This is a genomic window from Pseudomonas sp. RIT409 (assembly GCF_003052515.2).
Lineage (GTDB): Bacteria > Pseudomonadota > Gammaproteobacteria > Pseudomonadales > Pseudomonadaceae > Aquipseudomonas.
The window spans coordinates 1-115,025 of record NZ_QARE02000004.1 but is presented as its reverse complement, the minus strand read 5'-3'; the positions used below and the strand labels follow the sequence as shown (position 1 = coordinate 115,025).

At 60.9% G+C, this 115,025-nt stretch carries 102 protein-coding genes, 3 tRNA genes and 2 pseudogenes (1 of these 107 running past the window's edge); 61 read left to right on the top strand and 46 right to left on the bottom strand.

Annotated features, from left to right (window positions below):
* A protein-coding gene (rne, locus tag DBP26_RS06895) for a ribonuclease E (protein ID WP_108237142.1) crosses the window boundary here: on the bottom strand, positions 1-2,430 show its 5' portion. Its footprint begins 780 nt before the window's first position; the window shows 2,430 of its 3,210 coding nt (coding positions 1-2,430); the start codon lies at positions 2,428-2,430; its stop codon lies beyond the left edge, outside the window.
* A gap of 716 nt (positions 2,431-3,146) precedes the next feature.
* Between rne and rluC the strand changes: the two genes are divergently transcribed.
* The 3 genes from rluC to sppA all read left to right on the top strand — a co-directional run bounded on the left by rluC (position 3,147) and on the right by sppA (position 5,852).
* Positions 3,147-4,103 (top strand): 23S rRNA pseudouridine(955/2504/2580) synthase RluC, encoded by a 957-nt coding sequence (gene rluC, locus DBP26_RS06890; protein ID WP_108237141.1) that lies wholly within the window; start codon positions 3,147-3,149, stop codon positions 4,101-4,103.
* The gene (locus DBP26_RS06885) at positions 4,093-4,746 is read left to right on the top strand and encodes an HAD-IIIA family hydrolase (protein WP_108237140.1); all 654 of its coding nucleotides are present in this window, start codon (positions 4,093-4,095) and stop codon (positions 4,744-4,746) included. The genes rluC and DBP26_RS06885 overlap by 11 nt, the downstream gene beginning before the upstream one ends.
* 113 nt (positions 4,747-4,859) lie before the next feature.
* Complete coding sequence (gene sppA / locus DBP26_RS06880; RefSeq protein WP_108237139.1) at positions 4,860-5,852, top strand: signal peptide peptidase SppA; 993 nt, start codon at positions 4,860-4,862, stop codon at positions 5,850-5,852.
* Between the two features lie 61 nt (positions 5,853-5,913).
* On the opposite strand, the gene DBP26_RS06875 is transcribed toward sppA, so the two are convergent.
* Positions 5,914-6,492: a nucleoside triphosphate pyrophosphatase gene (locus tag DBP26_RS06875; RefSeq protein WP_108237138.1), complete on the bottom strand. Its 579-nt coding sequence runs from the start codon at positions 6,490-6,492 to the stop codon at positions 5,914-5,916.
* Between the two features lie 106 nt (positions 6,493-6,598).
* Here DBP26_RS06875 and DBP26_RS06870 point away from each other — a divergent pair, with 106 nt between their 5' ends.
* From DBP26_RS06870 to DBP26_RS06810, 13 genes are all read left to right on the top strand, one after another.
* The gene (locus tag DBP26_RS06870; protein WP_108237137.1) at positions 6,599-7,126 is read left to right on the top strand and encodes a YceD family protein; all 528 of its coding nucleotides are present in this window, start codon (positions 6,599-6,601) and stop codon (positions 7,124-7,126) included.
* A 13-nt stretch (positions 7,127-7,139) separates the two neighbouring features.
* Entirely contained in the window at positions 7,140-7,322 is a 183-nt protein-coding gene (gene rpmF / locus DBP26_RS06865) for a 50S ribosomal protein L32 (protein ID WP_010447173.1), read from the top strand.
* Positions 7,323-7,326: 4 nt separating this feature from the next.
* Complete coding sequence (gene plsX, locus DBP26_RS06860) at positions 7,327-8,334, top strand: phosphate acyltransferase PlsX (protein WP_108237136.1); 1,008 nt, start codon at positions 7,327-7,329, stop codon at positions 8,332-8,334.
* 130 nt (positions 8,335-8,464) lie between these two features.
* On the top strand, positions 8,465-9,403 hold the full coding sequence (fabD, locus tag DBP26_RS06855) for an ACP S-malonyltransferase (protein ID WP_108237135.1): 939 nt from the start codon (positions 8,465-8,467) through the stop codon (positions 9,401-9,403).
* Between the two features lie 15 nt (positions 9,404-9,418).
* Entirely contained in the window at positions 9,419-10,159 is a 741-nt protein-coding gene (gene fabG / locus DBP26_RS06850; protein WP_108237134.1) for a 3-oxoacyl-ACP reductase FabG, read from the top strand.
* Positions 10,160-10,345: 186 nt separating this feature from the next.
* Positions 10,346-10,582: an acyl carrier protein gene (gene acpP / locus DBP26_RS06845; protein WP_108237133.1), complete on the top strand. Its 237-nt coding sequence runs from the start codon at positions 10,346-10,348 to the stop codon at positions 10,580-10,582.
* A 108-nt stretch (positions 10,583-10,690) separates the two neighbouring features.
* A complete protein-coding gene (fabF, locus tag DBP26_RS06840; RefSeq protein ID WP_108237132.1) occupies positions 10,691-11,935 on the top strand; it encodes a beta-ketoacyl-ACP synthase II in 1,245 nt (414 codons plus the stop codon).
* Positions 11,932-12,750, top strand: a complete 819-nt coding sequence (gene pabC / locus DBP26_RS06835) for an aminodeoxychorismate lyase (protein WP_108237131.1) — start codon at positions 11,932-11,934, stop codon at positions 12,748-12,750. The genes fabF and pabC overlap by 4 nt, the downstream gene beginning before the upstream one ends.
* 3 nt (positions 12,751-12,753) lie before the next feature.
* On the top strand, positions 12,754-13,938 hold the full coding sequence (gene mltG / locus DBP26_RS06830; RefSeq protein ID WP_108237130.1) for an endolytic transglycosylase MltG: 1,185 nt from the start codon (positions 12,754-12,756) through the stop codon (positions 13,936-13,938).
* A gap of 19 nt (positions 13,939-13,957) precedes the next feature.
* On the top strand, positions 13,958-14,602 hold the full coding sequence (gene tmk, locus DBP26_RS06825; RefSeq protein WP_108237129.1) for a dTMP kinase: 645 nt from the start codon (positions 13,958-13,960) through the stop codon (positions 14,600-14,602).
* Entirely contained in the window at positions 14,595-15,581 is a 987-nt protein-coding gene (locus DBP26_RS06820) for a DNA polymerase III subunit delta' (protein ID WP_108237128.1), read from the top strand. The genes tmk and DBP26_RS06820 overlap by 8 nt, the downstream gene beginning before the upstream one ends.
* A gap of 39 nt (positions 15,582-15,620) precedes the next feature.
* The gene (locus tag DBP26_RS06815; protein WP_108237127.1) at positions 15,621-15,977 is read left to right on the top strand and encodes a PilZ domain-containing protein; all 357 of its coding nucleotides are present in this window, start codon (positions 15,621-15,623) and stop codon (positions 15,975-15,977) included.
* Between the two features lie 15 nt (positions 15,978-15,992).
* Positions 15,993-16,781: a TatD family hydrolase gene (locus DBP26_RS06810; protein WP_108237126.1), complete on the top strand. Its 789-nt coding sequence runs from the start codon at positions 15,993-15,995 to the stop codon at positions 16,779-16,781.
* Between the two features lie 228 nt (positions 16,782-17,009).
* Here the strand turns inward: DBP26_RS06810 and DBP26_RS06805 are convergent, their stop codons facing one another.
* Positions 17,010-18,143: an aminotransferase class V-fold PLP-dependent enzyme gene (locus DBP26_RS06805; protein ID WP_108237125.1), complete on the bottom strand. Its 1,134-nt coding sequence runs from the start codon at positions 18,141-18,143 to the stop codon at positions 17,010-17,012.
* A 76-nt stretch (positions 18,144-18,219) separates the two neighbouring features.
* Between DBP26_RS06805 and DBP26_RS06800 the strand changes: the two genes are divergently transcribed.
* The 19 genes and pseudogenes from DBP26_RS06800 (at position 18,220) to DBP26_RS06710 (ending at position 36,635) form a co-directional block, all read left to right on the top strand.
* Positions 18,220-18,882 carry a TetR/AcrR family transcriptional regulator gene (locus tag DBP26_RS06800; protein WP_108237124.1) on the top strand — a complete coding sequence of 221 codons (663 nt, stop codon included), beginning with the start codon at positions 18,220-18,222 and terminating at the stop codon, positions 18,880-18,882.
* Positions 18,883-19,061: 179 nt separating this feature from the next.
* The gene (locus DBP26_RS06795) at positions 19,062-19,667 is read left to right on the top strand and encodes a DUF4823 domain-containing protein (RefSeq protein WP_108237123.1); all 606 of its coding nucleotides are present in this window, start codon (positions 19,062-19,064) and stop codon (positions 19,665-19,667) included.
* 10 nt (positions 19,668-19,677) lie between these two features.
* The gene (locus DBP26_RS06790; protein ID WP_108237122.1) at positions 19,678-20,241 is read left to right on the top strand and encodes a DUF1285 domain-containing protein; all 564 of its coding nucleotides are present in this window, start codon (positions 19,678-19,680) and stop codon (positions 20,239-20,241) included.
* 86 nt (positions 20,242-20,327) lie between these two features.
* Positions 20,328-21,338, top strand: a complete 1,011-nt coding sequence (locus tag DBP26_RS06785) for an aspartate-semialdehyde dehydrogenase (RefSeq protein ID WP_108237121.1) — start codon at positions 20,328-20,330, stop codon at positions 21,336-21,338.
* Positions 21,339-21,454: 116 nt separating this feature from the next.
* Entirely contained in the window at positions 21,455-24,244 is a 2,790-nt protein-coding gene (locus DBP26_RS06780) for a FimV/HubP family polar landmark protein (RefSeq protein ID WP_108237120.1), read from the top strand.
* 211 nt (positions 24,245-24,455) lie between these two features.
* A complete protein-coding gene (gene truA / locus DBP26_RS06775) occupies positions 24,456-25,280 on the top strand; it encodes a tRNA pseudouridine(38-40) synthase TruA (RefSeq protein ID WP_108237313.1) in 825 nt (274 codons plus the stop codon).
* A 59-nt stretch (positions 25,281-25,339) separates the two neighbouring features.
* Positions 25,340-25,960 (top strand): phosphoribosylanthranilate isomerase, encoded by a 621-nt coding sequence (locus tag DBP26_RS06770; RefSeq protein ID WP_108237119.1) that lies wholly within the window; start codon positions 25,340-25,342, stop codon positions 25,958-25,960.
* Between the two features lie 283 nt (positions 25,961-26,243).
* Entirely contained in the window at positions 26,244-27,164 is a 921-nt protein-coding gene (gene accD, locus DBP26_RS06765) for an acetyl-CoA carboxylase, carboxyltransferase subunit beta (protein WP_108237312.1), read from the top strand.
* Positions 27,161-28,464 (top strand): annotated as a pseudogene (folC, locus tag DBP26_RS06760) (bifunctional tetrahydrofolate synthase/dihydrofolate synthase). The gene accD and the pseudogene folC overlap by 4 nt, the downstream one beginning before the upstream one ends.
* Positions 28,448-29,134, top strand: a complete 687-nt coding sequence (locus tag DBP26_RS06755) for an SPOR domain-containing protein (RefSeq protein ID WP_108237117.1) — start codon at positions 28,448-28,450, stop codon at positions 29,132-29,134. Before folC ends, DBP26_RS06755 begins: the two are co-directional and overlap by 17 nt.
* 208 nt (positions 29,135-29,342) lie before the next feature.
* On the top strand, positions 29,343-29,930 hold the full coding sequence (locus DBP26_RS06750; RefSeq protein ID WP_108237116.1) for a CvpA family protein: 588 nt from the start codon (positions 29,343-29,345) through the stop codon (positions 29,928-29,930).
* Positions 29,931-29,942: 12 nt separating this feature from the next.
* A complete protein-coding gene (gene purF, locus DBP26_RS06745) occupies positions 29,943-31,451 on the top strand; it encodes an amidophosphoribosyltransferase (protein WP_108237115.1) in 1,509 nt (502 codons plus the stop codon).
* Positions 31,452-31,472: 21 nt separating this feature from the next.
* Entirely contained in the window at positions 31,473-32,684 is a 1,212-nt protein-coding gene (locus DBP26_RS06740) for an O-succinylhomoserine sulfhydrylase (RefSeq protein ID WP_108237114.1), read from the top strand.
* 23 nt (positions 32,685-32,707) lie between these two features.
* Positions 32,708-33,472, top strand: coding sequence for an SDR family oxidoreductase (locus DBP26_RS06735; protein ID WP_108237113.1), 765 nt, complete (start codon positions 32,708-32,710; stop codon positions 33,470-33,472).
* Positions 33,473-33,649: 177 nt separating this feature from the next.
* A tRNA-Val gene (locus DBP26_RS06730) sits at positions 33,650-33,725 on the top strand.
* Between the two features lie 66 nt (positions 33,726-33,791).
* Positions 33,792-33,868: transfer RNA gene (locus tag DBP26_RS06725), tRNA-Asp, on the top strand.
* A 123-nt stretch (positions 33,869-33,991) separates the two neighbouring features.
* Positions 33,992-34,068 (top strand) — tRNA-Asp (locus DBP26_RS06720).
* Between the two features lie 189 nt (positions 34,069-34,257).
* Complete coding sequence (locus DBP26_RS06715) at positions 34,258-35,523, top strand: 3-phosphoshikimate 1-carboxyvinyltransferase (protein WP_108237112.1); 1,266 nt, start codon at positions 34,258-34,260, stop codon at positions 35,521-35,523.
* 242 nt (positions 35,524-35,765) lie between these two features.
* Complete coding sequence (locus DBP26_RS06710) at positions 35,766-36,635, top strand: DUF2242 domain-containing protein (RefSeq protein ID WP_177411022.1); 870 nt, start codon at positions 35,766-35,768, stop codon at positions 36,633-36,635.
* Between the two features lie 89 nt (positions 36,636-36,724).
* Here DBP26_RS06710 and ilvA read toward each other — a convergent pair whose 3' ends face one another.
* From ilvA to DBP26_RS06690, 4 genes are all read right to left on the bottom strand, one after another.
* Positions 36,725-38,239: a threonine ammonia-lyase, biosynthetic gene (gene ilvA / locus DBP26_RS06705; RefSeq protein WP_108237311.1), complete on the bottom strand. Its 1,515-nt coding sequence runs from the start codon at positions 38,237-38,239 to the stop codon at positions 36,725-36,727.
* A 570-nt stretch (positions 38,240-38,809) separates the two neighbouring features.
* On the bottom strand, positions 38,810-39,850 hold the full coding sequence (locus tag DBP26_RS06700) for an AraC family transcriptional regulator (RefSeq protein ID WP_108237111.1): 1,041 nt from the start codon (positions 39,848-39,850) through the stop codon (positions 38,810-38,812).
* Between the two features lie 3 nt (positions 39,851-39,853).
* Positions 39,854-40,993 (bottom strand): carbon-nitrogen hydrolase family protein, encoded by a 1,140-nt coding sequence (locus DBP26_RS06695; RefSeq protein ID WP_108237110.1) that lies wholly within the window; start codon positions 40,991-40,993, stop codon positions 39,854-39,856.
* 213 nt (positions 40,994-41,206) lie between these two features.
* Positions 41,207-41,911 carry an SDR family oxidoreductase gene (locus DBP26_RS06690; protein WP_108237109.1) on the bottom strand — a complete coding sequence of 235 codons (705 nt, stop codon included), beginning with the start codon at positions 41,909-41,911 and terminating at the stop codon, positions 41,207-41,209.
* A gap of 137 nt (positions 41,912-42,048) precedes the next feature.
* Between DBP26_RS06690 and DBP26_RS06685 the strand changes: the two genes are divergently transcribed.
* From DBP26_RS06685 to DBP26_RS06675, 3 genes are all read left to right on the top strand, one after another.
* Positions 42,049-42,966, top strand: coding sequence for a LysR substrate-binding domain-containing protein (locus DBP26_RS06685; protein ID WP_158541438.1), 918 nt, complete (start codon positions 42,049-42,051; stop codon positions 42,964-42,966).
* A 74-nt stretch (positions 42,967-43,040) separates the two neighbouring features.
* Entirely contained in the window at positions 43,041-43,460 is a 420-nt protein-coding gene (locus DBP26_RS06680) for a MarR family winged helix-turn-helix transcriptional regulator (protein WP_108237310.1), read from the top strand.
* Between the two features lie 121 nt (positions 43,461-43,581).
* A complete protein-coding gene (locus DBP26_RS06675) occupies positions 43,582-44,460 on the top strand; it encodes an NAD(P)H-binding protein (protein ID WP_108237107.1) in 879 nt (292 codons plus the stop codon).
* Between the two features lie 34 nt (positions 44,461-44,494).
* Here DBP26_RS06675 and DBP26_RS06670 read toward each other — a convergent pair whose 3' ends face one another.
* Complete coding sequence (locus DBP26_RS06670; RefSeq protein ID WP_108237106.1) at positions 44,495-46,348, bottom strand: ABC transporter ATP-binding protein; 1,854 nt, start codon at positions 46,346-46,348, stop codon at positions 44,495-44,497.
* Between the two features lie 228 nt (positions 46,349-46,576).
* On the opposite strand from DBP26_RS06670, the gene DBP26_RS06665 reads away from it, so the two are divergent.
* The 4 genes from DBP26_RS06665 to DBP26_RS06650 all read left to right on the top strand — a co-directional run bounded on the left by DBP26_RS06665 (position 46,577) and on the right by DBP26_RS06650 (position 50,533).
* The gene (locus DBP26_RS06665) at positions 46,577-47,494 is read left to right on the top strand and encodes a DUF72 domain-containing protein (RefSeq protein WP_108237105.1); all 918 of its coding nucleotides are present in this window, start codon (positions 46,577-46,579) and stop codon (positions 47,492-47,494) included.
* A gap of 77 nt (positions 47,495-47,571) precedes the next feature.
* A complete protein-coding gene (locus DBP26_RS06660) occupies positions 47,572-48,285 on the top strand; it encodes an endonuclease/exonuclease/phosphatase family protein (RefSeq protein ID WP_108237309.1) in 714 nt (237 codons plus the stop codon).
* A complete protein-coding gene (gene clsB, locus DBP26_RS06655) occupies positions 48,282-49,532 on the top strand; it encodes a cardiolipin synthase ClsB (protein ID WP_108237104.1) in 1,251 nt (416 codons plus the stop codon). Before DBP26_RS06660 ends, clsB begins: the two co-directional genes overlap by 4 nt.
* A complete protein-coding gene (locus DBP26_RS06650) occupies positions 49,529-50,533 on the top strand; it encodes a lysylphosphatidylglycerol synthase domain-containing protein (RefSeq protein WP_108237103.1) in 1,005 nt (334 codons plus the stop codon). Before clsB ends, DBP26_RS06650 begins: the two co-directional genes overlap by 4 nt.
* 68 nt (positions 50,534-50,601) lie before the next feature.
* Here the strand turns inward: DBP26_RS06650 and DBP26_RS06645 are convergent, their stop codons facing one another.
* The 4 genes from DBP26_RS06645 to DBP26_RS06630 all read right to left on the bottom strand — a co-directional run bounded on the left by DBP26_RS06645 (position 50,602) and on the right by DBP26_RS06630 (position 55,243).
* On the bottom strand, positions 50,602-51,915 hold the full coding sequence (locus DBP26_RS06645) for a PAS domain-containing methyl-accepting chemotaxis protein (RefSeq protein ID WP_108237102.1): 1,314 nt from the start codon (positions 51,913-51,915) through the stop codon (positions 50,602-50,604).
* 232 nt (positions 51,916-52,147) lie between these two features.
* Complete coding sequence (locus tag DBP26_RS06640) at positions 52,148-53,566, bottom strand: TIGR00366 family protein (RefSeq protein ID WP_108237101.1); 1,419 nt, start codon at positions 53,564-53,566, stop codon at positions 52,148-52,150.
* Between the two features lie 266 nt (positions 53,567-53,832).
* Complete coding sequence (locus tag DBP26_RS06635) at positions 53,833-54,489, bottom strand: CoA transferase subunit B (protein WP_108237100.1); 657 nt, start codon at positions 54,487-54,489, stop codon at positions 53,833-53,835.
* Between the two features lie 52 nt (positions 54,490-54,541).
* Positions 54,542-55,243 (bottom strand): CoA transferase subunit A, encoded by a 702-nt coding sequence (locus DBP26_RS06630; protein ID WP_108237308.1) that lies wholly within the window; start codon positions 55,241-55,243, stop codon positions 54,542-54,544.
* A gap of 139 nt (positions 55,244-55,382) precedes the next feature.
* On the opposite strand from DBP26_RS06630, the gene DBP26_RS06625 reads away from it, so the two are divergent.
* The 3 genes from DBP26_RS06625 to DBP26_RS06615 all read left to right on the top strand — a co-directional run bounded on the left by DBP26_RS06625 (position 55,383) and on the right by DBP26_RS06615 (position 58,359).
* The gene (locus tag DBP26_RS06625; RefSeq protein ID WP_108237099.1) at positions 55,383-56,282 is read left to right on the top strand and encodes a LysR family transcriptional regulator; all 900 of its coding nucleotides are present in this window, start codon (positions 55,383-55,385) and stop codon (positions 56,280-56,282) included.
* A gap of 206 nt (positions 56,283-56,488) precedes the next feature.
* Entirely contained in the window at positions 56,489-57,859 is a 1,371-nt protein-coding gene (locus tag DBP26_RS06620) for a gluconate:H+ symporter (protein WP_108237098.1), read from the top strand.
* A 224-nt stretch (positions 57,860-58,083) separates the two neighbouring features.
* Complete coding sequence (locus DBP26_RS06615; RefSeq protein ID WP_108237097.1) at positions 58,084-58,359, top strand: hypothetical protein; 276 nt, start codon at positions 58,084-58,086, stop codon at positions 58,357-58,359.
* Positions 58,360-58,386: 27 nt separating this feature from the next.
* Here DBP26_RS06615 and DBP26_RS06610 read toward each other — a convergent pair whose 3' ends face one another.
* The 11 genes and pseudogenes from DBP26_RS06610 to eat all read right to left on the bottom strand — a co-directional run bounded on the left by DBP26_RS06610 (position 58,387) and on the right by eat (position 70,146).
* Positions 58,387-59,793 (bottom strand): heavy metal sensor histidine kinase, encoded by a 1,407-nt coding sequence (locus DBP26_RS06610; protein ID WP_108237096.1) that lies wholly within the window; start codon positions 59,791-59,793, stop codon positions 58,387-58,389.
* Positions 59,790-60,464 carry a heavy metal response regulator transcription factor gene (locus DBP26_RS06605; protein WP_108237095.1) on the bottom strand — a complete coding sequence of 225 codons (675 nt, stop codon included), beginning with the start codon at positions 60,462-60,464 and terminating at the stop codon, positions 59,790-59,792. Before DBP26_RS06605 ends, DBP26_RS06610 begins: the two co-directional genes overlap by 4 nt.
* Before the next feature lie 75 nt (positions 60,465-60,539).
* Entirely contained in the window at positions 60,540-61,235 is a 696-nt protein-coding gene (locus tag DBP26_RS06600; RefSeq protein ID WP_256601712.1) for an alpha/beta hydrolase, read from the bottom strand.
* Between the two features lie 248 nt (positions 61,236-61,483).
* Positions 61,484-62,026 (bottom strand): annotated as a pseudogene (gene ssuE, locus DBP26_RS06595) (NADPH-dependent FMN reductase); the annotation flags it as partial.
* Between the two features lie 287 nt (positions 62,027-62,313).
* Complete coding sequence (locus tag DBP26_RS06590; protein ID WP_108237092.1) at positions 62,314-62,682, bottom strand: Na+/H+ antiporter subunit G; 369 nt, start codon at positions 62,680-62,682, stop codon at positions 62,314-62,316.
* Complete coding sequence (locus DBP26_RS06585; protein WP_108237091.1) at positions 62,679-62,957, bottom strand: K+/H+ antiporter subunit F; 279 nt, start codon at positions 62,955-62,957, stop codon at positions 62,679-62,681. The genes DBP26_RS06590 and DBP26_RS06585 overlap by 4 nt, the downstream gene beginning before the upstream one ends.
* Positions 62,954-63,442 carry a Na+/H+ antiporter subunit E gene (locus DBP26_RS06580; RefSeq protein ID WP_108237090.1) on the bottom strand — a complete coding sequence of 163 codons (489 nt, stop codon included), beginning with the start codon at positions 63,440-63,442 and terminating at the stop codon, positions 62,954-62,956. The genes DBP26_RS06585 and DBP26_RS06580 overlap by 4 nt, the downstream gene beginning before the upstream one ends.
* Positions 63,439-65,112: a monovalent cation/H+ antiporter subunit D gene (locus DBP26_RS06575; RefSeq protein WP_108237089.1), complete on the bottom strand. Its 1,674-nt coding sequence runs from the start codon at positions 65,110-65,112 to the stop codon at positions 63,439-63,441. Before DBP26_RS06575 ends, DBP26_RS06580 begins: the two co-directional genes overlap by 4 nt.
* The gene (locus DBP26_RS06570) at positions 65,109-65,453 is read right to left on the bottom strand and encodes a Na+/H+ antiporter subunit C (protein WP_108237088.1); all 345 of its coding nucleotides are present in this window, start codon (positions 65,451-65,453) and stop codon (positions 65,109-65,111) included. The genes DBP26_RS06575 and DBP26_RS06570 overlap by 4 nt, the downstream gene beginning before the upstream one ends.
* The gene (locus DBP26_RS06565) at positions 65,453-68,389 is read right to left on the bottom strand and encodes a monovalent cation/H+ antiporter subunit A (RefSeq protein ID WP_108237087.1); all 2,937 of its coding nucleotides are present in this window, start codon (positions 68,387-68,389) and stop codon (positions 65,453-65,455) included. The genes DBP26_RS06570 and DBP26_RS06565 overlap by 1 nt, the downstream gene beginning before the upstream one ends.
* A gap of 392 nt (positions 68,390-68,781) precedes the next feature.
* Positions 68,782-70,146, bottom strand: a complete 1,365-nt coding sequence (gene eat / locus DBP26_RS06560; protein WP_108237086.1) for an ethanolamine permease — start codon at positions 70,144-70,146, stop codon at positions 68,782-68,784.
* A 340-nt stretch (positions 70,147-70,486) separates the two neighbouring features.
* Between eat and pyrF the strand changes: the two genes are divergently transcribed.
* The gene (pyrF, locus tag DBP26_RS06555) at positions 70,487-71,185 is read left to right on the top strand and encodes an orotidine-5'-phosphate decarboxylase (RefSeq protein WP_108237307.1); all 699 of its coding nucleotides are present in this window, start codon (positions 70,487-70,489) and stop codon (positions 71,183-71,185) included.
* A 154-nt stretch (positions 71,186-71,339) separates the two neighbouring features.
* On the opposite strand, the gene DBP26_RS06550 is transcribed toward pyrF, so the two are convergent.
* On the bottom strand, positions 71,340-72,470 hold the full coding sequence (locus tag DBP26_RS06550) for a glycerophosphodiester phosphodiesterase (protein ID WP_108237085.1): 1,131 nt from the start codon (positions 72,468-72,470) through the stop codon (positions 71,340-71,342).
* 343 nt (positions 72,471-72,813) lie between these two features.
* Between DBP26_RS06550 and DBP26_RS06545 the strand changes: the two genes are divergently transcribed.
* The 4 genes from DBP26_RS06545 (at position 72,814) to DBP26_RS06530 (ending at position 76,487) form a co-directional block, all read left to right on the top strand.
* Positions 72,814-73,749 (top strand): 2-hydroxyacid dehydrogenase, encoded by a 936-nt coding sequence (locus DBP26_RS06545; RefSeq protein WP_108237084.1) that lies wholly within the window; start codon positions 72,814-72,816, stop codon positions 73,747-73,749.
* 90 nt (positions 73,750-73,839) lie between these two features.
* Entirely contained in the window at positions 73,840-74,604 is a 765-nt protein-coding gene (locus DBP26_RS06540) for an SDR family oxidoreductase (RefSeq protein WP_108237083.1), read from the top strand.
* Positions 74,605-74,779: 175 nt separating this feature from the next.
* Positions 74,780-75,469 carry a fumarylacetoacetate hydrolase family protein gene (locus DBP26_RS06535; protein ID WP_108237306.1) on the top strand — a complete coding sequence of 230 codons (690 nt, stop codon included), beginning with the start codon at positions 74,780-74,782 and terminating at the stop codon, positions 75,467-75,469.
* A gap of 109 nt (positions 75,470-75,578) precedes the next feature.
* A complete protein-coding gene (locus DBP26_RS06530; protein ID WP_108237082.1) occupies positions 75,579-76,487 on the top strand; it encodes a helix-turn-helix domain-containing protein in 909 nt (302 codons plus the stop codon).
* A gap of 90 nt (positions 76,488-76,577) precedes the next feature.
* Here the strand turns inward: DBP26_RS06530 and DBP26_RS06525 are convergent, their stop codons facing one another.
* Complete coding sequence (locus tag DBP26_RS06525) at positions 76,578-77,486, bottom strand: LysR family transcriptional regulator (RefSeq protein ID WP_108237305.1); 909 nt, start codon at positions 77,484-77,486, stop codon at positions 76,578-76,580.
* Positions 77,487-77,548: 62 nt separating this feature from the next.
* Between DBP26_RS06525 and DBP26_RS06520 the strand changes: the two genes are divergently transcribed.
* A complete protein-coding gene (locus tag DBP26_RS06520; protein WP_108237081.1) occupies positions 77,549-78,265 on the top strand; it encodes a CTP synthase in 717 nt (238 codons plus the stop codon).
* Positions 78,266-78,284: 19 nt separating this feature from the next.
* On the opposite strand, the gene egtB is transcribed toward DBP26_RS06520, so the two are convergent.
* Together egtB and DBP26_RS06510 are read right to left on the bottom strand one after the other, a co-directional pair.
* Entirely contained in the window at positions 78,285-80,429 is a 2,145-nt protein-coding gene (gene egtB / locus DBP26_RS06515) for an ergothioneine biosynthesis protein EgtB (RefSeq protein WP_108237080.1), read from the bottom strand.
* Positions 80,430-80,478: 49 nt separating this feature from the next.
* Entirely contained in the window at positions 80,479-80,835 is a 357-nt protein-coding gene (locus DBP26_RS06510) for a DUF427 domain-containing protein (RefSeq protein ID WP_108237079.1), read from the bottom strand.
* Between the two features lie 268 nt (positions 80,836-81,103).
* On the opposite strand from DBP26_RS06510, the gene DBP26_RS06505 reads away from it, so the two are divergent.
* Together DBP26_RS06505 and DBP26_RS06500 are read left to right on the top strand one after the other, a co-directional pair.
* A complete protein-coding gene (locus tag DBP26_RS06505) occupies positions 81,104-82,783 on the top strand; it encodes an MFS transporter (RefSeq protein ID WP_108237078.1) in 1,680 nt (559 codons plus the stop codon).
* A complete protein-coding gene (locus DBP26_RS06500; RefSeq protein ID WP_108237077.1) occupies positions 82,780-83,970 on the top strand; it encodes an HlyD family secretion protein in 1,191 nt (396 codons plus the stop codon). The genes DBP26_RS06505 and DBP26_RS06500 overlap by 4 nt, the downstream gene beginning before the upstream one ends.
* 186 nt (positions 83,971-84,156) lie before the next feature.
* Here the strand turns inward: DBP26_RS06500 and DBP26_RS06495 are convergent, their stop codons facing one another.
* On the bottom strand, positions 84,157-84,699 hold the full coding sequence (locus tag DBP26_RS06495) for a cytochrome b (protein ID WP_177411020.1): 543 nt from the start codon (positions 84,697-84,699) through the stop codon (positions 84,157-84,159).
* A 554-nt stretch (positions 84,700-85,253) separates the two neighbouring features.
* Here DBP26_RS06495 and DBP26_RS06485 point away from each other — a divergent pair.
* The 7 genes from DBP26_RS06485 to DBP26_RS06455 all read left to right on the top strand — a co-directional run bounded on the left by DBP26_RS06485 (position 85,254) and on the right by DBP26_RS06455 (position 91,290).
* Complete coding sequence (locus DBP26_RS06485) at positions 85,254-86,480, top strand: transaldolase family protein (protein ID WP_158541439.1); 1,227 nt, start codon at positions 85,254-85,256, stop codon at positions 86,478-86,480.
* On the top strand, positions 86,477-87,214 hold the full coding sequence (locus DBP26_RS06480) for a sulfotransferase family protein (protein ID WP_108237073.1): 738 nt from the start codon (positions 86,477-86,479) through the stop codon (positions 87,212-87,214). Before DBP26_RS06485 ends, DBP26_RS06480 begins: the two co-directional genes overlap by 4 nt.
* Positions 87,211-87,936: an SDR family oxidoreductase gene (locus tag DBP26_RS06475; RefSeq protein WP_108237072.1), complete on the top strand. Its 726-nt coding sequence runs from the start codon at positions 87,211-87,213 to the stop codon at positions 87,934-87,936. Before DBP26_RS06480 ends, DBP26_RS06475 begins: the two co-directional genes overlap by 4 nt.
* Positions 87,937-87,976: 40 nt before the next feature.
* Positions 87,977-89,164, top strand: a complete 1,188-nt coding sequence (locus DBP26_RS06470; RefSeq protein WP_256601681.1) for a hypothetical protein — start codon at positions 87,977-87,979, stop codon at positions 89,162-89,164.
* Complete coding sequence (locus DBP26_RS06465) at positions 89,124-89,909, top strand: class I SAM-dependent methyltransferase (RefSeq protein WP_108237071.1); 786 nt, start codon at positions 89,124-89,126, stop codon at positions 89,907-89,909. Before DBP26_RS06470 ends, DBP26_RS06465 begins: the two co-directional genes overlap by 41 nt.
* Positions 89,910-89,932: 23 nt before the next feature.
* Positions 89,933-90,544, top strand: coding sequence for an adenylyl-sulfate kinase (cysC, locus tag DBP26_RS06460; protein ID WP_108237070.1), 612 nt, complete (start codon positions 89,933-89,935; stop codon positions 90,542-90,544).
* A gap of 110 nt (positions 90,545-90,654) precedes the next feature.
* Positions 90,655-91,290, top strand: coding sequence for an ABATE domain-containing protein (locus DBP26_RS06455; RefSeq protein ID WP_108237069.1), 636 nt, complete (start codon positions 90,655-90,657; stop codon positions 91,288-91,290).
* Between the two features lie 204 nt (positions 91,291-91,494).
* On the opposite strand, the gene DBP26_RS06450 is transcribed toward DBP26_RS06455, so the two are convergent.
* The 16 genes from DBP26_RS06450 to DBP26_RS06375 form a co-directional block, all read right to left on the bottom strand.
* A complete protein-coding gene (locus tag DBP26_RS06450; RefSeq protein WP_108237068.1) occupies positions 91,495-92,577 on the bottom strand; it encodes a polysaccharide biosynthesis/export family protein in 1,083 nt (360 codons plus the stop codon).
* A 178-nt stretch (positions 92,578-92,755) separates the two neighbouring features.
* A complete protein-coding gene (locus DBP26_RS06445) occupies positions 92,756-94,168 on the bottom strand; it encodes an undecaprenyl-phosphate glucose phosphotransferase (RefSeq protein ID WP_108237067.1) in 1,413 nt (470 codons plus the stop codon).
* 13 nt (positions 94,169-94,181) lie between these two features.
* The gene (locus DBP26_RS06440) at positions 94,182-95,405 is read right to left on the bottom strand and encodes a glycosyltransferase family 4 protein (protein WP_108237066.1); all 1,224 of its coding nucleotides are present in this window, start codon (positions 95,403-95,405) and stop codon (positions 94,182-94,184) included.
* An 89-nt stretch (positions 95,406-95,494) separates the two neighbouring features.
* Positions 95,495-96,535 carry an acyltransferase gene (locus tag DBP26_RS06435; RefSeq protein ID WP_108237065.1) on the bottom strand — a complete coding sequence of 347 codons (1,041 nt, stop codon included), beginning with the start codon at positions 96,533-96,535 and terminating at the stop codon, positions 95,495-95,497.
* Positions 96,536-96,544: 9 nt separating this feature from the next.
* The gene (locus tag DBP26_RS06430; RefSeq protein ID WP_108237064.1) at positions 96,545-97,666 is read right to left on the bottom strand and encodes a glycosyltransferase family 1 protein; all 1,122 of its coding nucleotides are present in this window, start codon (positions 97,664-97,666) and stop codon (positions 96,545-96,547) included.
* A gap of 175 nt (positions 97,667-97,841) precedes the next feature.
* Entirely contained in the window at positions 97,842-99,137 is a 1,296-nt protein-coding gene (locus DBP26_RS06425) for a hypothetical protein (protein ID WP_256601700.1), read from the bottom strand.
* 123 nt (positions 99,138-99,260) lie between these two features.
* A complete protein-coding gene (locus tag DBP26_RS06420; RefSeq protein ID WP_108237063.1) occupies positions 99,261-100,514 on the bottom strand; it encodes a glycosyltransferase family 4 protein in 1,254 nt (417 codons plus the stop codon).
* The gene (locus DBP26_RS06415; RefSeq protein ID WP_108237062.1) at positions 100,511-101,512 is read right to left on the bottom strand and encodes a glycosyltransferase; all 1,002 of its coding nucleotides are present in this window, start codon (positions 101,510-101,512) and stop codon (positions 100,511-100,513) included. Before DBP26_RS06415 ends, DBP26_RS06420 begins: the two co-directional genes overlap by 4 nt.
* Positions 101,513-101,877: 365 nt before the next feature.
* Positions 101,878-102,405, bottom strand: a complete 528-nt coding sequence (gene rfaH, locus DBP26_RS06410; RefSeq protein ID WP_108237303.1) for a transcription/translation regulatory transformer protein RfaH — start codon at positions 102,403-102,405, stop codon at positions 101,878-101,880.
* Positions 102,406-102,411: 6 nt separating this feature from the next.
* The gene (locus DBP26_RS06405; RefSeq protein ID WP_108237061.1) at positions 102,412-103,212 is read right to left on the bottom strand and encodes a WbqC family protein; all 801 of its coding nucleotides are present in this window, start codon (positions 103,210-103,212) and stop codon (positions 102,412-102,414) included.
* 55 nt (positions 103,213-103,267) lie between these two features.
* The gene (locus DBP26_RS06400) at positions 103,268-105,481 is read right to left on the bottom strand and encodes a polysaccharide biosynthesis tyrosine autokinase (protein ID WP_108237060.1); all 2,214 of its coding nucleotides are present in this window, start codon (positions 105,479-105,481) and stop codon (positions 103,268-103,270) included.
* Positions 105,482-105,934, bottom strand: coding sequence for a low molecular weight protein-tyrosine-phosphatase (locus tag DBP26_RS06395; protein WP_108237059.1), 453 nt, complete (start codon positions 105,932-105,934; stop codon positions 105,482-105,484).
* Positions 105,924-106,850, bottom strand: coding sequence for a glycosyltransferase (locus tag DBP26_RS06390; RefSeq protein ID WP_108237058.1), 927 nt, complete (start codon positions 106,848-106,850; stop codon positions 105,924-105,926). The genes DBP26_RS06395 and DBP26_RS06390 overlap by 11 nt, the downstream gene beginning before the upstream one ends.
* A gap of 3 nt (positions 106,851-106,853) precedes the next feature.
* Positions 106,854-108,368, bottom strand: a complete 1,515-nt coding sequence (locus tag DBP26_RS06385) for an oligosaccharide flippase family protein (protein ID WP_108237057.1) — start codon at positions 108,366-108,368, stop codon at positions 106,854-106,856.
* Between the two features lie 47 nt (positions 108,369-108,415).
* Positions 108,416-109,537 carry a DegT/DnrJ/EryC1/StrS family aminotransferase gene (locus DBP26_RS06380; RefSeq protein ID WP_108237056.1) on the bottom strand — a complete coding sequence of 374 codons (1,122 nt, stop codon included), beginning with the start codon at positions 109,535-109,537 and terminating at the stop codon, positions 108,416-108,418.
* A gap of 65 nt (positions 109,538-109,602) precedes the next feature.
* Positions 109,603-110,388 (bottom strand): hypothetical protein, encoded by a 786-nt coding sequence (locus DBP26_RS06375; RefSeq protein ID WP_108237055.1) that lies wholly within the window; start codon positions 110,386-110,388, stop codon positions 109,603-109,605.
* Between the two features lie 1,119 nt (positions 110,389-111,507).
* Between DBP26_RS06375 and DBP26_RS06365 the strand changes: the two genes are divergently transcribed.
* The gene (locus tag DBP26_RS06365; protein ID WP_108237053.1) at positions 111,508-113,316 is read left to right on the top strand and encodes an aminopeptidase P family protein; all 1,809 of its coding nucleotides are present in this window, start codon (positions 111,508-111,510) and stop codon (positions 113,314-113,316) included.
* Between the two features lie 79 nt (positions 113,317-113,395).
* On the opposite strand, the gene DBP26_RS06360 is transcribed toward DBP26_RS06365, so the two are convergent.
* Positions 113,396-113,686, bottom strand: a complete 291-nt coding sequence (locus DBP26_RS06360; protein WP_108237052.1) for a hypothetical protein — start codon at positions 113,684-113,686, stop codon at positions 113,396-113,398.
* 176 nt (positions 113,687-113,862) lie between these two features.
* Positions 113,863-114,747 carry a threonine/homoserine exporter RhtA gene (rhtA, locus tag DBP26_RS06355; RefSeq protein WP_108237051.1) on the bottom strand — a complete coding sequence of 295 codons (885 nt, stop codon included), beginning with the start codon at positions 114,745-114,747 and terminating at the stop codon, positions 113,863-113,865.
* Between the last annotated feature and the right edge of the window lie 278 nt (positions 114,748-115,025).

Genomic DNA, 115,025 nt, shown 5'->3' with positions numbered 1-115,025 from the left:
ACCCGCTGCGATTTCCTCGCTCGAACCCTCTTGACGGACCTCGCCGCTTTCGCTGCCTTCCGAACCTTCGATCACATTGCCATCGGCGTCACGCTGGCGCTCACGGCGGTTGCTGCGACGACGTTGCCCACGGGAACGACGACGAGGGCGATCGCCTTCGGCGTGCTCCTGGTTGTCGTCGTGCTGTTCTTCGTTGTTCAACAAAGCTTCGTCATCAACGGCCGCGACTGCCTGCTCTTCACGCGGTTTGCGCTCTTCGCGCGGCGCGCGTGGCTGACGCTCTTCACGTGGCGCGCGCTCCGGACGCTCTTCGCGCGGTGCGTTGGCGGCCGGTGCGGCGTCCAGTGGCTCGCGCAGTTCGCGCACACGTTCTTCCCGCGGCTTGCGGTCTTCACGTGGTGTGCGTGGCTGACGCTCTTCACGCGGTGCACGTGGAGCGCGTTCTTCACGAGGTGCGCTGTCGTCACGCGTTTCACGCGGCTCGCGCGGCGCGCGTTCTTCCCGGTCGACACGCGGTGCACGTTCTTCGCGCGGTGCGCGTTCTTCACGCTCGGCACGCGGAGCACGCTCTTCACGCGGCTTGCGCTCTTCATCGCGACGGCCATTGCGGTTGCGGCTCTGCTGACGACCGTTGCGGCGCTCTTCATTGCGGGCAGGGCGCTCGGTGGCCGGTTTTTCGACGGCGGCGACCGGCGCAGCCGGCTCTTCCTTGCTGGCGAACAGGCTGACCAGCGACTTCACCAGGCCTTTGAACAGGCTTGGCTCGTGAGCCACAGGGGCCGGTGCTGCAGCGGCAGGTTCAGCCACTTCGGTCGGGACCGGAGCGTTGGCGCGAGCGGGTGCGGTCTTGACGGCTGCTTCCTGGCGGACCAGGGTCCGGGTCGCGGCGGTTGGCTGAACTTCTTCGGCTTCGGCGGCGGCAGCAGCGATTTCGTAGCTGGACTGCAGGCTGTGGGCTTCCGGGCTGTCGTCGCGCAGGCGCTGCACTTCGAAATGCGGCGTTTCGAGGTGGTCATTCGGCAGGATGACGATGCGGGCCCGGGTGCGCAGTTCGATCTTGGTGATCGAGTTGCGTTTTTCGTTGAGCAGGAAGGCGGCGACCGGGATTGGGACCTGAGCGCGCACTTCTGCGGTCCGGTCTTTCAGCGCTTCTTCTTCGATCAGGCGCAGGATCGCCAGCGAAAGCGACTCGACATCACGAATGATGCCGGTGCCGCTGCAGCGTGGGCAAACGATGCCGCTGCTTTCGCCCAGTGATGGGCGCAGACGTTGGCGGGACATTTCCAGCAGGCCGAAACGCGAGATGCGACCGATCTGCACGCGGGCGCGGTCGGCTTCCAGGCATTCGCGGACTTTTTCTTCCACGGCGCGTTGGTTCTTGGCGGGGGTCATGTCGATGAAGTCGATGACGATCAAGCCGCCGATGTCCCGCAGACGCAGTTGGCGGGCGATTTCCTCGGCCGCTTCAAGGTTGGTCTGCAGGGCGGTTTCTTCGATGTCGCTGCCTTTGGTGGCACGCGCCGAGTTGATGTCGATCGACACCAGCGCTTCGGTCGGGTCGATGACGATGGAGCCGCCGGAAGGCAGTTCGACCACGCGCTGGAAGGCGGTTTCGATCTGGCTTTCGATCTGGAAGCGGTTGAACAGCGGAACGCTGTCTTCGTAGAGCTTGATCTTGCTGGCGTATTGCGGCATCACCTGGCGGATGAAGGTCAGAGCTTCTTCCTGGGCTTCGACGCTGTCGATCAAGACTTCGCCAATGTCCTGGCGAAGGTAGTCGCGGATGGCGCGGATAATGACGTTGCTTTCCTGGTAGATCAGGAACGGGGCAGCGCGGTCTTGAGACGCTTCCTTGATAGCGGTCCACAGTTGCAGGAGGTAATCGAGGTCCCACTGCATTTCTTCGCTGCTGCGGCCGAGGCCGGCGGTGCGCACGATCAGGCCCATGTCGGCGGGGGCGATCAGGCCGTTCAGCGCTTCGCGCAGTTCGTTGCGTTCTTCGCCTTCGATGCGGCGCGAAATGCCACCGGCGCGCGGGTTGTTCGGCATCAGCACCAGATAACGACCGGCCAGGCTGATGAAGGTGGTCAGGGCCGCGCCCTTGTTGCCACGCTCTTCCTTCTCGACCTGGACGATGACTTCCTGGCCTTCGCTCAGGACTTCCTTGATGTTGACGCGACCTTCCGGGGCTTTCTTGAAGTATTCGCGGGAGATTTCCTTCAGCGGCAGGAAGCCGTGACGTTCGGAACCGAAGTCCACGAAAGCGGCTTCCAGGCTCGGCTCGATACGCGTGATCCGGCCTTTGTAGATGTTGGCCTTCTTCTGTTCGCGGGCCCCGGATTCGATGTCCAGGTCGTATAGGCGCTGGCCGTCTACCAGCGCAACACGCAACTCTTCGGGTTGAGTTGCGTTAATCAGCATTCTTTTCATGTAGTACCGTCGGTTTCCGGGCTGCCGGAAACGGCGTTCGGCACACACGACTTCTCACGGTCGGTGTCAGGGCGCGTCAGGAGTGCTTGGACACTCCAGTGTCTAGCGATGTCCGGCCAGAGGGGCCATCGTCGCGACGACGTTTCCTGCTTGCTGTGGTGACAAATGACACCCTGTCAGCAAAAGCTTTGTCAGGAGGAGGAATCAACCATCGGTAGCGGACGATATGAAGCGTCTTGATTAAAGCCTTTTGCTACACAGTCCGACGGTTGTGCGTCTCCACCCCACACGTATCCCTGATAATTCGGGTGCTGCCGCGCGCTGAATCCGCAGCGGGTTTGCATTCACGCGATCTTCGATGGGAAGTTCGCGCCTCATGGCTCAAATTAAGGCGTGGTTTGCGCAGCATTCGCTCGAAGTAACCGCCCGTGACTGCACTTTGTGAACTGCCCTTGAACGTGGGCCTCGATGGCGAGCGTTTCACTCTGCGATCGGGCTTGTTTCAGGCCTCATGTCACCTGCGCTCGTTACACCGGCTGGCCGTTCGTTGTCACCGAAAGCCCCGTAGGACGGCCTCGCGCCCTTGTGAATTGCGTTGGTCAGGGCCGGTATTCTTACCGTTTATCCGCTGCCCAGGCCGCTTTTGGCGGCGTTCGCGACTATAGCAGCAATCATTAAGTGCTTCAAATCCATAAAAAATTGTTATGATTTGCGCCATGACGAATATCACCCCTCCAACCCCCGGCGTTCAGCTGGTTGAGGTTGCGCCGGAACTTGCCGGTCAACGCATCGATAATTTTCTGATCACCTACCTCAAGGGCGTTCCCAAGACCTTGATTTACCGCATATTGCGCAAAGGCGAAGTGCGGGTGAACAAGGGGCGGGTCAAGCCTGAATACAAAGTCCAGGCGGGCGACATCGTGCGTGTTCCTCCTGTGCGCGTGCCCGAGCGTGACGAGCCGGTACCAGTAGCGCAGGGGCTGTTGCAGCGGCTGGAAGAGGCCATCGTTCACGAAGACAAGGGGCTGATCGTGTTGAACAAGCCCGCTGGGATCGCGGTCCACGGCGGCAGTGGGCTCAGTTTCGGGGTCATCGAAGCCTTTCGTCAGTTGCGCCCTGATGCGAAGGAGCTGGAGCTGGTTCACCGGCTGGACCGGGACACCTCAGGGCTGCTGATGATCGCGAAGAAACGCAGCATGCTGCGTCATCTGCACGAGCAATTGCGCGGCGATGGCGTCGACAAGCGGTACATGGCGCTGGTGCGCGGCCACTGGCCGACTTCGCAGAAGCAGGTGCGCGCGCCGCTGCTCAAGAGCAACCTGCGGTCCGGTGAGCGCATGGTTGAAGTGAACGATGAGGGCAAGGAGGCGCTGACGCTGTTCAAGGTCCTGCGCCGCTTCGGCGATTTCGCGACCATGGTCGAGGCGCGTCCGGTGACTGGGCGGACGCATCAGATCCGGGTGCACACCCTGCACGCCGGTCACAGCATCGCGGGTGACAGCAAGTACGGCGACGAAAACTTCAGCCGTGAGATTCGCGACCTGGGTGGCAAGCGCCTGTTCCTGCATGCCTACGCGCTGACCGTGCCCCTGCCTGATGGCGGGAAACTCGAGTTGCAGGCGCCAGTCGACGACATGTGGGCCAAGACCGTGGAGCGATTGAGTGCGTCCTGATTATGAACTGCTGATCTTCGACTGGGACGGCACGCTGTCCGACTCCATCGGGCGCATCCTTGACGCCATGCGGCAGGCCGCCAACCTTGCGGGGCGGCCCGTGCGGGACGACCAGGCCATCAAAGGCATTATCGGTCTGGGCCTGCCCGAAGCGATCCGGACGCTCTATCCCGACATCTCCGGCAACGACCTTCTCGATTTTCGTCAGCACTATGCCGACAGCTACATGGCCATGGATGCCGAGCCGTCGAAGCTGTTCGATGGGGTGCGTGAATCGCTGGAAGCCTTCCGCGCCGAGGGATACCGGCTGGCGGTGGCGACCGGTAAGGCGCGTCGTGGGCTGGATCGCGTACTCAAGGCGCATGGCTGGCTCGATTATTTCGATGCCACTCGGGCCGCAGATGAAACGGCCAGCAAGCCCGATCCATTGATGCTCAACCAAATCCTCGATCATTGTGGCGTCAAGCCGGATAAGGCCTTGATGGTCGGCGACGCGTCGTTCGACTTGATGATGGCGAACAATGCGGGAATGGATGCAGTCGCCGTCGGTTACGGCGCGCAGTCGCTCGAGGCGCTCCTGGCGTACAAGCCTCGACTGACGATCGGGCACTTTTCCGAATTGCGCACATGGTTGGGTGCGTAGAGCGTTGAGCAGGCGTTATGAGCTCGGACGTCCGCCTGCTTTCGGCGGGTTTGATCGAGCGCAGCCTTATTACAGACTTTTGGCCAAATCTTAGTTGTCGGGGTAAATGATCTATGTCGGACGAATGGAAATCGCCGTCTTCGCAAGCGCAAGACGACACGGGTGATGCGAAAAGCTGGAAACTGCTGGAGAAGACGCTGCTGGCCAATGTTCAAGAGCATCGTCGGACCCGGCGGTGGGGCATCTTCTTCAAATCACTGACCTTTATTTATCTGTTCGCGGCATTGGCACTGTTCTCGCCGCTGATGGAGTTCGGCAAGGGGGCGTCGCGTGGCGCCAGCCATACGGCCTTGATCGATGTGAAAGGCATGATCGCCGATACGGAGGCCGCCAGCGCCGACAACATCGTCACTGCGCTGAGGGCAGCGTTCGACGACGAGAAAACCAAGGGCGTGATCTTGCGTATCAACAGTCCGGGCGGCAGCCCAGTGCAGTCCGGTTACATCTACGACGAGATCCGCCGCCTGCGCGCCAAGAAGCCGGACATCAAGGTGTACGCCGTCATCAGTGATCTTGGCGCCTCGGGCGCTTATTACATCGCCAGCGCTGCCGATGAGATTTATGCCGACAAGGCCAGCCTCGTAGGCTCCATCGGGGTGACGGCTGCCAGTTTCGGCTTCGTCGGAACCATGGAAAAACTGGGAGTTGACCGTCGGGTTTACACCTCCGGCGAGCACAAGGCCTTTCTCGATCCCTTTCAGCCGCCCAAAGCAGACGAGACTGCGTTCTGGCAAGGTGTTCTGGACACCACGCACAAGCAATTCATTGCCAGTGTGAAAGCCGGGCGTGGGGATCGACTGAAAGATAAGGACCATCCGGAGCTCTTCTCGGGACTGGTCTGGACGGGAGAGCAGGCGGTCGGGCTCGGGCTGGTCGACGGCCTGGGCAGTTCCAGTTATGTAGCGCGCGAGGTGATTGGCGAGAAAGAAATCGTCGATTACACCGTTCAGGAATCGCCCCTGGACCGATTCTCCAAAAAGATTGGCTCCAGCGTCGCGGAAAAGATCGCCATGTGGGCGGGGTTCGGTGGGCCTTCTCTGCGCTGAAGCTATCGAACTGAGAAGAAAACCCGGCCGTTGGTCGGGTTTTTCGTGGCAGCTCAGGCAGTCAGGGGATTTGCACACCTTCGGCCATCAGCATGTCCACCAGCCTTATTAAAGGAAGGCCGATCAGGCTGGTTGCATCGGGCCCCTCGGTGCTCCGGAACAGGCTGACGCCGAGGCCTTCTGCCTTGAAGCTGCCTGCGCAGTCGTACGGGCGCTCGGCGTCCAGGTAGCGGGCAATGCGTTCGGCGCTCAATTCGCGCATGTGCACGGTAAACGGCACGCAGTCCACCTGACAGTGGCCGGTCTGGCTGTTGTACAGCGCAACGCCCGTCAGGAAGCTCACGCTTTTCCCGCTGCTGGCGGTCAATTGCTCGAGCGCTTTATCCAAGGTATGCGGCTTGCCAAGAATCCGCTCGCCCAGTACGGCCACTTGATCGGAACCGATGATCAGGTGGTCGGGATACAGCCCTGACAAGGCCTTGGCTTTTTCCTGCGCCAGGCGCTGGACCAATGCAATGGCAGGCTCGTCGTCGCGACGGCGCTCGTCGATGTCCGGCGATGCACAGACGAACGGCAGGCTGAGGCGAGCGAGCAATTCCCGGCGGTAGGGCGAGCTGGAGGCAAGAAGCAAAGGCAGCATGGTGGTCTCCGAAACAGAAGGGGCGAGTGTAATCAGCGGGCCAGGTGCCGAACAGCCCTGAATTTCCTTTGACAGCCGCCGGGGTCGTCCCTAGAATGCTGCGCCTATGTTGAATGACCCGATTCCACCTCACGTTGACCCGCGCAAATTAGCCGATCGTGGCGCCTCTCTCGAAGGTGCGCTGCCGCTGGCCGATTTGGAGAGACTCTGCGACCCGCTTGCTGACAATCTCGGTACAGTGCAGGCGAAATTCGTTTTTGAGCGAGATGAGCGACGCGCTGTGGTTTTTCACAGTGAAATCGACGTCGAGGTCAAAATGGTTTGCCAGCGTTGTCTTGAGCTGGTCACCCTGCCGATCCATAGCGAATGCAGCTACGCCGTGGTCAAGGAGGGTGCAGACACCCAGTCGTTGCCGAAAGGCTATGACGTGCTGGAACTCGGCGAAGATCCATTGGATCTGCTGGCGTTGATCGAGGAAGAGCTGTTGCTCGCCCTGCCCATCGTGCCTGCTCATGATCCGAAAGAATGCCAGCAGCCGGCGGGCCTCGATGAGCCCGAGCCGAGCGTGGACGAGGTAACGCGGTCCAACCCGTTCAGTGTATTGGCGCAGTTAAAGCGTGACCCAAACGTTTAGGAGTTAATCAATTATGGCTGTTCAGCAGAACAAAAAATCCCGCTCTGCCCGTGACATGCGCCGTTCGCACGACGCTCTCGAGGCTAGCGCTCTGTCTGTAGAAAAAACCACTGGTGAAGTTCACCTGCGTCACCACGTATCGCCAGAAGGCGTATACCGTGGCCGTAAAGTGATCGACAAGGGCGCTGACGAGTAAGTTCTTGTCCGCTCCGATCATCGCGATCGACGCAATGGGCGGGGACTTCGGTCCCCGCAGCATTGTCCAGGCCAGCATTGCCTGCCTGCTCGCTACCCCCTCGCTTCATCTGACCCTCGTCGGTCATGCTCCCCTTATTGAAGAACTTATCGCACGTCATTCCGGCGTCGACAGGTCGCGCCTGTCCGTTGTGCACGCCAGCGAGGTCATCACCATGGATGATCGGCCTTCGCTCGCGCTGCGTGGCAAGCCGGATTCCTCGATGCGTGTGGCGCTGCGCCTGTTGGCCGAGGGCAGTGCCCAGGCATGCGTGAGTGCGGGAAACACGGGTGCCTTGATGGCGCTGTCGCGTTTTGTCCTCAAGACACTGCCGGGGATCGATCGGCCCGCGATGGTCGCCGCGATACCCACACAGCAGGGCTATTGCCAATTGCTCGACTTGGGCGCCAACGTCGATTGCAGCGCTGAGCACCTGTATCAGTTTGCGGTGATGGGGGGGGTGGCTGCCGAAGCGTTGGGCGTGGTGCGGCCTAAGGTGGCCTTGCTCAATGTCGGCACTGAAGACATCAAGGGCAATCAGCAGGTCAAGCTCGCGGCGAGCCTGCTCCAGGCGGCGCCCGGTCTGAACTACACCGGTTTCATCGAAGGTGACGGGTTATACCGGGGTGAGGCGGACGTGGTGGTTTGCGACGGTTTTGTCGGAAATATTCTGCTCAAATCCAGCGAGGGGCTCGCCACAATGATCGGTGACCGAATCGAGACCTTGTTTCGGCAGGGTGTGATGTCCAGGGCCGTAGGGGTGCTGGCGATGCCGTTGCTCAAGCGCCTCCGAGCGGACTTGGCCCCGGCGAGGCACAATGGCGCCAGCTTTCTGGGCTTGCAAGGCATTGTGGTGAAAAGCCACGGGTCTGCAGGTGTCCAAGGGTTCCAGAGCGCGATTCAGCGGGCGTTGATCGAGATCCAGGAAAATCTGCCGGAGCGCTTGCATGGTCGACTGGAAGAGTTGTTATGAGGTGCCGTGCGCTAGAATGTGACCCTCGTGACCGTCTGGTCATCCAACGGTTCTCGCGCAACACATTGAATTTCCAAACGTTCGGTTCTGCCGGGCGTTCTTTTTGACGACAACCATCAGGGGCTAGTTAATGTCTGCTTCCGTCGCATTCGTCTTTCCGGGCCAGGGTTCGCAATCCCTCGGCATGCTCGCTGAATTGGGCGCGCAGTTTCCGCTGGTGCTGGATACGTTCAAAGAAGCCTCCGACGCCTTGGGCTATGACCTGTGGGCGCTCACCCAGCAGGGGCCCGAAGAAACCCTCAATCAGACCGATAAAACCCAGCCTGCGATCCTGACCGCTTCGGTTGCCCTGTGGCGCCTTTGGTTGGCCGAAGGAGGCGCACGTCCGGCGTTCGTTGCCGGGCACAGCCTGGGCGAGTACAGCGCCTTGGTCGCAGCGGGCAGTCTGTCGCTGGCCGATGCGGTGAAGCTGGTCGAGCGTCGTGGTCAATTGATGCAGGAGGCCGTGCCTGCAGGGCAAGGCGGCATGGCGGCCATTCTTGGCCTGGAAGATGCGGATGTCATTTCAGCCTGTGCCGAAGCGGCCCACGGTGATGTGGTCAGCGCAGTCAACTTCAACTCCCCGGGTCAAGTGGTCATCGCAGGTGCCAAGGCCGCCGTGGACCGTGCAATCGAAGTGTGCAAGGCCAAAGGTGCCAAACGTGCATTGCCACTGCCAGTCAGTGTTCCCTCGCATTGCGAACTGATGCGTCCTGCGGCCGAGCGTTTTGCACAATCCGTCGCTGCCATCGATTGGCAAGTGCCACAGATTCCCCTGGTGCAAAACGTCACCGCCGCCGTGGCTTCGGACCTGGACACGTTGAAAACCGACCTGCTTCAACAGTTGTACAAGCCTGTCCGTTGGGTCGAGTCCGTCCAGACGCTGGCCGCCAACGGCGCGCTGCAACTGGTGGAGTGCGGTCCGGGCAAGGTACTCGCCGGCCTTAACAAGCGCTGCGCCGAAGGCGTGAACACTTACAACCTCAATACCCCGGATGCCTTCGCTGCCGCTCGTGCAGCGCTGGCCTGATAAGGAGACGCCTGCATGAGTCTGCAAGGTAAAGTTGCATTGGTCACCGGCGCCAGCCGTGGCATCGGTCGGGCTATCGCCCTTGAACTGGGCCGTAATGGCGCTACGGTCGTGGGTACGGCGACCTCCGAGGCCGGTGCCGAAAAAATTTCCGCTTACTTCAAGGAAAACGGTGTCGAGGGTTTCGGCCTGGCGCTGGACGTTGGCAATGACGAATCCGTCAGTGCGGTGCTGGCACAGATCACCGAACGCGTTGGCGCCCCGTTGATCCTGGTCAATAACGCCGGAATTACCCGTGACAACCTGATGATGCGTATGAAAGATGACGAGTGGCATGATGTCATCAACACCAACCTGACCAGCTTGTATCGCCTGACCAAGGGTGTGCTGCGCGGCATGACCAAGGCTCGCTGGGGGCGTATCATCAGCATCGGCTCGGTGGTGGGTGCCATGGGCAATGCCGGTCAAGTAAACTACGCCGCCGCGAAAGCGGGTCTGGAAGGCTTCAGCCGCGCGCTGGCACGTGAAGTCGGTTCGCGGGCGGTCACGGTGAACTCGGTGACGCCGGGCTTCATCGACACCGACATGACGCGCGAGCTGCCGGAGGCGCAACGTCATTCCCTGACGGCCCAGATTCCGCTGGGTCGACTGGGGCAGGCGGAAGAGATCGCGCATGTGGTCGCTTTTCTTGCCTCGGAAGGTGCTGGCTACGTGACCGGGGCTACAATCCCCGTGAACGGCGGCATGTACATGTGACTTCCCGTACCGAAAAATTGTCATACGGGCTGTCCGAAATCCGTTATAAAGCTGAAATTTATTGATGGGTTGCGGAGCGATGGAAGAAGCAGGAGTTGCGATTAGCTTGAAATACGCAAAACCTCTTCTATACACTTACCCATCGGCCCGCGGCCCGAATTTGTCCACTAGGAGTTAAAACACGGTATGAGCACCATCGAAGAGCGCGTCAAGAAAATCGTTGCCGAGCAACTTGGCGTCAAACAAGAGGAAGTGGTCAACTCCGCTTCTTTCGTTGAAGACCTGGGTGCTGACTCCCTTGACACCGTTGAGCTGGTGATGGCTCTGGAAGAGGAATTCGAGACCGAAATCCCTGACGAGAGCGCCGAGAAGATCACCACCGTTCAAGAGGCTATCGACTACGTCACCGCCCACCAGGCGTAAGCTTTCGTAGCCGTAGTTCGCTGTCCTGGAGAAACCGCACTGCCTCAGGCGTGCGGTTTTTTCTTTGAATAGGGCCAGCGTTTCGTCAATAGATTAAAGGAGAGTCCTGTGTCGCGTAGACGCGTCGTGGTCACCGGTATGGGTATGCTGACGCCATTGGGCAACGATGTGCCTAGCACCTGGCAAGGCATTCTGGCTGGCCAGAGTGGCATTGGCCCCATCGAACACACGGATCTTTCGGCTTATACGACCCGTTTCGGCGGATCGGTCAAAGGCTTCAACGTCGAAGAATACCTGTCGCCCAAAGAGGCTCGCCGTCTCGACCTGTTCATCCAGTACGGCTTGGCGGCCAGCTTTCAGGCTGTGCGCAACGCAGGTATCGAAATCACCGACGCCAATCGCGAGCGCGTGGGTGTAGCCATGGGCTCCGGCATCGGTGGCCTGACCAACATCGAAAACACCAGCCGGCTGATGCATGAACAGGGGCCAGGCAAGATCTCCCCGTTCTTCGTACCGGGTTCGATCATCAACATGATTTCAGGCTTCCTGTCCATCCACCTGGGTGCGCAGGGGCCTAACTACGCTATCGCCACGGCTTGCACCACCAGCACCCATTGCATCGGCATGGCCGCGCGAAATATCGCGTACGACGAGGCGGATGTCATGATCGCCGGGGGCGCCGAAATGGCGGCCTGCGGTCTGGGCATGGGTGGCTTCGGCGCATCCCGCGCACTGTCCACGCGCAACGATGAGCCGACGCGGGCCAGCCGCCCGTGGGACAAGGGGCGCGACGGTTTCGTGTTGTCCAATGGCGCTGGCGCGTTGGTGTTGGAAGAGCTTGAGCACGCCCGTGCTCGTGGCGCGACCATCTATGCCGAGTTGATCGGTTTCGGCATGAGTGGCGATGCGTTTCACATGACATCCCCTCCTGATGATGGCGCCGGCGCTGCGCGCTGCATCACCAATGCACTGCGCGATGCGAAGATCACCCCGGACCAGGTGCAATACATCAACGCACACGGTACTTCCACGCCGGCGGGCGACCTGGCGGAAGTCAGCGCGATCAAGTCCGTGTTCGGCGACCACGCCTACAAGCTGGCGGTCAGTTCGACCAAGTCGATGACCGGCCATTTGCTGGGCGCAGCGGGGGCGATCGAGGCAATTTTCAGCGTCCTGGCGATCAACGGCCAGGTAGCGCCGCCGACCATCAACCTCGATGAGCCCAGCGAGGGTTGTGATCTGGACTTCGTGCCACATGAGGCCCGCAGCATGCCGATCGATGTGGTCGTCTCCAACTCCTTCGGGTTTGGTGGCACCAACGGTTCGCTGGTGTTCCGCCGGTACGCTGAATGACCTTCTGCTGGATCGATGGCCAGCCTGCCAGCCAGCTGTCCGTGAAGGATAGAGGGCTGGCCTACGGGGATGGGTTCTTCGAAACCCTCCTGGTCAAGGCGGGCCAACCCTTGCTTTTCTCTGGCCACATGCATCGCCTGGCCGTGACGGGAAAGCGGCTTGCGTTCGCCCTTGACCTGCCGCTGATCGAGTCCGAATGCCGGGCCTTCGCCCATCAGATGCAGGAAGGGGTGATGAAGCTGATCATCACCCGGGGTGATGGCCTGCGCGGCTACGCGCCAGTCCCGGGCGCTCGGGGTGTGCGTATCCTCCAGGCCAGCCCGCTGCCGGCCTACCCGCCGTCCAATGCCGAGCATGGGGTGCGGCTCTTCCCCTGTCGAACGCGTCTGGCGGAGCAGCCGCTGCTGGCAGGGCTGAAACACCTCAACCGTCTGGAGCAGGTGCTCGCGCGCAATGAATGGCATGACACCGAGCACGCCGAAGGCCTGATGCGTGACACATCCGGGCGAATCGTCGAAGCGGTCTACAGCAACCTGTTCCTGGTCAAGGGCGGGGTGTTGCTGACGCCGGATCTGTCCCGGTGTGGAGTGGCTGGCATCATGCGTGCCGAGGTGTTGCGTCTCGGCGAGCAGCAGAACATGGCGGTCCGGGCACTGGACCTGGGGATGTCGGATCTGCGCAAAGCCGATGAAGTCTTCGTCTGCAACAGCGTCTATGGCATCTGGCCGGTGCGTGAGTTCGAGCAACTGAACTGGCCGGTTGGCCCTGTGACCCGTAAACTGCAACACCTCGCTCGCGGGCTTCTGGATATCTGATTCGTGATCCGAAAATTATTCGTCTTGCTGGAAACGGGTCTGGTTCTGGCGGGGCTGTTGCTGGGTCTGGCCTTCTGGGAACAGCGCAACGCGCTGCAACAGCCGCTGAACTTGACCGAGGAAAGGCTGCTCGACGTGCCCTCCGGTGCGTCACCCAATGGCATGCTTAATCGATTGCAAGCAGAAGGGGTGATCAAGGACGCTTTCTGGCTGCGTCTTTATTGGCGCTTCAACCTCTCTGACCAGGCGTTGCACAGTGGCGAGTACCGCATGAGCCCCGGGATGGATGCCAGATCGCTGCTGGCGTTGTGGCAGAAAGGCGACGTGGTGCAATACAGCCTGACCCTGGTTGAGGGTTGGAATTTTCGTCAGGTTCGCGCGGCATTGGCAAAGCAGCCAAAATTGGAACAGACATTGGCCGATCTCAGCGACAGTGAGCTGATGGCCAAAATCGGCCATCCAGACGTTTTCCCTGAAGGCCGCTTCTTTCCCGATACCTACCGTTATGTCCGCGGCATGACCGACGCCGAGCTGCTGAAGCAGGCCTACAACCGTCTGGATGAAGTGCTGAAAGAGGAGTGGGACGATCGCGCTGCCGACGTCCCTTACACCGACCGTTACCAGGCGCTGATCATGGCCTCCCTGGTAGAGAAGGAAACGGGCGTGCCTCAGGAGCGCGGGCAAATCGCCGGCGTATTCGTGCGGCGCCTTCAGCAAGGCATGTTGCTGCAAACCGATCCGACCGTTATCTATGGTCTGGGCGAGCGATACAACGGCAAGATCACCAGGGCGTTCCTGAAAGAGGCAACGCCCTACAACACTTACGTCATCCCAGGGCTGCCGCCGACGCCAATTTCCATGGTAGGGCGCGAAGCGATTCACGCGGCGATGAACCCCGCACCGGGCAACAGCCTGTATTTCGTCGCACGAGGGGATGGCAGCCACGTATTCTCCGCTGATCTCGATGCGCACAATGCGGCCGTGAAAGCGTTTCAGCTCAAGCGGCGTGCCGATTACCGTTCCAGCCCCGCGCCGGTGACGCTCCCAGTCCCGGAGTCGGGCGCCGACGTGCCGCAGTCCGCAACGGGGTCATCCCCCACTGCGCCTCAGGTGCCCACGCCTGCGCAATCCGCGGCCCCTGCCGAGGCCAGCGGCGAACCTGAGAAAAGCGAGCCGAAACCGCAATGAATCTGATCAAGGACAGCCTGTGACTGGTTTGTTTATCACCCTTGAAGGCCCAGAAGGCGCCGGTAAAAGCACCAACCGCGAATACCTGGCCGAGCGCCTGCGCGAGCAGGGCATCGACGTGGTGTTGACCCGCGAGCCAGGCGGTACGCCGCTTGCCGAGCGCATTCGTGAGTTGCTCTTGGCGCCGAGCGATGAAGTCATGGACGCCGACACCGAACTGCTGCTGGTCTTCGCCGCCCGTGCTCAGCATTTGGCGAGTGTCATTCGGCCGGCTTTGGCCCGCGGTGCCGTGGTGCTGTGCGACAGGTTCACCGATGCCACCTATGCCTACCAAGGGGGAGGTCGCGGGTTGTCGGTCGAGCGTATCGCTGCCCTGGAAGATTTCGTGCAAGGTGCGCTGCGGCCAGACCTGACCCTGGTGTTCGATTTACCGGTTGAAATTGGCCTGGCTCGCGCCACGGCCAGGGGGCGCCTGGACCGTTTCGAGCAGGAGGGGCGAGCGTTTTTCGAGGCGGTGCGCAGCACCTATCTCAACCGTGCGGCGGCCGCGCCTCAGCGTTATCGGCTGGTCGAAGCTGCCCGTTCGCTCGACGAGGTGCAGGCTTCTCTTGATGCGATGATGCCCGACCTGCTGCAGCGGCTTGCGGAACGCCAGCATGGCTGAAGGCTATCCATGGCAACAGGCCCTCTGGCAGCAACTGGCCGGGCGCACCCAGCATGCCCATGCCTATCTGCTGCATGGGCCGGCTGGGATCGGCAAGCGGGCGCTGGCCGAGCGGCTGATGCACCGGCTTCTCTGTCAGCAGCCGCTCGGCCTGGAGGCCTGCGGACACTGCAAGTCATGTTCGCTGCTGGCCGCTGGCAGTCATCCCGATAACTATGTGCTGGAACCTGAAGAGGCCGACAAAGCGATCAAGGTCGATCAGGTACGGGATCTGGTCAGTTTCGTGGTGCAGACGGCGCAGATGGGAGGTCGCAAAGTGGTGTTGATCGAGCCTGTTGAGTCGATGAACATCAACGCCGCCAACGCCCTGTTGAAAAGCCTTGAAGAGCCTTCAGGCGATACCGTGTTGCTGCTGGTCAGCCACCAGCCAAGCCGGTTGCTGCCCACCATCAAGAGTCGTTGCGTGCAACAGGCCTGTCCATTACCGAGCGAAGCCATGAGCGTGGCATGGCTGGCGGAGGCCTTGCCCGAGTGTAGCGACGAAGAGCGCGTCGAATTGTTGACCTTGGCGGCAGGGTCTCCCCTGGCAGCCGTTGCGCTTCAGGCGCAGGGTGTTCGCGAACAACGCGCGCTGGTCGTGGACGGTGTGAAGAAATTGCTCAAGGGCCAGCAATCACCGACTCAGTTGGCGGAAGGGTGGAAAGACGTTCCTTTGCTGTTGTTGTTCGACTGGTTCTGTGACTGGTCCAACCTGATGTTGCGTTACCAGTTGACCGAGGATGAAAGCGGCCTCGGATTGGCTGACATGCGCAAGGTCGTGCAGTACCTGGCGCAGAAGTCCCCGCAGCCAAAAGTACTGGCCATACAGGACTGGGTCCTGCTGCAGCGGCAGAAGGTCTTGTCCAAGGCGAACTTGAACCGGGTTTTATTGCTCGAAGCGTTATTGGTCCAGTGGGCATCTTTGACCGGACAAGGTTAGACTGGCCGCCTGGCATCAGCATCTGCAGAGGAAGTTGAAATGAGCGTTCCCCTGGGTCCGGGCCCGCGTAACGGCATTCTGTCCCTGACCATCAAGGACAAATCGGTTCTCTACGCCGCCTACATGCCATTCATCAAGAACGGCGGGCTGTTCATTCCTACGAGCAAAAGCTACAAGCTGGGGGATGAAGTGTTCATGTTGCTGAACTTGATGGACGAGCCGGAAAAAATTCCGGTTGCGGGCAAGGTCACCTGGATAACCCCCAAGGGCGCGCAGGGCAATCGCGCCGCCGGTGTGGGGGTGCAATTCAATGACGGTGACAACACGGCGCGCAACATGATCGAAAACTACCTGGCCGGTGCCCTCAAGTCCGACCGTCCTACCCACACGATGTAATTTGCCGCGGTCCCCATGCTTGTAGATTCCCATTGTCACCTCGATCGTCTCGACCTCGCTCAACACGACGGTTCTCTCGATAACGCGCTGCAAGCAGCGCGCGAACGAGGCGTTGGCCATTTTCTGTGCATCGGTGTCAGTGCCGACAACGCCGCCGACGTGAAGGCTCTGGCCGACCGTTATGGCGATGTTGACTGCTCGGTGGGTATTCATCCGTTGGATCTCAAGCCGGGGGAGGCGCCTGCGCTGGAGTGGCTGTTAGGCGAGCTGAACCATCCTCGCGTTGTGGCCATCGGGGAAACCGGGCTGGATTATCACTACGAGCCGGAAGCCGCTGAATTGCAACAAGCGTCGTTTCGCCTGCATCTTCAAGCCGCTCGCTCGACCGGTAAGCCGGTGATCGTGCACACCCGAGGCGCTCGGGCGGACACACTCGAACTGCTGCGCGAAGCGGCACTGCCACAGGCCGGTGTGCTGCATTGTTTCACCGAAGATTGGGACATGGCCAAGGCGGCGCTGGACCTGGGCTTTTACATTTCCCTGTCCGGCATCGTGACGTTCCGCAACGCTGACGCGCTGCGTGATGTGGCCAGTAAAGTCCCAGCAGACCGTCTGCTCGTGGAAACCGACTCACCCTATTTGGCGCCGATACCGTACCGGGGCAAACCGAACCTGCCGCAATACGTTCGCGAAGTCGCAGAATTTCTGGCGATGTTGCGTGGGGAGCGTTTCGAGCGCTTCGCGGAGCAGACCACCGAGAATTTCAAGCGCCTGTTTCCTCTCGCCAGGGTGAAGTCCGTTTAAGCGCACCAAATCGCAGGCAAAAAAAACCCGGGTTCTGGGGGGTGAATCCGGGTTAAGACCATTAGGAGTAAAACAAAGACACGCTATCCGTGGGTGCCTTTACCGATGCTGGCACTTGGGGGAGATGCCGCACCGACAGATTCAGTATTGGACATATTCTCCAAGCGTCCAGCGTTTGGCTGTACGTTTTTTAAACAGTTTTGGAATACCCAGCCCCCTGCTGATACCTCAATGCTTGGCGATCGCCTGCACAATCGCCAATGTCTCTTCGATCACCCGCGATGGCGTGTAAAAGTGGGGGGAAAAGCGGATACCGGGGCCGCGAGGCAAGCAGACGACCTGGTTGTGCATCAATTCCTGCCAGACCTGTGCCGCAGGCTGGCTGTCCAGGCTGAAGGTCAGGATGCCAGATCGACGGGCGGCTTCCTGTGAAGTGTGCAGCTGTACGCCGTTGATTTTGCCGAGCCCCTCCTCGAGCCACATCACGCGTTCCAGAACGGCATTTCCTACGGTATCCATACCCACTTCTTCCAAAAGCGAAAGGCTGGCGTCCAGCGCCACCGCTCCCAGCGTATTGGGGCTGCCGCATTCGAACCGTTGGGCACTGGCCGCGGGTTGCCACTCGTTGCGGCCGTAATCGCCGGAATGCTCCAGCATGTGCCAGCCGAATTCGTGCAGTGTCAGCCGGGGCCGCAGATCGGCCCGGCAATAAAAAACCCCGAGCCCTTCGGGACTGCACATCCACTTGTGCCCGTCAGCCATCGCGAAGTCGCACTGGCTGGCCTGTACGTCGAAGGGCAGGGCGCCGATGTGCTGAATGGCATCGATGCAAAACAACACATTGCGTCGTTTGCATCCTGCTCCGAGACGTTCAATGTCCAGCCGAGTGCCCGTGGCAAATTGCACCGAGCTGATAGACAGCAGACGGGTGCGAGGCCCGCAGGCGTCCAGCAAGGCTGCCTCCGGGTCCAGGCCTTTGAGGCTGACCTGGATAACCTCAACACCCTGCGGCTTGAGGGCCTCCCATACCACTCGGTTGGACGGAAACTCTTCATCACTGATCACCACACTGTCGCCCGGCCTCCAGTCCAGGCCAAAAGCGACAAAAGAGAGGGCTTCCGAGGTGTTTTTGACCAGTGCGATGTCATCCGTTGACGGCGCGTTCAGAAGGCGAGCCAGCCGTTCGCGAAGTCGCTGCTCGACCTTCATCCAGTCCAAATAGTGCTGTGCGCCCCGTAAAACGTTCTCTTCAGCGAAGTTTTGGATGGCCATGGCCGTGCGTTTTGGCCACGGGCCAACAGCGGCGTGGTTGAGATAACGCACATCGGCTGCTTGCGCGAACTCTTCGTGAAACGTAGACATGGTCGGATGATCCGTGCAATTTCCCGCCAGTTAGGCATAATGTGCGGCTTCGATTTTGACTCGACAGCCTCCTCCTATGCAGAAAGAACCTCGTAAGGTCCGTGAGTTTCGGCGCCGTGAGCAAGAAATTCTCGATACCGCGTTAAAGCTGTTTCTCGAACAGGGTGAAGACAGTGTCACCGTCGAGATGATTGCTGATGCCGTCGGTATTGGTAAAGGCACCATCTACAAGCATTTCAAATCGAAGGCGGAAATCTACCTGCGCCTGATGCTCGACTACGAGCGTGATTTGAACGAGCTGTTGCACTCGGCCGATGTCGACAAGGACAAGGAAGCGCTGTCCCGCGCGTATTTCGAGTTCCGGATGCGCGATCCGCAACGGTACCGCCTGTTCGACCGGCTGGAGGAAAAAGTGGTCAAGGGCAACCAAGTCCCTGAGATGGTCGAGCAGTTGCATACCATCCGCGCCTCCAACTTCGAGCATCTGACACTGCTGATCAAGGGGCGAATCTCCGAAGGCAAGCTCGAGGACGTACCGCCGTATTTCCACTACTGTGCAGCGTGGGCCCTGGTGCATGGCGCGGTTGCCCTGTATCACTCGCCGTTCTGGAGTAACGTGCTGGAGGATCAGGAAGGGTTTTTCCAGTTCCTGATGGACATTGGCGTGCGCATGGGCAACAAGCGCAAGCGCGACCCTGAATCCGCGCACGACCTCAAACCAGAGACCTCCGGAAGCTGACCCGTCAGCCTGCGCGCTGGGGCCCGCGAGTGCCGTTCCTCGCTCGTCGATGGAGCGGGCACTCGAAGCCCGCTGCCACGCTGAGTGCCACGCACTTTTCCCCCTTTCTTCGACATGGCGCAAAAGCTGCATTACCCGGCCATTCGCCGGTTTTCCGTCGCCGGTATTTGGAGGAAGTGATGCGTAGCCTGGTTTTACTGCTGACGTTTCTGGCATTGAGCGGCTGCATGCATGTCAGCGATCTGGCACAAGGGGCTCATGACGAGCTCAGTGACGCGGGCTTGCTTGACCATAGCTCGACCCGTCGAATCAACAATTTCCGCCTGCAGCCGGATTCCTTCATCTATATCGCCCAAGGTGCCTTCGCACCTCCCGGTGGCGCCTACCCGCGCACGAACGTGGTAGCCGAAGAGGCCTTCAACGGATTCATCGAATACTTCCCGATGGTCCGCCGGGCACCGGCAGCAGAGGGGCTAGATGATGCGATGAACGAGGCTCGCGCCGCGGGTGCGCATTATTTGCTGTACACGCGTTTTGCGCGGGCGGATGACCGCATCGGCAATTTCGACGAGTGGTCGGATCAGGAGGCTGTCGACCGGCTGGGGATCGACAACGGTGTGGTTCAACTGATGTTGATTGAAACCAATACCCGTTATCTCATCGATTCGGCGCGCATTCATCTGCGGGGCGGCCTGCTGACGCTGTATAACACCAAGCCTGAAGATTTGCTCGGCCCACCCATGGAGGATTACGCTCGCAGTCTACTGGGCGTCGCCGCCCGCTGAGGAGCAGCGTATGAGTGGTTCGGGTAAAGCCAATGATCTGTTGGCTCAAGTTCCCAAGACCGGCAAGGGGTTGCCGCCCGTGCACCTTTGGCATCCCCCGTTTTGTGGCGATATCGACATGCGCATCGCCCGGGACGGTACCTGGTTCTATCTGGGTAGCCCCATCGGTCGAAAACCCATGGTGCGTCTGTTCTCCACGGTCCTCCGTCGAGAGGGCGATGACTACTTCCTGGTCACCCCGGTCGAGAAAGTCGGTATCACCGTGGATGACGCTCCTTTCGTTGCAGTGTTGCTGGAAGTGGCAGGCGAGGGCGAATCCCGGGTTCTACGTTTCACCACGAACGTCGATGACGTGGTCGAAGCCAGTGCGGAGCGGCCGTTGCGTGTGCGCATCGACCCCCAGACCCAAGAGCCCGCACCCTATGTTCTGGTACGTAACGACCTTGAAGCGTTGATTCACCGCAACGTCTTTTACCAGTTGGTCGACCTGGCGGTGATGCGTGAGATCGATGGCCAGCGCTGGCTCGGCGTATGGAGTCATGGCGAATTTTTCAAGATCGGCCTGGAGCCCTGATACCCGGCTGTCTTCATCCGTCAGGTGGTTTGCTTGGCGTTCATCACGCGGTTAAAGTGCCGCCCCCCCGATTTTTTGAGGTTTTCATGGGTCAGTCCATCGATATCGCCGTAGTCGGCGCCACCGGCACGGTAGGTGAAACCATCGTCCAGATCCTTGAAGAGCGCGATTTTCCAGCGGGTACGTTGCATCTGCTGGCAAGCGCCGAGTCAGCAGGCAGTTCGGTCGCTTACCGGGGCAAGAACGTCCGCGTGCGTGAAGTCGATGCCTTCGATTTTGCCAAGGTGCAACTGGCCTTTTTTGCAGCAGGTCCAGCGGTCACTCGCAGTTTCGCTTCCCGTGCGATCGCGGCGGGTTGTGCCGTGATCGATCTGTCCGGCGGCCTGCCGTCGGATCAGGCGCCGAATGCCGTGCCTGAGGTCAATGGCGATCGGCTGGGCCTGCTGGCCAAACCCTTCCAGGTGGCTTGCCCAAGCCCGGCTGCAACGGCGCTGGCGATGGTGCTCGGCCCACTTCGTGGCCTTCTGGACATACAGCGGGTGAATGTCACTGCGTGCCTGGCGGTTTCCAGTCAGGGGCGTGAGGGTGTCACCGAGCTGGCTCGGCAGACGGCGGAACTGCTGAACATGCGACCCTTGGAGCCTCGGGTGTTTGATCGGCAGATGGCGTTCAACGTACTGGCGCAGGTCGGCACTCCGGATGAGCAAGGCCATGTGCCACTTGAACGTCGAATGGTCAGTGAGTTGCGCGAGTTGCTATCGCTGCCTTTAATCAAGGTCGGCGTCAGCTGCATTCAAGTCCCTGTGTTCTTTGGCGATAGCCTGAGCGTATCGGTACAAACCGGCACGCCTTTCGATCTGTCGGCCGTCAGTGATGCACTGGACGCTGCGCAGGGGATCGACCTGGTCGACGCCGGTGACTACCCGACGCCTGTCGGCGATGCGGTCGGTCAGGATGCCGTCTATGTAGGACGTTTACGCGCCGGGGTCGATGATCCTTGTGAGCTCAATTTCTGGGTCACGTCGGACAATGCACGCAAGGGCGCGGCGCTCAACGCGGTGCAGGTCGCTGAGTTGTTGATAAAAGCTGTTTCGTAAAAGATACTTGCCAACAATTCGAAGAATCATTCTAGCTGTGGCGTGTCGAAACGCCCTACGCCCTAGCAGGCTTTATCTTCTCGGTCGCCGGGGAAATTTTAAACAAGGGATGGGCTATGGTTCAGGTTCGTAAACTGGTTTTAGCAATCGCAGCAGCTTCGGCGTTGTCATCGGGGATGGCAAATGCGCTTGGCCTCGGTGGTTTGACCGTCAAGTCGAGCCTGAATCAACCGCTGCTGGCTGAAATCGAACTCACGCAGGTGCAGGACCTGAATTCTGCACAAGTGGTGCCGAGTCTGGCGACCTCCGCCGAATTCGCGCAGGCGGGTGTCGGACGCACGGCCATCCTGGACGATCTGGTATTCACCCCCGTGGTGAATCCTGGTGGTAGGAGCGTGCTGCGGATTACGTCGACCAAGCCCGTACGCGACCCTTATGTGAAATTCCTGGTTCAGGTGCTCTGGCCCAATGGCCGAGCGCTGCGTGAATACAGCCTATTGCTCGACCCGCCCAAAGCGTCTCCTCAGGCCGCCGCTGCCGCTGCTGCTCAATTGCCCTCGACGGCGCCAGCCGTCGCACCGGCTCAAGCGCCTGCCGCACAGGTAACGCCACCTGCAGCGCCTGCCGCACCGGCACCTGCCGAACCCAAGTACACGCAATACACCACCGCCAACAACGACACCCTGTGGGAGATCGCTGAGCGCGTGCGCAGTGGCGGTACAGTTCAGCAGACCATGCTGGCCATTCAGGCGCTCAACCCCGATGCCTTCATCGGGGGCAATATCAACCGTTTGAAGAAAGGCCAGGTTCTGCGACTGCCAACGGCGCAAGAGGTGAGTGCGACGCCGCAGCCTCGGGCGATTGCCGAAGTGGCCGAACAGAATCGCGCCTGGCGAGAAGGTCGTCGCCTGCCGGCTGGCGCGCGTCAGGTGGACGCTACCCGTCGCGACCGGGCGGGTGCGGCGCCGTCGCGCATCGAAGCCAAGGACAACCTGAGCCTCGTGGCAGCCAACGCCAACCCTGGCGCCAAGGGCTCGGCAGGCGATGCTGATCTGGCCAATAAATTGGCCGTGGCGCAGGAGAATCTCGACAGTACCCGTCGCGACAATGCCGAGCTGAAGAGCCGCATGACCGACCTGCAAAGCCAGCTCGACAAGCTGCAGCGTCTGATTGAGCTGAAGAACGATCAACTGGCCAAGATGCAGGCCGCCGGGGCCGCGGTGCCACCCGCGGGCGGTGACGCCAACAGCGCCGTCAGCCCTAACAGCGTGACCAACCCGAATAACGCCGCCAACCCGATAGCCGCGCAAATCGTGCCGCCTGCCCCGGACAGCGCTGGCAAGCCGCCGAATGAAATCGCGCCTGAAGACGCGCTGCCGGTCGAGGGCGCGAAGATAGACACCGCGGGTGCGGATCAGCCTTCGGCCACGCAGCCAGAGGCTGACCCGCGTGCTAATCAGAGCGCGCTGGACAAGATTCTGGCCAGCCCGATGCTGCTGGGCTTGATAGCGGGCGCGGCGGTGCTGGTGCTGCTGTTGTTGGTGCTGCTGCTGGTGCGTCGTCGCAATGCCATTATTGAAGCGGAAAGACACCGGCAAATGGCGCGCGCGCTGTCGGAAGAGTCAGATTTCGCCGCCGACATGAACATGCCCGAAAGCAGTTTCGAGGGCCTGGAGGTGCCCCCTCCCGCGGTAAAGCAGGCACCGCTGGCGGCCGTCATCATTGAGCCGACCCGCGAGCGTCCAACCGATGTGCTGGTGCAGGCTGAGATCCATATCGCTTATGGCCGTATGAATCAGGCCGCAGCGTTGCTGGAAGAGGCCATCAAAGAGGAGCCTCAGCGTTCCGAATTGCGTCTCAAACTGATGGAAATCTATGCGCAGCAAGGCAACGAGCGTGGCTTCGTTGCCCAAGAGCGCCAATTGGTCGCGACAGGCAGTAACCACGCCGAAGTCGAACAATTGAAAGCCCGCTATCCTGCGATGGCGGCAGCGGCTGTAGCGGCAGCAGGTGTGGCGGCGACTGCCGCGTTGGCGGCCCAGCAGATGGATGCCCGCTACGTCGAGGATTTGCTGACCGACCACTCCGAGACAGCGGCGGCGCCGGAATTGGAGCCTGCCACGGAATTAGAGCCTGCCCCGGAAACCCTCGCGGAGGCGCCGGATGATTTCGACACCGCATTTGATCTGAGCCTTGACGATCTCGAAGCCGCATCCCCTGCCGAAGTGGAAGACCGCAGCGCGCCACTCGCGGATAGAGGGTTCGATGATCTGGATCTGGACGCACCCTTTGGCGGCTCCACGCCTGACGAGCTGGATTTCGACGCGATTCTGCGAGAACAGACCGAGGCCCAGCCTGCGGCGGGCGACGGTCTGGAAGATTTCGATCTGAATCTGGGCGAGGATGAACCTGCTCTCAAGGCCGAAGATGATCGGCTGTTGGGCGTGCGGGATGAGTTGAGCGAGCTCCCGGCGTTCGATGACCCGGCGGATCTCGGGGCAGACAAGCTCGCCCAAGAGGATGAACTTGAACTGCCTGCCGATTTCGACCTGTCGCTGGCCGACGAGATGGAAAGCGACCCGGCTTCCAAGGCGTTCGCTTCGGAGATCGACGACGTGAACGCAGAGCTCGAGCGCCTTTCGCAAAGCCTCGAGCAACCGCCGATGGCCACGCCGTTCGACGATGCGGCCTTCGGTGAGGATGATGCTCTACTGGCCGACGACAGCGAGCCCGAATTCGACTTTTTGTCGGGTACCGATGAGGCCGCCACCAAATTGGACCTGGCTCGGGCTTATATCGAAATGGGAGACGCCGATGGCGCTCGTGACATTCTCGATGAAGTCGTTGCCGAGGGTGACGACGGGCAGAAAAGCGAAGCGCGGGAGATGTTGTCGCGCCTGGCGTGATCGCTGCTCAACTTACACAGAAAACGACCGCTTCGGCGGTCGTTTTCGTTTGGCTGATGGGGGCTGGCGTCGGTGGGGGCGGGGAGCACCGGTCGCGCACATCCCAATAGCGTCTTTTGTCGTCATCCGTATAATGGCCGCCCTTGCGCGTATCGACAGGCTTTGAGCATTGGCAATCATGACCACAGAGGCAGAGACAGCGGCCGCCGAAATGGCAGCCGAAGGCTATTTCAGAATCGCGTTGGGCGTTGAGTACAAGGGCTCGCGTTACAGTGGCTGGCAGCGCCAGTCCAGCGGTGTGCTGACCGTTCAGGAGACTTTGGAAAATGCCCTCTCGAAAGTGGCGGATTCGCCTGTGTCGCTGATGTGCGCCGGACGTACCGATGCAGGCGTGCACGCCTGCGGCCAGGTGGTGCATTTCGATACTCAAGCCATACGCAGCATGAAGGCCTGGACCATGGGCGCCAATATCAACCTGCCCCATGACGTCAGCGTCACCTGGGCCAAGGAGATGCCCGCGCATTTTCATGCCCGCTTCAAGGCCATCGCCCGCCGCTACCGCTATGTGATTTACAACGACCAGATTCGACCGGCGCACCTCGGTCAGGAGATCACCTGGAATCACCGGCCCCTGGATGTCGCACGGATGGCGCTGGCGGCCGAGTGTCTGGTAGGAACGCACGACTTCAGCGCGTTCCGGGCAGGCCAATGCCAGGCAAAATCCCCGATCAAGCAGATTCATCATCTGCGCGTGACCCGTCACGGTCAGATGATCGTGATCGACATACGCGCCAATGCCTTTCTGCATCACATGGTGCGCAACATTGCGGGCGTGCTCATGACCATCGGTGCAGGAGAGCGGCCTGTGGAATGGGCTCGCGATGTGCTCGAGAGCCGTGTTCGTCGGACAGGCGGAGTGACCGCTCACCCATTCGGTCTGTATCTGGTGCAGGTCGAGTATCGCGACGAGTTTCCGCTGCCCGAACGTTACATAGGGCCGCATTTTCTTACAGGGTTCACCGAACTTGACGGCTGACGCCCGGAGTAGCATTTGCTAACATCCGGGGCTTTCGCAAGGCTAGAGGTATTCACGACATGTCAGCCGTTCGCAGCAAGATTTGCGGGATTACCTGCATAGAAGATGCGCTGGCCGCTGTCGATGCGGGAGCTGACGCCATCGGCTTCGTCTTTTATTCCAGAAGCCCTCGGGCGGTGACGATCGAGCAGGCGCAGGCGATCATCGCTCAGTTGCCACCTTTCGTCAGTACGGTCGGTCTGTTCGTCAACGAAGACCGGGAAAGCCTCGAGGCGCTGCTCGAAGCGGTTCCTCTGGACCTCATTCAGTTCCACGGCGACGAAACTCCGGAGCAATGTGAGGGGTATCTTCGTCCGTGGATCAAAGCGTTGCGGGTGCAGGCTGGCGACGATATTGCCGCCAGTTGCGACCTCTACCACAAGGCCAGCGGCATCCTGCTGGACACGTACGTCGCCGGGGTCCCGGGTGGCACGGGCGAAGCCTTCGATTGGGCACTGATTCCGAATCATTTGAGCAAACCGATCATACTCGCCGGCGGCCTCACCTCGGCCAACGTCGCCCAGGCCATTGCCCAGGTACGGCCGTACGCCGTGGACGTCAGTGGCGGAGTGGAGCGAGCCAAGGGGCTCAAGGACCACGACAAGATCCGTGCGTTCATGAGCGCTGTGCATGGGGCCTGAGGGTTTTCGCCACGGCGTCGGCCACCGATGTGACGGCAGATCGCCTGTCGCCGTCCACTAGCCTGCGGCGACCGAAATGCGGTCAGTAGCCGCCAGGATTGAACGAGCGACGACGCGAGGCGTCTCGCAGCAAGGAATAAGCGCGGTATCCGGATCACTGGCAGGTCAGGCACGAAGGCCGACCGTGTAAGGGATGCGGTACCGCACATGAATTGGGTTTAAGGGCCTGCGCGTGGCATTGTTCGCCATTGCGCTCACCCCACCGGTACTGGAGAAAGAAAGCATGAGCAACTGGTTGGTAGACAAACTGATCCCCTCGATCATGCGTTCCGAGGTCAAGAAAAGCTCGGTACCTGAAGGCTTGTGGCACAAGTGTCCGTCGTGCGAGGCGGTGCTCTATCGTCCAGAGCTGGAGAAGACCTTGGACGTCTGCCCCAAGTGCAATCACCACATGCGCATCGATGCGCGTGCACGTTTGAATATTTTTCTCGATGCCGAAGGTCGTCAGGAAATCGGCGCTGATCTGGAGCCGGTCGACCGTCTGAAATTCCGTGACAGCAAGAAGTACAAGGATCGCCTGACCGCTGCGCAGAAGCAGACCGGCGAGAAGGACGCACTGATTTCCATGAGTGGCACGCTGCTGGGCATGCCCGTGGTGTGCAGCGCTTTCGAGTTCTCGTTCATGGGCGGGTCGATGGGCGCGATCGTCGGCGAGCGTTTCGTGCAGGCGGCCAATTATGCGCTGGAAAATCGCTGCCCGATGGTCTGCTTCGCTGCCTCCGGCGGTGCGCGGATGCAGGAAGCGTTGATCTCCCTGATGCAAATGGCCAAGACGTCGGCGGTGCTTGCGCGCTTGCGAGAAGAGGGCCTGCCCTTCATTTCCGTATTGACGGACCCTGTCTACGGCGGCGTATCCGCCAGTCTGGCGATGTTGGGTGACGTCATCGTCGCCGAGCCTAAAGCCCTGATTGGGTTCGCCGGTCCGCGCGTGATCGAACAGACCGTTCGGGAGAAGCTGCCCGAAGGCTTCCAGCGCAGTGAGTTCCTGCTGGATCACGGCGCCATCGACATGATCGTCCACCGTGCCGAACTGCGTCCCCGTCTGGGCAATCTGCTTGCGCAGATGATGAACCTGCCTACGCCGAAATTCGTTGCACCGAAACTCGAGCCGATCGTGGTTCCGCCAGCACCGGCGAACGTATGACCGCACGCTCTCTGGGCGATTGGCTCAGCTACCTGGAGCAACTGCATCCTTCCACCATTGACATGGGGCTGGAGCGGTCGCGCCAGGTTGCGCACCATTTGGGTCTCGGTCGTCCGGCGCCCCGCGTCATCACGGTGACGGGGACGAACGGTAAAGGCTCAACGTGCGCGTTTCTGGCTTCGCTTCTGCAGTCCCAAGGCCTCAAGGTCGGCGTGTACAGCTCGCCGCACCTTGTCCGCTACAACGAGCGTGTCCTTGTGCAAGGTGCCGAGGTCTCCGACGAGGCCCTGTGCGCTGCCTTCGACGTGGTGGAGCAGGCACGGGGCGAGATCTCCCTGACCTACTTCGAAATGGGTACGCTCGCGGCTTTCTGGTTGTTCGAGCAGGCTGCGCTGGATGCTGTCGTGCTGGAAGTGGGACTGGGTGGGCGCCTGGATGCGGTGAACCTGATCGATCCGGACATGGCGCTGGTGACCAGCATCGGCGTCGATCACGCCGAATGGTTGGGTAACACCCGTGAGTCGGTGGCATTCGAAAAGGCCGGTATCTTCCGCGCGGGCCGTCCTGCCCTCTGCGGCGACCTGGACCCGCCGCAGCCCTTGCTGGCGCAAGCCGCTGCGTTGCACTGCCCATTGTCGCTGCGAGGCCGCGACTTCGACCTGACGATTGGCGCCGAAAGCTGGAACTGGTTCGGCACCGACGCAGGCGGTCAGCGCGTCGAACTGCGTGGCCTGCCTTTGCTCGACCTGCCCATGCAGAACGCCGCACTGGCGCTGCAGGCCTATCTCTTGTCGGGGCTTTGGCAGGAAGCGTCCATTGGTACAGTGCTGGCGCAGACCCAGGTGACCGGTCGGCTCGATCGTCGGACCGTCGAATGGCGGGGCAAGACGTTGCACCTGTTGCTGGATGTCGGTCACAACCCTCATGCGGCTCACTTCCTGGCTCAACGGCTGAAGCAGCGCCCGGTGGCGGGCAGACGTCTGGCCGTGTTCGGGCTACTGGGCGACAAGGATCTGGACGGCGTGCTGGCCGAACTCGGCGACGGTTTCGACCATTGGGCTGTCACGCCATTGCCGACGCCGCGCAGCCGTTCGGTGCAGGAAATTGCGGAGGCCTTGCAGAACCTTGGCGCTGACGTGGCGTCCTACTCCAGCGTCGCGCAGGCCTTGGAGGCTCAATGCGCACGGGCGACAGAGGACGATGAAATCGTTCTGTTCGGGTCTTTTTATTGCGTCGCCGAAGCTTTGGAATGGCTGGCGAACACGTCACGGAGGAAGTGACACATGGCTTTGCTGGATAGGGCGTACAAGCAGCGCATGGTGGGTGCTCTGGTGCTCATCGCCATCGCGGTGATCTTCCTGCCGATGCTGTTTTCCCGTCAGGACGAGGCCCGCCATGTGCAGGTCGAGGCGCCGGCCGCGCCTCAAGCGCCTGCCATCTCTCCGGTCAAGGTCGAACCGGTCACCGTGCCTGAACAGCAGCCGCTGACACAGGAGCCCGTGCCTTCCGACGATGAAATCGCCCAGCCTGTGCAGCCGCCAGCGAGCCAGCAGCCACCGTCGATGCCTATTGCCCCTGCGCCCGCACCCGCAAAACCTGCGGCCGCTGCGCCCGCAGTCAAGACCACGCCTGTTCCCCCACCCTCAAAGCCTGCGACCTCGGCGCCCGCCGCGGCTGCGACGTCGCCTGCGCCGCTGTCAGCCGACACTAATCGGGTCGACGCCAATGGCCTGTCGATCACCTGGGCGGTGCAAGTGGCGAGCCTCTCCAACCGGGCAAACGCCGACAACCTGCAAAAAACCTTGCGTTCCCAAGGCTACAACGCCTACATCCGAACCGCCGATGGCGTCAATCGGGTGTTCGTCGGTCCGTTGATCGAGCGCGCTGAAGCGGATCGTCTGCGCGATCAGTTGAACAAGCAGCAGAAGCTCAATGGCATCGTGGTGCGCTTCCAGCCGGAGCGGAAGTAACCCGGGGCTCCGCCTGTCCGGCAGCGTCGGTCGATTGGCCTTCCGGCCATCGCTGCCGCGGATGTAGCGAACCCTTGCCCCGGCCTGTCCTGTTCAGGATCCCAAAGTCCAATCATTCGCCTTAATTGCCGACGACGATCAATCCCCGCTTACCGGCGGGCCAGTGCTCTGCTAAAATGCGCCGCCTCATCAGTCTGTAGGCTGCAACGTGTCATTTACTCCGGTTGACTGGGCGATCATTGCGATTGTCGCCATCTCCGCTTTGATCAGTCTCAAGCGCGGCTTCGTCAAGGAAGCGCTGTCCTTGCTGACCTGGATCATCGCAGGTGTCGTCGCCTGGATGTTTGGCGGTTCGCTGGCCCAGTATCTGGTCAATTACATTGAAACACCTTCGGCACGCGTGATTGCGGGCTGCACCATCCTTTTCGTCGCCACGTTGTTGGTCGGCGCCATGGTCAACTTTCTCATCGGGGAACTGATTCGGGTCACCGGGCTGTCCGGAACCGATCGTTTTCTGGGTATGGTTTTCGGGGCGGCGCGCGGCGGCCTGCTGGTCGTCGTTGCGGTAGGGCTGTTGAGCCTGGGCCCGGTACAACAGGATCAATGGTGGCAGCAGTCCAGACTGCTGCCACAGTTCGTGATGGTCGCTGACTGGTCGAAAAACCTGATTCTCGGGATGTCCAGCAAGTGGCTAGCCAGCGGGGTCAGCGTACCTGTTGATATCCCGTTCAAGGATCACCTCCTGCCTTCGGTAGCACCGCAGGATGTGATCGGTAAATCCAGTTCCACTAAGTAGGGGTTGTGTCGCATGTGTGGCATCGTCGGTATCGTCGGCAAGTCGAACGTCAATCAGGCGCTGTATGACGCGCTCACCGTCCTCCAGCACCGCGGCCAGGACGCTGCCGGTATCGTGACCAGCCATGATGGCCGGTTGTTCTTGCGCAAGGACAACGGTCTGGTCCGTGACGTCTTCCAGCAGCGCCATATGCAGCGTCTGGTCGGTCACATGGGCATCGGTCATGTCCGTTATCCAACGGCGGGCAGCTCGACCTCGGCCGAGGCCCAGCCGTTTTACGTCAACTCGCCGTACGGCATCACGTTGGCACATAACGGTAACCTGACCAACGTCGAGCAGTTGGCCAAGGAGATTTACGAATCCGACCTGCGCCACGTCAACACCAATTCCGACTCGGAAGTGCTGCTCAACGTCTTCGCCCACGAACTGGCCGTGCGCGGAAAGCTGCAACCGACCGAAGAAGACATTTTCGCTGCCGTGACTGACGTGCATAACCGCTGCCGTGGCGGCTACGCCGTGGTGGCGATGATCACCGGCTACGGTATCGTCGGTTTCCGTGACCCGGACGCCATCCGTCCGATCGTGTTCGGTCAGCGTCACACCGACGAAGGCGTCGAGTACATGATCGCGTCGGAAAGCGTGTCGCTCGACGTGCTGGGCTTCACCCTGATTCGTGACCTGGCGCCGGGCGAAGCGGTGTACATCACCGAAGACGGCAAGCTGCACACCCGCCAATGCGCCGCCAACCCGCGCTACGCGCCCTGCATCTTCGAACACGTCTACCTGGCGCGTCCGGATTCGATCATCGACGGTATCTCGGTTTACAAGGCGCGCTTGCGCATGGGCGAAAAACTGGCCGACAAGATTCGCCGCGAGCGTCCGGACCACGACATTGACGTGGTGATCCCGATTCCCGACACCAGCCGCACGGCGGCGCTCGAGCTGGCCAATCACCTGGGCGTCAAGTTCCGTGAAGGCTTCGTGAAGAACCGTTACATCGGTCGGACGTTCATCATGCCGGGGCAGGCCGCGCGCAAGAAGTCGGTGCGCCAGAAGCTCAACGCCATCGAGCTTGAGTTCCGCGGCAAGAACGTCATGCTCGTCGACGACTCCATCGTGCGCGGCACCACCTGCAAACAGATCATCCAGATGGCCCGTGAAGCCGGTGCCAAGAACGTTTATTTCTGTTCCGCGGCCCCGGCCGTACGCTTCCCCAACGTCTACGGCATCGACATGCCGAGTGCTCATGAGCTGATCGCTCACAACCGTACCACCCAGGACGTGGCCGACCTCATCGGTGCCGACTGGCTGGTCTATCAGGATCTCACCGACCTGATCGAGGCGGTCAGCGGTAGCAAGAAGATCAAGATCGATAACTTCGATTGCTCGGTCTTCGATGGCAAGTACGTGACCGGTGACATCGACGAGCATTACCTGAACAAGATCGAGCAGGCGCGTAACGACGCGTCCAAGGCCAAGAATCAGGCAGTCAGTGCGATCATCGATCTGTACAACAACTAATTCAGACAAGGAGTGAGCGGCATGACTCAGCAATGGGATGCCGGTCGACTGGACAGCGATCTGGACGGCGTGGGTTTCGATACCCTCGCCGTACGGGCAGGCCAGCACCGTACGCCGGAGAGCGAGCACAGCGATCCACTGTTCTTCACCTCGAGCTACGTCTTCCGCACGGCCGCCGACGCGGCCGCCACGTTTGCCGGCGATAGAGCGGGCAACGTCTACTCGCGCTACACCAACCCGACGGTGCACGCCTTCGAGGAACGCATCGCCGCACTGGAAGGTGGCGAGCAGGCGGTCGCGACATCGACCGGCATGTCGGCGATCCTGGCGACCGTGATGAGCCTGTGCAGTGCGGGCGATCACGTTTTGGTCTCCAAGAGCGTGTTCGGCTCGACCATCAGCCTCTTCGAGAAGTATTTCAAACGGTTCGGCGTGCAGGTCGATTATGTTCCGCTGGCCGAACTCGCCGGCTGGGATTCAGCCATCAAGCCAAACACCCGGCTGTTGTTCGTCGAGTCGCCTTCCAATCCACTCGCCGAATTGGTGGACATTGCGGCGTTGGCGGAAATCGCTCACGCCAAGGGTGCGATGCTGGTGGTCGATAACTGTTTCTGCACACCGGCTTTGCAACAGCCTCTGCGCATGGGTGCGGATGTAGTGGTGCATTCGGCGACCAAATTCATCGATGGCCAGGGCCGTGCAATGGGCGGTGTCGTGGTTGGTCGTAGCGAGCAGATGAAGGAAGTGGTTGGGTTCCTGCGCACGGCAGGCCCGAGCCTGAGTCCGTTCAATGCCTGGCTGTTTCTCAAAGGGCTCGAAACCCTGAAGATCCGCATGCGCGCGCACTGCGAGAACGCGCTGGAGCTCGCGCAGTGGCTGGAGCAGCAAGACGGTATCGAGAAAGTTCACTACGCCGGTCTCGAAAGCCATCCGCAGCATGACCTCGCCAAGCGTCAGCAGAAGGCCTTCGGCGCGGTGGTCAGTTTCGAAGTCAAGGGTGGGAAGGAGGGCGCGTGGCGCTTCATCGACGCCACGCGGCTGATTTCCATCACGGCGAACCTGGGCGACACCAAGACCACCATCACCCACCCGAGCACCACGTCCCACGGCCGTTTGTCGCCGCAGGAGCGTGAAGCCGCCGGTATCCGCGACAGCCTGATCCGGGTCGCCGTGGGTCTTGAAGACGTGGCTGACCTGAAGGCTGACCTGTCGCGTGGCCTGGCTGCATTGTGAGTGAGGCCGTGACTGAGTTGACGATGGATCCTGCCCGAGTGCACAACGGGCGCGTGGCGCTGGTCACCGGCGCGGCGCGGGGGATCGGCCTGGGCATCGCTGCCTGGCTGGTCACCGAGGGGTGGCAGGTGGTGCTCACGGATGTGGACCGCAAGCGAGGCGAAATCGTCGCTGGCGTACTGGGGGACAACGCGTCCTTCATCGCAATGGACGTCGCCAGTGAAGAGCAGGTGGCCGCGGGCGTTGCCGAGGTGCTCGGCATGTTCGGGCGTCTGGATGCGCTGGTGTGCAACGCTGCGGTCGCCGATCCACGCAATACCGTCCTGGAAAGCCTTGCGCTTGCGCAGTGGAACCGTGTCCTGGCGGTGAACCTGACCGGCCCCATGCTGCTGGCCAAACATTGCGCGCCTTACCTGCGTGCCCGCGGCGGCAGCATCGTCAATCTGAGTTCGACCCGCGCCCGCCAGTCGGAGCCCGACACCGAGGCATACGCAGCGAGCAAGGGTGGCCTCCTGGCGCTCACTCATGCTCTGGCCATGAGCCTCGGCCCGCAAGTGCGGGTCAATGCCGTCAGCCCTGGTTGGATCGATGCAAGAGATCCTTCGCAGCGGCGAGCCGAGCCATTGTCCGATGCCGACCATACGCAGCATCCGGCTGGCAGGGTAGGGGCGGTGGAGGACGTCGCGGCGACCGTTGCCTGGCTGTTGTCGAGGAATTCAGGGTTCGTGACGGGGCAGGAGTTTGTCGTCGACGGCGGCATGAGTAAAAAGATGATCTATGTGGAGTGAAGCAGCGGCAAGCTTCAAGCTTCGAGAAAAAACAAAAGCGAACCCGGTGTTCGCTTTTTTGCTTTTAACTGGCTGGTTATAGCTTGCAGCTAAAAACTGCTTTTTTAAAAAAACTTCAAGCAGGCTATTGACTTAGGTTTGGCACCTGCGTAAATTTCGCGGCCTCAGCGAAGCAAAGGGTGATTAGCTCAGCCGGGAGAGCATCTGCCTTACAAGCAGAGGGTCGGCGGTTCGATCCCGTCATCACCCACCATCGTTGAGAAGCTGTTTGAAACGCTGAAGGTTACTGAGATTCAGCAGGACACATGTCCACCACTGCGCAGCGGTAGTTCAGTCGGTTAGAATACCGGCCTGTCACGCCGGGGGTCGCGGGTTCGAGTCCCGTCCGCTGCGCCATATTTTACGAATCGGATGTTTCCGGTTCGAGACCGTTAAGCGAACGCTTCTGGTCAGAGTCATTGAAACTGGCACATCAAGCTGGTTTCGACAGAGTTAAACAGATGCAAGTCTGTGCGACACGCAGCGGTAGTTCAGTCGGTTAGAATACCGGCCTGTCACGCCGGGGGTCGCGGGTTCGAGTCCCGTCCGCTGCGCCATATACAGTTTCAAGGCCCCTTGAACACCTTGAAACGACAAAGAAAGCGACCTTGGCGTCGCTTTTTTTGTGCCTGCGATTTAACCCCCTCGTTGAGCACTGCGGATGCGGTGCTGCGTTGCGTCCCGATAAATGCCATGATTGGCGGCTTGTTTGAGCCGCGCTGATTTCGACTTTGGAGAGCTGGACCATGGGCATGAACCAAACCATCACTGTGATCCCACCGGGCGTACCGTTGACGGGGCATGTCGCGCCACCAGGCTCGAAGTCGATTACCAACCGGGCGCTGCTGCTGGCGGCTCTGGCTAAAGGCACCAGTCACTTGCGCGGCGCATTGAAAAGCGATGACACCCGGCACATGTCCAATGCGCTCCGGCAAATGGGCGTGGTGATCGAAGAGCCGGACGACACCAGCTTCGTCGTCACCAGCAAAGGCAGTCTGGACGTTCCAGAAGGTCCTCTGTTTCTGGGCAACGCTGGCACCGCAGTGCGCTTCCTGACGGCTGCGGTCGCGACGGTCAATGGCACGGTGACCCTGGATGGCGACCATTACATGCAGAAGCGTCCCATTGGGCCGCTGCTGGAGTCGCTGCGCAAAGGTGGCCTGAGTGCCCAGAGCGCCACCGGATGTCCGCCGGTGGTCATTCAGGGCAGCGGTGCCATCAAGGCGACGCGTTTTGAAATCGACGGTGGTCTGTCCAGTCAGTACGTTTCAGCACTGCTGATGGTCGCGGCCTGCGGGGCCGCCCCAATCGAAGTCGCCCTGACCGGCAAGGAAATCGGCGCTCGCGGCTACATTGACCTGACCCTGGCCTGTATGCGCGCCTTCGGCGCCGAGGTCGAGGTCGTCAGCGATGCGCTGTGGCGTGTTTCGCCGACGGGTTACACCGCGTGCGATTATCAGATCGAGCCTGACGCTTCCGCCGCCACTTACCTCTGGGCTGCTGAAGCCCTGACCGGTGGGAAAATCGATTTGGGCGTCGCAGCCCAGGCGTTTACCCAGCCAGACGCCAAAGCGATGGAAATGATCGCCCAATTTCCTCATATGCAAGCGGTGATCAATGGCTCGCAAATGCAGGATGCCATTCCGACGCTGGCCGTTCTGGCGGCTTTCAATGAAACGCCGGTGCGTTTCGTCGACCTGGCCAACCTGCGGGTAAAAGAGTGTGATCGCGTGCAGGCGTTGTACGACGGCCTCAACCAAGTGCGGCCGGGCCTGGCAACGGTCGAGGGCGATGACTTGCTGGTGGCTTCCGATCCGGGATTGGCGGGCACGGTCAGCGCGGGGTTGATCGACACCCACTCCGACCATCGGATCGCGATGTGTTTTGCGCTCGCCGGGCTGAAAGTGTCGGGCATTCGCATTCAGGATCCGGAATGCGTAGGCAAGACCTATCCGGGTTACTGGCGTGCGCTGGAGTTTCTCGGTGTGCGGCTGGAGCGTGGCGTGGTCTGAAGGCCCTGGACCGTCAGTCGATTCCTGCCTCCGTTCGACGGCTTGAAGGAGGGCGGTCAGTGTGCCGCCTTGTTCCCCAACTCCCCGCCTGGCGCCCTTTGCAGCACGCCGAGCGGTTGTGGATAACGTGCTGCGGCGTCAGGGTTGCAAACTGCGCGTTGATCCCATGCAAGGCTTTGTTGCAGACTTACCGGCGTTTTCTCCGGTCTACTGTTCTGTTGACCTATTTCCCGGGATGTTCGATGTCTAGATTACTGAGCTTTCGTACCGCGTGCTGGGTGTTCGCCCTGCTGGCTGCCGCAGGCTGCTCGTCCAAGAAGCAGGCTGTCTACGAACATGAAAACTTCGATGATGCCGGGACCTTCTCACGCAATTACCCGGTGTCCGATGCGGCCACTTGTGAAGCGGCACGGCGTGCGCTCCTCAGTCAGGGGTACATCATCACGAGCAACGATCCGAAGATGATCGCCGGTCACAAGAGCTTCCAGCAGACCGGCGAGACACACATGGAGATCAGCTTCAATGTGGTCTGTGCCGCAGATGGGGCTGCCGATGGTAAGGCGACCATGTTCGCCAATGCCCTGCAGGACCGTTATGCGCTGAAGAAGGTGAACAACTCGGCCAGTCTTGGCGTCGGGGTGCTCGGTTCGGTGTCGATGCCGATTGGCTCGACCGACGACTCCATGGTCAAGGTGGCCAGCGAGACTGTGGCATCACCCAAGTTCTACGACCGTTTCTTCGCGTTGGTGGAAAACTTCCTGCCGCCTGAAGTCAAGCAGGCTGCGCACATAGAAGAGAAACCCAAGACCGATCTGGGCATGCCCGAACCTGCTGCCGGAAAGGCTTCCGCGCAAGCAGAGCCTCCCGCTCAAGCCGAACAGAAGCCAGCCGAAGCGGCTGCCGTCGCGCCGGCTGCATTGGCCACGCCGACGACGCCGCAAACCCCGACAGCCGAGCAAGGCAGTGAGCCGATGCCGGCCCCGGCGGAGCCCGAGCCGGTCAAGGTCGAGACAACCGAACCCGCAACGCAAGCCCCGGCCGTAGCGCCAGCTCCTCAAGTAGCTCCAGCCCCTCAAGCTGAAACGCCGCCGGTGACCTCGCCGACGCAGTGATCCAGACAATCGCGTTGTATCAGGCAAACCGCGTCGTTTGGGTTTGCTGCCGCTGCGCGCCAGATCGCGGGCAAGCGCGCTCCTACGGGTTAACCCAGGAACAACCGGTACGCGGGGTTGTTCGTCTCGTCCCAGTACGGATAACCGATTTCCGCCAGCGCCTGGGGCACTAGGTGGCGTTCTTCCTCCGGCACCACCAGCCCGGCCACAACGCGCCCGTCGGCGGCGCCGTGGTTGCGGTAATGGAACATCGAGATGTTCCATTTCCCGCCGAGCTTGTTGAGGAAGTTGAACAGCGCGCCCGGGCGTTCGGGGAACTCGAAACGGAACACCATTTCGTCGCTCACCCGCTCCGAGTGGCCACCCACCATGTGCCGCAGGTGCAGCTTGGCCAGTTCGTTGTCGGTCAGGTCCAGCACCGGGAAGCCTTGCTCGGTCAGGCTGGCGATCAGCGCCTTGCGCGGGTCGTTTTCCGGGTGGGTCTGCACGCCGACGAAGATGTGCGCTTCGCGGTCGGTGTGGTAGCGGTAGTTGAACTCGGTGATCTGGCGCTTGCCCACCGCCTCGCAGAATGCCTTGAAGCTGCCAGGCTGTTCGGGGATGGTCACGGCGATGATTGCCTCGCGGCCTTCACCCAGTTCGGCGCGCTCGGCCACGTGGCGCAGGCGGTCGAAGTTGACGTTGGCGCCGGACTCGATGGCTACGAAGGTCTGGCCCTTGACCCCGTATTGCTCGACGTACTTCTTGATCCCCGCCGCCCCCAGCGCACCGGCCGGTTCGGTGATCGAGCGGGTGTCGTCATAGATGTCCTTGATCGCTGCGCAGATCTCGTCGGTGCTGACCGTCAGGACTTCGTCGACATAATCCCTGCACACGTCGAAGGTGTGCTGACCGATCTGCGCCACCGCCACGCCGTCGGCGAACAGCCCGACCTGGTGCAGCACCACGCGCTCGTCGTAGGCCATGGCCTGCTGCAGGCAGTTGGAGTCGTCCGGTTCGACACCGATCACCTTGATCTCGGGGCGCAGGTATTTCACGTAGGCCGCAATGCCGGCGATCAGCCCGCCCCCGCCCACCGGCACGAAAATCGCGTCCAGCGGGCCCGGGTGTTGGCGCAGGATCTCCATGGCCACCGTGCCTTGCCCGGCGATGGTGTCCGGATCGTCGTAGGGGTGGATATAGACGTAGCCTTTTTCCTCGACCAGCTTCAGGGAATGCGCCAGCGCCTCGGGGAACGAATCGCCATGCAGCACGACCTTGCCGCCTCGCGAGCGCACACCTTCGACCTTGATCTCCGGGGTGGTCTTGGGCATGACGATGGTCGCCTCAATCCCCAGTTTTTTTGCCGCCAGCGCCAGACCCTGCGCGTGGTTGCCCGCCGAAGCGGTGACCACGCCCCGCGCCAGCTCGTCGGCGCTCAACTGGGCCAGCTTGTTGTATGCGCCGCGGATCTTGAAGGAGAACACCGGCTGCAGGTCTTCGCGCTTGAGCAGCACCTGATTGCCCAGCCGCTCGGACAACTGACGGGCGCCATGCAAGGGGGTTTCCACGGCGACATCGTAGACGCGGGAGGTGAGGATTTTGCGGGCGTAATGATTCAGCAAATCGCTGCTGACTGGACGGTGGACGAGCAACGGATTCATCGTGTGGTTCCCGTCGTATGCGCGGCGAAAAGCTGATTCGAGAAAGCAGCAAGCGAAGGGCGGATGCTGATCATGTCTGACTCCTTGGTTCGAGGTCTTGGGCCCGGGAGACAGAAAGAAAAAACCCGCCTCAAGGGCGGGTTCGGTGCAAGCGTCGGCTAACCCGCCATGACTGGAATGGCGGTAATAATTCGGCTGACGGCGTGCAGGAATGCGTTCATGGAGCGAAGACTAGGGTGAGCGAGACGCAGCCGTCAAGCGCCATTTGGCGACATCGTGCCCGCTTGCCTCCGACGATTGTTCAAGAAGCTTTCATGTTTCGTTCATCGGGGCACTTTAGGCTGATGCCTGTGGTCAGTGAAACCAGTCGCTGAACACGACCGCCAAGCACCGAAATGCATAGAACTGCCACGAGGGCATGAGCAATGGACGATTATCAGGAAGAACTGCTGGAGTATCAGGCGTACGAACTCGACCCGCTCGAACCTGCCGATGATGCGACAGAGCTGTAGGCAACAGCGATCGATTTGATCAGTCCGAATGACGTTGGCTCCGGCGAAACTCTCCGGGAGTCTGACCGTTCCAGCGTTTGAAGGCCCGCTGAAACGCCTCGGCCGAGGCGAAGCCCAACAAGTAGGCTATTTCACCGAATGCCAGTTCCGTGTCGCGGATGTACGTCATGGCCAAATCACGGCGCGTGTCGTTGAGGATCGCGCCAAAGCGCGTCCCTTCGTCGGCCAGTCGTCGCCGTAACGTCCAGGTCGGCAGCCTCAACCGCACCGCGACTTCCTGCAGGTCCGGTTCCCGCCCTCCGCTCAGCAAGGGCCCGAGGAGTTGAGTGATGCGCTCGCGCAGCGTGCGTGTGCGGGTCATGTGTTCCAGTTCCCGTTCGCACAGTTGCACCAGATGCCGCCAGGTGCTGGGGACGTGGTCAGGATTGCGCAGTGCCAGGCTGTGCAGGCTCAGGCGCAACTGATTGTTCGCTGCACCGAACCTCACCGGCTGCGAACTCAATCCGGCATATGCTTCGGCATAGCTCGGGGCAGCGAATTCGATATCCACTTCTTCGGCGATGACCGGCGCGTGCGCCAAAGTCGATAACTGATGCAGCCACCCGCTGAGAATCGAATCGACGACGAAGCGGTTGTAATCGTTATAGGGGCTGATCGAGTAAAAGCGCAGCCAGGCGCCTTGATGATCTTCCTGAAACGTTGACTGACCCCGGTAATTGGTACCGTACAACGCTTCGAAGCGAATCAGCGTGCGCGCCGCTTCTCGCACCGTTGGCGCTTGAGCAGCCGTGATGCCGGCAAGTCCGGCCTGGCTCATGTGGCTCGACTGGCCCATGTGCAAACCCAGCGACGCGGTGCCCGTCAGCTCAATGGCCGCGTGGCCCAGACGCATGTAGCGCGGGATGGAAAGACGCGCCCCGGCTTCGCCCAGGCGGGCGGCGTCGAGACCGTATTGTTCGAGCAGTGGCAGAGGATCCTGGCCAAGCCCGCGCACGGCATCGGCAAGGCTGTGCACGAAGCCGACGGACAGGTCGCCCAGACGAACGCGAGGCAGGCTCATCGATCACAACCACAGGTTGATCAGGCGCGCCCCATGGCCGGGCTTGGCGCCCTTGGGCGATGCGCTGATGGACTGTTCGGCGACGCTTTGACCACCCCGTGTCGCGAAGCTATGCCCGGTGCTGCCCTGATCCCAGAATTGTCCGCGCATGAAAACGCTGATACCGGCCTTGGCAGTGCTGATCGGGGCCAGTGTCAAACGGCGCCATGCCTCGCCTTGGGTCAATGGCTTCGGGCCCAGATCCAGGCCTTGGTGCTTGTCCCTGCGCCAGGGCTGCGTCCAACTGCTTCTTCCAGCGACAAAGGCCGGGACGGCGATCAATTCTGCACCTTCGGCGTTCAAGCGCAGGTAATTGTCGGGGTACCAGCTGTCGCTGCCGATGAGTGTCGCCAGGCGCCCGGCCGGGGTGTCGATGACATACAGCGGCGCGTCCTTGCCGGGCCGGATGTAGCCCTGCTGGTACCAACTGGGGAATAGCTGACGTTGCGGCTGGCCCAAAGGAAGGCCGTTGGGACCGAACACCAGGCTGCTGTTGTACAGCGCACCGGTGCCGATGATCAGCTTGTCGGCCTGGACCTTCGGACTGGGCAGGACGATGGAGCCCGCCACGAGCGTGACGCCGAATTCTCGCGCCAGGCCGCCGAACAGGCTCTGGTAATTTTCGGCCATGCTTCGGGCTTTCATGCGCAAACGAGCATCGTCGATACGGCTCTTGCCGCGGGCGTGCAGAACCGCATCGGTGAACAGCAGCGGGTTGCTGAAGGCCAGCCAATTCATCGCCTCGTCAATCGTCGCGGCTTGATAGAACTGGGACTTCTCGTCCACCGCGAACAGCCAAGTACCGATGTGTTCGGGCAGCACGACGATGGTCTTATCGGTGATCAGGCCATGCTCCCGTGCTTGCTGAAGGTAGGCCGCCAGCTTGCGATGCAAGCGCTTGACGCTCGAGTAGTCGGATGGAAAGAGTTCGGGCTGGATGCCCAGCAGGTTGCCGCGGTCGCCAGGCTGGCCGTCATTGACCACCACTTGAATGCGCAGGTCGGTGAGGTAGTGGCCAACGCGGCGCTTGCTCGTCCAGAGGCCGTAGCTGACGAGCAGAATCACCACCACGACAGCGGTGAGCGTGACGAGAACTTTGCGCATGGAGAGGTGGACGTTTGCCTTTGCGAACCAATGAACGATGACAGGTACGAAGGCTACGGCAAAACGGCACTCAATAGAAATGAATTGCACAGCCGGCGCGGGGGAGGAGGGGTGGAGCGCGTGATCTGCGTGTTTAAACGGACTGCGTTTGCAGGGGAGGCCCGCAGCCCGGTCGTGTGTTCAGGCCGACTCAAAGCCAGCCATTCGGGTGCCTCAGACCGATCGGGTGACCCCACCGTCCACTCGCAGGTTCTGTCCGGTGATGTACGCAGCGCCTTCGGAGGCCAGGAACGCGATGGTGGCAGCGACTTCCTCGCTGGTCCCGTAACGCTTGAGCGGTACGCTGTCACGGCGCTCGTCGGTGCCGGGCAGGCTGTCGATCCAGCCGGGCAAGACGTTGTTCATACGGATGTTGTCCGCCGCGTAGGTCTGCGTGAAGATCTTGGTGAACGACGCGAGACCTGCCCGAAACACCGCCGAGGTCGGAAACAGCTCGGTTGGCTCGAACGTCCAAGCAGACGAAATGTTGATGATCGAACCGCCTCCCTGTTGCTGCATCAGGGGGGTCACCAGGCGAGTGGCGCGAATCACGTTCAGCAGGTACACCTCCATGCCACGGTGCCAGTCTTCATCGCTGATTTCGAGAATGGGCGCACGTGGACCGTGGCCTGCGCTGTTGACGAGCACGTCGATGCGACCCCACTTATCAGTCACGGCCGAGACCAGGCGCTGGATGTCTTCGACGGACTGGTTGGAGCCGGTCACCCCTATGCCGTTCAACTCACGGGCCAGCGCTTCGCCTTTTCCAGATGACGACAGAATCCCCACGTTGAATCCATCGGCAGCCAGGCGCCGCGCGGCAGCGGCGCCCATCCCGCTGCCGCCTGCGATGACGAGAGCAACTTTAGGTTTGGCCATGTGCAAATCCTCTGTTGAATGAAAGCGCTCACGTTAAAAGACCCACCGCCAGCGCACTAGCTATGTTTTTTGTGCGAGGGTGTAGAAAAACTACATACTTGAGGCGATGTTCATTCCTTCACGAGAGTGATGATTCGATGGAAGAAACCCGCTTGATGCGCAAAGGCCAAACCGTACTTGGCCAACTCGTCGCGTTTGAAGCCACCGCCAGGCTCGGCAGTTTTCGCGCGGCTGCAGATGAGTTGCACATCACCACCGGTGCGGTCGCGCAACAGGTGCGGTTGATGGAGCAGAAACTGGGCGTCGACCTGTTCGAGCGTTTGCCTCGCGGCACTCGATTATGGCCTGAAGCGCAGGGCTTTCTGAGTAAAGTGCAACTGGCGCTCGATCTGGTCAACGATGCGACCCGCGAGCTTACCGCCCGCCGCTCGGGGACGCGAACGTTGACATTGAGTACGACAGGTGCGTTCGCCAGCCGTTGGCTGATCCCCAAGCTCGCCCATTTGAGCGAGGCAGAGCCTGCGCTGGCCGTGATGGTGGATGCCAGCAACGCAGCGCGGTCGCTGCACGGCAATGACGCGGTGGACATGGCGATTCGCTGGGGGACGCCGCCTTTTCCGGGTTGCCACGTCTATCCGTTGTTTCTGGGCAGCATCATTCCGGTCTGCGCTCCGGGTGTGAAACGCCAATACCGTTGGCAGACCCTGAACGACCTGACCGAGGATGCGCCACTGATCGCCGATTCCCACGAAAACTGGAGTAAATGGTTCGCCGCCCGCGGCGTGACCAGCTCATCGACCGTGCAGCGCTTTTCCCAGACCAGCCTGGCCATCGAAGCCGCCGAACGCGGGCTGGGCATTGCCCTGGCGCCTGAAGTGCTGGTTACCGGGGCCTTGGCGGGAGGTGGGCTGGTCAGGGCTCTGGACGAAGATGAGGTAATGGATACTGACGCGGGCTTCTATTTGCTCACAGCAAGGGAGCCGGACGCCGATTCGGACCTCGGCAAAGTGGTGGAGTGGTTGTTGGGGAATTCCGAGCGAGCGGCACCGGGATGATCGATCAGGCTGCAATTCAGCACACGCGATGAATCACACTTGACACCTGTGCAGTTACACATATGATGAGCGCCATGAATACCTTACTGGATGTGGACTTTTGTCACTGCTTCGCGGCCAGGCGCCATGCGCGTCTGTTGACGCGATTGTATGACCGTCACTTGGCCGAGGTGGGACTGTCGATTTCGCAGTTCTCGATCCTGGCAGTGATCAATGAGCGGCCTGAGATTTTCATCGCTGAGCTGGCGGACGTGATGGTCATGGAGCGTACGACCCTGGTACGAGCACTCAAGCCGCTTCAGACCGAGGGACTTCTGATCAGCGACGCCTCGGGGCCACGCGGCGCGCTTCGGCTTTCACTGTCTGCAAAAGGGCACGCGACACTCGAAAAGGCCCAGCCTCTGTGGCGTGCCGCCCAGGAGGAACGTGAAGCCCAAGTGGGTGCCGATCAAGCGATCGCATTGCGGGACTCGATTCTTGGCCAAGGCACATGACCTTTTTTTTGATCGTTAATGTGCAATTGCACATTAACAGTTCGCCGTTCTGCACGAAGGCATTCGTTCGTTGCGATGCCCCGAGCGTCTTCGAAAACCTTCCCTTCACAGGAGAATCACCATGCAACCACGCAGCTATCTGATCACCGCCGCCACCGGCAAAACCGGCGTCTACGTCGTTCGTCAATTATTGGCCGAGGGGCACCGAGTGCGTGCGTTCGTCCACAGCGACGATCAACGCAGTGACGATTTGCGCCAGGCAGGGGCCGAAATCGTTGTCGGTGATTTGCTTGAGCACGATGACATCATCAAAGCCATGGAGGGGATGAACGGTGCTTACCTGTGCTACCCCGTGCGGGAGGGGTATATCCAGGTGACGGCCAATCTGGCGGACGCGGCGCGGCGTGCCGGCGTTGAGGTGGTGGTGGAAATGTCGCAGATTTCTGCGAGGGATGACGCCAAGAGCCATGCGGCGCGTAACCACTGGCTGGCGGAGCGTGTGCTCGATTGGTCGGGCGTGCCCACCGTGCATATTCGCCCCACGTTCTTTGCCGAATGGCTCACGTTCCCTTGGGTGCGTAACCCCATCGTCAATGACAACAAACTGACGTTACCCTACGGCGCAGGTCGGCACGCCCCCATCGCCGCTCAGGACCAGGCGCGACTGATCGTCAGCGTCCTGACCCATCCCGCTCCCCACATCGGTAAGACCTACACCTTGTGCGGGCCCGTTGAAATGGACCATGGGCAAATCGCTGAGGAACTCAGCGCAGTACTGGGCCGCACCATCAGCTACGCCCCATCCACCCTCGACGAATATCGGGCGCACTTGAAATCCTACGGTCTGCCCGAGTTCCTGATTCAGCATTTCATCGAGGTCGCCATCGATTATCAGAACGGAATCTTCGAGGGCGAGGACGGCGTGATCGCCCAGATTACCGGGCAAGCTCCGCAAACCGTGAAGGCATTCCTTCAGGCCAACCTCAACGCGTTCCAATGAGCGCGGGACGGGGCTGTGGAGGAGGAGGGGGAAATCACTCCACCGCCTCGACCACGCCTTGGTCCTCCCCCAGGAAACCGCCGCTCTGGTGCTTCCAGAGTTGCGCGTAGGTCCCGTTTCGTTCGAGCAGCTCGGCGTGGGTGCCCTGCTCGATGATGCGCCCATCATCCATGACAATCAGTCGGTCCATGGCCGCGATGGTGGAGAGGCGGTGGGCGATCGCAATGACGGTCTTGCCCTGCATCATTTCATCGAGGCTTTCTTGAATGGCCACCTCGACTTCCGAGTCCAGTGCGCTGGTCGCTTCATCCAGCAACAGAATGGGCGCGTTCTTGAGCATCACCCGCGCGATGGCAATCCTCTGGCGTTGCCCGCCAGACAGCTTGATACCGCGCTCACCCACCAACGTGTCATAGCCGGTGTGCCCTTGCCGGTCACTGAGCTGCTGGATGAAGGCATCGGCCTGAGCGTCAACCGCGGCGCGGCGAATCTGCTCTTCGGTGGCGTCCGGACGGCCGTAGGCAATGTTGTCGCGAATGGATCGGTGCAGCAGCGACGTGTCCTGGGTCACCATGCCGATCACGCTGCGCAGGCTGTCTTGAGTGACATGGGCCACGTTCTGTCCATCAATGCGAATTTCGCCCTTGTCCACGTCATAAAAGCGCAGCAGCAGATTGATCAGTGTGGACTTGCCGGCACCTGAGCGACCGACCAGCCCAACCTTTTCGCCGGGGCGGATGTGCAGGCTCAGATCGTCCAGCACCTGCCGTTCACCGCTGTAGTTGAAGCTCACGTGATCGAAGGTTACGGCGCCACCCGAGGGGATCAACACGCTCGCGTTGGCAGCGTCCTGCACCTTGGGACTGCGGGTCAGGGTTTCGATGCCGTCCTGCACGGTGCCGATGTTCTCGAACAAGGAGGTCATCTGCCACATGATCCAGTGCGACATGCCGTTGATGCGCAGTGCCATGGCGGTGACCGCGGCCACCGCGCCGGTGCCGATGGCCTCCTGGTGCCACAGCCACAACGCGTAGCCACCCGCGCCGATGATCAGCGCCACCACCAATGCCTGGTTGACGATTTCGAACTGACTGACCAGGCGCATCTGGCGGAAGCCCGTTTGCTTGAAGTCCTCCATTGCAGCCCGAGCGAACTGCGCTTCGCGTTTGGAGTGGGAAAACAGCTTGACCGTCGTGATGTTGGTGTAGGCGTCCGAGACACGGCCCGTCATCGACGAGCGCGCGTTGGCTTGCTCCTGGCCCACTTTGCCCAGGCGCGGCACGAAGTAGGCCATGGCCAGACCGAAGAGAGCGATCCAGGCCAGGAACGGCAACATCAGTTTCGGGGCGAACCCACCGGCCAGCGCGATGATCGCGATGAAATACACACCGATACCGGGCGCGATTTCGATGAGGGTGAACAGGACCTCCCGCACGGCCAGCGCGGTTTGCATGACCTTGGTGGTGACTCGGCCGGAAAACTCATCCGAAAAGAACGAAAGGCTCTGGCGCAGCATCAGACGATGGAAGTCCCAGCGCAGCCGCAACGGAAGATTGATGGCCAGCACCTGGTGCTGGACCATGGTGCGCAGTGCAACCAGCCCGATGCTGGTCAGCAATACGACGCCAACGCCCCATAACACGTGGCTCTCCTGCGCTGCCCCATCGTCCCCCGCTTTCCAGGCCCCGAGCAGGTCCACGATCTGACCGAGGAACGAGAAAAGCCAGGCTTCGTAAATGGACACACTGGCGCTGAGCAGCGCCAACGCCAGGACATAACGCCGCGCGCCACGGGTGCAGGCCCAGAGGAACCGGACGAGGCCTTCGGGAGGGGGCGGCACTTCATCCGGCGGGAAAGGGTCTAGCCATCGTTCGAAAGCGCGAAGCATGCAAGTCTCCATGAATGTCGGAATGCTGCGATTCTGCCATTGAACGGTTGGGCCTCACATCTTCCTGTGCGTTCCCGGCATGACGATGCCGCGCGCAGCCGTTGCGGTGTCGAGCCGGTCACACTTGGGGTGTAAAAAATACGGAACCTGCCCGCTGCTCAAGCTTCCTATCTGTTGTTCAGTGGTGTCACGGCATTCGCCGTGACGGCAAGCACAGAGAGCACTTGCATGAGCGATATCCGAATCGGCATATCGGGCTGGCGCTATGTGCCGTGGCGCAAGGATTTCTATCCTGAGGGGCTGGCTCAGAAAAACGAACTCAAATTCGCCTCCAGAGCGGTGAACAGCATTGAAATCAATGGCTCGTTCTATTCTCTGCAGTCGCCGGACCTGTATGCCCGCTGGTACGCCGATACGCCCGAGGGATTCGTCTTCAGCCTGAAGACGCCTCGCTACATCACCCACGTCAAGCGGTTGAAGGACATCGACGAAGCGCTCGCCAACTTTTTTGCCTCCGGAATTTTTCAGCTCAAGGAAAAGATGGGCCCGATCCTCTGGCAATTTCCACCCAGCTTCAAATTCGACCCCGAGGGTTTCGAGGCCTTTCTCCACGCTTTGCCCCACGACGGCAAAGCCGCCAAAGCCTGTGCCAAACACTGCGCCGAGCGCATGGAGAAAGCCGGTTACCTCGACATTCCCGCCAAGGCCCGGGTGCGGCATGCGGTGGAGATTCGTCATGAAAGCTTCGCGGCCCCGGAATTCATCCGGTTGCTACGTCGCTACAAGGTGGCGTTGGTCACCGCCGACACGGCAGGCAAATGGCCGTACCTGGAAGACCTGACCAGCGATTTCGTTTACTTGCGTCTGCACGGCGACAAGCAACTGTACGCCAGCGGTTATACCGCTTCGGCACTCAAACGCTGGGGCGATCGCATTGATTCATGGCGCCGCGGGGAGCAGCCCGAGGACGCCCATCTGGCCTGCGACAAGCTGGGGCGGTCACGAAAATCCCGAGACGTTTACTGTTATTTCGACAACGACATTAAAGTTCGCGCGCCCTACGACGCCCGCCAGTTGCTGGAGCGTTTCGGCTTGGCCGCAGGTCTGGAAGTGGCCCCCGGCGATCTAAAAGGAGCCCAGCTGTGACCTCTGTCCTGACCCCCGAAGAGATTTTGGGCCGACGGCAGGCCGCCTCGACCCAGATCACGTTGCATGTGTTGACCATGAACATGCACATGGGCTTCGGCTTCCTTAACCGCCGTTTCATCCTGCCCGAGTTGCGGGACGCCGTGCGCAATGTTTCCGCTGACGTGGTGTTTCTCCAAGAGGTTCATGGCGAGCAGCAGAACCATGCCCAGCGCGTCAAGGACTGGCCGACCACCTCGCAATACGAATTTCTCGCCGACAGCATGTGGAGTGATTTCGCCTACGGTCGTAACGCGGTGTACCCCCACGGGCATCACGGCAATGCGCTGCTGTCCAAATACCCCATCGTGCGGCATGAAAATCTGGATATCTCGATTCTCGGTACCGAAGAGCGAGGCCTTCTCCATTGTGTTCTGGACGTACCGCGCTTCGGCGAAGTCCATGCCATCTGCGTCCACCTGGGCCTCAAGGAAGTGCACCGCCAGCAGCAATTGGCGTTGCTGGCGGATGTGGTCGCAAGCCTTCCAGATGATGCCCCTGTGATCATCGCCGGGGATTTCAACGACTGGCGCCTCAAGGCCGACGCGGCGCTGAGCTCGACCGGGCTGCGTGAAGTGTTCGTCGAGGCCTTCGGGGCTCCGGCCAAGAGTTTCCCCGCCCGCTTTCCGCTGCTTCGTCTGGACAGGATTTATGTTCGCAACGCTCAGGCCCGAGCACCCAGGGTGCTTTCCAACCGGCCCTGGTCCCATTTGTCCGATCATGCGCCGCTGGCGGTGGAGGTGACGTTATGAAGGCATTCAACAACCGGTATGGGGTCTGGCAGGACGGCAACGCCGTCGAGCTGCTGATCAACGGTGAAGATTTCTTTACCAAGGTATTCGAGTGCATACGTGCTGCGCAGCAGGAAGTGTTGATCGAAACCTTCATCATCTTCGAGGACCGGGTCGGCGAAGGGCTGCAGCAAGCGGTCATCGAAGCCGCAAACCGTGGCGTACGTGTGGTGATTACGGTGGACGACTATGGCACCAGCGACCTCAGCACGGCATTCGTCCAAGCCATGATCACCGCAGGCGTCCAGATTCAGTTGTTCGACCCGCGCCCCAAGTTCATGGGCATGCGCACCAATCTGTTCCGCCGGTTGCACCGCAAGGTGGTGGTCATCGATGGCGAGCTGGCGTTCATGGGCGGCATCAACTACAGCGTCGATCACATGGCGGACACCGGGATCACGGCCAAGCAAGATTACGCGGTACTGGTTCGCGGGCCGATCGTTGCGGACATCTACCGCTCCACCTTGCAAATGCTGGGGCCGGTCCTGCGCACATCGTTCACGCCGCTGAATGTCGTGACCCGGCGAGCGGGAAGCGCGCGGATGCTGTTCGCCGAACGGGACAACGACCGCCACACCACCGACATCGAAGAGCAATACCTGCAAGCCATGCGCAACGCGAATCAGCGCATCACCATCGCCAATGCCTATTTCTTTCCCAGCTACCGGTTTTTGCGGGAACTGCGCAATGCCGCACGGCGTGGGGTGAAAGTGACGCTCATTCTGCAAGGCCAGCCGGACATGCCTTTCGTCCGCGTCTGTTCGCGCTTGACGTACACCTGGCTGCTGCGCGAAGGCGTTGTCATCCACGAGTACAAGCAGCGGGCATTGCATGGCAAGGTGGCGTTGATCGATCAGGAGTGGTCGACGGTGGGTTCCAGCAACCTCGACCCGCTGAGTCTGGCACTGAACCTGGAAGCCAATCTGTTCATTCGCGACCGCGCCCTCAACCAGCAGTTGCATGAGCACCTCCAGGAGTTGGCGGCAACCCAGAGCAAACAGGCCAGCCTCAAGGGCCTGGCGAAGGGGCAGTGGTGGCGAGCGCCCATGATTTTCCTGAGCTTCCACTTCCTGCGCCATTTCCCGGCAATCGCAGGGCTGTTCCCGGTGCACGGCCCGCGTCTGAAACCGCTTCGCCCACCGGAAGTCATGCCCGGCGCTGAAACCCTCACGCGCGAACTGTCGGCTGATCAGGAGAGATTGTCATGAGCGGAGTATCCCATGCGTCGCCACGTGAGGTGCCAGCCGAGGCCTCACCCAAATCGAAGGTCTGGCTGAAATGGGCCAAGCGCGTCGTGACCCTGTTTTTCTTCATCGCCGTCCCGGTGATGTTGTTCCTGTTGGTCAAAAACCTGGACTGGAACGAGGTGACCCATGCGCTGGCGTCTTACAAAGCCAGTACCTTGGCATTGGGGTTCGTGGTCGCGGCGGGCAGCTATTTGACCTATTGCGGCTTCGACGTACTTGCCCGGCGTTACACGGCGCACAAGCTATCCATCAAGCAGATCGTCCCCGTGACCTTCGTCTGTTACGCCTTCAACCTGAACCTCAGTTCCTGGGTGGGCGGTATTGCCCTGCGGTATCGGTTGTATTCGCGCCTCGGGCTGGACGTTCCTACCATCACGCGGATTCTCAGTCTGAGCCTCATCACCAACTGGTTGGGTTACATGTTGCTGGCTGGATTTGTGTTCGCCGGCGGATTCATCGACCTGCCTGAGGGCTGGAAGATCGGTGACACCACCTTGCAGTTGATCGGCGTGCTGTTGCTGGTGGTGTGTTTCAGCTATTTCCTCGCCTGTCGCTTTTCCAAGCGGCGGACCTGGACGATTCGCAAGCAGCAACTGGTGCTGCCGTCGCTGAACCAGGCATTGCGGCAGGCGCTTCTGGGGGCGTTGAACTGGGGCCTGATGGCCTTGCTGATTTACATCTTGCTGCCGGAAAAGGCGTTTTATCCGGCCGTACTGGGCATTCTGCTGATCAGCAGCATTGCGGGGGTGATTGCTCACATCCCGGCGGGGCTCGGGGTGCTGGAAACGGTGTTCATCACTCTGATGCAGCATCAGTTCACCAAAGGGCAACTGCTTGCGGCGCTGATTGGCTATCGGGTGATCTATTTTCTGATTCCGCTGGTGCTGGCGGTCATCGTGTACCTGGTACTCGAGAAGCGGGCCAAGGCGCTGCGCCGTCAGAACGAGGCGCAACGCGTCTAGAACCCCTGATCAGCGCCGGCCGGGCCGCCGGGAGCAGCATTGCCACCGACGGCTTGGCCCGTTCATTGTCATTCGCGCCCGGCGAACACCCGCACCGCGTCTACCGCGTCGTTGGTTCCGCTGCTGATCTGAACGATGGCCGTTCCGGCCTGATCCGCGAGGTCGACCCCTTTGACCGCGTTGGCACGGGTGTTGTCCATGCTAACGATGGCTTGGCGGGTTTCGGTCTGGATCAGTTGGATCATTTCGGAAATTTCCTGCGTCGATCGGCTGGTCCGCCCGGCCAATTGCCGAACCTCATCGGCGACCACCGCAAATCCCCGGCCTTGATCCCCCGCGCGGGCTGCTTCAATGGCGGCGTTCAGGGCCAGCAGATTGGTCTGGTCGGCGATGCTGTGGATGGTGTTGACGATGGCTGTGATCTGCTCCGAGCGTTCGCCCAGTTGGCCGATGATCCGTGACGAATCTTCGATGTTGCGCGAAATCTGGCGCATTTCGCTGGCCGCCTCTTGAATCACTTGAGTGCCTTGCTCGGCTACTTTCTGGGTGCGCACCGAAATGTGATAGGCCTGCGCCGCGCTGTGGGCGTCCTGTTCATGTTTCTCGATGCGCGAGGTCACGTCGGAAGCGAATTTGACCACCTTGCTGAGTTTGCCGCAGGCGTCGTACACGGGGTTGTAGGAAGCTTCCAGCCAGAGGGTCTGGCCGTGCTTGGCGACGCGCTTGAACTGACCGCTGAAAAATTCGCCTTTGTTCAGACGGCGCCAGAAATCTTGGTAGTCGCTGCTACTGGTCAATTCAGCGGGGCAGAGCAGGCGATGGTGCTTGCCCAACAGCTCTTGACGGCTGTAGCCCAGCAGGCGCAGCAGGTTATCGTTGGCGGCGATGATGCGGCCGTCCAGATCGAACTCGATGACCGCCATGGCTCGGTCGATGGCTTGCAGCTTGTTGCGCGATTCGCTCTCGGCCTGCAGCTTGGCGGTCACGTCGGCAGCATATTTCACGACCTTGACCACATTGCCGTTGGTATCGCGCACGGGGTTGTAGCTGGCTTCCAGCCAGACCGTGCTGCCATCGCCTGCCACCCGTTGAAAGGTCGCGGACACGAACTCGCCATTGCGCAGCCGCGACCAAAGCTGCGTGTACTCGTTGCTACGCACATACTCGGGGGTACAGAACACGCGGTGCTCTTTGCCAATCACCTGTTCGGGGCGATAACGCATGACTTTGAAGAAGTTGTCGTTGGCCGTGAGCACGACGCCGTTGAGGTCGAACTCGATGCTTGCCATTGAGCGGCCGATGGCTTCCAACAGGCTGGCCTGATGGGAGACGGTCAGTTGCAGCTCCTGAATGACTTTGTTCTTTTGCGAGTCGAAAAACATGATGGCAGCCCAGAGAGATGAAACAACGATGAATCCTGTTCCATGGTCTCCAGGGCGTGTGTCAATGCCCAGTTGCCTGTTCCTTCTGCAGTGCAGAGATCATCACAAAGGTGATATCAAAAAGCTACAGGTAAGGTTGTACAGCTCGTCGGTTTTGTACAATATTTTTCAACTCGTCAAAAAAAAGCGTGGGGCAAATGACCCACGCTTTCTTGGCGATTCAGCAATCGGGCTACGGCATTACCGGGGGAATGTAGGCGAGGGTGGTGCCCAAGGCCCACAGCAGGAACAGCACCAGCGGCGTGTGCACCAGCAGTTGTACGAAGGAGAAGCCGATCAGGTCTCGCGCCTTGAGCCCCAACACGCCCAACAGCGGCAGCATGTAGAAGGGGTTGATCAGGTTCGGCAGCGCTTCGGCGGCGTTGTAGATCTGCACCGCCCAGCCCAGGTGATATTTCAGGTCATTCGCCACTTGCATCACATAAGGGGCTTCGATGATCCATTTGCCGCCACCGGACGGGATGAAGAAACCGAGTATCGCCGAATACACGCCCATCAACAGCGCATAGGTATCGTGGGAGGCGATGCTGGTGAAGAACGTCGAAATATGGTGCGCGACGGTCTGCGCGTCGCCGCCTTTGACGGTGGTGAGCAGGGCCGCGATTGAGCCATACAGCGGGAATTGGATCAGCACGCCTGTGGTGGTAGGTACCGCCCGGGCGACAGCGTCCAGGAAACTGCGGGGACGCCAGTGCAGCAGGGCACCGACCATGATGAACAGGAAGTTGTAGGTGTTCAGACCCGAAATCGCTGTGATCGCCGGCTTGGTGGTGAATTCGTTGTACAACCAGCCGGACGCCAGCACGACCATCAGAATGATCAGCAGCGGGCTGTATTCGAGCCACTCACCCGGGCGCGTGCGTGCAGGCAGAGGCGGCAGGCTGAAGGCCGGATCGACACCACATGCCTCGGCGTCGCGGGCATTGGCAGGTCCCGGCGCGGTGGCATAGGCCACGACGATGGAAATCACCACCAAGGCCAGCAGCATGATCCCTGACTGCCAGAGAAAGATGGTCTGGGTGAACGGAATCATCCCGGTGATCGCCAGAATCGACGGTGGCAGGCTGGCCGGGTTGGCCTGCAACTGCGCGGCCGACGACGACAGCCCCAGTGCCCAGACGGCGCCCAGGCCGAGGTAGGCCGCGGCACCCGCCGCCCGATAATCCATCTTCAGGTCGGTGCGACGCGCCAGCGCCCGCACCAGCAGCCCGCCGAATACCAGGGACAGGCCCCAGTTGAGCAGCGAAGCCACCATGGAGATCAGCGCGACCCAGGCGACGGCCGAGCGGCCGTTTTTCGGAAGGCGTGCCAGGCGATCGATCAGCTTTACGGCAGGCGGCGAGCTGGCGACGACGTAGCCGCCGATGACCACGAAGGCCATTTGCATGGTGAAAGGGATCAGACTCCAGAACCCGTCGCCGAAGGCCTTGGCAGTGTCGGCGGGTTTTGCACCGATGCCCAGGGTGGCGAGCGTGACGATCACCACGGCCAGTGCGGCGAACACCCAGGAATCCGGGAACCAGCGCTCGGCCCATTTGGCGCAGCGCAGGGCAAATCGTGCGGAGCGGCTTTCTTCGATATCGGCGGCCACGTGTGTTTCCTCTTGGAGTTATTGTTGGATGCTATTGAGATAGCTGTTTTTTTGTCGGCAGTGACGCAAGAAAAAGTGCAGCGCTAGATACGGCAAAGCCCCTTCATTGCTGAAAGGGGCAGGGTGGCATGGCGGTGTAGCATGGCTTGACCCGTTACCTGTAAGGGCGCGCCTGCTCGCGGTGCGATTATCCAGACACTGCGTGGGTGGCTGGACGGGCCACATCGCGGGCAGGCGCGCGCCTACAGGCGTACGGGGTGATGCCCCTAGAACGTCATTTCGACCACATCGTCCGGCACGATCAGCTTTCCGGCGGTCTTGGCGACGATTTCTTCGATGCTCACGCCCGGCGCGGTTTCGCGCAGGATGAAGGCGCCGTTCTCGATCTCGAGGTAGGCCAGGTCGGTGAGCACTTTCTTGATGCATCCGGCGCCGGTCAGCGGCAGGCTGCAACGGGGCAGCAGTTTCGACTCGCCGTCTTTGGAAGCGTGGGTCATGGTGACGATGATGTTGTCGGCACCGGCCACCAGGTCCATGGCGCCGCCCATGCCTTTGACCAGCTTGCCCGGAATCATCCAAGAGGCGATGTTGCCTTCGACGTCGACTTCGAAAGCGCCCAGTACCGTCAGGTCGACATGGCCGCCCCGGATCATGGCGAATGACTCGGCCGAGGAGAAAATGGAAGCACCGATGCGCGCGGTCACGGTTTGTTTGCCAGCGTTGATCATGTCGGCGTCGATGGTGTCCTCGGTGGGAAACGCACCCATACCGAGCAGGCCGTTCTCCGATTGCAGCATCACATCGATGCCGTCGGGGACGTAGTTGGCGACCAGCGTCGGAATGCCAATGCCCAGGTTCACGTAAAAGCCGTCTTGCAGTTCGCGCGCCACGCGCTGTGCCATTTGTTCGCGGGAAAGTGCCATGGTTCGAGTCTCTTTTATTCTGTTCGGTGGCCCATGTCGGATGGGGTTGGCGTCAGGCCTTTCTGACGGTGCGCTGCTCGATGCGCTTCTCGAAAGTGCCCAGGATCACGCGGTCCACGTAGATGCCCGGCGTGTGGATTTCGGTCGGCAGCAGCACGCCCGGTTCGACGATTTCCTCGACTTCGACCACGGTGATTTTGCCCGCGGTGGCGGCGACCGGGTTGAAGTTCTGCGCGGTGTGGCGATAGACCACGTTGCCGAAGTGGTCGGCTTTCCATCCTTTGATGATGGCGAAATCACCGGTGATGGCTTCTTCCAGGATCACGTTGCGGCCATTGAACTGGCGGGTTTCCTTGCCCTCGGCGACCGGCGTGCCGTAACCGGTGGCCGTATAGAAGGCGGGGATACCGGCACCGCCAGCGCGCATTTTTTCCGCAAGGGTGCCCTGGGGCGTGAGTTCGACTTCCAGCTCGCCTTTGAGCAACTGCTCTTCGAACAGTTTGTTCTCCCCGACGTAGGAGGCGATCATTTTCCGGATCTGCCGGTCTTCCAGCAGAATGCCCAGACCGAAACCGTCCACGCCGCAGTTGTTGGACACAACCGTCAGGCCTTTCACGCCCATGCGCTTGATATGCGCGATGAGGTTTTCCGGAATACCGCACAGGCCGAACCCCCCGGCCAATACAGTCATGTTATCGGTCAGCCCGGCGAGGGCTTCTTCGTACGTTGCGACGCGTTTGTCGAGTCCGGCCATGGTGTTCATCCCGCTTCGTTGTAGTTGTGCCCGGCCACCCGGTGATTCCGGCTGCCGGAGAGCGTTGATGGCATCTTCACCCGTGCTCAGTGATTTGTTAATTTTGTTTTTTTCATGAATTGATAAGTAAATCCAATATATGAATGTGAAGCAGCTCCGCGCCTTTCTTGCAGTCGCCCAATGCCTGAGTTTTGCCCAGGCGGGTGAGCGGCTGCACCTTTCCCAACCGGCGCTGAGCCTGACCATCAAGGCGCTGGAAGATGACCTTGGGGGGCAGTTGCTTACCCGCACGACCCGCAACGTTAGCCTCACCCCGGAAGGTGAGGCGCTGCTGCCCCTGGCTCGGCAGTTGCTGGCCGACTGGGATAACGCCGAAGAGGTGCTGCGCCAGCGGTTCACCTTGCAGATGGGCAAAGTGTCGATCGCAGCCATGCCGTCCTTCGCCGGGAGCCTGTTACCGGTCGCGCTCAAGGTGTTTCGCGAGCGTTACCCGCGGGTCAACGTAGCGGTTCACGATGTGATCAACGAGCAGGTGCTGGAGATGGTCGACCACCGACGGGTCGAACTGGGGATTGGATTCGAGCCGGAATCGAACAACAACCTGCTGTTCACGCCGTTTTACCTGGACCGTTTCGTGGCGGTGGTGCCCGTGGATTCTGCGCTTGCCGAGCGTGCGGTGGTGACCTGGGACGAGTTGCTGCACCACGATTTCATCACCCTGCAACGGCCCTCGGCAGTGCGTCTGTTGCTGGAGCAGGACCTGCAGCGCCAGCACGGCAAGCTGTCCGTGGCTTTTGAAAGTCATCAGTTGTCGACGGTCGGCAGGATGGTCGCCAACGGTCTGGGCGTCAGCGCGGTGCCGTCTCTGTGCATTCGGCAGATGGAGGAGTTGGGAGCGCGCTGCGTTGCGTTGGACGGGCCGCGAATCGAGCGACAGATCGGGTTGATGACCCTGGCAGACCACAAGTTATCCGCGGCCGCGCAGGCATTGAGGGATGTGTTGATTGAGTGTGCGAAGCCAGCCCCCGAAGTACGTTGAAGTTCGTAGCGGCCATGGCCCAGCAGCGCGCCGCTCATCGCCTAAAGCCGTATTCATGTAGATGAATGCATGAATACAAGGGCTTTTCAGCCATTTTTCATGAAAAAATCGCTGCGGCATTCGGTCGCATCCGGTATCGTTCGGGCGCCTGAAACAAATTGTTTCAGAGAATCTTTCAATAAGAATCGAACGAAAAGGGGTTACGCTTGGATCTTTCGTCTGCTGCGTGGGTGTTCCATGACACCCGCCTGATCATCTGCTGCCTGGTCGCCATTGCCACAATCATCGTGCTGATCAGCGCTACCAAACTCCCACCCTTTCTGTCGATCCTGGTGGGGACATTTATCGCAGGGATAGGTGCGGGGCTGCCCGCGGAGGCGGTAGCGAAAGCGTTCAGCAAGGGCGCTGGCGGGCTTCTTGGCGAGGCGGGAATCATCATTGCACTCGGGGCGATGCTGGGTGCGCTGATGGCCGAGTCCGGCGCGGCGGACCGCATTGCCTCGACATTGCTCGGCCTGGGCAAGGGCAAGACCCTGCCTTGGGTCATGGCCATGGTGGCGATGATCATCGGCCTGCCGCTGTTCTTCGAAGTGGGGCTGGTGATGATGGTTCCCATCATTTTCGTGATGGCGCGTCAGTCCAATCTGCCGCTGCTGAAAATCGCCATCCCAGCGTTGGCGGGGATGACCACCCTGCATGCGTTGATGCCACCCCACCCGGGGCCACTGATCGCGGTCAGCGCCTTGCACGCCGACCTGGGCCTGACCATGTTGCTGGGCATTTGCATCGCGGTGCCGGCGGTGATTCTGGCCGGCCCTCTGTACGGTAACTGGCTGTCCAAACGGCTGCATATCGAAGCACCGGCGGAGCTGGACGAACTGTTTTCGGCCCAATCGAAAGTCGCCCGTCAGCCCAGCTTCAGTGTGTCGTTGCTGATCATCCTGCTGCCGGTCATCCTCATGCTGGGCAGCACGCTCGCCAAGGTCGCCATGGAGCCCGAAAGCAACGTCGCCCTGACCCTGAAGTTTCTCGGCGAACCGTTGGTTGCGCTGGGTATTGCGGTTCTCGCAGCGACCGTCTGCCTGGGCTGGGCCAATGGCATCTCCCGTGAGCAGGTGGGCACGACCCTGCGTAAAAGCCTGGCGCCGATCGCGGTGTTGCTGCTGACCATCGGCGCAGGCGGCGGCCTCAAGCAGACGCTGCTGGACGCGGGCGTCAGCCAGACGATCAGTAAAGCGGCGGAAGGGGCGCACATGCCTTATCTGTTGCTGGCATGGCTGATCGCGGTCGCATTGCGCCAGGCCACCGGGTCAGCCACTGTCGCGACCACTACCACGGCGGGCATTCTGGCGCCGATGATGGCGGGCCTGGCGCCGGTCGAGGCCTCCCTGGTTGCACTGGTGATTGGTGCCGGTTCGGTGTTTTTCTGCCACGTCAATGACGCAGGGTTCTGGATGGTACGCGAGTACTTCGGCCTGCAACTCAAGCAGACGCTGTGGGTGTGGTCGGTGCTGCAGACCATCGTGTCGGTGGTGGGCCTGATCGGCACGTCGCTGTTGTGGCACTGGCTGGTTTAGTCGACCGATACCCGTATGGGTAGGAGCGCGTTTGCCCGCGATTGCGTTGTACCAGAAGCCATTAGGGTGAATGACAAGGCAATCGCGGGTAAGCGCTCCTACTGTGTTCATGAACGTCATATCTTTCACTGCCGATAGCCACTATCGAGACGACTGATTTCTGCTGGAAAGCCCCGGCGCGTAGCCTTGGCTTCATTCCAGAAACGAGCCGAATGGAGGCTCCCATGAACCGTCTTCTCGCCCTCGCCCTCGTGTTCTCCGTCGCTTTCGTGTCCGGCTGTGCTGCTGGCAATCACCCTGAGCTGCGGCCTTACACCGCTGAAGAGACCCACCAGTTGGCCCTCGAAGACCTCAACCGTCGCGGCCTGTCCTACGACGACTATCAAGCGCGCAAAGCGCAGTTGATGGCCGAGCCTCAGATGCAGCAAGCCCACGAATTCGACACCCGTGGCGAGGTCAACGCCGAAATCAGCACCCCGTCGAAAGCACGCCAAGGCTGAGCTGTTTCGGCTGAAGGGGGAAACGATTCATTGCCTCGCCAAGGCGGGGTCGCAGGCAAAGAACAGGCTGAACACGGTCACGCCGTCCTGGCTGACGACACGGCAATGACCGCCATGCAATTTCATGATCGACGCCACGATAGACAGCCCCAGGCCACTGCGCTCCGATGAGTGTTGGCGCGAGGTGTCGGCGCGGTAGAACCGGTCGAACAGCCGCTGCAGCACGGTCGCCGGGATGGTTTCGCCCAGGTTGCTCACCCGCACCACGCTGTATTGCCTTTCGCGCTCGACCTCGATCCGAATCTCGCTGTCCGCCTGCGCATGCCGCACCGCATTGGAAACGAGATTGGCCAGCGCGCGACGGAACAGACTGACGTCCGCTCGCAAGGTCCCTTCACCGCGCCACGTCAAGCGCAGACCGCGCTCCTCCGTCAGGTCTTCGAAGTAGCTGCCGATGCGCGCCAGCTCCCGCGCAACGTCGATGTCGATACGTTCGATGGCTTCTTCCGCATGCTCGGTTCGGGCCAGGAACAGCATGCTGTCGATCATCTTCGAGAGACGCTGCAATTCCTCGTAGTTCGAACCCAGCAGTCGCTGGTAATAATCCATGTCACGCGCCTTGCCCAAGCCGACTTCAATCTGGCCGAGCAGGTTGCCAATCGGCGTGCGCAGGTCGTGAGCCATGTCGGCGCTGACCTGCTTCAGGTCGGTGAAGCCACGTTCGAGCCGGGCGAGCATCGCATTGAACTGGCCGATGACGGCGTCCAATTCCTGCGGCGTATCTTGCCGGTCGATGCGGCTGGAAAGCGTGCCCACCCCGATGGCGGCGGTCTGTTCGGCCAGCCGGCGCAGGGGCGTCATGCTGCGCCGCGCCAGAAAGAAGGCCAGCAGGGCGATCAGGCCTGCGGTCAGGCTGGAAAGCGTCAGTATGTCGTTGCGATAACCGGCGAGAATCTGCGCCCGCTCGGTGAGCATGCGCCCGGAGGTCACCTTCAACGGCATTTGGTCAGTGTGGGTCCTGACATGGGCGGCCATGTAGATGAACGGCGTACCATCCACGCCACGGCCGTGATGGACCTGCTGCAGAGACAGTGGCGTCTCGGCGTCCACAGGGTCGACCTCGGGCACTTCGCGGTCACCGGGGTTGACGGTGATCAGTGGCGTACCGTCTTGGGTCTGCACGATGAGCAAGGATTCGGAATTGCCCAGCATGTTTCCGAAGAGGCGGGGTTTGTCGCGCACCAGTTCGCGGGCATCGCTGTCTTGCAGCAGGGTACGAATCTGATCGACCCGGGTCACCAGCGCCGCGTCGTCACTCAGAGAGAGTTGTGCGCGGAGCCCGAAATACAGAGCCGAGCCCAGAATGGCCATCGCGCCGAAGGCAAAGCACGCCAACAACAGCGTCAGGCGCACCGTCAGCGAGAGTCGTCTCATGGCTCGTGCTCGAAGCGATACCCCACGCCATGCACGGTATGGATCAGGCGGGTGGGAAAGGGGTCGTCGATCTTCTGGCGCAAGCGCCTGACGGCGACGTCGACCACATTGGTGTCGCTGTCGAAATTCATGTCCCAGACCAGTGAGGCCAGCAGGCTGCGCGGCAAGACTTCGTCGCGGCGTTGGATGAAGCACATCAGCAGGCTGAATTCCTTGTTGGTCAGGTTCAGGCGCTGTCCGCCCCGGATCACCCGGCGTTTGGCGATATCCACCTGCAGGTCGCCGATCTCCAAGGTTTCAACGGGCCGCTCCGTCTGACCCCGGCGCAGGATAATGCGGATTCGGGCCAGCAGTTCGGCGAAGGAAAACGGCTTGACCAGGTACTCGTCGGCACCCAGGCCCAGCCCGCGCAGGCGGTCCTCCAGCGTGCCGCGGGCACTGAGAAACAGCACGGGCGTCTGTTGGCGGCTGCCCAGCTTCTCCATGACGGTCCAGCCGTCCATTTCCGGGAGCATGACATCCAGCAAAATGAGGTCGTACTGTGACTCCCGCGCCATGTGCAAGCCGTCGATGCCATTGTCGGCGTGGTCAACGACGTACCCGGCTTCGGTCAGCCCTGCGCGCAGGTAGGAGGCGGTCTTGTGTTCGTCCTCGATGATCAGAATGTTCATAAACGCGACGCGCGAGCCTCGGCAAACGAGAGAGGGCCGGGTCAGGGTGCCCGGCCAGTCAACTCAGTGTAACGATTAATGGGTATCCGTCGCGTGGGTCGCCTGAACGATCAGATCCGCGACTTTCTCCGGCTGAGAAATAAGGACCGCATGGCTGGCCGGAATTTCCACGGTATGGGCCTTCATGCGTTGGGCCATGAACCGCTCCAGATCCGGGTTGATGGTACGGTCCTGAGTCGAGACCGCGTACCAGTTCGGCTTGTCGCGCCAGGCCGCCACGGTGGTCTTGGCGGTGGTCACGGCCTTGGCCACGGGTTGCTGCACTGCAAAATAGGTACGGGCTTCCTTCTCCGGCAGGTCACCGGCGAAATCGTGCACGAAGGCTTGCTCGGACAGCAGGCCGTAGCCATCAGCGGACCATTGCAGGCCGGCTGACGCCGGGGCGGGCGCAAACTTCTTGGTCAGGGCGGGGTAGTCTTCACCCGCGTCCGGCGCCCGAGCGGCGATGTACACCAGGCCTTTGACCTTGGGATCGTCACCGGCCTGGGTAATCACCATGCCTGCGTACGAATGCCCCACCAGAATCGTCGGTCCGTCCTGCTGCGCCAGCGTGCGCTTCACAGCGTCGACATCGGCCTCCAGCGACGTGGTCGGGTTCTGCACGGCGGTGACGTGCAGGCCCTTGGCTTGCAGCAGCGGAATCACCTTGCCCCAACTGGAGCCGTCGGCGTACAGACCGTGAACCAGGACGACGTTTTTGATCTCACCCACGGTGGACGGCGCAGCCTGCGCCGGGGTGATGGAAACGGCAAGCAGCGACAAGGCGGAAAAGGCAATGGCAAGGGGGATACGCATTTTCATGATGACCTCTCCAACAGGTTTAGGAGTGGCCAATCTAAAAAAACGGCGCCGTCACGGGGGTGACACAGGCATTACAAAAATCTGACAAACACGACGAGCCGCGTCAGGCCCTCGTGTTACAGCGCCAGCTTCAAATGCCCACCGGCGACTTTTTGCCGGGCGTTGGTCCGGTGTTGCAAGCCGAGGAAGAAATGATCCAGCCCGTCATGCAGGCGCTGCGTCAACAGCTCGTCCAGCTCGCCCCCCAGCGGGCTGTCGTCGACGTAAGTGATCTGGCTGTCGATGGCGAACACCCCGTGCAGCACCTCCTGACACTTGAGCGCGGACAACACCGGCTTCAACGCATAGTCGACCGCCAGCATGTGCGCGATGCTGCCCCCGGTGGCCAGTGGCAGCACCACCTTGCCGTGCAGCGAGCGTTCGGGCAGCAGATCCAGCAACGTCTTCAACGCACCGCAAAACGAGGCTTTGTAGACGGGCGTGCCGATGAGCAAGCCGTCGGCCTTGGCCACTGCCTCGATGAAGGCGATGACTTCGGGACTGTCGAAACGGGCGTACAGCAAATCCTCCGCGTTGAAGTCTTGAACGCGCGCGGCGCTGACGCCGACGCCATGATCGACCAGCCATTGCGCGGCGTGTTTGAGCACGACCCCGGAGCGTGAGCGGGTCGAAGGGCTGCCTGAAATTGAAACCACCAGCATGTTCTGATTCCTTGGGGTCAGTCACCCGAGGTGCAAAAGGCACCCTGCAGGTCGCGTGTCAAGCGAAAATGATGGGCGTATGAACCCTCCGAGTGTCCAAGCAGCATGCGTGCCAGCGCCGGTGATGCGTGTGTCCGCCCTCGACTTCAGGGGTGATCGGGTCTCGAATTGGGCCCAGAGCGTGTCCGAATCACCTCTCTGGCGGGGCAAAGTGCTGATTCACTGTTTGTCAGGCAACAGTTGCGGCCGGCGCACGAGGTCGGGTGGCGGGCCTTCCGTGTTCTGAATCAATGCCCTTCTCGCTGCCCCTCCGACACTTCCGGTGGCACGTCGGGGTCCCCGGCCATGCGCTTGCGAAACAGCCCGGTCCTGGCCAGCAGCAGGGTGGTCACCGGCACCGTGATTGCCAACAGGATCGGGATCAACCACGCATGCAGGATCGGTCCTTCCTTCAATGCCGAAAAATAGACGATCGAGGCCAGTGCCACGCACCAGGCGCCGAGGGTCGAAGCCAATGCCGGAGGGTGCATGCGTTGGAAAAAGTCCTTCATGCGCAACAATCCCAGTGCCCCGATCAAGGCGAACAGGCTGCTGGTCAACAGCAGGATGGCGGTCAGTACCTGCGCCCACATCGGCAAATCGGACAGAGCCGTCATTCGATCACCTCGCCGCGCAGCAGGAATTTCGCCAAGGCGAAGGAACCGACGAAGCCGAACAGTGCAATCAGCAGCGCGGCTTCGAAGTAGGTGTCACTGGCGTAGCGAATCCCCAGAACCAGCATCATCAGCATGGCCAGGATGTACAGGTAATCCAGTGCCAGTACTCGATCCTGTGCGGACGGGCCGCGGAACAGACGGATCAGCGTCAGCACCATCGCCAGGGTAAACAGCGACAGGCTGAGCAGAATCGCAACGTTGAGCAACGGGCTCATTGGAAAATCTCCATCAACGGGCGTTCGTACGTGGTCTTGAAGTGCGCGATGAAACGCGCTTCGTCTTCCAGATCGAACACATGCATCAACAGCACGCTGCGATCCAGGGCCAGTTCGGACCAGACGGTGCCTGGCACCACGGTGCAAATCATCGACAACGCCGCCAGCCCGTGGGCGTCATGTAGCTCCAGCGGGATTTTGACGAACGCAGAGCGCGGCGGCCGCTGCCGCGAACACAGCACGCCCCAGGCCACTTGCAGGTTCGACACCAGCACATCCCGCCCGACCAGAAAGAACAGTTTGATCGCCAGACCCGGTCGGCGGATGCGAGCAGGCTGCGGGCGCAACGGAGCGAACAGCACGGGCGCAAGAAAGCCCAGTATGGCCCCAAAGAGCAGATTACCTGCGCTCAAGGAAAGATTGAGCAGCAACCACAGCGCCCATAAGCACAACGACAACAGCGGCGCAGGAAACAGACGGCTCATGGCTGCACCTCGGCTCGGTCGGGGGAGGGCACCGGTTGGGTGGACATCACCGACAGCACGTATTGCTGCGGGTCATGCAGTGCCTGAGCGGTGTCCTGGGTATACCGCAACAGGGCTTGCGCCTTGAAGGTCAGGACGACACAGGCCATCAGCAGCAGCGCAATGGGAATGCATTCGTTCAGCCGCAGCGCGGGCGAAGGGCGATCCTGGGCCGTCCAGAATCGCTTGATGCCGACACGCACGAAGGCGAACAGCGATGCCAACCCCGAAACGATCAACAAGGTCACCAGCGCCCAGCTGTCGGTACGAATCGCCTCGTCTTTTGCGACGTCCAGTCCCAGCGGATTGAGCAGGGAACTGATCAGCGTCAGCTTGCCGAGAAATCCCGACAAGGGTGGCATGCCGATGATCAAGAGGGCGCAGCAAATGAAACTCAGGCCCAGGAAGGCCATGGTCCAGGGAATCACCTGACCTACCACGGCTTTCTGTTCGTCGTCCAAATTGGTGCCTGGGACCGGATGCAGCGATTCCAGCGCCTTGGGCAACTGATCGGCGTCATCTTCCAGCGGTATTTCGTTGGCCGAACGCGAGCGTTCCACCAGTTCGGCCAGTAGGAACAATGCCGCCAGCGCCAACGTCGAGCTGACCAGGTAAAACAGCGCACCGGCGGTGAGGCTGGGCTGCGCAAAACCGATCGCCGACAGCAGGATGCCGGCCGAGACCAGAATGCTCAGGCTGGCCATGCGCTCCAGCCGCTGCGCGGCGATGATGGAAATGGCAGCCACGAGCAGGGTCGCCATCCCGCCCCAAATCAGCCAGTCGCCTCCGAAAAATGCAGAAGGCCCGGCCTGGCCTGAAAACAGCAATGTCCATAGTCGCAGCAAGGTGTAGGCGCCGACTTTGGTCATCAATGCGAACAGGGCGGCCACCGGAGCGCTGGCCGCCGAGTAGGCCGGCACCAGCCAGAAATTCAGGGGCCACATCCCGGCCTTGGCCAGAAAGGCGACGGCAAGAATGGCGGCGCCCGCGTGCAGAAGACCCAGATCCGCCTCCGGGACCTGGGGAATCTTGATCGCCAGATCCGCCAGGTTCAGGGTGCCGGTTACCCCATAGATCAACGCTGCACCGATCAGGAACAGCGACGAGGCCAGCAGGTTAAGGGTGATGTAATGGAGACCCGCCGACACCCGGGCGCGGCCCGAGCCATGCAGCATCAGGCCGTAGGACGCAGCGAGCAGGACCTCGAAGAACACGAACAGGTTGAACAGATCAGCCGTCAGGAACGCGCCATAAAGCCCCATCAATTGAATCTGAAACAGCGCGTGAAAGCTGGCGCCGGCGCGGTCCCAGCGGGCCAGTGCGAAGAGCAACGCGCAGAACGCCACGATGCCGGTCAACACCAGCATCAAGGCCGAGAGGTGGTCGACCACCAGCACGATGCCGAACGGCGATTCCCAGTTACCAGGCAGGTACACGCCAATCGCCCCGGTGGTGCCTGTCCGCTGGACCCACATCATCAGGCTGATGGCAATCAACAGCCCCAGGGCTGTGGACAACAGGTTGATCCGCGCCTTCAGCGGTCGGTGTTTCTCGCCCAGCCACAGCATCAGCGCGGCGGTGAGAACCGGCAGGAGAATCGGTGCGACGATCAGCGAGTTCATCAGACTCATTCACTGCCCTCCCGGCCGTCGACATGGTCGTTGCCGGTCAAGCCGCGAGACGCCAGCAGCACCACCAGAAACAGCGCGGTCATGGCGAAGCTGATGACGATGGCCGTGAGCACCAGCGCTTGCGGCAGCGGGTCAGTGTAGTTCAGCAGGTCCTGGGGGACGCCGTCCTTGATGATCGGTTCCTTGCCGATAAACAGGCTGCCCATGCTGAAGATGAACAGGTTGACGCCGTAGGACAGCAGGCACAGGCCCATGACCACCTGAAAGGTCCGGGGGCGCAAAATCAGCCACACGCCCGAAGCGGCGAGCACGCCGATGGCAATGGCGATGACTTCTTCCATCATTTGGCTCCTTGTGTGGCAGGGACGGGGACGGCATTGATGGGCTGTGGCAACGAGGTCGGACGGTGACTGCGCACTGACTGGTGAGCCAGTGCGGTCAGGATCAGCAGCGTCGACCCGACGACCACCGCGTACACGCCGATGTCGAAGAACAGCGCACTGGCGATGTGCAGGTCACCCAGGATCGGCAGGTGCACATGGGCGGTGTGAGTGGTCATGAAGGGGTAGCCGAGCGCCAGTGACCCCAGCCCGGTCGCCAGCGCGAAGAACAGGCCGGTTCCCATCCAGCGCAGAGGGCGCAGGCTCATGTGGGCCTCGACCCACTGCGTGCCGGCGACCATGTACTGAAGAATGAACGCCACCGACATCACCAGGCCGGCGACGAACCCCCCGCCGGGCTGGTTATGGCCCCGCATGAACAGGTACATCGACACCACGAAGGCAACCGGGAGCAGCAGGCGTACCAGGACGGCCGGGACCATCATGAAGCCCAGCGCGGTGTCCTTGGCGTGGCGCGGGTTGACCAGGTCGGTGACCACATCCCGCGCCAGCAGCCGCTGTTGCGTGGGCAGCGGGATACTTTCTCTGGGTGGGCGAAACCGACGCAGCAAGGCGAAGACGGTCAGCGCAACGACGGCCAGCACGGTGATTTCGCCAAAGGTGTCGAAACCCCGGAAATCCACCAGCATGACGTTCACCGCGTTGGTACCACCGCCCTGCGACAAGGCCCGACTGAGGTAAAACTCCGAAATCGCATTCGGCGTGGGGCGGGTCAGCATGGCGTAGGACAGCAATGCCATGCCACCGCCCACCGCGACGGCAAGCACGAAGTCGCGGACCCGGCGGGCCCGCGCGCGGTTGCGCGAACGCGTCGGCGGGGCGACGTTCTCGTTGCGTCGCGGCAGCCAGCGCAACCCCAGCAGGATCAAGACAGTGGTCACCACCTCTACCGCCAGTTGGGTCAGCGCCAGGTCCGGCGCGGAAAACCAGACGAATGTGACGCAGGTCATCAAGCCGCAAACGCTGACCATCGTCACGGCTGCCAGGCGGTGATACTTGGCTTGCCACGCTGCACCGATGGCGCAGGCGATGGCGATCAACCAGAGCATCACGAACACACCCGAGCCCGGGATTTTCGGACGATCGCCCCAGGTCAGGCCGCTGTCGTACATCGGCACGAAACCGGCCACCAGCGCCACCAGTACCATCAGGAACAACTGCGCCTGCAACCGTCGGGTCGTCAGCCGGTTTTCCAGGCTGCGCGCCACCCGTAGCTTGAGCGTCAGTACCCGCTCGAACAGACGCTTGCCGTTCAAGCGCCAGATCAACGGCGGCCCGATGAAGCGGTCGCGTTTGAAGTGAGGCCGCAGGAACAGATAAAGAACGATACCCGCAGCCATTGCGATCAGGCTCATGATCATCGGTGCATTCCAGCCGTGCCAGATGGCCAGGCTGTATTCAGGCAGTTGTCCGCCCACTACCGGCTGCGCGGCGGCCGCCAGCAGCGGCCCGACGGACAGCGCGGGAAAGATCCCCACGATCAGGCACGCCAGCACCAGCAACTCCACGGGCACCCGCATCCAGCGCGGCGGCTCATGGGGTGTATGAGGCAGGTCATCGGCTTTGGGGCCGAAGAACACGTCGACGGTAAAGCGCAGCGAATACGCCACGCTGAACGTTCCGGCAAGGGTGGCGATCACGGGCAACGCCACTTCAACCCACGCGGTCGAGGAAATGAAGACGGTTTCGGCGAAGAACATTTCCTTGGACAGGAAGCCATTGAGCAGCGGCACCCCGGCCATGGCGGCACTGGCCACCATGGCCAGGGTCGCGGTGTAGGGCATGAGCTTGATCAGGCCGCTGAGCCTGCGGATGTCCCGCGTGCCGCTTTCGTGGTCGATGATGCCGGCGGCCATGAACAGCGACGCCTTGAACGTGGCGTGGTTGAGAATGTGGAACACTGCCGCGACAGCGGCGAGCGGGCTGTTCAGACCCAGCAACAGGGTAATGAGCCCCAAGTGGCTGATGGTGGAGTAGGCGAGCAGGCCCTTGAGGTCGGTCTGGAAAATCGCCGAATACGCCCCGATGACCAGGGTCAAGGCGCCCGCGCCGCTGACGATCCAGAACCATTGGTCACTGCCTGACAAGGCAGGCCACAGACGCGCCAGCAGAAAGACTCCGGCCTTGACCATCGTCGCCGAGTGCAGATAAGCCGAGACCGGCGTGGGGGCTGCCATGGCATGGGGCAACCAGAAGTGGAAAGGAAATTGCGCGCTTTTGCTCAGCGCTCCGATGAGGATCAGCGTCAACAGCACCGGGTACAGCGCATGGGCACGAATGGCGTCGCCCGACGCCAGCACGCGATCCAGGTCATAACTGCCGACCACGTGGCCCAGCAGCATCACCCCCACCAGCAGCGCGAGCCCCCCCGCACCGGTCACCATCAACGCCATGTAAGCACCACGGCGCGCATCGGCGCGATGGTGCCAATAACCGATCAACAGGAAAGAGAAGACACTGGTCAATTCCCAGAAAAACACGATCTGAATGAGGTGGCCGGACATCACCAGGCCCAGCATTGCCCCCATGAACGCCAGGAAAAATGAAAAAAACCGCGGGACGGGATCGTCGGGCGACATGTAATAGCGAGCGTAGAGCGACACCAGGGTGCCGATCCCCAGCACCAGCATCGAAAACAACCAGGCAAAACCGTCCAGGCGTAACACGACGTTCAGGCCCAGACTGGGCAGCCAGAAAAACTCCTCGCGAATCACGCCGCCATGGGCGATCTGCGGGTACCAGAGCGCCATCTGAACCGCGCCGACCAGGGCGATGATGCCCGCGAGCAGGGATTCACTGTTGCGGGCGTTGTGCGGCAAAATCGCCGCCAGACAACTGCCGATGAAGGGCAGAAGCAGCAGAACTATCAAGGACATAGGCTTCTAATCTGCGCAAAAATGTCTAGGATCATACGGGCCGGGTCATCCATCACCAACCACCAAGATGTCGCAGAATCCTACAAAGTCAGTAGGCAGCAGCGTAGTTGACTCATTCCAACCGTCATCGGTTGCAGCGGAAAACAGTCTAATGAGCGCCCGTGCCTTGCGCGTTTTGGCTGACGAAGGTCGGCGGTGATGAAGGAAGCGGCGCCGTGGCGCACAGCAAGGAACGCCGAAGCCCAGTAGACGCTCGGCTATGCACGCCTGTTGCTCTGGAGTGGGCGCTTGAGCTCGGCACAGGCACAAGCACCCCAAGAGGATTTACGCGCAGGCCGGAGTGGAAGGGCTCCGGCCTTGGCGGGCCTGAAACGCTGAACCGATCGGCCTGACTACACGCCTGTGAGCATCGAATCCGCCGGGGCGACCGAGCGCGCATGACCGGTCACGCCGAAGTAAATGAAGCCCACCACCATGAACGCCAGGAAGATCACCCCGATCAGCGCGTTGAACCAGGCCATGGCAATCAGGCAGACCACCGCCAGCACCAACGCGATACCCGGGACCACGGGATAGCCCGGTGCGCGGAAGCTGCGTTCGAGCATCGGTTCAGTGGCCCGCAGCTTGAACAGGCTCAACATGCTCATGATGTACATGACAATGGCGCCGAACACGGCCATGGTGATCATCGCCGCGGTCAGCGTCATCCCGCTGAGGTTGATCAGCCCGTCGCTGTAGATCGCGGCGATGCCGATCACACCACCGGCGATGATCGCTCGGTGAGGCGTCTGGAACCGCGACAGCTTGGCCAGCGACGCCGGCAGGTAGCCGGCGCGGGCCAGGGCGAAAAATTGCCGCGAGTAGCCCAGGATGATGCCGTGGAAACTGGCCACCAGCCCGAACAGACCGATCCAGACCAGCATGTGCAGCCAGCCCGAGCGCTCGCCGACCACCGCCTTCATGGCTTGTGGCAGGGGGTCGTTGATGTTCGACAGCGCTTTCCAGTCGCCCACGCCTCCGGCGAAGAACATCACCCCCATGGCCAGCAGCACCAGCGTAATGATGCCGCTGATGTACGCTTTCGGAATCGTGCGCTTGGGGTCTCTGGCTTCTTCCGCCGCCATGGCGGCACCTTCGATCGCCAGGAAAAACCAGATGGCGAACGGGATGGCTGCGAACATTCCGGCAATGGCCGGAGCGCCAAAGCTGTCCGCCCCGGCCCAACCGTTGAGGGCAAAGTTGCTGAAGCTGAAAGCTGGCGCAACCACGCCCATGAACACCAGCAATTCCAGCACCGCCAGCACACACACCACCAATTCAAAGGTGGCAGCCAGTTTGACCCCCAGAATATTCAGGGTCATGAACACGATGTAGGCACCGACGGCGGCGTGTTTGGGGTCCAGGGCCGGGAATTGCACGTTCAGGTAAGCGCCGATGGCCAAAGCGATGGCCGGCGGCGCGAAAACGAACTCGATCAGGGTGGCGAGGCCGGCGATCAATCCGCCTTTTTCACCGAAGGCCCGGCGGCTGTAGGCAAAAGGGCCACCCGCGTGGGGAATGGCCGTTGTCAGCTCGGTGAAACTGAAAATGAAACAGGTGTACATCGCCGCCACCATCAGTGACGTCAGCAGGAAACCCAGCGTTCCGGCCACCCCCCAGCCGTAGCTCCAGCCGAAGTATTCGCCGGAAATCACCAGACCCACAGCGATCCCCCATAAATGCAGCGTGCCCAGTGTGGGCTTCAGTTGCGTATTCATGCGTCACTCCCTGGATTGATTGGCTCATCGGGAAGCAACGCTGTGCAGTGGTCATGCCAGCAGGGGCTGGATGTGTCGTAATGTTTCGAAAAGGGTCGTATGCAGAACGTTTGTTCCCCAATCTGGCGTTGATCGTGCACGGAACTTGGGCATCGTTTGCCCGCTCGCGGCGCGGCGTCGTGGCGGGCGGCAGGGGCAAGAGCATACTCAGGCGTGGCAGCGCGGCCTCCTGGACGTCATCGGAACCGGCCTCGATGGGACACTTTACGATCACCGGGTCCCGCGCAACGGCAGCTTCCGCTACAATGCGCGCCGATTTCGACTTGCCAGAGAACCGCCCATGTCCGCTTGCCAGACCCCCATCATCGTTGCCCTGGATTTTCCGACCCGCGAAGCGGCGCTGAAACTGGCCGAACAGCTCGATCCGAAGCTGTGCCGTGTCAAGGTGGGCAAGGAACTGTTCACCAGCAGTGCGTCGGGAATCGTCGAAACCCTCAACGACAAGGGCTTCGAGGTCTTTCTGGATCTGAAATTCCATGACATCCCCAACACCACGGCGATGGCGGTCAAGGCGGCTGCCGAGATGGGCGTGTGGATGGTCAACGTGCACTGCTCCGGCGGTCTGCGCATGATGGAAGCCTGCCGCAACGTACTGGCACAACGCAGCGGTGTGCAGCCGCTCTTGATCGGCGTCACGGTGCTGACGAGCATGGAGCGTGAGGACCTGGCGGCCATCGGCCTGGACATCGAACCGCAGGAGCAGGTGCTGCGTCTGGCTGCCTTGGCGCAAAAGGCGGGGATGGACGGCCTGGTGTGTTCGGCGCTGGAGGCCGAGGCGTTGAAAGCGGCGCATCCGTCGCTGCAACTGGTGACGCCGGGCATCCGCCCGGCGGGCAGTGCGCAGGACGATCAGCGCCGGATCCTGACCCCCCGTCAGGCCTTGGATGCCGGTTCCGATTACCTGGTGATCGGTCGTCCGATCAGCCAGGCGGCAGATCCGGCCAAGGCGTTGGCAGCGGTCGTGGCGGAGCTGGCGTAAGCCGGTCGTGCGGCCCGCGGCAGCGAGGCCGCCGCTCTAACGAGGCGCCGGACGCTCACCGTGCTGCTTTTTTCGACGAACGCCCCGCGCGCTGCGAAGGGGCGTTCAAGGCTGTCAGGGTGATCGACAGCGCCCATGAGCCCGTGGCGTGCGATCAATACCCGATCCGCTTGAGGATCGACTCCATGCTCTCTTTCGAAGGCCGCCCGTAGAACTTCAGCAGTTCCGAGGCTCGGTTGGTGAAGAAACCGTCCACGCCGCGAGCGGTGATGGCTTTGAAGTCGACCGCATCGTCAACGGTGTAGGGATGAATGATCAGGCCGCGCTCATGGGCCATGGTGTTCATCCATGGCTGCACCAGGTCCATGTAGCTCTGATCGCCCCCATTCTTCAGCGCCGCTGCCGGGCCTGTGCCGATCGCGCCGTGGGCCTTGGCCCAGTCCATCCAGGCGGCGAATTCCGCTTTTGATTTCACTTTCTGCGAGGCGTAGAAAGCCGCCTTGTCTTTCGCCCCCGAGTCCTTGAAGGTTGTGTCGGACTCGGCCTGAATGTAGCCATCACCCAACCACAGCAACAACACCTTGGGCGTGTTCGGCATGGCTTTGTGCAGCAAATCCAGGCTGGGTTTCTCGAAGGTCTGAAGGACCACGCGGCCCGGCATATGCGCCACGTTGACGTACCCTTTCTCCGCGGCGGGGCGCTGGCTCAACCAGCCGCGTTGTTCCAGCTTGGCTTTGAGGTCCTCTTCGATTCCCGGAAATTGCGCAGGCACTTTGGTTTCGATGTACAGCCCTGGTTTGTTCTTGCCGCCTTCGGCGATGTCAATGACTTCGTCCAACGTCAGAATTTTCAGACCCGCGTAGCTCGCGCGGGCGCGATCCGGATGGGCCTTGTTGAACCAGGCCCCGGCATCGAGCCGCTTGAGCTCCTCTAGGGTGAAGGTGCTCACCGGATTCTTCGCACGGTCGGGATAAACCTCGGCAATATTGGTGGTGCGCTCCAGCGTGTCATCGTGCAGTGCGATCAGCACCCCATCCTTGGTGCGTTGGATGTCCATTTCCAGATAATCGGCACCCAGTTCCCGCGCCAGTGTGTAGGCGGGGAGGGTTTCTTCAGGGGCGTTGAACGATGCGCCACGGTGGGCAATGACCGCAGGCCATGGGATACCGGCTTTGGCGGCCAGGGCCTTGCCGGGATCGCTGGCCGCCGAGGCTGCCCCTGACGTCAGCAGAACCGCAGCCATTGTGGTGGCCAAGGCCGTTGAGGAAAGCAGGGATCGGGACATTGCTCTAAGCATCGATGACGTTCCTTGATGGGCATGATTCATTCATGAAGCGGCGCGAACCGCCGTGCGTTTCAGCGTGCCATGCATCGCGGTGGATCCGGGCGCATCCGTCAGACCATAAACAGCTCGCTTAAGTGCGGGCAACCGACGTGTCGCGTCGGGAAAAAAAACGGTCGTTATGAAAGGCGTTCGCTTCGCGGTACGCCCGAGCGAGAGGCCGCGTCCAGCAAAAGTTTGTCATAGGCGTCTGCAAGTCGAGTGAAGGATTTCTTACGTTTCCCTGCACAACCACGCCGACTCGCGCTACTGTCTGTGCCATCGAAAATGGCTGGACGGTAGGGACATGACGAAAACGGTGTTGGTGTTGGTCGAAAGCGTGAACGAGTATTTGCCGATCCTCGAGCAGAGCGGTTTTCGCTTGATTCTTGCGCCGACGCCCGCGGCGCGGGCCGACGCGGTGGCGACACGGGGTGAGGAGATCGATGCGGTGCTGACCCGTGGGCCGCTGGGGTTTACGGCCGACGAGATGGCGGCGTTGCCCAAGTTGGGGATCATCTGTGTGATCGGTGCCGGCTATGAGCAGGTGGATCTGCCGGCGGCGCAGGCGCGGGGCATCACGGTGACCAATGGCGCCGGGGTGAACGCACCGAGCGTGGCCGACCATGCCATGGCGCTGCTGCTGTCGGTGGTTCGGGACATTCCCCAAGCCGACGCCTCCGTGCGTCGAAGCGAGTGGCGCAAAGCCACGCGGCCGTCGTTCGCCAACAAGCGCCTCGGCATCCTCGGGTTGGGCGCCGTGGGGTTGGCAATCGCCAGGCGTGCGCAGGGTTTCGACATGCAGGTGCTCTATCACAGCCGCTCACCGCGCAACGACGTGGATTTTCGTTATTGCGATTCGCCGCTGGCCCTGGCGACCGAGTCCGATTTCCTGGTGGTCGCAACGCCCGGAGGGAAAGGCACGCGGCACTTGATCGACAAGACGGCCCTCGAGGCGCTCGGACCTGAAGGGTTTCTGATCAACATCGCCCGAGCCAGCGTGGTGGATACCGAGGCGCTGATCGATGCGTTGGAACAGGGGCGTCTGGCAGGTGCCGGCCTGGATGTGTTCGACGACGAGCCGCAGGTCCCGGACAGCCTCAAGACCTTGAGTCAGGTCGTGCTGACGCCACACGTTGCGGGTCTGTCACCGGAAGCCTCGCGCGACACGGTCCAGAGGGTCGCGGACAATCTGCTGGCGTTCTACGCAGGCAAGCCGGTGCTGACGCCGGTGCACGGTTGATGCTTTTCCCCGGCCGCTTCAGCGGATTCGCCCTTGGGGCGTTCAGGTCGGCCATCGGTTGATCTGCTTCACAACAAAAAGGAGTGCTTCATGTCTTCATTGCCTGGCTTGAAAGTCGCGCTGGTCACCGGCGCGGGGAGTGGCATTGGCCGCGCTGTGGCGCTGCAACTGCTCAAAGATGGCTTCGTCGTGGTGTTGGCGGGTCGCAGGCTGGAGCCGCTGACGGCCTTGGTTGCACAGGCGGAGGCGGCAGGGCAGCGGGCGTTGGCGGTGGCGACGGACGTACGGGATGCAGCCAGCGTCGACAGCCTTTTCGCGACCATCGAGCGCACCTTCGGGCGACTGGACGTCGCATTCAACAATGCCGGAATCGGCGCGCCGGCGGTGCCGATGGATGAGTTGTCGGTAGAACAGTGGAAGAACGTGATCGATACCAACGTCACCGGTCTGTTTCTGTGCGTGCGCGGTGCTTTCGGCTTGATGCGCCGTCAGGTGCCGCAAGGGGGGCGGATCATCAACAACGGTTCGATCTCTGCCCACACCCCGCGCTTGTTCAGCGCGCCGTATACCGCCAGCAAGCACGCCGTCCTGGGGTTGACCAAAAGCACCTCGCTGGACGGCCGCGCGTACAACATCGCTTGTGGCCAGATCGACATCGGCAATGCCTTGACCGATATGACTGACCGCATGACCCAAGGTGTGCTGCAGCCTGACGGCGAGTTGAAGGTGGAGCCGACGATGGACGTTCAGCACGTGGCCGATGCCGTGAGTTACATGGCCAGCCTGCCGCTGTCGGCGAATGTCCTGAACATGACGGTGATGGCCAACAGCATGCCGTTCGTGGGACGCGGTTGAGCAGGCCTTCGCCGTCGGTTGCCTCGCAGAGGGACGGACCAGACGCAGGCCCATTGCGCATGAGCCCGATAATGCGTTGCTCCGTCCAAAACCTCCGGGGATCTGTCCAACTCCGAATCTTGCCGAATCCGCACACTGGTCCTCTGTGAATCAACCTTCATGAGAGGACATGACCATGACTGAATTCGTTATCGCACCGGTTGCCACGCCCTCGCTGGCGGTGGCCGGGACGTCTGCCCGTTTCCCGATCCGCCGCGTGTTTTGCGTGGGGCGCAATTACTCTGAACACGCGCGGGAAATGGGCCATGACCCGGACCGCGAGCCCCCGTTCTTTTTCGCCAAGCCTGCCGATGCCGTGGTGCCAGCCGCGGGGACGATCCCCTATCCTCCGCTGACACAGGACCTGCACCACGAAATCGAATTGGTGGTCGCCATCGGCAAGGACGGGGTGAACATCGAGCCGGATGATGCCTTGAGCCACGTCTGGGGGTATGGCGTCGGGCTGGACCTGACCCGCCGCGATTTGCAGGCGCAAGCCAAGAAAGCGGGCCGTCCGTGGGAATGGGCCAAGGCGTTCGATGCGTCGGCGCCCACCACGCCCCTGCTGCCGGTGAGCAAGGTGGGTCATCCGGACCACGGAGCGATCTGGCTCGACGTCAATGGCCAGCCGCGGCAGCGCGGGGACCTCGCGGACCAGATCTGGGCCGTCAAAGATGTGATCGCTTACCTCTCGCAATCGGTCGGGGTCAAGGCGGGTGACCTGATCTACACCGGCACCCCGGCGGGCGTCGGCGCGCTGCAACGGGGGGACGTGGTCACCGCAGGCATCGAGGGCCTCGCGGAGCTGACCCTCACGGTGGCCTGATCACGGGCATACCGCTCACTGCCGGCAATCGTCGACGTCGTTGCACCGCGTCCCGCTTGCCGGTTACCGCCCATGCGCTGTAGCTTTGAGCCTTTTCAGGCTTCCACCGATGGCGACCGCCCCTCGCGTCCAGACCTATGGCATGCAGCAGCGCAGCGACCGCATGGATTTCTACATCCGTGACAAGGCCGCGCGCCCGGCCCTGACGTCGCCCCATCGCCATGAATACTTCCAGATCCAAGTCAACCTCGGTGGCGATACGGTGCAGCACATTGGCGGTGCGGTTCGGCCATTCCCCCGCAACACGCTCGCTTTCATCTTGCCGCATCGCCTGCATGTGATTCCCCATCCGGAAGACGGGAATTTCGTGCTGATCAACTTTTCTCAAGCGTTTCTTCTGCCAAACCTGCACTGCGACCCCATGGACCTGGAAGACGTGGCGCTGAGCGATGCGCCGGAGTTGGCGCCGTTTCGCTTTCAGGAGCATGTGGATTTCACCCTGGACGATGCCAGTTTTGCAGAGGTGGCGACACTGCTCAGCCAGATGCGCGTGGCTGATCGGACCCGGCAATTGGGCTCGGCGTCGATGCTTCGAGGCTATCTGCTGCAATTGATCGGCAAGGTCTGCAACCTGTTCGAGCCTCAATTGCGGGCGCTTGCGGCGAGCAAAGCTGAACGTCAAGGGCGGCGGGACGCGATGGGGCGGGTCATGGGCTACATTCGCGAACACATAGCCGATCCGGGGATGACCCTGACTGACGCGGCGGCCGCGGCCTTTCTCTCGCCCAACTACCTCACCCACCTGTTGCGCAAGGAAACCGGCAGCAGTTTTTCCGAACTGGTGCTGGAACGTCGCATGCGCATGGCGCGGACCCATCTGGTCAACGGCAGCAAACCGCTGAGCCACGTCGCTGAAATCTGCGGGTTTGCCGATGAAGCGTACTTTTCCCGCCGCTTTCGCAAAGCGCATGGGATGCCGCCGGGGCAGTTCCGACGGGAGCAGCGGGAGGCCCTCTAGCGGCCGCTCAAGCAGCCGGGTGACTGGACGTTGGCGGGTTAGCATCCTCGATGCGGGGCCAAGCACTTGGCCGCTATCGGCGCATCAGCTTCACGCCCTTTCAATCGCGCGGGTCAATTCGCTGAACAATGCTGAAACCGAGCGCAGCGCCCGGCAATCGGGGCGCGTCAGCAGCCATAGTCCGGTGTCATAACCGTCTAGTGGCTCGCCGATCCGCTGCATGGCACCCGCCTGCAGCATGAAGTCTGGCAGCGCCGCCACGCCCATTCCCGCCTTGACCAACTCCGCCACCGAGAGCATCGAACTGCAGCGATACGCCAGGTTGACGCCGGGCAACTGCTGTCGACGCCAGGCCACGGTGGGGTGATCGGGAAGAAAGTCATCCGGGGCGATCCAATCCATGGCCGGGAGTTCGACCTGCCCACTGCGACGCAGGTACAAGGCACTGGCGCAGACGTGATAGGTCACGGTCCGCAAGCGGGTGCCCACTAAGTGCTCGGGCGGCGTGTTGGTCAAGCGCAATGCAATATCCGCATCGCGGCGGCTGAGGTTGGCGAAGGTGCTGGAGGTATTGAGTTCCAGCTTCAGGCCGGGATAGTCGGGCATGAATCGCGTCAGTGCGGGCAACAACAGGTTTTGCAGCACGGCCTCGGTGCAGGTCAGACGGACGGTGCCGCTGACGATCTGTCGGCCCTGTTCGAGGCTGATCCGGGCCAGGTCCAGCGCCTGCTCTGCGTGTTCTGCGTGTTGTGCCAGCAGCAGTGCGGTGCTGGTTGGCTGATAGCCCGAGCGGCTTTTTTCGAACAGGGCCGTGCCCACCGCTGCTTCCAGCCGTCGGACCGAGCGGAACACCGTCGAGACGTCCACTTTGAGCAGTTCCGCGGCCTTGGCAAGGCTCTTGCCTCGGACTAATGCGAGGATCAACGCCAGATCGGCCTGGTTGATTTGGTAATGCATGGATGCATTGATCACTTGCTTGAGCGCCCATTCTGCTTGCATGGCGGCAAGCTTATAGTCGCCGCCAGACCCCACGCAAAGTGTTTGGCACTCAAGGAGCAAGGATGAAGCAAAAGCAAGCTGTCCGCATTGCGCTAATCGGCGATTACGACGTAAACGTGGCCGCTCACCAGGCGATTCCCGTCGCGCTGGAGCGTGTCGGCGAAGAGGTCGGCATACCTGTCGAATTTCGCTGGATACCGACCCCGGACGTGGGGGAGGGCAACGGGTTGGCGGCGTTCGACGGGATCTGGTGCGTTCCGGCAAGCCCCTACCGTGACATGCACGGCGCCTTGACCGCCATTCGTTTCGCGCGCGAAGAGCAGCTGCCTTTTCTGGGGACCTGCGGGGGCTTTCAACACGCGCTGCTCGAGTACGCCCGCCATTGTCTGGGCTGGAGCGACGCCGAGCACGCGGAGACTGCTCCGGATTCCGATCGGGCGATCATTACGCCGCTCAGTTGCTCGCTCGTGGAGGCGTTTGCACCCATTCGTCTGGTGGAGCACTCGCGCATCGCCCAGGCCTATGGCTGCGAGTCTATCCATGAGCGCTACCGCTGCCGCTACGGACTGCGCAAAGATCTGGAAGCCCAGATTTTCGCGGGAGCGTTGAAAGTCTCCGGCTACGATCAGGACGAGGAGATCCGGGCGGTGGAATTGAGCGACCACCCGTTTTTCGTCGCGACCCTGTTCCAGCCCGAGCGCGCTGCGCTGGAAGGGATTACCCCACCCCTCGTCAGAGCCTTCGTATTGGCCTGCGGGGCGCAGCCTCTCAGGGCCTGAACATCGGAGGGCATGGGCCCTACGCGCGCAGACTGAACAGCGCCATCTGTGGAGCATCGCTGATCCAGTGCTGCTCCACTGTCCACCCGGCCTTCGCTGCCAGATCGGTGAATGACTCGACCGTGAACTTGTGTGAGTTCTCGGTATGCAACCGCTCACCGGCGGCAAAATGGAAGCGATGGCCGGCGACTTTCACCACCTGTTCGGACTGGCTCACCAAGTGCATTTCCATGCGCGCCTGAATAGGGTTCCAGACCGCCTCATGTTCGAACGCATCGAGGTTGAAATCAGCGCCCAGTTCGCGGTTGATGCGCGCCAACAGGTTTTTGTTGAAGCGGGCCGTGACGCCTTCAGCATCGTCATAGGCTGCGACCAGTGTCTGCGGGTCCTTCACCATGTCCACGCCGACGACGAAATGCGCCTGTTCACCCAGCACCTCATGGGCCGAGCGCAGAAATGCTACGGCCTCCTCATGGCTGAAGTTGCCAATGGTCGAGCCGGGGAAAAAACCGACGCGGGTGTGGCCGTTGGCGGCCTCGGGCAGGGTCACCACCCGGGTGAAATCGTCGACCTGCGGAGCCACCTCCAATGACGGGTATTGCTGGCGCAGGGTCTTCGCTGCCTTGTTCAAGGCGGTCGCGCTGATGTCGATCGGCACATAGACGGCGATGTGCGGGGCAGCATCAAGCAGCAATCGGGTCTTATCGCTGGCGCCACTGCCGAATTCCACCAATGCGGCGCCATCGGGGATCGTACTGGCAATTTCACCGACGATGCGCGTGAGCAGCCCCGTCTCGGCACGGGTGGGGTAGTACTCGGCTGTCTTGCAGATCGCTTCGAACAGCTCGGACCCTGCCGCGTCATAGAAGTATTTGGGCGAGAGGGATTTGTGTTCGGCGGACAGCCCGCCAACCACGTCCCGCGCAAATTCGCTGTCATGGGGATTGACGACACCCGGTTGGCGACTGTCTCGGGCCAGGCGCACCCCGGCCACCATCCAGCGTTTGTCGGTCGGGAAGAAATTGCGGTATGTCAGGCGGCAGTGATCGGGGGAGGTCACGCTCGCGCCACCGCGCAGCACCATCTGATTCACCATGAATTTGCCGTTGTATTCGCCCACCGCACCGGCAGACGGCTTGAAGCCGGGATACGCGCTGTAGGCGCTCTGCGTCCACTGCCATGCGACGTCGTCGACCTGTTCCAGCAGGCCTGCCCGGGCGGCGGCTTCCCACTCGGCTTCAGTGGGCAGGCGTGCGTCAGCCCAGGTGGCGAACGCCGCGGCTTCGTAGTAACTGATGTGCGTAACCGGGCCTGCCGGGTCAATGTCTTCGAGGCCTCGAAGGCTCATGCGTTTCCAGCCGGTATCGTCGTGCTGCCAGTACAACGGTGCGTTCCAGCCAAGCTCCTGGATCAACGTCCAGCCCTCGGACAACCAGAGTGCCGCGGTGTGATAGCCGCCGTCGGCGATGAAGCTCAGCCATTCACCGTTGGTCACCAGCCGGTCGCTGATCTCGAAGGGCTGCAGGTACGTGGTGTGGCGCGGCCCCTCATTGTCGAACGCGAACGACGACCCGCTGTGGCCGATCTGGGTCAACCCACCGCTCAACGGTTTGAATTGGCCGCGTCGGCCGCCCGCGTCTTTGGGCCAGTCAGGGCTGTAGGTCGGCTTGAGCGATGACAGACTGAACAGGTGCAGGATATCCATCAACAGCAACTCCTGATGCTGCTGTTCATGGGCCAGGCCCAGCTCGATCAGGCTCACCGCCTCGTCTGACAGGCCGCTCATCAGCAAGGTCGCCATGTGCTCGTCGATATGACGGCGATACGCTTTGACTTCATCGACACCCGGGCGAGTCATCAGCCCACGTTGGGGACGCGGGTGACGCGGCCCTACGGCCTCGTAATAGGAGTTGAAGAGGTAGCCGAAAGCCGGATCGAACACCTTATAGCCTGGCAGGTTCGGCAGCAGCAGAAAGGTTTCGAAGAACCAGGTGGTGTGCGCCAGGTGCCACTTGGCGGGGCTGGCATCGGGCATCGACTGCACCACCATGTCTTCCGCACTGAGCGGCGCGGCCAATTGCTCGGTGTGGTGACGAACGCTCTGATAGCGCTTGCACAGCGGCTCCGTGGCGGGGGTGGCGCGTAGCTGGCGTGAATGACGCATCGGTTCTCTCCGGATTCGTGTAGCCAAAGCGCTTCGAGCGGGGCAGGGATCAGTGCACGTCCAGCGTCACCTTGTCCGGGTAAAACGCTACATAGCCCTCGATGGCCTTGACCGACGGGTAGGCGTGTTCATAGGTCCATACCGCGTTTTCTGCGGATTCGTCGTTGGCCACCAGGCTGAAATAAGAGGCATCGCCTTTGTAAGGGCAATGGGTTCGATGTTCGGTTCTAAGGAAATGTTCAATCGAAATATCCGAGCGGGGCACGTAGATCACCGGTGGATAACTGGCCTCCTTTAGTTCCAGCGCGTTAGCGCTGTGCGCCACCTCAACGTCCTTGAACCGAACGGTGACCTGGCCATTGAGCGGGGAGATGGAAATGGGGTGATCGGGACCTGGAATTTTCATGAAGAGGGCGCCTGTTGATCCGGGCGAAGGCGTCCACGCACGCGCGGGCACCGAGAAGGATTGAATATAGATGATCGCAATTCGATCACCAGGTTCACTTCCGAGCCTACCAGCGGAACATCAGCCGACGATGGGCAATCTGCCCCTGGGTTAACTAGAATCCCCGCAGTCTCTGTGTCATTGCGCCTGACGCGTTACCCCTGTGCGCATTCGATGAGTAATATCGGCGCGGTCATGGTCCTAGCCTCGCATTCTTCAGGTTCGCTCGATGAACGACAAATACACACCCCATGACTGGGCACCCCATGAGCGGCCGACGATTCCCGGCTCGCCCTCCACACCCTTGCACCCGACCCCCAAACGCTTGGCGTTCGCGATTGTTGGCGTGATCGTGGCCTTGACCGGCGGGTTGGGTAACGCGCTGGTCGTTGCGAACCTCCAATATCTGCAAGGGGCGCTGCGCGCCACACAGGCTGAAATCGCCTGGTTACCCGCGGCTTATGTGATGACCAACGTGTCGATCAACCTGCTGTTGGTGAAGTTTCGTCAGCAATTCGGTTTGCGAGCGTTTACCGAGGGTTTTCTGGTGCTCTACGCGCTGGTGACCTTCGCCCATCTGTTCGTCAATGACATCGAATCGGCCGTTGCCGTGCGAGCGGCCCACGGCATGGTGGGGGCTGCGCTCAGCTCGCTGGGGCTGTACTACATGATTCAGGCCTTCCCGCAAAAGTGGCGGATGAAGGCCCTGGTATTGGGGTTGGGGACTGCGCAGTTAGCGACTCCACTGGCGCGGCTGGTGTCGGAAGACCTGCTGCAGATCGCCGAATGGCGGGGGCTGTATCTGTTCGAATTGGGCATGTGCCTGTTGTCGCTGGGCTGCGTACTGATCCTCAAGTTGCCGCCGGGCGATCGCTTCCGGGCCTTCGAAAAGCTCGACTTTCTGACCTTCGCCTTGCTCGCATCGGGCTTCGCTGCCTTGTGCGCAGCTTTGTCCCTGGGACGCATCGAATGGTGGCTGGAGGAACCGTGGATCGGTTTGGCCCTGGCGTACTCCATCGCGTCGATCCTGGCAGGGCTGTGTATCGAACATAACCGAACCCGGCCCTTGTTGATCACGCGCTGGCTGGGCAGCGGGCGGATGATCCGGTTTGCCCTCGGCGTGCTCCTGACCCGTATCGTGCTGTCCGAACAGTCGACCGGGGCGGTGGGCTTCCTGCAAGGGCTGAACCAAGGGTCCGAGCAACTGCACACCTTGTATCTGTTCATGTTGCTCGGCAGCGTCGCGGGGCTGGCCGTCAGCGCCCTGACGATCAACCCGCAGCACCTGTTCAAACCTCTGATCATCTCGTTGTTGCTGATGGCGGTCGGTTCGATGATGGACAGTTTCTCGACCAGCATCACCCGAGGCCCGCAGATGTATTTCAGCCAGTTCCTGCTGGCATTCGGCGGCACGTTTTTCCTTGGGCCGACACTGGTGCTGGGCATCAGCGGCGTGATCAGCAACCCGCGGAACATGGTCAGCTTTTCAGTGATGTTCGGAATCTCCCAGAACGTCGGTAGCTTGATCGGCTCTGCACTGCTGGGCACTTTTCAAGTCTGGCGCGAGAAGTTCCACTCGGCCCACATCGTCGAGCATGTGACGTTGCTCGACCCCCAGGTGCAGAGTCGCTTGCAGAGTTCCGCAGGTTCTTACCTCTCCACGATCGCCGACCCGTCGGCACGAACGAACCAGGGGATCCGCGCGTTGGCCACTGCCGCCACCCGAGAGGCCAATACGCTGGCGTATAACGATGTGTTCATGTTGATCGCCCTGATCGCGATCGTTACGGCGATCTGGATTACCAGCCGCGCGACATGGCTGTGGATCACCACCGAGCCTGTCGCGCCTTTCACTCCTACTTCCCCGGCAACCTCTTCCGTTCAACCTTCTGGCGCTCAACCTTCATGACTGAACCCGGTAAACCTTCTGCCGATGTCCCCGGCAACCCATCCGCCCCGCAAGCCAACGCGCCCGCACCGGCGGTGATGCCGGCCACCAGTCAACCGCGCTCGGGGCGCATCCGGCTGGTGTCCTCGATCATCTTCGGCAGCATCGCCCTGGCAGGCGTGCTGATCGTGTTGTACGCCTGGCAACTCCCACCGTTCAGCAGCCCCATCGAGAGCACTGAAAACGCGCAGGTGAGGGGGCAGACCACGTTCATCGGGCCGCAACTGAGTGGCTACGTATTCGAAGTGCCCGTGCAGGATTTCCAGTGGGTGAAAGCCGGCGACCTGCTGGTGCGTATCGACGATCGCATCTACCAACAGCACCTGGACCAGGGGCTGGCTCAATTGGGCATTCAGAAAGCTGCACTGGCGAACAACCTGCAGCAGCGTCGCAGCGCCGAAGCCACCATCGTGCAGCGTCAGGCAGCGGTTGTCAGCGCGCAGGCTCAGAGTGAGAAAGCGGCGGCGGACCTGCGCCGCAGTTCGGCCTTGGTCACCGATGGCTCGGTGTCCAAGAGCGAGTTGGACGTGACTCGAGCCGCCGATGCCCAGGCCAGGGCTGCCTTGGCTGAGGCGCGGGCCACGCTGGAAATCGCCCGGCAGGACCTGCAGACGGTGATCGTCAATCGGGGTTCGCTGGAAGCGTCGGTGAAGAACGCCGAAGCGGCCATCGAGCTGGCACGCATTGACCTGAGTAACACGCGCATCGTCGCACCCCGTGACGGTCAGTTGGGGCAGATTGGCACCCGGCTGGGGGCCTACGTCAACTCAGGGGCGCAACTCATGGCCTTGGTGCCGCGTCCGCGCTGGATCATCGCCAATATGAAAGAAACCCAGATGGCCAATGTGCGTCTCGGGCAGCCGGTAAGCTTCACGGTCGATGCGCTGGACAACCGCAAGATGCGCGGTCGCGTCCAGCGTATTTCCCCGGCCGCTGGCTCTGAATTCAGTCTGCTGCCTGCCGACAATGCCACCGGCAACTTCGTCAAGATCGCCCAGCGCATTCCGGTGCGCATCACGGTGGACGACGATCAAGAGGGCGTCGATCGGTTGCGCCCGGGGATGTCTGTGGTGGTCAGCATCGACACCAGCCAGGACGGCCCCGTGCCACCCGATCCGGTGGATGGCACTGTCGATACGGCGCATTGATGGGGGCGTTTTATCTCTGATGCCCCATCACTCCCGCGCGCCGCGCCTACTGCAGGTCACTCGCAGCGGCCGCCCCGGCAGAATCGTTTGCAGGTCTCTGGCCGGGTTGGTCAGCAGCGAACTGATCTTGTCCAGGGTACTGCGTGGACCTGCGCTGCATCTTGCAAAGGTGTTCTTCCGTCCGGGTCAAACCATGCGTTTGACGGTGTTGTCCCGGCGCACGAAGTGGTGCCAGACCGCCGCCACCACATGCAACCCGATGACGTAGTAGAAAATGGTGCCCAGCAATACGTGGTAGTGCTCCAGGTTTTCGGCGGTTTCCTTGGCGATGGCGAACGGGGCCGGAATGCTCAGGGACGTCAGGGGTACAGGCAGGGCGCCGCGCTCCAGAAGGACCGTGAACAACCCCAGCAGGGGCTGCGCGAACAGGAAGGCATACAGCGCGTAGTGCGAAAGGGTTGCGGCCAGACGCAGCGCGCCTTCGAGCGGTGGCGTGATGGCCGGAGGCGAATGTCGGCGCCGTTCCGCGACGCGATAGAACGCCATCACCAACACCACCAGTCCCACCCAAAAGTGACTTTGCACCACGAAAGTCCGGATATCACTGCCACGGGCGAACTGGCTCCGGCTCAGAATCAGGGCATACGCCAATACGATCAACACGGCCATCACCCAGTGCAGCCAGCGGGCTCGGTAGCTGAAACGTTCGCTATTCAAGGGTGTACTCACGGTCACGCTCCTGTTCTTTTTCGATGGGCCCACCCCCGGCAGGGCGGTGCATGATGAACTCGATCACCGCACGGAGACGGTGACTCGAGCCCTCTACCAATTTACGTGTCGCACGGAGGAGACGCCATGGGTCCCGTCGCAGCCGCTGCAATTCGCCCTTTGTAACGGTGCTGATCATGCGAAAGCCATTCATCCGGTGGGATATTCCAACTGATTAAATCGATAACGGCTGATTGCACGGATGAAAGCGTGCAGGAAAACAGATCATTAATGGGTGATGTTTCCGGCAGCGCCCTTCATTCGAATTCACGTACCCGGAGAGGCAGGAGAAAACTGCATCGAATCGAATATATAGTTATAAGAAGTTAATCATAAATAATCTTTAGTGATTAATATTCCATCAAAACGCGTTTGACAGGTAATCCGTATGGATCCATCTTTACTTCCGGATGCTCATTAGCCGCTGTTCAACAGCTTGAAAAAGCTGGCCGTTTGCTCGGTTCGAAGGTCATCTCTTACTTCTCCCGATGGACAGTTGGCAAAGGACTCGTGTCATGGACGTCCCCGAATTCGCTCGCCTGCTTAAACAGAAAAATCCAGAGTCCGAAGTGTGGTGGGATGCTTCGCCGGTTGCCTGTGAAGCATTCAAGACCCGGATGAAACTCAAATACCCGACGGCCCTTGAATACATCGATTGCTTGATGCCCTCTCACTTCCGTTTGAGCCCGTGGGGCCTGAGTGGAGCCACGACCAATCCTGGCCTGGTGAGTCAGGAGGTCTTGCGGACCCCCGACGTCTGGCGGCATTTCATCCAAGCCCACCCCGGTGGCCCCTATAACGACGAAGCTCAAGTGAGCCGCGCGCTCTATGACCAAGTGATCATCGACGGCGCGCAAGTGCTGCAGCCCTTGTGGCAGCGCTCCAACGGCGGGCAAGGCTGGTTGTCGGCACAAGTGGAGGGAGGGGATCGTCTGGATGTTTCTGCACTCGTCGCCCGAGGTCTGCAACTGGCCAGGCTTGCGCCCAATATCATGGTCAAGGTACCTGGAAGCGAGGAGGGTTATCGAGCGATCGAGGCTTTGGTCGCCAAAGGCTGCTCGATCAACAACACGCTGTGTTTCACCGTGTCCCAGGCGGCCGCCTGCCTCAAGGCGATTCATGCGGGACGCTTGCGCGCTGAGGTGGACGGCGTCGACACCCGGCGCGCACGGTACGTCATCAGTTTCATGATAGGGCGGCTGGGTGCCGAAGCCGAATTCGAGCGTCAGGCACGTCACCGTCGCCTGCGTCTGACGCCGGTTGACAGACGCTGGGCGGAGTTGGCGATTTACCAGGCCATTCAGGCGTTGATGCGGCGCTGGCAAACCCCCGCACGCGTGTTGCTGTGCAGCCTGAAGGTGGATACCGATCGGCGAGGGCGAGAGCATTGTTGGCATTTGCAGCGCACCGGGGCGGACACCACGCTGTACACCTTGACTCCTGAAATCATCGAATTCCTCATCCGGCGTTACCAGCTCGACCGTGCCGTCACGCCGGCGACGGAATGGGTGCAGGTGCCCAGGCGAGTGATGAACAGGCTCATCGCCCTTCCGTATTTCAATCAGGCGTATTTCGAGGGTGATCTGCCGCCAGCCCGATTCAGGCAGCATCCTGCGTTCATCACGGCAGCAGCCAACGCGCGTCAGGGTCATGAACGGCTGGTGGCGTTCGTCAGGGCGAGCCGAGCGGTGGAAAGCGTTTGCCCTGCGAGCGTCCAACGGCCGTTGGAGCGCGCGTCATGAATCGCATGATCGCCCTCTGGGCTCATCCCCGCTCGCGTTCGACCGTGCTGGAGCGCGTGTTCATCGAGCGCGGTGATTTTGAAGTCTTCCACGAACCCTTCGCCCACGTGGCGTTCAACGAACAGTCGGCGATCCCCCATGACGATCTCGACTGCGGCTTGCCCACCACCTATGAGGGCGTTCGCGAACTGCTGCGCAGCGCGAGGCAGAGGCGAAACGTATTTCACAAGGACATGTGTTACCACTGCCTGGACGAGTTGAAAGCCGATGGGCAGTTCCTACTGGAACACCAGCATGTGTTCATTATCCGAGAGCCGGCTCGGGCCATCGTTTCGCATTTTCAGGTATTCGCCGAGATGTCCTTGCATGCCGTGGGCCATCAGGCGCTGTACGAGATCTTCTGTCGCGTCACCAAGCTGACCGGGAAAATTCCCTATGTCATCGATGGAGACGATCTGGCAAGACGCCCCGATGAGACGGTACGCAAGCTGTGCGATCACTTGCAGTTGGAGTTTCTGCCCCACGCGATGCGCTGGGAGATCGCTTGCCCCGATCAGTGGAAAGCCTGGCGCCGCTGGCACAAGGAAGCCGAGCAGAGCACGCATATCAGGGCGGGCGCCGAGCGGCTCGATGACGACCTGCTGACCGCCCACCCTCATCTGATGGCCTATTACCAAGTCCATCGCCCCTTCTACGAGCGCATGAATCAATTCGTGCAGCAGGGCCACCCATGAGAAAAATCGTGATTACCGGTGCTGCAAACGGCATCGGCAGGGCAACGACCCTCGCCTGCATCGAGGCCGGGTATTTCGTGATTGCCGCCGACAAGGATCGGCATGGGCTACGGGCCTTGCAGGACGTTGCCGCGCCCAATCGCCTGGAAACCCATCTGGTGGATTTTTCGCGTGCGGAGGTCTACCGCCACTTCATCGGTAACCTTTACAAACACCACAGTACGCTGCACGGGTTGGTCAACAACGCCGGCCTGTATCACGGCAAAAGCGTGTATGACTACGACGATCAGGAGATCGAGGAAATCTGGACGGTGAACCTCAAGTCGCTGGTGTACCTGTCGAAAGATTTCGCCCTGCATGAGTCGCAGGCCCTGCATACGCGCAGCATTATCAACATCACGTCGGTGGCGGGGGAGGTGGGCAGCATGGACGCGCTCTACGGCGCCACCAAGGCCGGGGTGATCGGGCTGACGAAGGCCAACGCCTGGAATTTCGCGCCGCGCGTGCGGGTCAACGCCGTGTCGCCCGCATTGGTGCGCAACACGTCCATTTACCATCGGATCCCCCCGCACCGTTGTGAAGAATACCAACGACAGGAAATCATCGAAGACCCGCTCAAGCCCGAAGGCGTAGCCGACGTGATCATGTTCTTGCTTTCTGACCAGAGTCGGCACCTGACTGGAAAAGTCATACCCGTGGACAATGGTGCTTACCCCCGCTAACCCGGGGTTGAGCAGGACAGAGGCGACAGGGAGAACTGTCATGCAACGCAAGAAGCTGCTTATCGTCGGCGGTGGGAATCTGTGCCTGCAGATTCTGCAAATACTGCTGCCACGCAATCAATTCGAGTTCCACCTTGCCAGTCGCAACCTCGAGCAGGTTACGCGTCTGGGTAACCTGGTGCGCCTGGGCGCGTTGCAGCTCGACGTGTCGGCGCACATCGAGTGTTGGGAAATGGACCTGGTGGAAGGTTGGATCGATCGCAACGCTCAGACCTTGGCGCGCATCAAGCCCGACATCATCGTCAACTGCGCCTCCCTGCAATCCTGGCGCATCATTACGCAGTTGCCCAAGGCGACATTCGAGGCGCTCGATCAGGCGCAACTGGGGCCTTGGTTACCCATGCACCTGGCCCCGGCCTACGCCCTGATGCGTTCGGTCAAACAGGCCTGTCCCAAAGCGTTGGTGGTCAACGCGGCCTTTCCTGATGCGGTCAACCCGGTGCTTTACAAAGTGGGAATGGCGCCGGATGTCGGGGTCGGCAACATTGCCAATCTGGTGCCCGCCACCCGCAGCGCCATTGCTCGCCTGGCCCGCTGTGAACCGACGCGGGTGTACGTGAAACTGGTGGGCCAGCATTTTTTCAGCCACGCGGTGCCCCGGCGGGGGTTGCCGTCAGCGGCCAACTTCAATCTCTGCTGCTGGATAGACGGACGTGAGCGCAGTGAAGAATTCGATCCGCATGAGGTGTTCGCCCTCGTCGCCGATCGGTTCCGGCGGCTCGGCGGTGTCGATGGGCAGTACCTGACGGCCATGTCGGCAGTGTCGGTGATCGAGAATCTGTTTTCCGAACAAGAAGTCCACGTGCATGCGCCAGGCCCCCACGGTTTGCCGGGCGGTTATCCGGTGAAGGTCGGCATGGGGCAAATCCTGCTCGGTTTGCCCTACGGCCTGCGCCGTGAGGAAGCCATTTCCATCAACGAAGCCGGCCAGCGTCAGGATGGTATCCAGGCCATCCTCGCCGATGGCACGGTTGTCTTCGGTCGTGAGCAGATGAACGTCATGGAAGAGTTGCTCGGTTATTTCATGCCTGACATGAAGGTTCAGGATGCGGCGGCGTGTGCGGCAGAACTGGGCCGCAAATATCATCTTTTTGCCGGCCGGGCTCGCCAACAGGGAGTGAGTCATCATGGAAACGAAGAGCGTTCGTCTGCCCGTCGCTGTGGCTGATGGGCTGGATCAGGATTACGCCCGGCAATATCACGAGGATTTCGTCAAGCGATGGGACGAACTGATTGACTGGAACAAGCGGGCGCAGGGCGAAGGGGCATTTTTCATCGAGCGGCTTTTGCGCGATGGCGCGTGCCGTGTGTTCGATGCGTCGACAGGGAGCGGTTTCCATGCCGCTCAACTCTGTGCTGCCGGTTTCGACGTCGTGGCGTGTGACGGCAGCCCGACAATGGTCCGATGCGCCGACGCCAACTTCAAATGCCGGGGCCTGAATATTCCCCTGCATTGCTACGACTGGCGCGAACTCGATCCCCGGTTGTTGGGGACCTTCGATGCGGTGCTGTGCCTGGGCAGCTCGTTCTGTCACCTCTTCGACGGCGGCGAACGTATCGACGTCTTGCGTCAGTTCCGGCAGTTGCTCAAACCGGGCGGCACGCTGCTGATCGATCAGCGTAATTTTCAAGCCATCCTGGCCGGACACTTCTCGTCCTCCGGTCGCTATTACTACTGCGGCAAGGGCGTCAGCGTGAGCCTGGGCGAATTGAACCCTTCACTGTGCGAGTTCGTGTACACCTTTGCCGACGGTGCCTGTTATCGCCTTCGTGTGTTTCCCATCCTGCCCAGCCAGTTGCGCCAGGAGTTGGCAGCGGCAGGGTTTTCGGTGACCGGCAGTTGGGGGGACTTCGCCTCCGTGTACGACCCCCTGCGCGCCGATTTCATCATCCATCAGGCCACGCCTGCGTGAGCCGGATTCAAGGAAGAGATGTCATGAACACACAAAGCTGTCTTTCAGCGGCTTCGGGCACCGTGTTCGCCTACGATTTCACTCATGCCCATGCTCAGGTGCCTGATCCATCCGCACGGGTGATCTGGCTGACGGGGCTGTCGGCGGCCGGCAAGTCGACGATTGCCGACGGCTTGATTGCACGGCTTCGCGGACGCGGGCTGAGAAGCTGTGTCCTGGACGGCGATTCGGTGCGAGGCGGGTTGTGCCGTGATCTGGGGTTTTCCCCGCACGACCGGGACGAGAACGTCCGACGCGTCGCGGAAGTGGCTGCACTGATGGCCGATACGGGGATGACGGTGGTGGTGGCGTTGATTTCACCGACCCGCGCTGCTCGCCACCATGCCCGCTCGATCGTCGGGAACGAACGTTTCGTTGAAGTGTTCGTCGATGTGCCTCTGGCCGTGGCTGAAGCCCGTGACCCGAAAGGGCTCTATCGGCGGGCCCGACGGGGCGAAATTCCGGCGTTTACCGGTGTTGATTCGATTTATGAGCCGCCGGTGTGTCCGGAACTTCATATCCACAACGATCGCGTCCCGGTGGCGGAGGCGGTCGAAAAGATCGACGTCTGGTTACGGCAGGCGGGGGCCACTTAGGGCGCTGAGCTTGCGTGCTGTTCCGATCGACGATTCAGTCGTCAGAAATACGCTCGCGGTGGCGCGTCTCTGTCATCATTGCTCGATCGGTCAGCACTGGAGGGCGAGCGATGTCCATCGGTCAATTGAAGATCAACGCCATCCGCCTGGTGGGAGGCCTGGGTGTACTCGATTTTCTGAACACCTGCGACGGCCGGCGACCAGGGACCTCATTGCCGGAAGTGGTCGATAAGCTGTCCAGCCTCGAAGACGTCGTGCACTGGTTTTTTCACGCGGGGCTGATTGACCATCAGGAGCATGAACAACTCGTTCAGCAGGTGCGGGCGGCGTCCTGGCAGGCGCTGCCAGTGTTCAGGCAGTTGATCGACTTTCGAGAGTCGTTGTACCGCCTACTGCTGCCTGTGGCGCTTGGGCAATCGGTGGATCACTCCGCGCTGGACACATTGAACGCGGTGCTGGCCAGCTCGGCCGGCCAACGCAGCCTGGTGCCGACAGCTGAGGGGGTCGTTTGGCGCTGGCATCCCATGGATTCGCTCGAGGCCCTGGCCCAAGGGTTCATCGGGAGGCTGGCGGTGCAGGCGGCGGCATTGCTGACGTCCGATGATCTTCTGCGATTGAAGGCATGCGCCACACCGGATTGTGATTGGCTCTTTCTGGACACTTCGAAAAACGGCCGTCGACGATGGTGCCAGATGAATGTCTGTGGTGCCAAGGAGAAGGCAAAGCGAGCTGCGGGTCACGCTTGAATGTGCGTTGTCTGACTCACGGTCAAACCTGTCCGTTGCCCTCGTCCGTGATAGGCGATCGCCCCCGCTGCAACCGAACGCGCCGAATGGTCTGGCAATCTGCGTCCGATGACCGCGCAATCGGCACGCAAAAAAAATCCCCGCAGCCGAAGACTGCGAGGATTTTGCGTCTGCCTCAGATGTACTGCGCGCCAGTGGCCGCGCTCAATTGCGGAACATGGCACCCGTCTGCACGATGTTGTTCGAGCCCAGCAATTGACTCACGTAACGGCTCCACCGCGTGATGTTGGCCGGGCCGACGAACACCACGTCTTGCGCCGCCAGCTCGAAACCCTTGGCCAGCGCATAACTGGTCGGTTTCTTGGCATTGAGGTGATAAACGGTGGCTGAGTGGGTCGCGTCCTGCGCACGAATCACATACACCGCTTCCCCGTCGGCTGCGTCAGGGCTCAGGCCACCGGATGTCCCCAGGGCCTCGAGCAGGGTCACACTGGTGGTGCTGAACGAGATCACCTGTGGGCGCTGAACCTCGCCCAGCACATAGATCTTGTTCTTCGAGTTGCTGTTCAGGTGCAGGTAGTCGCCGTCCTTGAGGAAGATCTTGCTCAGCTGCGAGTCCTTGCGGTTGAGCGAATCGACGTCGATCACATAATCCTTTCCGTCTCGCCGCAGGGTCAGCCCCGCAAGGTTGGCATCGGTCAGATCAAGCCCTGCCTGGCTGATGGCCTGAACCAGGCTCAACGGAATGTTGGTGATCGGCTGTGGGCCAGGGGTCTTGAACGCACCGGACAACAGCACCCGCTGACTGTTGTAGCGCAGCACCTTGACGTCGACCTTGACCTCGGTGTACTGCGGCAGCAAGCCCATGCGCAGTTGCTCGCGGATTTGCGAAACCGTCTTGCCCGCCGCCTGAATGCGACCGACGTACGGGAAGAAGACCGTGCCGTCGTTCAGCACTTCACGGCTGTTGGCGTCCAGTTGTTCCTGGGAGCCGGGAGCCGTCAGTTCCGGGTGCTCGAACACGGTGACCAACAGTGTGTCGCCTGGGCCTACCACATACTCAGGCGTCTTGTACGTCAGCAACTCGGGCGGCAAGGGCTTGGCGGCCGCTGCGGCCGCCTTCTGCTGCTGGGCCAGAGTCGTGGGCGTGATGTTGACCAGCGTGACCGCCGGACCGTCCGGATCCTTCTCGGTGACATCGCTGAGAGACATGTACTGACCTGGGGCGAATGCGCAGCCTTGCAGAACCAGACTGGAAAGCAGCACTACCGCGAACGTTACTTTCATTTGAGTGTTCCTTCTTAATCCTAAAAGGTGCGTACTGGCACCGCAGTGATTTCGTTGCATCCCTTACCCACACCGAACATCGGATTACTGTCGCTCATACCCCCATGCACCTCCCGCCGTGCGCAGCTGCGCGGCTCCGTTGTTTTTGTTGTGTTGACAGATTGTGTTTCCGGCAGCCCTAGAAGGCGTTTTTGTTGACGAACCCTTTGAAGAGCGTCAGCAGGATGATTTTCATGTCCAGCCAGACCGACCAGTGCTCGATGTACTGCAGGTCGAATTCCACGCGTTTCTGCATCTTGTCCAGCGTGTCGGTTTCGCCACGCCAGCCGTTGATCTGCGCCCAGCCAGTGATACCCGGCTTGACCTTGTGACGCAGCATGTAGCCCGACACCTGTTTGCGGTACTGCTCGTTGTGCGCCACGGCATGGGGGCGCGGGCCGACGATGGACATCTCACCGCGCAGCACGTTGAAGAACTGCGGCAACTCGTCCAGCGAGGTCCGCCGCAAAAACGCGCCCAGCGGCGTGATGCGGCTGTCGTTGCGGGTGGCCTGTTTCACCACGTCCCCATTTTCCTGAACGCTCATGCTGCGGAATTTCCAGACCATGATCGGCCGGCCGTCCAGCCCATAGCGACGCTGGCGAAACAGCACCGGGCCGGGCGAGGTCAGCTTGATCGCCACTGCGATCACCATCAGCGGCAGTGCGATCATGGTCAGGATCACGCTGGACAAGACAATGTCTTCGATGCGCTTGACCACGCTCCAGGCGCCGTCCATGGGCGAGTCGAAAATGCTGATGCTCGGCAAGCCGTTGATGCTTTCGCTGCGGGCATGCAACAACTCGAACATGAACACATCCGGGATCACATACACCGAGGCCGTGGTGTCGCTCAGGCCCTTGATCAGGTCTTGGAGCCGAGCCTGTGCGCCCAGGGTCAGGGTGATGTAAACCTTGTCGATCTTGCCCTCTCGGGCGTCTTCGATCAGGGCCTCCAAATCACCCAACACCGGAATGCGCCGCCCGATGCGCGCCAGGTCCATCTGCTCAGGCTGTTCGTCATAAAAGCCCAGCAGGTTCAGGCCCATCCACGGCGCGCTTTCGATCGACATCGCCAGGCGCTCGCCACAATGGCCTGTGCCCACGATGGCGACGCGACGGGTGTTGAAACCCCGGCTGCGCAGGGTGTGCAGCACGCTGCGAATCGCCAGGCGGTAGCCGCACAGCGCGACCAGCACGGTGGCGAACCAGGCCATCTGGCTGTTGTTGGCCAAGTCGGCAGGCTGCAGCAGCAGGTAGTCGACGAACATCAGCAGGACGAAGGCCAGGCCCCAGTAGTTCGCGACTTTCAGCAACTCGCGCAGGATCCGTTCGCCCCGCCACGAGCCGTACAGTTGGTGGTATTCGGCGAGCCAGTGAAACGCCACGGCGGCGAGCAGGATCTGCATCCAGGCTTCGGTGCTCATCGGCAACCCGGCAAGGGCGTTCACGCCGTAGCCGCCGATGACGATCACCGCCAGATCCAGCAGACGGTGGGCAACCGACAATGACGATTGATGAGCATGCAAGATGCCGCGAAGAGGTGTACGCATGGTAGGTGCTCGCTCAGACAGATTTGATCGGAACAACGCGGGCGGTAAGTTCGTTGGCGGCCAGCACAGACGGCACCGTGATCGGCCTCGGTTGTGCGAGGTGCCGCGCCTGACGGGTGACCAGCAGGCGCTGCTCGACGAACTGGCGAATTTCCAGTTCGAAGCGAGCCTCGCTGAAGCGCTCGGCGTTGGCGCGGCAGGCCTGGGCCGTGATGCGCGCGTGCTCCGCTTCGAAGGTCTCGATGGCCGTGATCAGCGAGGCGGCGGTCTGCTCCGGGTAAAACACCCCGGTGGGCTGCGGGTGGTCCAAACCGCAGACGGTTTCCAGCACGCCGCCCTTGCCGAAGGCGATCACAGGTGTTCCGCAGGCCTGTGCCTCCACCGGGCTGATGCCGAAATCTTCCTCGGCAGCGAACACGAACCCCTTGGCGTTGCGCATGTGTTCCTGCAACACCGCGAACGGCTGGTAGCCCAGCAGTTCGATGTTTGGCGCCTGGGCCGCCGCGGCTTTGGCCTTGTCCATTTCAGGCCCATCGCCGACCACCACCAGTCGCTTGTCGGGCATGGCCGCGAATGCCTCGATGATCATGGGCAGGCGCTTGTAGGGGACCATGCGCGAGGCCGTGAAGTAGTAGTCCTGTTTCTGCTCCTGCAATGCGAACCCGCGGGTGTCGACAGGCGGATAGATCACGGTCGATTCGCGGCGATACGACTTGGTGATCCGCGCGCCGATGAAGTGCGAGTTGGCGATGAACTCGTCGACCCCGGCAGACGTGCGCTGGTCCCACATGCGCATGTAGTGCAGGATCATCCGCGCCACTTTGCCCTTGAGCCCCCCACTCAGGTTGGCTTCCTTGAGGTATTGATGCTGCAGGTCCCAGGCATAGCGGATGGGCGAATGCACATAACTGATGTGCAACTGGTCCGGGCCGCACAACACACCCTTGGCCACTGCGTGGCTGCTGCTGATGATCAGGTCGTAACCGGACAGGTCCAGTTGCTCGATGGCCATCGGCATCAGCGGCAGATAGCGCTGGTATTTGGTTTTTGCCTTGGGCAGGCGCTGGATAAAGGTGGTGGTCGCCACCTTTCCGCCCAACTGCGCGCGGTCCTGATCGCTGAGGAAGTCGATGACGGAAAACAGATCCGCCTCGGGCCATATCTTGATGAGCGACGCCAATACCCGTTCGGCACCGGCGTACGTCACCAGCCAGTCGTGGACGATTGCGATTTTCATTGGAGTTCTCTGCTGTCACGGCTCGGATAGCCCTGCGAAACGAGCGAAGCTCGCCAGGGCTGGAGCGATTGTGTTTGCGCAGGCCGACTTCAAGCGTTGACTGGCTGCGTCCGTGCTTTGCGATTGTTCAAGCGTTTGCCGAGCTGAATGAACGGCGATTCGACAAAGTGAAAACTCAGGTGCGAGGCGCCCAGTGTCAGCAGCGTGGCGAACAGCGCGATGACCAGCGCCGATGCCCCCGTGTTGTTCAGCAGCCACTCGGCGAGCATGCCCATCGAGGGGTGCAGCAGGTACAGCGAATAACTCACTGCGCCCAGCCAGACCAGCGCCGGGTGATCCAGACGCACGCTGCGGGTCAGCACCAGGAAACTGCTGATGGCCACCGCGTAGGTGAAGCAGTAGCGTCCCCAGGTCTCACCATTGCCCATGTCTTTGCTGTAGGCCATGAACAGCGTTGGCGGCAGCACGACAGTGAAGGCGATCAGCAGCGTTTTGAGGTTGCGGGTCAACTCATTGCTGTGTTCGGCCAGCAACCACTGGCGCCAGACCGAGCCGAAAAACATCAGCGACAGGGCTAACGGCAGGGCCACCGGCAATTTGCGCTCTGTCAGGGCGCGCATTACGCCCATCGCCAACGCCATCACGAGAAACGCCAGTGAGCAGCGTGTGCGAAAGGTTTGGTCGTACAGCTTGCCGCCGAGGAACAGCGCCAGGCACAGGGCGTAGAACACCAGTTCGATGAACAGCGTCCAGTACAGGCCGATGACATCGTCGAATCCCAACGCAGCCTGCACCATGGTCAGGTTGGCCGCGATCTGGGCGAGCGAGGGCAGTGGGGCGCCGGTCAGCTTGAGGATGACGATGAACACCAGCAGCGACAGCCAGTAGGCCGGGTACAACCTCATGAACCGCGACACCAGAAACCGCTGGGCACCGTCGGGACCAGGCTTGAGGCTGTAGGGAATCACCACGCCGCTGATCATGAAAAACCACAGCACCCCCAGCTTGCCGGGATCGATCAGGTAATCGAACACCCAGACATGCCCGACCACCGGTAGATACAGGTGGGTTAAGACCACCATCAGCGCAGCGATGCCGCGCAGCGCGTCGAGATAAGCCAAACGTTTCATGGGCGTGCCTCAAAGCTTGCTGGACGATTCACGACGCAGCGCGTCAGGCCCGGTACTGGTGCGCCGGTCCTTGGGGCGGTTGAGCAGCGTGTCGATGCGTTGCGAAACGCGTCGCGCCGACTCCTCCCAGGAAAACCGTGTCACGTTGTTCAGGCCGCGCCGCCGTAGCGACTGGCGCAGCGGCAAGTCAGTGAGGATGCGCTCCATGGCCGAGGCCATGTGAGTGACGTCCAGCGGGTCAAAATACAAAGCGCTGGCTTGCAGCACTTCGGGAATCGATGCCGCATTGGCCGCCAGCACCGGGCAGCCGCAGGCTTGTGCCTCCAGGGGCGGGATGCCGAAGCCTTCGTACAGCGAAGGAAACACAAACGCCGTCGCGCCCTGGTACTGCTCGATCAACTGATCGTCGCTCAGGCGCCCGAGAAAACGGATGCGAGGATCGCGGCTGGCCAACCGTTGCAGATTGTCATCGCTGAAGATGCCGCTGGCACCACCCACGATATGGAGTTGAACGTCGTCGTGGCCGCGCAGCAGCAAGAACGCCTGAATCATCCGGCTGAAATTCTTGTGTGCGCTGGGCGAGGACACTGCCAGCAGATAGTCGGGTTGATCACGCAGCGGCGGCCCGGGCTGGAACGCGCCGCTGACAGCATTCGGCACCACGAAGATCTTTTTTTCCGGAAAGTTGTAGAACTGCGCAATCTCGCCCTTGGAAAAATTGCTGACCGTCAGCAACGCCTTGATTCGCGACAGCATGATCGGCGTCATGGTCCGGTAAAGAAGGCGAAACAGCCGGGTGTAGCTTTCCGGGTGACGAACGTAGGTGACATCGTGGTGAGTGGCGATCTGGTTGCCGTAGAACAGCGGTGCCGTGCTGCACAGCGACACCAGCAGCGGGTTGCCATGACGGCGCAGGAACAGCGGAAGGTCCAGTTGTTCCCACAGATGGCCGCTGTGGCGTCCGATGCACTGCACGTCCAGCGCCTTGGCGCTCTCGTGCATCATGATCCCGTGGGGGGCTACGAAGATGACGTCGTCGCGCAACTGCCGCAGCGCAAGGCAGGTCTGCTCGGCGAAGCGCTGAACGCCGCGCAACTCCTGTGTCAGAAAGCGTGCATTGATCACAATCATTGTGGTCGACCTGTGAAAGAAGTAGGGGCGTGACAACCCGCCAGGGTGGTTCGTCAAGACGTTCAACCGTGCAGGACGCGTACGGTGGTCCGGTCGCGGTGTTAAATGGCTCATCAATCGAGGCCAGCGGACCCCCGCAGGCGGCGCCAGGGCTGGCAACGGGTTGAGCGGATGATCAGGGCAAGGCGAACAATGCCGGGCGTGTGCCCAACGTGATGATTTTCGGAAACTCGTCGATCGGTACTTGTGCCGAACAACGTCCATCGTCGCAGTTCCAGGGTATGCCGCTGTCGACCAACCCCTTTTGCGGCTCCCGGGTATCGATGTAGTGCACATTGCCGCGCAGTACGCTGCTTGCATCGACCTTGATCGAGCGGGGCGAACCGGCGGTCCAGGCGACCATGATCTGATCTGACCCTTTGGCGAACCGCAGCAAATACTGTGAATCGATTTCTCGGCTCTTCTCTGCGTCATAACGGAACTGGTGCAACGTCGGGCTGATTGCCTTCAGTGTCAGGTAAGCCTGTTTGACGCTCAGATCCTGATTGAGCAGACCGAAATTCTGTTCAGGGTCCGTGCCGTCCGGACCGTCGTTGAGCAGGCCGTTCCACCACATGCCTTTCACGTTGGGCAGGGTCTGGACCAGAAAGAAACTGCGCGCCAGAAATGCGGCCTGCGTGTTTTCGTCGCCGCCGCAGCGGCCATCGTTACTGGGCCAGCCCATTTCCGTCAGGTACAGGGGCACGGCGGTCTTGGTCTTGGTCTTTTCCTTGAGGTCCTCGCTGATTCGGCGCAGCCAGGCGATCCAGTTTTCCGGGGTGTTGCGCTCATCCGAGCGGCAATACACATAAGGGTGCAGCGACAATCCGTCGACATGGTTGAGAATGCCCGACTCCACCAATCGGTCGGCGAAGCCCAGGTCCATCCCCTGGCTGGTCACCGCCCCGGCGAGAATCATCATGGGCCGCTGGTTGGTTCGGATGCGCCTGGCCGCCTCTTCGATCAGGATGCTGTAGTCCTGAGCGAACACCGGATCGACGGGATTTTCCTTGTCCCATTCATTCCAGATTTCATAAAAATCCACGCTGTCAGTGAGCTGTCGGGTGACGAAGCTGACGTAGTTGGCGTAGGCCTCTCGAACCAGCGGCTTACGCGGCTTCGCGTAGTTGTCGTAAAACGGATTCCCGTAACCCAGCACCAACAGGGGCCGCAAATGATGTTCCTGCGTGTTGCTCAGATAGGCCTGCCAGACCGGCTCGATCTTCATCAAGCCTCGTCGGGGCTCGGCACTGGACCAGTAGGCGTCGTCGCGTACCGAATCCACGCCTGCCGCTTCGAGCAGTTGCAGCGCCTTTGCCGAGTTGGAGTTCTTGTTCATCAAGTGCGTGTCGACACCGATGATGAACGCATCGTCCGCCAGGGCCGAGCCACTGATAACCCAACTGAACCCGCTCAGCAGCAGGATTTTCAATGGTCGTCGTAACCTCGTCAGGCACAGGGGCGGCATGGCTTGTCTCAATGAAGAGGCACGGTCCGGAGCGCTTGCTCAGTCAGTCTCGGGCCGTCGGCAATGGATGTCGTGTGCGCGCGGCCGTCAGACCGGGTGCGGCAAGACAGTCGGGTCACGGTGCACGATGTTGTCGAGCAACGTCTGGGCGAAGATGCTTTCATAACTGTCCAGCATCAGGTCCAGATTCAGCAGCGCTGCCACGCTGACCCGCGCTTGGCGACTCAATCGCGCCAGCAACTCAGGTTGCTGATGCAACCTGAGCATCGCATGGCCCAGCGAATCAGGATCGTCCGGGCTGCACAACAAGCCATTGAGCGGGTCCTGAATGATCTCCGGCAGCCCGCCCATACGGCTGGCGATGACGGGCACCGAGTGTGCACACGCCTCCACGGCCACCATGCCGAACGGCTCGTTCCACCGCGAGGGCACCACCGCCACGTCGACCTGACTGTAAAACGTCTCCGGCGTCTGGTAGCCGACGAACCGGACATTTGGCGACGTGACCAACGCCTTGAAAGCGGCCTCGTCAGCGGCCTGTCCGCGCCCTGCGATCTGCAGGGTGGCGTCGAATGGCAGGCGCTGAAATTGTTCGATGAGCCAGCGTATGCCTTTCTGTTCGGAAAGGGTGCCCATGTATCCGAAACGCAGCGGGGCCTTTTTCAAGGCCGGGTTGGACTCACGCTGCGTGTGAGGGGCGTCGTGCACTGCTGCGTAGGGGCTGGCGTTATGCACGACATAGCCTTTGGCGGCACTGAAGTAACCGCGCTGGCGGAGCTTGTCGAGAATGAACTGGCTGACCCCGACCACCGCCGACACCTGCGCCGAGCGTGTGTCGTGACCCTTGCGAAACTGCTGACAGGTGCCGCAGGCCTGCTGGCAGCATTGGCCGCCCTTGAACATATTGGCGCTCGGGCACATCAGGTACATGTCATGCAACACCTGAACGATGGGCAAACCGGCAGCCGTGATCTCGTCCCATACCGAAACCGACCAGCCCGCTAGGTTATGGCACACCACCAGTTGCGGCCGTTGTTGATCGATCACCTGCTTGACGTAACTGCGCATGGCGCCGTTGTAGCGGTCCCGCAGATGCCAGCCGAGCCGGGCCAGACGCCCTGGCCGTTGTGCCCCGAAGTGCCAATAGAAATTGTGCAGGCCGGCACGGTAGACGGTTACACCATTCACCGATTCGGTCGCCAACCCGGCGTCCGGGCCGGTCACCAGCACGCTGACCTGGCAGCCACGTCGTTGCAGGCCTTCGACGGTGCGCTGAAGAATAATCTCAGCGCCCCCGCCGATGTGAGGTGAATACAGGCTGCTGATGAAAAGGATGTTCATAAAGGATACGACCGATTCAGACCCAGTACGCCGGACTCGCCATCGCGGATGGCTTTTTCTATCAGGTTCAGCCGCTCTTCGGCACCGCGCCGCCTGGCGATCAGCCGCAACAGCCGAAAGAACACCCATCGGTTAAGGCTGTACAGCATCGACGAATTGGCCCAGACGTTCTTGTCGAACCAGGCCTGGTTGCGCGCCCCGTAGTAGGCGCGAAGGTCCGAGCCCCCCAACAGGAAGCTTTCGTAGATGTTGTTGGTGCGCGCTTTGATGTTCCAAGAGTTCTCCAGGTCATCGAGCACTGCTTCGGGGACGAGAAAGATTCGGCCGCCGCCTGCGGTGATGCGCCAGGTGTATTCGCTGTCATCGGCATAGAGCATCAGCGCGTCCAGTGGCAGGCCGATCTTGCGGTACAGGTTGCGATGGGCAAGCAGGCCGCCGTACGTGGCGAAGGGGAGCTGCACCATTTGCAGCTTGCCGGGCGCGGCCTGCGGCGCACCCCACGGCAGCCGACGCCAGACCTTGTAGGGCAGTTGCGCAATGTGGAAACCGAAAAAGCTGGACCGGCGTTGAATCGCAAAGCGCTTCGGCACCCCAGCCGCGATGTCGGCCTGATGGGTCGGACGAAAGCCCAGCACAGCAGCCTTGTCTTCGCCGTCGATTCGCTTGCGTTCTTCCAGTACCCGATGCAGCGTCGCGATGGCGTTGATGGTGGGCGCATTGTCGTCGTCCATCAGCCAGATGTGCTCGGCGCCGGCGTCCAATGCAGCCTGGATGCCCACCGAGTAGCCGCGGGCGGACCCCGTGTTCTCATGCAGGTAAATCACGCTGACTTCACTGGGCCAGGTCCGACGCAAGGTTTCCAAAGGAGCCGTGGAGGCGTTGCTGACGATGATCACCCGGTCGATCAGGGGGCTCTCCAGCGAACGGCTGACCAGCGTGTGCAAATAGTTGAAACGGTCACCATAGGTGAGCGTCACCAAAGTCGTTTTCGAGGTCATGGTGAGTTTCCGGGCGCAAAGGGTTCAAGAGGCTGAGCGCGTCAGCCTCTGCAGCATTCAAATTCAAGAATCAGATCGTGAGGGCACAAACCCGTAGGAGCGCGCTTGCCCGCGAGGCGTCGTGTCAAGCACCTCGCGGGCGACTGATACACCGCTGTCGCGGGCAAGCGCGCTCCTACGTCGGGTTCGATGTTTCGGCTCAACCGCGTTTCCAGCCGGGTCAGGCTGCTGACCGGCAGGGTCACCTTCTGTCCGCGGTGAAAACCCGTAGGAGCGCGCTTGCCCGCGAGGCGTCATGTCAGGCACCTCAATGGCGATTGATACACCTCGTCGCGGGCAAGCGCGCCTGCAGCGGGTTCGGTGCTTCAGCTCACCCGCGCTTCCAGCCGCGACAGGCTGCTGACCGGCAAGGTCACCTTCTGTTCGCGGTGCAGCAGATTGAGCAGGATCACCGCGCGCTCGTCGCCATCGGCGGCGAGGAAAATCGCTTCAATGTCGTTGAACCCGTCCGCGGTAATGCGCACGGCCTCGCCCTGCTGGAAGACCACCTTGGGCACGGGTGCCAGCAGGCGTTGGCGAATCTGCTCGATGAGTTCGTCCTTCACCGGAATGGGCATGCCGCCGAAGGTCACGATCCGCGCGACACCGCGCGTGGAGCGAATCGGGTACCAGTTGTCCTGGGTCTGATCCATGTGGATGAACAGGTAGCCAGGAAACAGTTCCTCTTCGGACGCGGCGCGTGCGCCACGCTTTTTCTCGCCCTGCTTGACCGGGCGGTAGCAGGCGAAGTTCTGGCGTTGCAGGTGCTCCTCGGCGCGTGCTTCCTGGCGAGGCTTGGTTTGAATGAGGTACCAGCGGGCTGAATCATTCGAGGTGCTGACGACGTGAGACATCATTGATCACTCCACTGCAATCCGGTTCGACAGAGTTGATACAAGCTCAGGGTGGTGCGTCATTCGGGCGAGCAATCCGGGCTCGGCAGCAGGCGGATTCTTGTCCAGTTGGAACTGGGTCAGCAGGTGCTGAACCTGCTCCACGCAGTTGAACATCAATACATCGATAATCGACAGATTGGCGACGAAAGGTTGCCTGAACTGGCGATATTCCACCGGGCTCATGCGGAAAAACCGCACCAGCAGGCGGTTGCGCGCAAAATGGTCGCGGTCATACACCACCGAGCCGCCTTCAGGCGTGATAAACGTCGTCGCCTCGAAGGTATGGGCAATGCGGATGATCCGCTCTTGTTTGTCCACAGGGCTGCCCAGTATCAGGTCGGAGCTGCGCATGATCGGCGTCACGATGTGCAGATAAGCACACAATTCGCGGATCGCGTGCTCGGCGTATAACGCGATGTTTTGTTGCGGGAAGCGGACCAGCCGCTCGATCAGCGGCATGACCTGCGCGAAGTAGGGGGCTTGCTGGTAACTCTGTGCGATCAGCGCGATGAGTCGATCGGCCTCTTCGCTGAAGCGGTCGCACAGTTGCCGCTGGTTGATCGGCAGCTGGAAGCGGTCTTTTTTCAGTGGGAAGCTGATCAGGCGCGCTTCGTGGTCATGCAGGATACGGTTGCGGTTGACCCACCCGGACCGCACGTACTGCAGATCGTCTCCCAGGACGAATACGTCCGCCGCGGCGATCAACTGGAAATACCCCAGATACGGAAAGAGGTAGGGCTGCATCACTGCGATGGTCCTGGCCATGTACGTCTCCTTTACTGCTTTGACTTCATGCCCCGCTGTGCCGCGGGGCTGGCTCTTATTTGCGAACGGTGGTGTAGTCGTATCCATACGCGGCGCAGTCGTAGTCGGCGGTCGACGCCTTTCGCAGCACACCGTTGAAAATCGCACCCTTGATCAGAATGCCGTTGTGCATCAGGCGACGTTTGCACGCCTCGATTTCCTTGGCGCTGCTCAGCCCGAAGCGGGTGACCAGCAGGCACGTGCCGGACTGCCGGCCCACCAGGGTGGCGTCAGTGACCGCCAGAATCGGTGGGGTGTCGACGATCACCAGGTCGTACAGCGGCGACAGGTCAGTGATCAGCTTGTTGAAGTTGTCATGCATCAACAGCTCCGACGGGTTGGGCGCCGCGAAACCACAGGAAATGAAGTCCAGGTTGCGCACTTCAGTGTGGTTGATCACTTCCCCGCTTTTCAGCCGTGCCGCCAGCGTGTCGGACAGACCGTGTTTGGGCGACAGGTTGAACAACTTGTGCAGATAGCCTTTGCGCATGTCAGCGTCGATCAGCAGCACACGCTTGCCGGTCTGGGCAATGATCACCGCCAGGTTGCTGGAGACGAACGATTTGCCCACCCCCGGTGTCGGGCTGGAGATCATCAGTACGTTGTTGCGTGCTTCCAGCATCGCGAAGTGCAGGCTGGTCCGCAGGCTGCGCAGCGACTCGATGGCCAGTTCCGTTGGCGCGCTGACGCTGAGCAGGCGTGGCTCCTTGTTGCCTGCTCGGTTGCCGAGTTTGTCCATGCGTTCCTGCTGGCGGGAAAACGGCAGCGACGCATACACCGGCATTCCCAGGTTCTCGATCACATCCGGGTTATCGATACCCCGGTAAAAGGCCTGACGCACGAACACCGTCGCCACCGCCACCAGCAGGCCGACAAGGGCGGCCACCAGCACGATGATCTTGCGCATCGGCTTGACCGGCTCTTCGATGTTGGCGTCGGCGTTGTCGATGATGCGCACGTTACCGATGCTGCCCGCCCGCAGAATGTCCTGCTCCTGGCTCTTGTCCAGCAGCAGGGTGTAGGTCTGCGAAGTGACCTGCATGTCACGGTTCAAGCGCAACAGCTCTTGTTGAGTGGCCGGTAGCGTTTCGATTTTCTTCAACAGCGCCGCTTTCTGCGCTTCGACCTGGCCGATCTGCGTCATCAGGCCGCGGTAGGTCGGGTGTTCAGGCGTATACAAGCGTTCGACGTCGACCCGCTTCATTTTCAAGTCCGACAGCGTGCCTTCCAGCTTGACCACCTGATCGAGCACCGATTTGGTTTCCACGCTCAGGTCCACCGACTTGGCGCTGGTCTGGAAATTGTTCAGGGCAATTTCCGACTGTTCCAGTTGCTTGCGCACGGCGGGCAATTGCGAACGCAGGAATTCCAGGCGTTGGGCCGCTTCGGCCGAGCTGCGCTCCACGTTCTGCCGTACGTAGAGGCGGCTGACTTCATTGAGGATGCGCTTGGCCAATGCCGGATCCGGGTCCTGGATCGACAGGTAGACGATGCCGGAATCCTTGCCCGCCTCAATGATCTTCAGGCGATCCTGATAATCCAGGGCGGCGGTCAGGGTGCGCTGGCGAACGACGGTGAACTCGGTGCCAGGCCGACCGGTGAGGGCGGCCACCTGGATCTTCACGCCGCTGCCTTCCACGGTCTGACCGACCGGGCCGCTGAGCAGCTTGTTGTGGTCCTGGTCATACAGCGAAAAGGTGTCAGGCTTGTCGATGACCATGGTCATCTTCTCGCCCAGCAAGGCATCCGGCACTTCCAACTGGAAGATGTCGATCTTCTCGCCGCCCCAAGCGAAGCTGTCCAGGCCGAACAGAGGCGCAGCAATCTCGCCTTCGTGCTCCGGCTTGAACCGGCGGGCCATATAGCTGCCGATGCCTGGCACGTATTTGGGCTTCTGGATGATATAGAGCTTCAGGTCATCGACGACTTTACCCAGCACCGCGCGCGACTTGATCAGCTCGATTTCAGTGGTTGCCTGGGAGACCGACAAGGGTTTGCTGTTGATTTCGGTGCGGCCCTCGATGCCGATTTTCTTCGGCTCGATCTGGATCATCGCGTTGGCCTGGAAGATCGGCGTGGCGAGTATGGCGTAGGTCACCCCCAGCAGGATGCAGACACCCATGATCGCAGCGATCATTCCCTTGTGGTCGAACAGCGTGCGCAAGATGGTCGCCAGATCGATTCGGGAGTCCTGGACGTCGTCCAGGGAAGTACGGTTCATAGCGGTCATTTATCTCGAATCTCCTGACTGAAGATAAGGAAGCCAGTCGTCGACACAACGCGAGAGCAACTCGTAGGTCTGTTCAAAGGCTAATTTCGGGCGCCGGTACGGATCGGCGATTTCCATGTCCTGTTGCCACTTGCCTATCAGAAACGTCTTGCCACGCACTTCGGGCGCCAGCTTGAGTACGCTCTGGGCCTGGCGATGCTCCATCAGCAGGATCAGGTCCGCCTCGTGCAGCATCTGACGGTCGATCTGTCGGCTGCGATGCCGGTGGGCTTCGACGCCGTTGACGTGCAGAACGGCCCGGGCCAGCGGGTCCATGGTTGAACTGAGCATGGCGTGAGTGCCGGCCGACGACACGGTGATGCGATCGTTGAGCACCCGTTGTCGGAACATGGCCTCTGCCATGGGGCTGCGACAGATGTTGCCGACGCAGACCACCAGCACGTTACTGAACATGACCTTTACTGAAGGTCGTCATCAGTCTTTTGCCGATGTTGGTGCTGAAGTTTTTGCCCACCTGCAACAGCGTCTGCGCCTTGCGCTGGGGCGTGATCGCGGACATCGAGTAACCGACCAGTTCCATCAGGAAATGCTCGTACAGTTCATCATTGCCCAAGCGGTTGTAATAGTTGGCCAGCGCCCCCGAGGTCTGCAGGGCCATGTGCAGCTTTCGTTTGTTGGAGCGCATGGAGAACACCCCGCCCGGATGCATGCGATAGGCCGCCGGTTTGATCTCGCCCATGAACTTGCCCTTGCCATACGCGCCCAGCAATGACCACCAGACCAGATCGTTGAGGGGCGCGCCGACCAGTTCCTTGGGCAGCGAATCGAAGACGTTGCGGAACACCGTGGTCAAGGTCGAAATCGGCCGTGCCTTTTGCAGCTCCAGCGCAGTGGCGTCAGCGCGCAGCTCGCCCTGCAGCTGAATGCCGTATTGGCCGTTGCTGTCGAACGGAATCGCGTCGTGATAGGTGAGCACGTAGTCCGGGTGGTTTTCGAGAAACTCCACCTGCGTGTGCAGCTTGCGCGGGTCGGTCCAGTAGTCGTCGCCTTCGCAGAACGCGATGTAGCGTCCGCGGGCTTCGCCGAACAGGCGGGGCACCGAAGGGTTGCCCTGCGAATACTGGTTGGTCTCGTGGTAGAAGGCGCGGATCAGCGTCGGGTAGCGTTCGACGTATTGCGCAATGACGCGGGCGGTGCCATCGGTGGAGGCATCATCATTGACCAGGATTTCGACGTCATAGGACGTTTCCTGCATCAGGAAGCCTTCCAGTGTCTGAGCGACATAGGCTTCCTGGTTGTAGGCTGGGCAGACGATGCTGACCAGGGGTGCGGCGGACGAAAGGTTCGTCTTTTTGCTAATAGCATCCATGGCTTATGTACTCGGTTTGCTGAACAAGACGGAAATCTTCGTCACCAGTGGCTTGTCGCTCACGGCGACCACCATCAGCGTGATCAGGCCGCTGACGGCCAGACCCAAGAACGTGTTGAAGCGGTTTTCATTGGCGATCAGGCGCAGCACCGGTTCGCTGATTGCCAGGCCGGCGGCCGTCATGACGCAGATGCGAATGACGTCGCGCAACCACACTCCGTGAATGCCCGGTGCCAGCCGCTGGTGCACGACCATCGGCCAGATCGCGAACGACACCGAACGCAAAAGGCACCAGGCCACAGCGGCACCGGCCGCGCCGTAAAAGCGTATCGCCAGGTACATCACCGGCACGGTGACCAGCGCCGAAATGACGCTGTACCAGACATGCAGGCGCATTTGCCCGTAGGCATATTGCAAATAAAACTGAAACGCGCTGACCGCCATGATTGCGCTGCCCAGCGAGTACCACGGCAGGATCGGACGGCTCCATTCGGCCGCTGGCCGGTCTCCAGACCAGGCGTACACCATGTCGTAGGCGTGCAATGCGATCAGCGCGGCCAGGGGAAACAGGAACGTACAAACGAAGCGGTTGGCCGCCAGAAACAGCGCGTGCATGTCGTCGCGTCGCCCCTCGGCCATCAGCACCGTCAGGCGCGGCAGCAGCGTCTGCGCCAGCGGGTTGCTCAACATCATGATGCCGGTGGTGATCAGCGCCACCAGCGAGAAGTAGCCGTATTCATCGAGGGGCAGCAGCTCGGAGAGCAGCATCTTGTCGATCTGGGTGAGCACGATCCACAGCACTGCGGTGCCCGACATACTCGCCGCGAAGGGGATGATCGGCTTTACCAGTTGCCAGTCGAAGCCGGTCAGCCAGCCTGGCGTCGGCATCTCCCGGTACGCGCGGGCGGCGAAGATCAGCGTTTCGATCAACCCCACCAGCACTTGAAACTGGAAGAAGATCACCGGATCGCTGGAGATCTTGCTCACCAGGAACAGTCCGCCGAAATAGCGCAGGGTGGCGATGATCACGTTGGCGATGTTCAGCCACGCATGCTGTTCCAGACCCTGAATCCCGCTTTTATAAAGTGTCGAATACAACCTGAGGGCGATGACGATGCCCATCAGGCCGATGCATTCGATCACCGTCTGAGTCGACAGCTCCTTGGGATTCAACCAATGCACAGCAATCCATTGGCTGCCCAGGTACATCGCCGCGCAACAGGCACCGGTCAGTGGCAGGAATATGATCTCGAACGAACGCAGCAGGCGGCCTGAGTGACGATCCATCGTCTCAGCGGCCTGTTGGTGGGCCACCGCCCTGACCAAGCTGGGAGACAGACCGGCGTCCAGCAATTGCAGCCAGGCCTGCAGAACTGAGAAAAAGCCGATCAGGCCGTAAGCTTCTGCCCCCATATGACCGAGGTAGAACGGCATGATGAGGATGCCCACCAGCAGGGTGTAAGCCTGTCCGGCATAGCTCAACGCAGTATTGCGTATGACTGAGCGCTGGGTTTGCATGGGATGTCTGTCTCACCGTGAAGGGGCAGTGGTTTCGTTATCCAGACTCAGATGACCCGTGCCAGATCGGGTACCCGATAGGGCGCATGGCCCAGACTGCACTCGGCGATGACGGTATTGATCACCCGTTCCTGATCCTCGCGCAGCAACCCCGGATAGATGGGCAAGCACAGCACCCGCTCGCTCAGCGAACGCGACGCGGTTTGCGCGGCTTGTGGTTGCAGGTATTCGAGGGTATCCAGCGATGGGTAGAAATACCGACGCGGGTTGATGCCATTGGTGTTCAGCGCGCTGCGCAGACGCAGTAATTGCTGCTCGTCCTTCAAGGCGATCGGGTAATAGCTGTGGTTCAACTGGCTGTTGTCTTCGGGTTTTTGCAGGTCCACATAGTCGCCAAGGCTTGTGGTGTAGCGATCGGCGATTTCGGCGCGCTCCTGAAGAATGTTCTCGATGTCGTCGAGAATGCACAGCCCCATCGCTGCGGAAAACTCGTTGAGTTTGGCGTTGATACCGATGCCGTCGATTTTGTCGACGTCGACGATGCCGAAGTTGCACAGCAGATGAACGCGGCGGGCCAGCTCGTCGTCATTGGTAATGATCGCGCCGCCTTCAATGGTGTGGAACAGCTTGGTCGCATGAAAGCTCAAGGTGCTGATATCGCCCCAGTTGAGAACCGACCGGCCAGCGTGACGCACCGCAAACGCATGGGCGCCGTCGTACACGACTTTCAGATTGCGCCGACGGGCGATCTCCTCGATGCGTTCGACGGCACAGGGGTTGCCGAACACATGGGTGCCGACGATGGCGGTGGTGTCCGAAACGATTCGGCTTTCGATGTGTTCGGGGGAGATGTTCCAGGTCTGCGCGTCGATGTCAGCGAAGATCGGGCGAATACCTTCCCACTGCAGCGAACTGCTGGTGGCTACAAAGCTGAAGGGCGTTGTCACTGCGCTGCCACTCAGCTCCAGCGCCCGATAGGCCACTTGCAAGGCAAGGGTGCCGTTGTTGGTGAGAATGACGTGCTTGACGCCCAGGTAATCCTTGAGGCGTTGTTCCAGTTCACACACCAGCGGCCCGTGGTTGGTCAGCCAGCCTCGCGCATAGATGCCTTCGACGTACGTCTTGAACTTGTCGATATCGCCCAGGTAAGTCTTGGTTACGTTGATCATCGAAGTCTCCATTTCTGATGCAATGCGTGAAGGCGGTTGAAGCGGTCATGCCACCGCGGCGAGGCTCAACCCGGGGTCGAGGCCGGTGGCTGGCGACCGGCTTTGTTACTCATCCGGCGGGCACGGCCCTGATTGATCCTGAGGATCAGGCGGGTCGCCAGGCTTCCTGTATGCGGGTCGCCGAAATGGAACAACGCGGTTGCGCGTTTCAGGCCAGGGCTGCATCGCTGGTTGGCATGCAGCGTGCGATACCCCCAGAAGAAATAAATGCTGCCGGGCTCGAGGCGCAGTACATAAGGCTTGAGCCAGTCACGCTGCATGCCCTTGATGATCCAGCTGCGGGTCAGCTTGTTCTGCAGCAGCGCTTTTTCGATCACGTTGAACAGCACCCACGAGCGCACCCGGCGAAGGTTAGGGAAGAGCATCAGATCCCCGCGTTCTTCACCTTCGGTAGGGATGAATACCGGGACGAGTGCCGTCACCAGGCTGGCGTCGTAGTGAAACGCGTTGGATTCCCGTTTGCCGATGTCGCCTTGTACGCATCGCAGCACCGGGAAGATCTGGTCGCTCAAGGGCGCTTTTCCTGCAGCGTGCCGATATAGGCCGGCCAACAGCGATTTAAACTGCGGGTCGGTCCAATAGCTCGCCAACAGGCTTTCACCCAGCATCGCCTCACCGTGGTACGCAAAATATTCGCCGCGGTGCTTCTGTGCTTGCTCGTCCGTCCAGGCACGCAGCCGCTGCAAGTCGCCGTCGCTCACTGCGCCGCTGAGCCGGGCAAAGCCGTGGGTATCGATTTCGTCAGCCAAGCGCGTGGCCAGCTGCTCATCCGTGTCGAAAGATAAAGGCATTGCCTTACGCCCCTGTTGGTCATGTGGAGAATGCAGCGCTGGCGGCGCGGGTCAGGCACGCTACCGCCCGAATCTGCTGATCCTGCCGTGGTGTTCGCTGCAGCGGATGTCCTGTTGGTTCTCTAAGAAATGGGCCGGATAATGTTTTCGGGCAAAGCTACCGCCCGACCGCACACTTTCAGTCATTTCAAAACACTTTCTTTAGGCCAACACTGACCCGTCGATGCCGAATGCACACCGTTGGGGGTCATGGACTTCGCTGGCAGTTACAGAGTGAAAGAGTCGTCATATTTTTCCGGCGCGGCTCTTTGGCCACGCTCAAAAAACAGAAAAACATCGGACAGGCATATATATCGACGGCCTCGGGGAGTCTGTCAATTTATTTCGCCAACATTCTGTTAAATTTTTGATAAGCGGGTCATTTGATTATCTAACTTGCTGATTTTAAAGGAAGTCAAAAAACCATCAGTGCCTCATCACGGTGCGCTGACGCTTGTCGAGAAGGAGAGGCGGGGTGTTGAGCGAGGACTGAAATGCGAGGTTGAGTCGGTTTTCCACCGCCAGAAGTCAGTCATTCCCTCGACGCTGCGATTTTATGGCGCTGATTAATTGAACATCGCTATACATTATTTAGTTGATACTTCTGGGACTAATGGTGCGCAGGTTAATCCCGACTTATGAGGGTGGGTGGCCTTAATAATGATGGTTCATGGCGCATAACGCTGCAGTTTGAGAATGGTTCAACAACGAACCTATAGGAGCGCGCTTGCCCGCGCGATTGCGGTGTAGCTTTACCATTCGCAGGGCCTGACACACCCCAGTCGCGGGCAAGCGCGCTCCTGCATGCGGCTCGCGAGCTTTTGATCAGCGCTTCGACAAGCTTCACCTGACGATCCAGCGTCGCACGATCTTGGCTGCGCACGGTGGCGTGCCCTACCTTGGCGTCAGTGTTTGCAAGGAAGTGGCTCAAGCGCTACTGGGCCGTTCAAAGAAGGCTGCTCGGATGCCGGGCCGTCGTGATGGTATTCCTTCGCCACAGCTGCGCGGTTGCTCCTGACCGAGTCGTCCGCCATTATCTGGCGGGTACGGTGCAAACCGAATCGGTCAGCAGGAGAGTCAATGAATATGCAGTCGAAAACCACTGGAGTGGTGGCGCAACGCCTCGCGCAGGCACGTGCGCTGATGAGTCGTGAAGGTATCGATGCCTGGTTGCTGCCGTCCGCCGACCCTCATCTCTCCGAATACCTCCCTGGTTACTGGCAAGGACGGCAATGGTTGTCGGGCTTTCACGGGTCGGTCGGCACGTTGATCGTCACTCAGGAGTTCGCCGGTCTCTGGGCCGATAGCCGATATTGGGAACAGGCCACTAAAGAGCTGGCCGGCAGTGGCATCGAACTCGTCAAGCTGCAACCGGGGCAGCAGGGCCCGTTGGAGTGGCTGGCGGATCAGGCCAAGGACAACACCGTGGTGGCCGTCGACGGCGCCGTTCTGGCCGTGGCATCCTCTCGCACCCTGGCCAGCAGCCTCTATGCCCGCGGCGCCCGGTTGCGAACCGATTTGGACCCCCTGACCGAACTCTGGAGCGATCGACCGACTCTGCCGACGCATGCTGTCTATGAGCACGTCGCACCGCAGGCCACCCAGACTCGCGGAGACAAGCTGGCGCGTTTGCGCAGCGCACTGGTCGAGCGGGGCGCCGACTGGCATTTCCTGGCCACGTTGGATGACATCGCCTGGTTGTTCAACCTTCGAGGCGCCGATGTTTCTTATAACCCGGTGTTCATTTCGTTCGCCCTTATCGGCCCGGACAGCGTCAGTCTCTTCGTCGCACCGGAAAAAGTGACGTCGGCCCTGCGCGGCACACTGGAAAGTGAAGGCATCACATTGCGCGATTACGTCCAGATTGGCGCCGCATTGAGGGAAGTCCCGAAGGATGCGCGGGTACTGATCGACCCCGCACGAGTGACCTGTGGGTTGCTGGATTACCTGGACAGCGAAGTGAGCCTGGTCGAGGGGCTGAATCCAACAACGCTGTTCAAATCACAGAAAAGCGAAGCCGATGCCCAGCATATCCGTCAAGCCATGGAGCAGGATGGGGCAGCATTGTGCGAGTTCTTCGCCTGGCTGGAGTCGGCCCTGGGCAACGAACCCGTCAGCGAACTGACCATCGACGAGAAACTGGGCGCTGCCCGGGCAAAACGACCGGGCTATATTTCACAGAGCTTTGCCACCATCGCGGGCTTCAACGCCAACGGCGCGATGCCTCATTATCGCGCTACCGAGGCAGAGCACGCGCAGATCGAAGGCAACGGGCTGCTGCTGATTGATTCCGGCGGACAATACTTGGGCGGTACGACGGACATTACCCGCATGGTGCCGATCGGCACCCCGACGCACGAGCAGCGGCTTGATTGCACCCGCGTGCTCAAAGGGGTGATTGCCCTGTCCCGAGCACACTTTCCGCGAGGAATTCTGTCGCCACTGCTGGACGCCATCGCCCGCGCCCCGCTCTGGGCGGAGGGCGTCAACTACGGTCACGGGACGGGCCACGGCGTGGGCTATTTCCTCAATGTCCATGAAGGTCCGCAAGTTATTGCCTACCAAGCGGCTGCTACGCCGCAAACGGCCATGCTGCCGGGGATGATCACTTCAATCGAACCGGGAACCTACCGCCCGGGGCAGTGGGGTGTGCGCATCGAGAACTTGGTGATCAATCAGGAAGCCGCCAAGACAGCGTTTGGCGAATTCCTCAAGTTCGAAACCTTGACGCTGTGTCCAATCGACACGCGTTGTCTGGTTACCGATCTATTGACACAGCAAGAGCGCGATTGGCTGAACGACTACCACGCGCAGGTCCGTCGACGCTTGACTTCGCTGGTGGACGGCGACGCGTTGGCCTGGCTGGAATTGCGTACGGCTGCCATTTGATACCGCTTGAGACCGCCGCTTTCGTGCGGCGGTTTTAATCGGTCGATCAGAGAAAAGGTGCTTTTGAGGGGGCGGGGCGTCAGGGTTGAGTCGGCTTCTTGCAGACGATGATCATACTGCGGCTCGTGTAGCCCGCGGGGTTGAGGCCTAGCGGGAAATCGCCGGGCTCTTCGGCCCCGTCTCCGGACTTGGCGATGACCCGATATTGCCTCGACTCGCAGGAGTCGGTAGCCATCTGGTAGCACTTGTCCCAAGAGGACGACAAGCCCGAGCAATTGATATGCAGTCCACGCTTACTCTTGATCGGCTTTGAAGTGGCCGCGCATCCGACGACGGTCAGCGCTGCCAGTATTATTAAAATGTACTTCATTCATTTCCTTACCTGACCGGAATGACCGCTCAGTCTTTCGCTTGAGTTCGCTCGCTTGCTGGGTGCTTCAGCCGTTTCCTTTCGGATGAATCTGCGTGCAGGATGAGATCGAGCCGTAAACATGGCGCAATAACGTTACAAATGCCAGTGACATCGTGTAACGGACGCAAAAAAACTCAGTCGCAAGGCACCAGAGCGGCGGGTTCCGGGCGCGTCGTCAGCGTCGCACCGGCCGAGGCGACGATGATTGCGGTGATGGCCAGCCACTGGGTCAACGAAAGGCTTTCATGCAGGAATATCAACCCGGACAAGGCGCCCACTGCGGGTTCCATGCTCATGAGCGTGCCAAAGGTACGAACCGGCATGCGCGTGAGGGCGATCATTTCGAGGCTATACGGCAAGGCGGTGGACAGCACCGCCACGCCTAGTGCGACCGGGATCAAAACAGGGTCGAGCATTGCACTTCCCGCATGGGCTACGCCGATGGGGGCGATCAGAATCGCGGCGATGAGTACACCCAACGCTGCGGTTTGAACGCCATGATCGGCGCCGGCCTTCTGACCGGCCAGGATATAGCCTGCCCAACAAACCCCTGCACCCAGCGCATAAAGGGCGCCGGTCAGGTCCAGGCCGTGAGCTTGGCCACTGGGAATCAATAGAGCGAGCCCTGTCACCGCGAGTGCGATCCAAACGAAGTCAGCCAGTCTGCGTGAGTGCATGAGCGCAACGGCCAGCGGACCTGTGAATTCCAACGCCACAGCAATTCCCAACGGCGTTGTGCGGATAGACATATAGAAGAGGAAATTCATCCCACCCAAGGCAACGCCGTAGAGCAGCACCGAGCGAAGAGAGTTGGCGGTAAACGTGGCTCGCCATGGGCGCAGGATCAGCAGCATCAGTACGCTGGCGAAGATCAAGCGCAGCGCGGTCGCGCCCTGGGCGCCGACGACGGGAAATAGTGATTTGGCCAATGACGCACCGGTTTGCACTGAGGCCATGGCGATGAGCAAGAGGGCTACAGGAAGAGCGATCGATCGTAGATCGCTTGGTCTGACATTCATTGTTAGCACGAGTCCGTAGGATCATAGGCAGGAGGAAAAGCGCGCAATAATGATCAAGATTCACCGCGTGAGCAATATAGTGCGCAGATTTCGAGAATCTTCCTTTTCAATGTTCAAATCGAAATAAGTGCTTGACGGGCCTTCAGACGTCTCTATAATTCGCCCCACTTACGGCGCAGTCGGAACCTAAAACTCCTTGAAGATCAATGAGTTAAAGGTTTCGCATAAGCAGGAAGTGCTTCGGTTTTCAGCGTCAGGCTCGAATCGAAAGCGGTGAA

Excerpts from the sequence above, each read along its gene's own strand:
- rluC (WP_108237141.1), top strand. The coding sequence starts at position 3,147 with ATGACGAATATCACCCCTCCAACCCCCGGCGTTCAGCTGGTTGAGGTT.
- sppA (WP_108237139.1), top strand. The coding sequence starts at position 4,860 with ATGTCGGACGAATGGAAATCGCCGTCTTCGCAAGCGCAAGACGACACG.
- DBP26_RS06875 (WP_108237138.1), bottom strand. The coding sequence starts at position 6,492 with ATGCTGCCTTTGCTTCTTGCCTCCAGCTCGCCCTACCGCCGGGAATTG.
- DBP26_RS06870 (WP_108237137.1), top strand. The coding sequence starts at position 6,599 with ATGTTGAATGACCCGATTCCACCTCACGTTGACCCGCGCAAATTAGCC.
- rpmF (WP_010447173.1), top strand. The coding sequence starts at position 7,140 with ATGGCTGTTCAGCAGAACAAAAAATCCCGCTCTGCCCGTGACATGCGC.
- fabD (WP_108237135.1), top strand. The coding sequence starts at position 8,465 with ATGTCTGCTTCCGTCGCATTCGTCTTTCCGGGCCAGGGTTCGCAATCC.
- fabG (WP_108237134.1), top strand. The coding sequence starts at position 9,419 with ATGAGTCTGCAAGGTAAAGTTGCATTGGTCACCGGCGCCAGCCGTGGC.
- acpP (WP_108237133.1), top strand. The coding sequence starts at position 10,346 with ATGAGCACCATCGAAGAGCGCGTCAAGAAAATCGTTGCCGAGCAACTT.
- pabC (WP_108237131.1), top strand. The coding sequence starts at position 11,932 with ATGACCTTCTGCTGGATCGATGGCCAGCCTGCCAGCCAGCTGTCCGTG.
- DBP26_RS06820 (WP_108237128.1), top strand. The coding sequence starts at position 14,595 with ATGGCTGAAGGCTATCCATGGCAACAGGCCCTCTGGCAGCAACTGGCC.
- DBP26_RS06815 (WP_108237127.1), top strand. The coding sequence starts at position 15,621 with ATGAGCGTTCCCCTGGGTCCGGGCCCGCGTAACGGCATTCTGTCCCTG.
- DBP26_RS06810 (WP_108237126.1), top strand. The coding sequence starts at position 15,993 with ATGCTTGTAGATTCCCATTGTCACCTCGATCGTCTCGACCTCGCTCAA.
- DBP26_RS06805 (WP_108237125.1), bottom strand. The coding sequence starts at position 18,143 with ATGTCTACGTTTCACGAAGAGTTCGCGCAAGCAGCCGATGTGCGTTAT.
- DBP26_RS06800 (WP_108237124.1), top strand. The coding sequence starts at position 18,220 with ATGCAGAAAGAACCTCGTAAGGTCCGTGAGTTTCGGCGCCGTGAGCAA.
- DBP26_RS06795 (WP_108237123.1), top strand. The coding sequence starts at position 19,062 with ATGCGTAGCCTGGTTTTACTGCTGACGTTTCTGGCATTGAGCGGCTGC.
- DBP26_RS06790 (WP_108237122.1), top strand. The coding sequence starts at position 19,678 with ATGAGTGGTTCGGGTAAAGCCAATGATCTGTTGGCTCAAGTTCCCAAG.
- DBP26_RS06785 (WP_108237121.1), top strand. The coding sequence starts at position 20,328 with ATGGGTCAGTCCATCGATATCGCCGTAGTCGGCGCCACCGGCACGGTA.
- DBP26_RS06780 (WP_108237120.1), top strand. The coding sequence starts at position 21,455 with ATGGTTCAGGTTCGTAAACTGGTTTTAGCAATCGCAGCAGCTTCGGCG.
- truA (WP_108237313.1), top strand. The coding sequence starts at position 24,456 with ATGGCAGCCGAAGGCTATTTCAGAATCGCGTTGGGCGTTGAGTACAAG.
- DBP26_RS06770 (WP_108237119.1), top strand. The coding sequence starts at position 25,340 with ATGTCAGCCGTTCGCAGCAAGATTTGCGGGATTACCTGCATAGAAGAT.
- accD (WP_108237312.1), top strand. The coding sequence starts at position 26,244 with ATGAGCAACTGGTTGGTAGACAAACTGATCCCCTCGATCATGCGTTCC.
- DBP26_RS06755 (WP_108237117.1), top strand. The coding sequence starts at position 28,448 with ATGGCTTTGCTGGATAGGGCGTACAAGCAGCGCATGGTGGGTGCTCTG.
- purF (WP_108237115.1), top strand. The coding sequence starts at position 29,943 with ATGTGTGGCATCGTCGGTATCGTCGGCAAGTCGAACGTCAATCAGGCG.
- DBP26_RS06740 (WP_108237114.1), top strand. The coding sequence starts at position 31,473 with ATGACTCAGCAATGGGATGCCGGTCGACTGGACAGCGATCTGGACGGC.
- DBP26_RS06735 (WP_108237113.1), top strand. The coding sequence starts at position 32,708 with ATGGATCCTGCCCGAGTGCACAACGGGCGCGTGGCGCTGGTCACCGGC.
- DBP26_RS06715 (WP_108237112.1), top strand. The coding sequence starts at position 34,258 with ATGGGCATGAACCAAACCATCACTGTGATCCCACCGGGCGTACCGTTG.
- DBP26_RS06710 (WP_177411022.1), top strand. The coding sequence starts at position 35,766 with ATGTCTAGATTACTGAGCTTTCGTACCGCGTGCTGGGTGTTCGCCCTG.
- DBP26_RS06700 (WP_108237111.1), bottom strand. The coding sequence starts at position 39,850 with ATGAGCCTGCCTCGCGTTCGTCTGGGCGACCTGTCCGTCGGCTTCGTG.
- DBP26_RS06695 (WP_108237110.1), bottom strand. The coding sequence starts at position 40,993 with ATGCGCAAAGTTCTCGTCACGCTCACCGCTGTCGTGGTGGTGATTCTG.
- DBP26_RS06690 (WP_108237109.1), bottom strand. The coding sequence starts at position 41,911 with ATGGCCAAACCTAAAGTTGCTCTCGTCATCGCAGGCGGCAGCGGGATG.
- DBP26_RS06685 (WP_158541438.1), top strand. The coding sequence starts at position 42,049 with ATGGAAGAAACCCGCTTGATGCGCAAAGGCCAAACCGTACTTGGCCAA.
- DBP26_RS06680 (WP_108237310.1), top strand. The coding sequence starts at position 43,041 with ATGAATACCTTACTGGATGTGGACTTTTGTCACTGCTTCGCGGCCAGG.
- DBP26_RS06675 (WP_108237107.1), top strand. The coding sequence starts at position 43,582 with ATGCAACCACGCAGCTATCTGATCACCGCCGCCACCGGCAAAACCGGC.
- DBP26_RS06670 (WP_108237106.1), bottom strand. The coding sequence starts at position 46,348 with ATGCTTCGCGCTTTCGAACGATGGCTAGACCCTTTCCCGCCGGATGAA.
- DBP26_RS06665 (WP_108237105.1), top strand. The coding sequence starts at position 46,577 with ATGAGCGATATCCGAATCGGCATATCGGGCTGGCGCTATGTGCCGTGG.
- DBP26_RS06660 (WP_108237309.1), top strand. The coding sequence starts at position 47,572 with ATGAACATGCACATGGGCTTCGGCTTCCTTAACCGCCGTTTCATCCTG.
- clsB (WP_108237104.1), top strand. The coding sequence starts at position 48,282 with ATGAAGGCATTCAACAACCGGTATGGGGTCTGGCAGGACGGCAACGCC.
- DBP26_RS06650 (WP_108237103.1), top strand. The coding sequence starts at position 49,529 with ATGAGCGGAGTATCCCATGCGTCGCCACGTGAGGTGCCAGCCGAGGCC.
- DBP26_RS06645 (WP_108237102.1), bottom strand. The coding sequence starts at position 51,915 with ATGTTTTTCGACTCGCAAAAGAACAAAGTCATTCAGGAGCTGCAACTG.
- DBP26_RS06635 (WP_108237100.1), bottom strand. The coding sequence starts at position 54,489 with ATGGCACTTTCCCGCGAACAAATGGCACAGCGCGTGGCGCGCGAACTG.
- DBP26_RS06630 (WP_108237308.1), bottom strand. The coding sequence starts at position 55,243 with ATGGCCGGACTCGACAAACGCGTCGCAACGTACGAAGAAGCCCTCGCC.
- DBP26_RS06625 (WP_108237099.1), top strand. The coding sequence starts at position 55,383 with ATGAATGTGAAGCAGCTCCGCGCCTTTCTTGCAGTCGCCCAATGCCTG.
- DBP26_RS06615 (WP_108237097.1), top strand. The coding sequence starts at position 58,084 with ATGAACCGTCTTCTCGCCCTCGCCCTCGTGTTCTCCGTCGCTTTCGTG.
- DBP26_RS06610 (WP_108237096.1), bottom strand. The coding sequence starts at position 59,793 with ATGAGACGACTCTCGCTGACGGTGCGCCTGACGCTGTTGTTGGCGTGC.
- DBP26_RS06605 (WP_108237095.1), bottom strand. The coding sequence starts at position 60,464 with ATGAACATTCTGATCATCGAGGACGAACACAAGACCGCCTCCTACCTG.
- DBP26_RS06590 (WP_108237092.1), bottom strand. The coding sequence starts at position 62,682 with ATGACGGCTCTGTCCGATTTGCCGATGTGGGCGCAGGTACTGACCGCC.
- DBP26_RS06585 (WP_108237091.1), bottom strand. The coding sequence starts at position 62,957 with ATGAGCCCGTTGCTCAACGTTGCGATTCTGCTCAGCCTGTCGCTGTTT.
- DBP26_RS06580 (WP_108237090.1), bottom strand. The coding sequence starts at position 63,442 with ATGAGCCGTCTGTTTCCTGCGCCGCTGTTGTCGTTGTGCTTATGGGCG.
- DBP26_RS06575 (WP_108237089.1), bottom strand. The coding sequence starts at position 65,112 with ATGAGTCTGATGAACTCGCTGATCGTCGCACCGATTCTCCTGCCGGTT.
- DBP26_RS06570 (WP_108237088.1), bottom strand. The coding sequence starts at position 65,453 with ATGGAAGAAGTCATCGCCATTGCCATCGGCGTGCTCGCCGCTTCGGGC.
- DBP26_RS06565 (WP_108237087.1), bottom strand. The coding sequence starts at position 68,389 with ATGTCCTTGATAGTTCTGCTGCTTCTGCCCTTCATCGGCAGTTGTCTG.
- eat (WP_108237086.1), bottom strand. The coding sequence starts at position 70,146 with ATGAATACGCAACTGAAGCCCACACTGGGCACGCTGCATTTATGGGGG.
- pyrF (WP_108237307.1), top strand. The coding sequence starts at position 70,487 with ATGTCCGCTTGCCAGACCCCCATCATCGTTGCCCTGGATTTTCCGACC.
- DBP26_RS06550 (WP_108237085.1), bottom strand. The coding sequence starts at position 72,470 with ATGTCCCGATCCCTGCTTTCCTCAACGGCCTTGGCCACCACAATGGCT.
- DBP26_RS06545 (WP_108237084.1), top strand. The coding sequence starts at position 72,814 with ATGACGAAAACGGTGTTGGTGTTGGTCGAAAGCGTGAACGAGTATTTG.
- DBP26_RS06540 (WP_108237083.1), top strand. The coding sequence starts at position 73,840 with ATGTCTTCATTGCCTGGCTTGAAAGTCGCGCTGGTCACCGGCGCGGGG.
- DBP26_RS06535 (WP_108237306.1), top strand. The coding sequence starts at position 74,780 with ATGACTGAATTCGTTATCGCACCGGTTGCCACGCCCTCGCTGGCGGTG.
- DBP26_RS06530 (WP_108237082.1), top strand. The coding sequence starts at position 75,579 with ATGGCGACCGCCCCTCGCGTCCAGACCTATGGCATGCAGCAGCGCAGC.
- DBP26_RS06525 (WP_108237305.1), bottom strand. The coding sequence starts at position 77,486 with ATGCAAGCAGAATGGGCGCTCAAGCAAGTGATCAATGCATCCATGCAT.
- DBP26_RS06520 (WP_108237081.1), top strand. The coding sequence starts at position 77,549 with ATGAAGCAAAAGCAAGCTGTCCGCATTGCGCTAATCGGCGATTACGAC.
- egtB (WP_108237080.1), bottom strand. The coding sequence starts at position 80,429 with ATGCGTCATTCACGCCAGCTACGCGCCACCCCCGCCACGGAGCCGCTG.
- DBP26_RS06510 (WP_108237079.1), bottom strand. The coding sequence starts at position 80,835 with ATGAAAATTCCAGGTCCCGATCACCCCATTTCCATCTCCCCGCTCAAT.
- DBP26_RS06505 (WP_108237078.1), top strand. The coding sequence starts at position 81,104 with ATGAACGACAAATACACACCCCATGACTGGGCACCCCATGAGCGGCCG.
- DBP26_RS06500 (WP_108237077.1), top strand. The coding sequence starts at position 82,780 with ATGACTGAACCCGGTAAACCTTCTGCCGATGTCCCCGGCAACCCATCC.
- DBP26_RS06485 (WP_158541439.1), top strand. The coding sequence starts at position 85,254 with ATGGACGTCCCCGAATTCGCTCGCCTGCTTAAACAGAAAAATCCAGAG.
- DBP26_RS06480 (WP_108237073.1), top strand. The coding sequence starts at position 86,477 with ATGAATCGCATGATCGCCCTCTGGGCTCATCCCCGCTCGCGTTCGACC.
- DBP26_RS06475 (WP_108237072.1), top strand. The coding sequence starts at position 87,211 with ATGAGAAAAATCGTGATTACCGGTGCTGCAAACGGCATCGGCAGGGCA.
- DBP26_RS06470 (WP_256601681.1), top strand. The coding sequence starts at position 87,977 with ATGCAACGCAAGAAGCTGCTTATCGTCGGCGGTGGGAATCTGTGCCTG.
- DBP26_RS06465 (WP_108237071.1), top strand. The coding sequence starts at position 89,124 with ATGGAAACGAAGAGCGTTCGTCTGCCCGTCGCTGTGGCTGATGGGCTG.
- cysC (WP_108237070.1), top strand. The coding sequence starts at position 89,933 with ATGAACACACAAAGCTGTCTTTCAGCGGCTTCGGGCACCGTGTTCGCC.
- DBP26_RS06455 (WP_108237069.1), top strand. The coding sequence starts at position 90,655 with ATGTCCATCGGTCAATTGAAGATCAACGCCATCCGCCTGGTGGGAGGC.
- DBP26_RS06450 (WP_108237068.1), bottom strand. The coding sequence starts at position 92,577 with ATGAAAGTAACGTTCGCGGTAGTGCTGCTTTCCAGTCTGGTTCTGCAA.
- DBP26_RS06445 (WP_108237067.1), bottom strand. The coding sequence starts at position 94,168 with ATGCGTACACCTCTTCGCGGCATCTTGCATGCTCATCAATCGTCATTG.
- DBP26_RS06440 (WP_108237066.1), bottom strand. The coding sequence starts at position 95,405 with ATGAAAATCGCAATCGTCCACGACTGGCTGGTGACGTACGCCGGTGCC.
- DBP26_RS06435 (WP_108237065.1), bottom strand. The coding sequence starts at position 96,535 with ATGAAACGTTTGGCTTATCTCGACGCGCTGCGCGGCATCGCTGCGCTG.
- DBP26_RS06430 (WP_108237064.1), bottom strand. The coding sequence starts at position 97,666 with ATGATTGTGATCAATGCACGCTTTCTGACACAGGAGTTGCGCGGCGTT.
- DBP26_RS06420 (WP_108237063.1), bottom strand. The coding sequence starts at position 100,514 with ATGAACATCCTTTTCATCAGCAGCCTGTATTCACCTCACATCGGCGGG.
- DBP26_RS06415 (WP_108237062.1), bottom strand. The coding sequence starts at position 101,512 with ATGACCTCGAAAACGACTTTGGTGACGCTCACCTATGGTGACCGTTTC.
- rfaH (WP_108237303.1), bottom strand. The coding sequence starts at position 102,405 with ATGTCTCACGTCGTCAGCACCTCGAATGATTCAGCCCGCTGGTACCTC.
- DBP26_RS06405 (WP_108237061.1), bottom strand. The coding sequence starts at position 103,212 with ATGGCCAGGACCATCGCAGTGATGCAGCCCTACCTCTTTCCGTATCTG.
- DBP26_RS06400 (WP_108237060.1), bottom strand. The coding sequence starts at position 105,481 with ATGACCGCTATGAACCGTACTTCCCTGGACGACGTCCAGGACTCCCGA.
- DBP26_RS06395 (WP_108237059.1), bottom strand. The coding sequence starts at position 105,934 with ATGTTCAGTAACGTGCTGGTGGTCTGCGTCGGCAACATCTGTCGCAGC.
- DBP26_RS06390 (WP_108237058.1), bottom strand. The coding sequence starts at position 106,850 with ATGGATGCTATTAGCAAAAAGACGAACCTTTCGTCCGCCGCACCCCTG.
- DBP26_RS06385 (WP_108237057.1), bottom strand. The coding sequence starts at position 108,368 with ATGCAAACCCAGCGCTCAGTCATACGCAATACTGCGTTGAGCTATGCC.
- DBP26_RS06380 (WP_108237056.1), bottom strand. The coding sequence starts at position 109,537 with ATGATCAACGTAACCAAGACTTACCTGGGCGATATCGACAAGTTCAAG.
- DBP26_RS06375 (WP_108237055.1), bottom strand. The coding sequence starts at position 110,388 with ATGCCTTTATCTTTCGACACGGATGAGCAGCTGGCCACGCGCTTGGCT.
- DBP26_RS06365 (WP_108237053.1), top strand. The coding sequence starts at position 111,508 with ATGAATATGCAGTCGAAAACCACTGGAGTGGTGGCGCAACGCCTCGCG.
- DBP26_RS06360 (WP_108237052.1), bottom strand. The coding sequence starts at position 113,686 with ATGAAGTACATTTTAATAATACTGGCAGCGCTGACCGTCGTCGGATGC.
- rhtA (WP_108237051.1), bottom strand. The coding sequence starts at position 114,747 with ATGAATGTCAGACCAAGCGATCTACGATCGATCGCTCTTCCTGTAGCC.